Below are 115,343 nucleotides of genomic sequence, written 5' to 3' on the forward strand. Positions count from 1 at the left end.
CGATGACCGAGAGCTGGCTGTGGGAGCTGGCGAACCAGGCGCAGAACCGTATCCCCGATCCGGTGGACTACGTGGAGATGCGGCGGGCGACGTTCGGTTCGGACCTGACGATGAGCCTGTGCCGGCTCGGGCACGGCAGGAAGGTCCCGGACGAGGTCTACCGCAGCGGTCCGATGCGTTCCCTGGAGAACGCGGCGGCGGACTACGCGTGTCTGATGAACGACCTGTTCTCGTACCAGAAGGAGATCGAGTACGAGGGAGAGGTGCACAACGGCGTCCTGGTCGTGCAGAACTTCTTCGGCGTCGACTATCCGACGGGCGTGGCGATCGTGCACGACCTGATGAACTCGCGGCTGCGGCAGTTCCTGCACGTCGCCGAGGTCGAACTCCCCGTGCTGTACGACGACTTCGGCCTGGACGCCGAGGCGCGGGACATCCTGGCGGGCTATGTGCAGGAGCTCAAGCACTGGATCGCGGGAATCCTGATCTGGCACCGGGGCTGCCGCCGCTACCGCGAGGAGGACCTGCGGCAGGGCCACGCCGCCCCCTGGCATCTGAGCGGCCCCACGGGGCTTGGTACGTCGGCGGCACAGGTGACCCGGATGATGGCCCAACTGGCGGGCAGCCCGGCGTAGTTCACGGTCCGTGGCTCGCCGCGCGAGCAGCGCGGCGAGCCACGGCGGCGCACGGGGCACGGAAAAGGCCGCCCGGCATATGCGGGCGGCCTATGGAGATACGTTTCAGCCTTGCTGGAACAGCTCTGCGGGCAGGGGCTTGAGCAGGGTGTAGAGGTCGTCGGTGATCGGCCGGTCCCAGCTGGCGATGGTCACGAGGACACCGTCGCTCCGGTCGAACTGGACGCAGGCGATCCGGCTCTCGGAGAGCTTGATGCGGCGGACGATCAGCAGGTTGTCCCCCTGCATCACCGGAACGTCCTCGGAGCTGACGACTTCGATCGGCTCGTCGTTCTCCAGGGCGAGCAGCAGCTGCGCCACCTCGAAGGGGACCTGCCCCTCCTCGGTCTCCCGGGCGGGCGAACCGGCCGGGAGGTTGCCGATGATCATGGCCGGGCCGCGGCCGCCGTACAGGTCGTACCGGAGGAAGACGCCCTGGCAGCTGCCGTCGGGGGCGGGGAGCAGACCGGCGCCGAGGTTGCCGGGCCAGTCCCCCGGGTCCATGGCCAGGACGTCGAAGTCCGGGCCCGCGGGTGTTGCGGCGCTACGGCGGCGGAGGAAGGACATGCTGCCATGTTACGTGGCCCGGCTCACGTCGCGGAGCCGGGCCCGGGCGGATCGCGCCCGGCCCGGCAGTGCCGGGAGCCGACGGGGTTCCGGTGCCCTCCGGTGCGGCGCGCGCCCTGGGCGCCGCCCTTGTTCAGCCTGCGGGCGGCTCGGCTCCCACCAGCCACATCGAGAAGAACTGAGCCCCTCCGCCGTAGGCGTGGCCGAGCGCCCTGGCGGCCCCGTCGACCTGGTGGTCCCCGGCCGCGCCCCGGACCTGGAGGGCCGCCTCGGCGAAGCGGATCATGCCGGACGCGCCGATGGGGTTGGTGGAGAGCACCCCGCCCGAGGGATTCACCGGGAGGTCGCCGTCGATCTCGGTGACGCCCGCCTCGGTGAGCTTCCAGCCCTCGCCCTCGTCGGCGAAGCCGAGGTTCTCCAGCCACATCGGCTCGTACCAGGAGAACGGCACGTACATCTCGACGGCGTCGATCTCCCGGCGCGGGTCGGCGATCCCGGCCTGCCGGTAGACGTCGGCGGCGCAGTCCTTGCCCGCCTGCGGGGAGACGAAGTCCTTGCCCGCGAACAGGGTGGGTTCGCTGCGCATCGCGCCGCCGTGCACCCAGGCGGGCGGATGCGGGGAGCGGGCCGCGCCCTCGCGGTCGGTGAGGATCATCGCGCACGCCCCGTCGGAGGAGGGGCAGGTCTCGGAGTAGCGGACCGGGTCCCAGAGCATGGGCGAGGACTGGACCTTCTCCAGGGTGATGTCGTGGTCGTGGATGTGCGCGTAAGGGTTCTTGAGGGCGTTGCGGCGGTCCTTGTACGCGACGAGGGAGCCGACGGTGTCGGGGGCGCCGGTGCGGCGCATGTACGCGCGCACGTGCGGGGCGAAGAAGCCGCCCGCCCCGGCCAGCAGCGGCTGCTGGAAGGGGACGGGCAGGGAGAGGCCCCACATGGCGTTGGACTCGGACTGTTTCTCGAAGGCGAGGGTGAGGACGGTGCGGTGGACGCGGGCGGCGATGAGACCCGCGGCGACCAGGGCGGTGGAGCCGCCGACCGAGCCCGCGGTGTGGACCCGGAGCATGGGTTTGCCGACCGCTCCGAGCGCGTCGGCGAGGTAGAGCTCCGGCATCATGACGCCCTCGAAGAAGTCGGGGGCCTTGCCGATCACGACGGCGTCGATGTCGCTCCAGGTCAGCCCGGCGTCCTCCAGGGCCCGGACGGCGGCCTCGCGGACGAGGCCGGCGATGGACACGTCGTGCCGGGCGGCGACGTGTTTGGTCTGGCCGATGCCGACGACGGCCACGGGCTCCTTAGGCATGAGCGCTCTCCCCTTCCAGGACGGCGACCAGGTTCTGTTGCAGGCAGGGTCCTGAGGTGGCGTGGGCGAGCGCCCGGTCGGACTGGCCCCGGTGGATGCGGGCGGCGGCCTCGCCGAGCCGGATGAGGCCCGCGGCCATGATCGGGTTGGCGGCGAGCGCACCGCCGGACGGGTTGACGGCGACGTCGTCGCCGAGCCCGAGGACGCCTCGCAGGACGACCTCCTGCGAGGTGAACGGGGCGTGCAGCTCGGCCGTGTCGACGGGTCGCTCGAAGGCTCCGGCGTGCTGGGCGGCGAGCCGCGTGGAGGGGCTGTCGGTCAGGTCGCGGACGCCGAGGCCGTGGGCCTCGATGCGGTGGTCGATGCCCCGGATCCAGGCGGGCCGTTCGCACAGGGCGCGGGCGGTGTCCCCGGCGGCGAGGATCACGGCGGCCGCGCCGTCGCCGATGGGCGGGCAGTCGCCGGTACGCAGGGGCCGCACCAGGTGGCCGCCCGCGGGGACGTCGCCGGTGAGCTGGGCGTACGGGTTGTCGGCGGCGGCGAAGCGGTTGCGGGCGGCGACCTCGGCGAGGGCAGGTTCGTCGGTGGCTCCGGCGTCGATGAGGGCCTGCGCCTGGAGGGCGGCGAGCGCGACGGAGTCCGGCCAGAGCGGGGCCACGTAGTACGGGTCGAGCTGGCGGGTGAGGACGTCGCGGACCTGGCCGGGCGAGGACTTGCCGTAGGCGTAGACGAGGGCCGTGTCCGCCTCGCCGGTCATGATCTTCACCCAGGCCTCGTACAGCGCCCAGGCCCCGTCCATCTCGACATGGGACTCGGAGATGGGCGGGTGGGCGCCGACGCCGTCGAGCGCCATGGTGAAGGAGAAGGCCCGCCCCGCGAGGTAGTCGGCCGAGCCGGAGCAGGTGAAACCGATCTCGTTGGCCTTGAGGTTGGTCGCGCCCAGCACCTCGTGGAGCACGGGCATCAGCAGGTCGACCTCGGAGAGCTCGTCGGTGCGCCGCCGGTGCGCGCTCTGGGCGAAGGCGACGATCGCCACGTCTCGCATCTACACCAGCTCCTTGTACGTGTCGTAGTCGGCGTCGGGCTCGCCGGTGGGCCGGTAGTGGTCGGGGTGGGGGGACCCCCCAGCAGCACCGCTCCAGACGGGCTCGACGCGCAGCCCCATGCGCACCTGGTCGTAGGGGATTCCGGCGATGCGTCCGTGCAGGGCCAGGTCGGCGCCGTCGAGGGCGATGTGGGCGTAGACGTAGGGGACTTCGATGTCCAGGTTCTTCGCTTTGATGTTGACGATGCAGAAGGTGGTGACGGTCCCGCGCGGGCCGACCTCGACCTGCTCGGCGGTGGCGACCCCGCAGGTGGGGCAGGCGCCGCGCGGCGGGACGTAGACCTTGCGGCAGGCGGGGCAGCGTTCGCCCACGGTGCGGTGCCCTTCGAGGGCCTTCAGGTAGGCGCTCTGGGCGCGGCCGGGGGTGTGGACGTAGTCGAGGCGGGCAGGGGCGACGATGCGGGTGACGGGGTCGGTGAACTCCCCGGTGTGCGGGGTGGGTTCGGCCGGGCCGGGCTCGCCGTCGTACGGTTCGAAGCAGGCGATGTCGGTGATGGCGCCGGTGCGCGTCTCGGCCCAGCGGACACGGACGCGCATGCCGGTGTGCACGGCGTCCGGTCCGGGCGCGTCGAGGGCGTGCAGGAGTGCGGTGCCGGCCCCGTCGAGGCGGACGAGCACCCAGGCGAACGGGGTGTCCAGCGGCTGGCCGCGGCGCGGGGACGGGTTCCAGGCCCAGGTGGTGACGGTGCCGGTGGGGGCGACCTCGACGAGCTCGCGCAGTTCGCCCGCGGTGACCGGGTCGTACTCGACGGGCGGCACGAGGACTGTGCCGTCCTCCGTGCGGACGCCGAGGACGGTGCGTTCGCGCAGTCCGGTCAGGAAGGCGCTCTGGACGGGGCCGAGGGAGCGGGTGAAGGGGAATTCGACCACCAGCGGGGCGCTGAGGACATCGGTCATGGCTCTCTCCGTAGGCTGGGGGGTCAGGCGCGCCGGTAGACGGGCGGGCGCTTCTCCGCGAAGGCCCGGGCGCCCTCCTTGGCGTCCTCGGTGGCGAACACGGGCCAGCCGCGCTTGAGTTCGGCGGCCAGGGCCTCGCTCTCGGTCAGCTCGGCGCCCTCGTGGACGGAGGCCTTGACGGCCTCGACGGCGAGCGGCCCGCAGGCGTTGACCCGCTCGGCGACGGCGAGGGCCTCGTCCAGGGCGGTGCCCTCGGGGACGACCCTGCCTATGAGCCCGATGGCGGCGGCCTCCTCGGCGGTGTACGAGCGGCCGGTGAGGAGCATTTCGAGGGCGTGCGTGCGGGGGATCTGGCGGGGCAGCCGGACGGTGGAGCCGCCGATGGGAAAGAGGCCGCGGCGGACCTCGAAGAGCCCGAAGGTGGCGCCCGCTCCGGCGATGCGGATGTCGGTGCCCTGGAGGATCTCCGTGCCGCCCGCGACACAGGGCCCCTCGACGGCGGCGATCACCGGTTTGCGGGGGCGGTGGTGGCGCAGCATCGCCTTCCAGTGGAGGTCCGGGTCGGCGGTCATCCGCTCCCGGTACTCCTCGCCCTCCATCCCGCCGCCCGCGAGCGCCTTGAGGTCCATGCCCGCGCAGAACGCGCCGCCCGCGCCGGTGAGGACGACGGAGCGGACGGTGTCGTCCTCGTCGGCCTCGATCCAGCCGTCGTACAGGCCGACGAGCATCGGCAGCGAGAGAGCGTTCCTGGCCTGTGGTCTGTTCAAGGTGAGCACCAGCGTGGCGCCTTCGCGCCGCACGGTGAGGTGTTCCGTACCGCCCATGACCGACTCCTGTTCTCCAGACCTGGAACAGGTTGCAGTAGCCGGGGACGCAGTTCAATAGTTTTCTGACAGACAGTCAGATTCTTTCGGCGCCACCCCTTCCCACTTGTGCCGTCCGGCGCTCTAATGACGGCCGAGTCGCCAGTCATCCGGGGTCAGGAGGAACGGTGGAGTTCAACCTTGCCGACCTGTTCGAGTCGGTCGTGGACGCGGTCCCCGACCGCGAGGCGCTCCTCTACGTCGACCATCCCGGTACGGGCGCCGAGCGGCGGCTGACCTACGCGGAACTGGACGCCGCCGCCAACCGGATCGCCCACCACCTCATCGACGCGGGAATCCGCCCGGGCGAGCACCTGGGGCTGCACCTCTACAACGGGGTGGAGTACCTCCAGACGGTCCTGGGCGCGCTGAAGGCTCGGATCGTGCCGGTGAACGTCAACTACCGCTATGTGGAAGAGGAACTGGTCTACCTCTACCGGGACGCGGATCTCGCGGCGCTCGTCTTCGACGGCGAGTTCGACGAGCGGGTCGCGGCGGCCGCCCCGCAGGCCCCGGCGCTGCGCCGGCTGGTCCGGGTGGGGCCCGCCGCCACGCCCGAAGGCCTCGCTACCGTCCCCTTCACCGAGGCCGAGGCCTCCGGATCGCCCCTGCGGGGCTTCGCACCGCGCTCCGCGGACGACCAGTTCATCATCTACACCGGTGGCACGACGGGCATGCCCAAGGGTGTGATGTGGCGTCAGGAGGACCTGTTCTTCTCGGGACTCGGCGGTGGCGCGCCGACCGGTGACCCGGTGAAGAGCCCGCAGGAACTGGCCGAGCGGGTCGCGGCGGGCGGCGACGGCATCACCTTCTTCCCCACCCCGCCGCTGATGCACGGCACCTCCACCCTGACCGCGTTCATCGGCTTCAACTTCGGCCAACGGGTCGTCATCCACCGCAAGTTCGTCCCCGAAGAGGTGCTGCGGACGATCGAGAAGGAGAAGGTCACCAGTGTGTCGCTGGTCGGCGACGCGATGCTGCGCCCGCTGATCGACTGCCTGAACGGGCCGCTCGCCGGGACGGACTGCTCCTCGCTGTTCTCCGTCTCCAGCTCCGGGGCGATCATGTCGGACTCGGTGCGGGCGGAGTTCCAGGCGCTCGTGCCGACGGTGATGCTGCTGAACAACTTCGGCTCCTCCGAGTCCGGCTTCAACGGCACGGCGACCGCCGACTCGGGCCCCGAGAGGGGCTTCCGGGTCCAGGTCAACGCCCGTACGGCCGTGGTCGATCCGGTGACGTACGAGCCGGTGGCGCCCGGCGAGCCGGGCCGTATCGCCCAGCGGGGCCACGTCCCGCTCGGCTACTACAACGACGCGGCCAAGACCGCCGACACCTTCTTCCGCAAGGGTGAGGAGCGGTGGGTGCTGCTCGGCGACATGGCGACCGTGGACGCGGACGGCATCGTCACCGTGCTCGGCCGGGGCTCGCAGTGCATCAACACCGGCGGGGAGAAGGTCTATCCGGAGGAGGTCGAGCAGGCGCTCAAGTCACATCCGGACGTGTACGACGCGCTGGTCGCGGGCGTCCCCGACGAGCGCTGGGGCAACCGGGTCGCAGCCGTGGTCCAACTGCGCCAGGAGGCCGAGGCGCTGGACCTCGACGCGCTCCAGGCGCACTGCCGGTCCCGGCTCGCCGGATACAAGATCCCGCGCGCGCTGGTCCTCACCGACGAGATCCGGCGCTCCCCGAGCGGCAAGGCGGACTACCGGTGGGCGAAGGCGGTGGCGGCGGCCGGGGGCTGACCCGGGTGCGCCGCCGTTGCGACGCGTACCGCCCGGCGCCGGTGGCACCGGAGCGCTGACGGTCACGCCAGGCCGAACGACCTGATCACCGCGAGGAAGGCGTCCGGCCGGGTCATGTGGATCAGGTGGCCCGCCTCGATGGTGACGAACGCGGCGCCGGGGATGGCGTCGGCCGTCCGGGCGAGCTGGTCCTGGTCGATGTGGCTGGTGGGGCCGCCGCCGATGACGAGGGTGCGCGCGGTGATCTCCCCGAGCCGTTCGCGGGCCTCGGGGTCGGGGGCGTTCAGCTGGGCGTCGGTGTCCGGGACGACGGGCCAGTCGAAGTCGAGCTCGCCCGCCGGGCGGACGGACGGGGGCCGGGGCGGGTCGAGCGGGAGGAGGGGCGGGGCGTCCTCGATGACCAGCCGCCCGACCAGGGCCGGTTCCCGCTGGGCCAGGAGGCAGGCGGCCACCCCGCCCATGGAGTGACCGACGACGGTCGCGCCCGCCAGGTTGCGTGCCTCCAGGAACGCGTGGAGGTCGTCGCGGAACAGCTCGAACGCATAGCGGCCTGGCCAGTCGCTGAGCCCGTGGCCCCGGAAGTCGGGGGCGTACACCCGGTGGTCGGCGGCCAGGTCCTCCGCGATCCGGGTCCAGGTCCCGCTGTTCCCGCCCCGGCCGTGGAGCAGGACGACCGGCGGGGCCCCGGGGTCACCCCACACCCGGTACGCGAGCCGGGTCCCGCCCGCCTGGACGCTGTGGACGGCCGGGTCGAGGAAGGCCGCGACCGTACGGGCGAAGCCACCCGGGTCGTCCAGCCAGGGGAAGTGACCCGCGCCGCGCTGGACGACGAACTCGGCTTGCGGGAAGAGCGCGGCGAGCTCCGTCGCCCGGTCCGGGCTCGGGTGACCGTCCAGCTCTCCGGCCAGGACCAGCACCGGCACCGCCAGTTCGCGCAGGGCGGCGGCCGTGCGAGCCGGGTCGAAGGCGCCCGTGCCCGCGTAGCGGTCACGGGCCTCGGGGTTGGTCTGTCCGGCGGAGGCGGCGGCGTGTGCTCGGGCCGCCTCGTCCCAGCGGCCATAGGTGAGCGGCCGGACCGCGGGCCACAGCTCGGCGAACGGCCCGCCGGCGAGCAGCGCCTCCTGGGCGGCCCGCGCCTGCGGGTACCAGGGCTCGTCGCGGCGCAGTTCGGCGGCCTCGCGCAGATCCTGGTCGCTCACCTCGATGCCCACAGCCCGGGTGCTGGGCGCGACGAGGGTCAGGGAGCGCAGGCGGTCCGGGTGGCGGGCGGCGTACAGCAGGGCCAGGTCGGCGCCCGCGGAGTGCGTCAGCACGTCGATCCGGTCGAGGCCCAGGTGGTCGCGCAGGGCCTCCACGTCGTCGACGAGACGGTCGCAGCGGTACGTCGAGGGGTCCCCGGGCACGGCGGAGTCACCGGTGCCGCGCAGATCCAGCAGGACGAGCTGTCGCCGGTCCGCGAGCCCTCCGAGGTCCCCGAGATACGCGCTCGCCCGCATCGGCCCGCCGGGCAGGCAGATCAGCGGCTCCCCCTCCCCCACCAGGTGATAGGCGAGCCGGGTCGTGTCGTACGCGGTGAAGATCGGCATACCCGCCATCCAAACAGGAACCCGTGCACCGCCGCACCGTACTTCGCGGCGGGCTGATTCGCGGGAGCTCCGCGCACCTCTTGCCAGCGCACCCGGCCTCCTGAATTACTGCTCCCAGGAAGATCGACCGAATGATCGGTCACCCGCTTCGGGAGAGGAAGGGCCCTGATGACGGCCATGCTGGACGCGGCGGAACGGCTCAGCCGGGACGAGCTGGAGGCCCTGCAACTGGAGCGGCTGAGGACCACGCTGCACCACGCGTACACCAACGTCCCCTTCTACCGCGAGGCGTTCGACCGTGCCGGACTGCGGCCCGAGGACTGCCGTACGCTCGCCGACCTGGCGCGCTTCCCGTTCACCGCTAAGGCCGACCTGCGGGACAACTACCCCTTCGGGATGTTCGCCGTGCCGGAGCGCGATGTCCGCCGCATCCACGCCTCCAGCGGCACGACCGGACGCCCGACCGTCGTCGGGTACACCGAACGGGACCTGGACACCTGGGCCGACGTGGTGGCCCGCTCGATCCGGGCGGCGGGCGGACGCCCCGGCCACAAGGTCCATGTGGCGTACGGATACGGGCTGTTCACCGGCGGGCTCGGCGCGCACTACGGGGCGGAGCGGCTCGGCTGCACGGTGATCCCGGCCTCCGGCGGCATGACCTCGCGTCAGGTGCGGCTGATCCAGGACTTCCGGCCCGAGATCGTCATGATCACGCCGTCCTACATGCTGACACTGCTGGACGAGTTCGAGCGGCAGGGCGTCGACCCGCGGACGACCTCCCTCAAGGTCGGGATCTTCGGTGCGGAGCCGTGGACGGAGGCGATGCGGCGGGAGATCGAGGAGCGGTTCGCCATCGACGCGGTCGACATATACGGGCTCTCGGAGGTGATCGGCCCGGGTGTGGCTCAGGAGTGCGTGGAGACGAAGGACGGCCTGCACATCTGGGAGGACCACTTCTACCCGGAGGTCGTGGACCCGTTCACCGGGGATGTGCTGCCGGACGGCGAGGAGGGCGAGTTGGTGTTCACCTCCCTGACCAAGGAGGCGATGCCGGTGATCCGCTACCGCACCCGGGACCTGACGCGGCTGCTGCCGGGGACGGCCCGGACCTTCCGCCGGATGGAGAAGGTGACCGGCCGCAGCGACGACATGGTGATCCTGCGCGGGGTGAACCTGTTCCCCACCCAGATCGAGGAGATCGTGCTGCGTACGCCTGCCGTCGCCCCGCACTTCCAGCTCCGGCTGACCCGGCAGGGGCGCCTCGACGCGCTGACCGTGCGGGCCGAGGCGCGGGGCGACGCGACGGCGGCCGAGCGGGAAGCGGCGGCCCTGGCGATCGCGGCGGCGGTGAAGGACGGGATCGGGGTGTCGGTCGGCGTCGAGATCGTGGACCCGGAGTCGCTGGAGCGCTCGGTGGGCAAGATCCGGCGGATCGTGGACCTGCGGGAGTCCGGCACACGGTGAGCACGGCCCCCGGGCAGGTCGGGGCCGTGCTCCGGTCCCACTCGTCGTGAGGGGCTGGTAGCGGGCATCGTGAGTGTGCCGCTCGGCGTGGCCCTGCACGGCTGGGTCATGCCCGCGATGGGCGGCCGGTTCAGGCCAGCTCGTCCCGCAGTTGCCGCTTGAGGATCTTTCCGCTGGCGTTGCGCGGGAGTGCGTCCACGAACACGACCCGCTTGGGCGCCTTGAAGGCGGTGAGCCTCTCGCGGGCGTGGGCGATGAGTTCGGCCTCGTCCGCCTCGCCTCGCAGGACGACGACGGCGGTGACGGCCTCGATCCAGCGGTCGTCCGGCAGTCCGATGACGGCGGTCTCGGCGACGGCGGGGTGGGTGTAGAGGGCGTCCTCGACCTGCCGGGAGGCGACGAGAACGCCGCCGGAGTTGATGACGTCCTTGACCCGGTCGACGACGGTGAGGAAGCCCTCGGTGTCGCGGACGGCGAGGTCGCCGGAGTGGAACCAGCCGTCGCGGAAGGCTGCCGCCGTCTCCTCGGGCTTGTCCCAGTAGCCGGAGCACAGTTGGGGCGAGCGGTAGACGACCTCGCCGGGGGTGCCGTCCGGGACGTCCTCGCCCTTCTCGTCGACGACCCGGGCTTCGACGAAGAGGACGGGCCTGCCGCAGGACTCCATCCGCCCCTCGTGCTCGTCGGGGCCGAGGACCGTGGCCAGCGGCCCGATCTCGCTCTGGCCGAAGCAGTTGTGGAAGGCCAGGCGCGGCAGGCGTTCGCGCAGCCGCTCCAGGACGGGTACGGGCATGATCGAGGCCCCGTAGAACGCCTTGCGGAGACCGGTGAGGTCACGGGCGGTGAACTCCGGGTTGTTGGCGAGGCCGATCCAGACGGTGGGCGGGGCGAACAGGCTGTCGGCCAGGCCCGCTTCGACGAGGTCGAAGATCCGGGTGGCGTCCGGCGCGTCGAGGATGGTGTTCTCCGCGCCCACCGCCAGATACGGCAGCAGGAACACATGCATCTGGGCGGAGTGGTAGAGCGGCAGGGAGTGCAGGGGCCGGTCGGTGGCGGTTAGGCCGAGGGCGGTGATGGCACTGACGTACTCGTGGACCAGGGCTCCGTGTGTCATCATCGCGCCCTTGGGCAGGGCGGTGGTGCCGGAGGTGTAGAGCAGCTGCACCAGGTCGCCGGAGGCGGGAGCGTGCTCCGGGGTGAAGGGCCGCTCGGTGGCCAGGGCCTCCAGCAGCGAGCCGGGCGCGTCGCGCAGGGTACGTACGGGGTGGCCCGCGGGAACGCGTTCCGCGAGATCCGGGTCGGTGAGGACGAGCGCGGATCCTGACTGGTCCAGGAGGTAGGCCAGGTCGTCGCCGGTGAGGTTCTGGTTGACCGGGACGTGCACCAGCCCGGCCCGGCAGCAGGCGAGGAAGGCGATCAGATAGGCGTCGGAGTTGTGGGCGTAGGCGGCCACCCGGTCGCCGGGGGCAAGTGCGTGCTCGTCGGTGAGGACGGCGGCGGCCGTGGAGACCGCGGCGTCCAGGGAGCGGTAGGTCCAGGCCCGGTCGGCGTACCGCACGGCGCTGCGTGCGGGGGTGCGCCGGGCGCTGCGGGTGAGGACGCCGTCGACTGTGCTGCTGCGTACACCGGTCATGGCGCGATCCTGGGCGGCCGGGGACCGGGGGTCAAGAGGCTGGATACCGACCAGACGGTCGACAGTCGCCGGGCCCCCGGGCCGAGTGGCACTCAGCTGTCGGGACGGTCCGTCAACCGCCCGCGCCGCCCGCACCGTTGGGAGGAAGACCTTGACTTCGCGCAACCGTCTGAGGCTGCTCGGAGTTGCCGGTCTCGCCCTGTTCGCCGTGTCGGCGGCATTCCAGCCCGGACCGACATGACGAAGCCCCTCGGCGAGACCGAGCGCGCGCATATGTTCCGGTCATGTTTCACATGTGAGGACGCGCACAATTCTCCACCCTTCACCGGAAATTATTCGGACGATGGGCACATCAGGTGCAAGATTTGCGCCGCACGCCCCGCACGCCGCGCTGCGCCGCAAGATCAACTTTGTTCAACTCTCCACTACGTGTGCCGACATGTCCGCATCGCGGCCAACCACTTCTTGCCAACGCACCACTACCTGTAGGCATGGCCGCAGCGGTCCGCCCGACCTTCGGACCGTTCATCGAACACCGCCACACCTGGGGGAACACCCATGTCCAGAATCACCCGCCGACGCGCACTGGGCGCCTCCGCCGGAGCCCTCGCCGGACTCGCCGTCGCCGGCGTGGCCAGCGCCGCCGGCCCTTCCGCCACCCCCGCACCTCGGGCTACAGCCGCGGAACGAGCCGCCTTCGACGAGGTCTACCAGGGCCGCCGCATACAGGGAGCACCCTCCCACCACGGCGGACACCACGACCACGGCAGCGGCTACCAGGTGCACATCGACGGCAAGGAGCTGCATGTGATGCGCAACGCCGATGGCACCTGGATCAGCGTTGTCAACCACTACGAGACCTTCGCCACCCCGCTCGCCGTGGCCCGCGCCGCCGTCGCCGAGCTTCAGGGCGCCGCACTCGTCCCTCTCGCCCTCGCCTGAACCCGGAGCACCAGCCATGACCGTACGCAAGAACCAGGCGAACCTCACCGCCACCGAGAAGAAGCGCTTCGTAGACGCCCTGTTGGAGCTCAAGCGCAGCGGCCGCTACGACACGTTCGTCACCACGCACAACGCCTTCATCATGAGCGACACGGACAACGGTGAGCGGGTCGGCCACCGTTCGCCCTCGTTCCTGCCGTGGCACCGCAGATTCCTCATACAGTTCGAGCAGGCACTCCAGTCCGTGGACGCGTCCGTGGCGCTGCCGTACTGGGACTGGGCCGCCGACCGCACCGCCGCGTCCTCGCTCTGGGCGGACGACTTCCTTGGCGGTACCGGGCGGAGCAGAGACGGCCGGGTGATGACCGGACCCTTCGCGTCGGACGCGGGCAGATGGCCCATCACCGTACGCGTGGACGGGCGCAGCTACCTCCGCCGCGACCTCGGAGCCGGCGGCCGGCAGCTGCCGACCCGGGCCGAGGTCGACTCGGTGCTCGCCATGAGCACATACGACACCGCGCCGTGGAACAGCGCGTCGGACGGCTTCCGCAACCATCTGGAGGGCTGGCGCGGCGTCAATCTGCACAACCGGGTCCATGTGTGGGTCGGCGGCCAGATGGCCACCGGAGTCTCGCCCAACGACCCGGTGTTCTGGCTGCACCACGCCTACATCGACAAGCTGTGGACCGACTGGCAGGCGCGCCACCCGAACTCGCCCTACCTCCCGGCCACGGGCACCGCCGACGTGGTGGATCTGCATGGCACCATGCGCCCGTGGAACGACGTGACACCGGCCGACATGCTCGACCACATCCCGCACTACACCTACGACACGCCGGCCTGAGCACCCAGGCCGGCGCGGAACCGGGAGTACCGGTCGGGCATCGAACGGCCATGGCACAGAGAGCGGGACAGGCCCCCTGAGCCCGCGTGTCGGCCACGGCGGAGCTCAGCGGACGCCACCACACCGCCGACACCGGCGGGGAGGCGGACAGGAGGGCCCATGCGCCACGGTGCCCCCGCCCCGATGGCGACGGGGCGAGGCGGTGAACGAAGCCCGGCGAGGTGACCGCACGTCTCCTGGCCGAGTACGAGGAGCGCATGGAGGCCCTCCGTACCGCAGAGCGGGGGGCCCTGCGGTCGGGGGGCGACTCCTGCTTGGAGGCGATACCGCCGCCCCCGCGTCGGTCGCCGACGACAGCGTTCTGCTGGGGCAGCTCCTGCCCGTCGGAACCGGCTCTGCGGTCGCCGTGGTGGCGGACAACGCGGGTCCGGGGGGGAGCGCGGCCTGCCCCTCCGGACCCGGTCGCCCCGGTCGTGGGCTACAACGGGCGCTCGAAGCCCTCCCAGTACGGCTCGCGCAGCCGCCGTTTGTAGAGCTTGCCGTTGGGGTCGCGGGGCATGGCGGCGATGAAGTCGACGCTCCGGGGGCGCTTGTACCCGGCGAGCCGCTCCTCGCAGTGGGCGAGGATCTCGGCGGCGAGCGCCTCGCCCGGCTCGTGGCCCTCCGCCGGTTCTATGACGGCCTTGACCTCCTCGCCCCGGTCGGCGTGCGGGATGCCGAAGGCGGCGGCGTCCGCGACGGCGGGGTGGGTGAGCAGGGCGGACTCGATCTCGGCGGGGTAGATGTTGACGCCACCGGCGATAATCATGTCGATCTTCCGGTCGCGGAGGAAGAGATAGCCCTCCGCGTCCAGCACGCCGAGGTCGCCGACGGTGAAGAAGTCGCCGATGCGGTTTCTGCGGGTCTTGGTCTCGTCCTTGTGGTAGCTGAAGCCGCCGGTGCTCATCTTCATGTAGACGGTGCCCAGTTCGCCGGGCGGCAGGCGGTTGCCGTCGTCGTCGAAGACGGCCAGCTCGCTGATCGGCCAGGCCCTGCCGACGGTGCCGGGCTTCTTCAGCCAGTCCTCGGCGGTGGCGAACGCCCCGCCGCCCTCGCTCGCCGCGTAGTACTCCTCGACGCAGCTCCCCCACCACTCGATCATGGCCCGCTTCACATGGTCGGGGCACGGGGCCGCCCCGTGGATCGCGTGCCGCATGGAGGAGACGTCGTAGCGGGCCTTCACCTCGTCGGGCAGCGCGAGCAGCCGGTGAAACTGGGTCGGGACCATATGGGTGTGGGTGCAGCGGTGCGCGTCGATGAGGCGGAGCATCTCCTCGGGCGCCCAGCCGTCCATCAGGACGAGCGGGTGGCCGATGTGGAGTGCGGCGCCCGCGAACTGGAGTACGGCGGTGTGGTAGAGCGGCGAGCAGACCAGGTGGACGTTGTCGTCGAAGGGCCGGATGCCGAAGATGCCGAGGAACCCGCCGAGATAGGTCTCCTCGGGCCGCTTGCCCGGCAGCGGTCGGCGGATGCCGCGCGGACGGCCGGTGGTGCCGGAGGTGTAGTTCATGACCCAGCCGAGGGTGCGCCCCTCGGGCGGGCTCACGGGGTGCCCTTCGAGGAGCTCGGCGTACGGGCGGCTGCCGGGTACCGCGCCGACGCCGTAGCGGTGACCGGCCGGCAGCTCCGCCTCGTCGGCGGCGGCGGTCGCGGCGGCCGCGAAGCGTTCGTGGGCGATCAGGGCCCGGGCACCCGAGTCGGCGACGATCCAGGCGATCTCGGGGCCGACGAGGTGGTGGTTGACGGGGACGAGGTAGAAGCCCGCCTGGGATGCGGCGAGGTAGGCGGTGAGGAGTTCGACGCCGTTGGGCAGCACGACGGCGAACGCGTCGCCCTCGCGCAGTCCCGCCGCGCGCAGTCCGTGGACCATGCGGTTGACGTCGGCGTGCAGCCGGCCCGCGCTCCACTCCTCGCCGCCGGGGGCGATCAGTACCGTGCGGTCGGGGTCGGCGGCGGCCTGGGCCCAGAAGCCGTTGGGGGGCTGGCTCACGTGGCGCTCCTTCCGGCGATGCGGTTGATGCGGGTGACAGCCCGTTCGAAGCCGCGGGTCAGGTCGTCGACGACGGCCCGCACGCTGCGTTCGCTGGTCATCCGCCCGACGATCTGCCCGACGGGGGTGCCGAGCAGCTCTCCCACCTCGTACTTCTGGATCCGGGACACGGCCTCGGCGACCAGCAGGCCCTGGAGCGGCATGGGCAGGGTGCCCGGCCCGGCCGTGTCGTCCCAGGCGTCGGTCCATGCGGTACGGAGCTGGCGGGCGGGCTTTCCGGTGAGGGCGCGGGAGCGGACGGTGTCGCCGGAACCCGCGGCCAGCAGCTTGGCGGTGAGGGCCTCCGAGTGCAGGTCTGCCTCCTCGGTGGTGAGCCAGAGGGAGCCGAGCCAGACGCCCTGGGCGCCGAGGGCGAGCCCGGCGGCGACCTGTTCGCCGCTGCCGATTCCTCCGGCGGCGAGCACGGGCAGCGGGGCGACGGCCTCGACGACTTCGGGGACCAGCACCATGGAGCCGATCTCCCCGGTGTGGCCGCCCGCCTCGTACCCCTGGGCGACGACGACGTCGATGCCCGCCTCCGCGTGCCGCCGGGCGTGCCGGGCGCTTCCGGCCAGGGCGGCGACGAGGACCCCGTGGTCGTGGGCCCGTTGGATCACGTCGGCGGGCGGGGAGCCGAGGGCGTTGGCGAGGAGCTTGATCGGGTAGTCGAAGGCCACGTCGAGCTGGCCCCGGGCGACCTCCTCCATCCAGCCGGTGATGCGCCAGCCGGACGCCTCTCCCTCCGCGAGTTCGGGCACGCCGTAGCGGGTGAGGAGCTCCCGCACGAAGCCGCGGTGCTCCTCGGGGATCATCGCCTCGACGTCGGCCTCGGTGACGCCTTCGACCTTCTTGGCGGGCATGACGACATCGAGGCCGTAGGGCTTGCCGTCGGCGTGCTTGTGCAGCCGGTCGAGGTCGCGCGCGAGGTCGTCGGGCGCGGTGTAGCGGACGGCCCCGAGCACGCCGAAGCCACCCGCTCTGGTGATGGCCGCGGCCACCTCGGGGAACGGCGTGAAGCCGAAGATCGCGTGCTCGATTCCCAGTTGCTGGCTCAGCTCCGTCTCCATGGGCGGCAGGATGCCGCAGCGGCGCGGCCGAGGGAAGAGATTTCCTGATGGAACGTCAGATTCTTTGCGGGTCGGGAGACGTACGGGAGGGCGGGGGTGACAGTAACCTCTGCGACGGCAGGGACTTTCACTGCCCGGCGGGATTGCGGAAGTTACTTTCGCGCGGGTGGGGCACGCGGGCGCGAGCGCGGCCCGGCGGCCGGGCACCCGGCGCGGGAAGGGGTCGCGGATGACCGGGGAAGCGAAGGGCGACGGGCGGGCGGCGGCCGAGAGGCGCGTGCCCGGTGGCGGCATCGGCCGGCGCAGGCTGGGCGGCGGGATACTGGCCCTGGGCGGGGCGCTCGCGCTGACGCCGGTTCCGCTCGCGGGAGCGGCCGCCCGGAGGAGGCCGGACGGGGCCCCGGTGGCGGGCGGCACCACCAACGGAGCAGTGGGAGCGGACATGGACGCAGGGGCACACCGGCCCACGCTGCGCCGGGGCAGCGCCGCACACGCCGGGCTGCTCCAGGAGCCGCTGGACCAGCTCGTACGGGACGCCGAGGCGTACCTCGCCGACTCCCCCGAGCACCCCTGGTACGCGGGTGCGGTGCTGCTCGCCGGGCGGGGCGGCACGGTGGCGCTGCACCGGCCGATCGGCAAGGCGGTGCGCTATGCCGCGTACGACGAGAAGACCGGCACCGGGGTGGAGTTCCCGGCGGACCGGCAGATCCCGATGGCCGAGGACACCGTCTTCGACCTGGCATCGGTCTCCAAGCTGTTCACCTCGATCCTGGCGGTCCAGCAGATCGAGCGCGGCACGCTGGAGCTGGAGGCCGCCGTGGCCTCGTACCTCCCCGACTTCGCGGGCGGCGGCAAGCAGGACGTCACGGTCCGTCAGCTGCTGACGCACACCTCGGGTTTCCGGTCCTGGATTCCGCTCTACGAGGAGCCGACCCGGGAGGGAAAGCTCCGGATGCTGTGGAACGAGGTCCCGGCGAGCGCCCCGGGCAGCGCCTACCTCTACTCCGACCTCAACCTCATCTCGCTGCAACTGATCCTGGAAGAGATCACCGGCCACCCCTTGGACGCCCTGCTCCACGACGAGATCACCGCCCCGCTCGGAATGCACCGCACGCGCTACAACCCGCCCGCCTCCTGGAAGCCGAAGATCGCGGCGACCGAGGACGCCCGGCGGCCCTGGTCGGGCCTGGAGCGCGGGCTGGTCTGGGGCGAGGTGCACGACGAGAACGCGTTCAGCCTGGACGGGGTGGCGGGCCACGCCGGGGTGTTCTCCTGCGCCTGGGACCTGGCCGTCCTCGCCCGGACCCTCCTCAACGGCGGGACCTACGGCCGCTCCCGCATCCTGTCCGAGGACTCGGCCGACCTCCTGTTCACCGACTTCAACACCGCGTTCCCGGGCGACGAGCACGGGCTCGGCTTCGAGCTCTACCAGCACTGGTACATGGGTGCGATGGCCACCCCCCGCAGCGCGGGCCACACCGGGTTCACCGGTACCAGTCTGGTCCTCGACCCGTCGACGGACACCTTCCTCATCGTGCTGGGCAACTCCGTTCACCCGGTGCGGAGCTGGCGCTCGGGCAGCGCGCCCCGGGTGGCGGCCGCGAACCGGCTGGCTCGGGCCGTCCCGGTCCGGCCCGAGCGGGGGCGTACGGCCTGGTTCTCGGGGATGGCGAGCGCGTCCACCGCCACGCTGACCCTGCCCGCCCTGCGTCTGGGCTCGGCCCGGGCCCGGCTGGACTGCGCGCTGTGGTGGGACACCGAACCGTCCGCCGACCGCCTCGTCCTGGAGGCGTCGGAGGGGGCAGCGGGGCAGGACTGGCAGCCCGTGCCGTTCACCACCGTGCGCCCGGGCCCCGGCCACCGCCCGGACCCGCAGCCGCACCCGGCGGGCTGGGTGTCCGGCTGGTCGGGTCGCGTCTGGCACCGGCTGGAGGCGGACCTGTCGGCGTGGCGCGGGAAGCGTGTCCGGCTGCGGTGGCGCTACACGACGGACCAGCTGTACGTGGGGCGCGGCGCGTACGTGGACGGCCTGCGGGTCCGCGACGGAGCCCATACGGTCTTCGACTCCGACCGGCCCCGGGACGCGGGGCGGATCGGGGCGGCGGGCTGGGTGCCGTCGGCGGACTGAGCGACCCGGACCACGCGGCGGGCCGGGTCGCCTGCCGGCCACCGCCCGTTCGCGTCCCCGGGCCGCCCCCGCTCACCGCCCCAGCGCGGCCATCGCCGCGTTGTGGCCGGGAACCCCGCTGACCCCGCCGCCGCGCACCGCGCCCGCCCCGCAGAGCAGGACGTTGGCGTGCGCGGTCTCCACGCCCCAGCGGCCGGTGCCCTCCTCCGCGTACGGGAACGCGAGGTCGCGGTGGAAGATGTGGCCGCCGGGCAGCCTCAGGTCGCGCTCCAGGTCGAGCGGGGTCTTGGCCTCGATGCAGGGTTCGCCGTTCTCGTCGAGGGCCAGGCAGTCGGTGACCGGCTCCTCCAGGTGGGCGTCCAGTTCGGCGAGGGTCGCCTTCAGCAGGGCGGCGCGGGCGGCCTCGTTGTCGGCGGCGAACAGCCGCGCCGGAGTGTGCAGGCCGAACAGGGTCAGGGTCTGGTAGCCGCGCGCGGCGAGCTCGGGGCCGAGGATCGAGGGGTCGGTCAGCGAGTGGCAGTAGATCTCGGACGGCGGGGCGGCGGGCAGCCGTCCGGCCGACGCCTCCCGGTAGGCATCGGCCAACTGCCCGTACCCCTCGGCGATGTGGAACGTCCCGGCGAAGGCCTGCCGCGGGTCGACCGCGCGGTCGCGGAGCCTCGGGAGCCGGGTGAGCAGCATGTTCACCTTGAGCTGGGCGCCCTCGGAGGGCGGGGGCGGGGTGTCCCCGAGGAGGGCGGCCAGTGCCTGCGGGGAGGCGTTGACGAGTACCCGGCGGGCGGCGACGGTGTGTTCGCCGTCCGGGGTGCGGACGGCGACCTCGGCGGCGTGGCCGTCGGTCTCGATCCGGGTCGCCTCGTGCCGTACGCGGATCTCGGCGCCCGCCGCGCGGGCCGCCTCGGCCAGCGCGTCGGTGAGTGCGCCCATGCCGCCGACGGGGACGTCCCAGTCTCCGGTGCCGCCGCCGATGATGTGGTAGAGGAAGCACCGGTTCTGGAGGAGCGATGCGTCGTGGGCGTCGGCGAAGGTGCCGATCAGGGCGTCGGTAAGGACGACGCCGCGCACGAGGTCGTCGGTGAAGTTCCCCTCCACGGCCACGCCGAGGGGTTCCTCGAACAGCATCCGCCAGGCGTCGGGGTCATCGATCCGCTCGCGCAGGACGTCCCGGCCGGGCAGTGGTTCGGTGAGCGTCGGGAAGACCCGCTCGGCCACGCGTCGCGTCATCCCGTAGAACCGCTGCCAGGCCGCGTACTCGCGCTCGCCGCCGGTGAGCGCGGCGAAGGACTCCCGGGTGCCCTCGCCCGCGACGAGCAGTCCGGTGGGGCGCCCGTCGCGCACGGCGGGGGTATAGGAGGAGACGTTCCGCTTGCGTACGGCGAAGTCGAGGCCGAGGTCACGGACGATCTTGTCCGGCAGCAGGGACACCAGATACGAGTAGCGCGAGAGCCGGGCGTCCACCCCGGCGAAGGGGCGGGTCGAGATCGCCGCTCCCCCGGTGGTGCCGAGGCGTTCCAGGACCAGGACGGACTGTCCGGCGCGGGCGAGGTAGGCGGCGGCGACCAGACCGTTGTGGCCGCCGCCGACGATCACGGTGTCGTACCGGTCCCGGGCGGGCGGCTGACCTGCGACGGACCGGGGAGAGCGAGACTGAGGTGCGGGCATGCACCTTCGTAGCACGCGGCGTCCGTCCGGGACCAGAGGCGGCGGGTCACCGGGCCACGCCGCGGCGCCGGGCGTCAGCCCGGCGGTGCCGCGTTCTGTGCGCGGTGGGCGGCGAGGGCGCGGTGGATACCGGCGGCCTCCTGCGACCGTCCGAGCCGCTCCAGGCAGTGCGCCTCGTCGTTGCGGGCGGCCAGCGTCCGGGGGTGCGCGGGGCCCAGCGCCCGGCTGTGCGCCTCGGCGACCTGCCGGTACGCCACGAGTGCGTCGTTCCAGCGGCCGAGCCAGCCGAGGCCCACCGCGACCTCGCGGCGGCTGGTCACGGTGTCCGGGTGATCGGGTCCCAGGGTGCGTTCCCGCAGGGCGCAGACGTCGCGTGCCTGGGACAGGGCCTCCTCCCAGCGGCCCATCCGCCCCAGGTTGACCCCGAGGCCGTGGCGGGCGCGCAGGGTCTCGGGGTCGGCCGGCCCCGCCGTCCGCGTACGGTCGGCGACCAGCGACCGGTACAGCTCCAGGGCCTCGGCGTTGCGGCCGAGGCGGCCGAGGCTGATGCCGGTCTCGTAGCGGGCGGCGAAGGTGTCGGGGTGGTCGGCCCCGAGGGCGGTCGCGCGGGCCCGTGCCACGTCCTGGTAGGTCTCCAGCGCCTCCGCGTGGCGGCCCAGTCGGCCCAGGACGTACGCCACTTCGTAGCGGGTCGCGAGAGTGTCGGGGTGCAGCGGGCCGAGCAGCCGGGCGCGGGCGTCGGCGACCTCGCGGGCCACCTGCCAGGCCTCCTCGGGCCGCCCGAGCCGGCCGAGGTTGAACGCCAGGTTGTGGCGGCAGCGCAGGGTGTCGGGGTGGTCGGGGCCCATGGCGCGTTCGCGGGCGGCGAGGACGGTCTCGTACACCTGGTGGGCCTCGGCGTGGCGGCCGAGCTGTCCGAGGACGTACGCGGTCTCCTGGCGGGCGGCGAGCGTCTGCGGGTGGTCGGCGCCCAGGGTGCGTTCGCGGCCCTCGGCGACCCGGCCGAACTCGCGCAGGGCGTCCTCGGCCCGCCCCGTACGGCTGAGGGTGAAGCCGACCTCGTAGCGGCTGGCGAGGGTGTCGGGGTGGTCCGGGCCGAGGACGCGTGCGCGCTGGGCGGCGACCGCGCGGTGCACCTCGCCCGCCTCCTCCCAGCGGCCCAGGCGGCCGAGGTCGATGCCCGCGCTGTGGCGGCCCGCGAGGGCGGCGAGGAGGTCCGGGTCGGGCGGCCCGGTCGGTACCGACACGAAGGAGTGGGAGTGCGGGGCGGGCGCGGTGGCGGTCGCCGCGGTCCACCGCCCCGTCAGCCCGGCGGCCGGGTTCGACGGTTCGGGTGCGCCGTACAGGGTGCCGACCGCCCTGCGCCCGACCGTCATGGAGCGGGTCCAGGGGGGCAGGACGGCTTCACGCGGGGCGTCCCCGCTGTGCGTGAGGGGGCCGGGGAGGGGCTGTTCGCCGCTGCGGCCGAGGACGATGCGACGGCGCAGGTCGGCCGCGTCGGCGGGGCGTTCGTCGGGGGCCTTGGCGAGCAGGTCGAGGACGACGCGGTCGAAGAAACCGGGGAGCTCGGCACGGTGGGTGCGCGGCGGTTCCGGCCGGGTGTCGCGGTGTCCGACGAGGACGGCCCAGGCGTCGTCCTGGTCGAACGGCGGGACGCCGGTGGCGATCTCGTACAGCACACACCCCAGCGAGTAGAGGTCGCTGCGGTGGTCGACCTCCTTGCCGCTGATCTGCTCGGGCGACATGTAGTGCGGGGTGCCCATGGCGATGCCGGTGGTGGTGAGGCGGGAGGTCATACCGATGTCGTGGCCGAGGCGCGCGATGCCGAAGTCGCAGATCTTCACGGTGCCGTCGGTCAGCCGCATGATGTTGGCGGGCTTGAGGTCGCGGTGGACGATGCCCTGGCGGTGGGTGTAGCCGAGAGCGTCGGCGACCTGTTCCGCGATGTCGACGACATGGTCGACGGGCAGTGGGTGCTGCTTGTTCTCCTCCAGGAGCTGGCTGAGGTTGTGCCCGTCGAGCAGCTCCATGACGAGATACAGCACGCCCTCGTGCTCGCCGAAGTCGTGGACGACGGTGACGCCCCGGTGCTGGAGGGAGGCGGCCACCCGGGCCTCACGTCGGAAGCGTTCGCGCAGGATGCGGGTGAAGGCCTGGTCGTGTTGCGGGCCCATGGGTTTGAGGCATTTGACGGCGACCTGCCGGCCCAGCGACTCGTCGCGGGCGCGCCACACCTCGCCCATGCCGCCGCGCCCGATCAGTTCGAGCAGCCGGTAGCGGCTCTGGATCAGCCTGGTGTCCGCCATCTGCCGCTTCCCGCCCCCGTAGTCCCGCCGCTCCCCGCCGTTGCGCCCTCCCCGGCCGGTCCAGTATGGCCGCCCGGCGGCGGAGTGTGTACGCGGCGGTGCAGGTACCGGGTCCGCCGGCCGTTGCCTGCCGCTGCTCGGGCACCGCTCCTCAGGCGCCGCCCAACCACGAGCCTCTGGCTGCCGATGCGACGAGCTCCCCGAGGCCGAGGGCGACCGGAACGGGCACCAGCAGGAGGAGTCCCACGCGGACCAGGGACGGGGCGGCGATCGCGACCACCTCATCGGGAGCACGTGTCGTGAAGAAGTCCCGCCAGCGCAGGACCTCCCCTCCGCTGCACGCCCAGAAGAACAGCCCGGTCACGAGGAGGACCGAGCCCGTCACGAGTCCCAGAAAGGCGGTCGCGTCCAGCAGGTCGACACGGTCCTCGTGCTCTCTGAGGGCGAACGTCGCGACGGTCACGCAGATGGCCGCCCCCGCTCCGTACGCCGCACCGCGCACCGCGACCCCGCCGAACCGCAGACGCGGTTCGAGCACCCCGCTGCCGCCTCTGGCCACCCTGCCCATGCCTGCCCCTCCCCCGCCGTCACCGCCGAACCGTAGCAGCGGACGCGGGCCGCGGGCTTGCCGTCCCACCGTTGCGAGCCGTGCGCCCGGCTTCCGCGGTGACCGCCCGCCGCACCGCCGAGGCGCGGCGGGCGGTCACCGCGGATGCGTCAGATGCCCGAGAGGTCCCGGCGGAGGTACTCGGCGGTATGGGAGCCGGTGGCCTTCAGGAGTTCGGCCGGGGTTCCCTCGAACAGGATCCTGCCGCCGCCGCTGCCGCCCTCGGGGCCGAGGTCGATGATCCAGTCCGCGCTCTTGACGATGTCGAGGTTGTGCTCGATGACGATCACGGTGTTGCCCTGGTCGACGAGGCGCTCGACGATCCCGAGGAGGCGGTGGGTGTCGGACATGTGCAGGCCGGTGGTGGGCTCGTCCATCACGTAGACGCTGCCGACCCGGTGCAGGTCGGTGGCGAGCTTGAGGCGCTGGCACTCGCCGCCGGACAGCGTACTGAGCGGCTGGCCGAGACCGACGTAGTCCAGACCCACCTCGGTCAGTGCGCGCAGCACCTGGCGGAGCTTGGGCTCGGTGAAGAAGTCCGCGGCCTCGGATGCCGTCATCGCCAGCACGTCGCTGATCGACCGGCCGCGCAGTCGATGGCCGAGGACGTCGTCGGAGAAGCGGCGTCCCTGGCAGACCTCGCAGACGGACTTCAGCGTCTCCAGGAACGCGAGGTCGGTGTAGAGCACGCCGAGCCCCTGGCAGTTGGGGCAGGCGCCCTTGGAGTTCGCGCTGAACAGCGAGGCGCTGACGTTGTTGGCCTTGGCGAACAGCTTGCGGATCGGGTCCAGCAGCCCGGTGTAGGTGGCGGTGCTGGACCGACGGCTGCCCGTCACCGCGGACTGATCGATCACGATCGCGTCCGGATACCGGCTCAGGAAGTCGTCATTGACCAAGGAGCTCTTCCCCGACCCGGCCACTCCGGTGACCACCGTCAGGACGCCGGTGGGAAAGTCGACCGTGACATCCCTGAGGTTGTGGCTGTTCGCCCCTGTGACGGTGAGCGCGCCGGTCGGGCGGCGGGGCTCGGCCTTCACCGGCAGGCGGTGCCGGAGGTGACGGCCGGTAAGGGTGTCGGCCTCGGCAAGGCCGGTGAAACCTCCCTCGAAGACCACCTCGCCACCCAGCGTCCCGGCCTTCGGGCCCATGTCGACCACATGGTCCGCGATGGCCATGACGTCCGGGTCGTGCTCGACCACCAGCACGGTGTTGCCCTTGTCCCGCAGTTCGAGCAGGAGTTCCTTGAGCCGGTGCACGTCCCGTGCGTGCAGGCCGACGCTCGGTTCGTCGAAGACGTACAGCATCTCGTTCAGGCTGCTGGACAGATGGCGGACCATCTTGATCCGCTGCGACTCGCCGCCCGAGAGCGTACGGGTCTCCCGGTCCAGGCTCAGGTAGCCGAGACCGATCTCGGCCAGATGCCCGAGACGGGAGACCAGGTCGTCCAGGACCGGTTTCACCGCGGGCAGGTCCAGCCCCGCCAGGACCTCACCCAGCCGTTCGGCCTCCATCGAGGTGAGGTCCGCGATGCGGTGGCCGGCGATCCGGCAGGCACGGGCGGCGGGCGCGAGGCGGGTGCCCGCGCAGTCCGCGCAGGGAGCCGAGCGGACGAACCGCTGGAAGACCTGGCGGCTGCGCTCGGACATGTCCTCCTTCTTGATGTAGAGCCTGGTGAACTTGGCTGCCAGCCCCTCGTACTTGACGTTCAGTGTGTTGCCCTGCCAGTCCAGGCGGAGCTTTTGCGGCATCTCTCCGTGCAGCAGCGACGACCACTCCTGCTCGGTGAAGTCGGCCAACGGCTTGTCGTTGTCGAAGAGGCCGGACTCCACGTAACTCAGCCAGTACCAGCTGTCTGTGGAGAAGTCGGGGTGCAGCAGAGCGCCCTGATTGAGGGATCTGGTGCGGTCGACGAATGCGTCCAGGTCGAGTTCCACGACCCTGCCCAGGCCCTCGCAGGCCGGGCACATGCCTTGGGGGTCGTTGAACGAGAAGGCGCCGGGCGGCAGGCCGGCGGGGTCGCCCGCGCGTGAGAACAGCAGCCGCAGCAGCGGGTTGATGTCCGTGATGGTGCCCACGGTGGAGCGCGGGTTGCCGCCCAGGCGTTTCTGGTCGATGACGACGGCGGCGGAGATGTTCTCGATGGCGTCCATGTCCGGACGGCCGTGGTCGGGCAGGAATTTGCGGACGAAGGCGGTGAAGGTCTCGTTGAGCTGGCGCTGGGCCTCGGCGGCGATGGTGTCGAACACCAGGGAGGACTTGCCCGAGCCGGAGACGCCCGTGAAGACCGTCAGGCTCCGTTTCGGGATCTCCACCGAGACGTTCTTGAGGTTGTTCTCCCGCGCACCGGTCACCTTGATGGCGTCGGTACTCACATGTGCTCCTCGGATGGTACGGGTGGGGCTTCCCGGCGAGCCCCGGTCGTGGTCGGGCAGGAAGAGACGGCTCTCAGGCGTTCTCCTTCTGGAACGTCCGCGTGCCCCACAGGAGGGCCAACGCGGCCATGGCCAACAGGACGAGGGAGCCCGTCAGCAGCCCTGTCGAACCCAAGTCCCCGCGGAACGCCGCACGTCCGGCTTCGACCACATGAGTCAGAGGGTTGATCCGGGCCAGGTTGTAGAGCCAGCCGGGGGCCAGTTGCTCGGTGACCGGCAGCAGCACGCCGGACAGCAGGAGCAGCGGCAGGAGCACGGCGTTCATCAGTGAGGGGAACGCGGCCTCGCTCTTGAGGATCAGCGCCAGTGCGTAGGACCCCGAGGACAGCGTGATGGCCAGCACCGCGGCGATAGCGAGGCTCAGCAGCATGCCGGACACCGGCGCGTCCAGGTCGAAGACGAGCAGCGTCACGAGCACGATCAGCACCGACTGCGCGGTCGCCTGGACGGCCTGGGCCAGGACCTTGCCGAACAGCAGGGCCGACCGGCTGGCCGGGGTGCCGCGGAAGCGGTCGACCACGCCGACCCGGTACTCGGTGAGGAGCCCGACCCCGGCGAACGAACCGCTGAACAGTGCCGTCTGCACGATGAGCGCCGGCGTGAGCACGACCCAGGCGTTGCCCGCCGGGAAGCCGGGGGTGTGGTCGACGACCGTCACCATGAGCGGCCCGAAGAGGAACAGGTACAACAGCGGCTGCATGATTCCGATGATCAGCCAGGTGGGACTGCGCAGGCACAGTTTCATGTCCCTGAGGAAGATCAGCAAAGTGTCACGCGGCATGGGTGGCCTCCAGAGCCGGGGTCGGCGCCTCGCCGTCGCGCAGGGAGCGCCCCGTCAGACTGAGGAAGACGTCGTCGAGGGTGGGCCGGTTCACCTTGACCGAGGTCATGGTGATCCCTTGGCTGTCCAGGGCACGCAGCAGCTCCGCCAGCACGGCGTCACCACGGGGAACCCTGAACCGTACGGTGTCGGCGACGACCGTGACCTCATGCGCGTCGGGCAGACGGCGTGCCACTTCGGCGGCCTCGTCCGCCTGGTCGGCGACGTCGACCGTGATCGAGTCACCGGCTACGCGGGCCTTGAGTTCGTCCGGGGTCCCCTCGGCGACGATCGCGCCGTGGTCCGTCACCAGGATCCGGTCGCAGAGGGCATCGGCCTCGTCGAGGTAGTGGGTGGTGAGGAAGACGGTCATGCCGTGCTCGGCGTGCATCCGGCGGACGTGGTCCCACAGGTTGGCCCGGCTCTGCGGGTCCAGTCCGGAGGTGGGCTCGTCCAGGAACACCAGCTCGGGTTCGTGCACCAGCCCCAGCGCGACGTCGAGGCGGCGTCGCTGGCCGCCGGATAGCGTCTTGGCCGGACGCTGGTCCAGGCCGGAGAGGTCGAGCCGCTCCGCCAGCAGCGCCCCGCGCCGCCGGGCCTCGGCCTTCGACAGGCCGTAGAGCCGGGCTTGGAGTTCGATCTCCTCCGCGACCCTGGACTCCGGCCAGGTGCTACCGCCCTGCGCCACGTAGCCGATCCTGCGGCGCACCCCCTGCGGGTCCGTCAGCAGATCGCAGCCGGCCACCGTGGCCGAGCCGCGGGTGGGTCGCAGCAGCGTCGTCAGCATCCGCAGGGTCGTGGTCTTGCCGGCGCCGTTGGGGCCGAGGAACCCGACCAGTTCCCCTGCCTCGACATCGAGGTCGATGCCCTTCACCGCGTCGACGGTCCGCCCGCGGAGGGTGAACTGCCGGGCGAGGCCTCGCACTGTGATCATAAGAGCCTTCTTTCGCGCGTACCGCTTCTGGGTCGGATCACGGAGGGGCCCGGCCGTGTACCGGGCCCCTCCGCACGGTTCACTCCGGACGGCCGTCGGCAGCAGCGGCCTGGAACTGCGCGAGCCTCTCCTGCGCTTCGGCCATGTCCTCCGCGGTCGGCGCGTCGTCCTGGGTCAGCTTGAACCGCCAGTACCCGCTGAAGTCGATCGACGCCTTGTCCAGTCCCCGGTCGTTGACCAGATGACGGCGGAGCGCCCGGACGGCAGCCGACTCGCCCGCCAGCCAGGCGAACGGGCTGCCGGGGAGGAACTCGGCCTTGCGTACGGCGTCGATCAGCACGTCGCTCCGGCCGGGCGGGGTTCCCTGGCGGTAGAGCCAGTTGACCGTGGCGTCGCCCGCGGTCTCGAAGTCCTGCCGCTCGGCGGCGTCGGCGACTTCGATGAAGGCCAGGGCAGGGGCGCCCTCGGGCAGGGCCTCCAGCAGGGTGCCGATGGCCGGCAACGCGGTCTCGTCTCCGGCGAGCAGGAGCCAGTCGGAGTTCGCGATCGAGTCCGTCAGGGAGACGGGCGCGGAGTAGACCTCCGACGGGCCGACCATGCCGAGCCGGTCACCGGGACGGGCGGAACCGGCCCAGCTGGTGGCGGGGCCGGTGTCGCCGTGCAGGACGAAGTCGATCTCGACGGTGTTGGCCGGTCCGCGTCGGCGGATGGTGAAACTGCGCATCCACGGCCGCTCGCTCTCCGGAATGGCCAGAAATGCCTGGTACCAGCTCGTCGCGTCGTCGCCCTGCTCCGGCAGAACGGGCAGCTGCTGGCCGGACCGCGGGAAGCAGAGCTTGACCTGCTGGTCCGGCGTCCGACCCACGGAGTCGTCGAGTCGCTCGGCGTCGAACGTCACTCGCGCCATGCGCGGTGTGACGTGCGTGATGTCGGTGACCTGGATGAATGAAACAGGGAGCTCTGCCATCGAAAACCTTCCAAGAGTGCTGGGCATCCTGGGGCGGGAACACGTCCGCCTGATATCCTTACGCCGTAAGGAGATGCTTGGGCGAGAGTACTTTATGCAGTAAGGAGTTGCAAGGTGGTTATTTTTGCCGGGCAGGGCGACGCCCGCCGCTCGATGGCCCTCCTCTGGCGTTCGGCCGATTCCGGTGCCACCAGAGCCGCCCCCGGACCGAAGCCGGGGCTCGACGTCGACACGATCGCGGCCGCAGGCATCGCGGTCGCCGAGGAGCAGGGGATGGCGGCCCTGTCGATGCGGGCCGTGGGGGCGTGGCTGGGACGGACCGCCATGGCGCTCTACACCTATGTGCCGAGCAAGAGCGAGCTGGTCGACCTCATGCACGACCGGGTGCTGGCCGAGCTGCCCACCGAGTACGACACCAGCTCGGGGTGGCGCCCGGCGATCACCGCCTGGGCCGACGACACGTGGGCCTTCTATCTGCGGCACCCGTGGGTGCTACAGGTCTCCCAGGCCAGGCCGGTGCTCGGGCCGGGTGAATACGCGCAGCTGGAGACGGTTGTGCGGATCCTCGACGGAATCGGCCTGGAACCGCTGAAGGTCCGGCGGGTCATCGCCGTACTGTTCCAGTTCGTCCGTGGCATGGCCCGGGTCGCCGCGGAGCACCGGCAGGCGGCGCCGGAGACCGGGGTGTCCGACGAGGAATGGTGGACGGTGCGGACCACCCTGCTCACAGAGGTGGCGCCGGACTTCGCCGAGCGCTTCCCGGCGCTGGCGGCGCTGGAGTCGCACGCGGCCGCCGCCGATGCCGCCCGGGAGGATTCGGGTGACGTGGCACCGCCGGTGGAGCGGGAGGCCGGGGAAGCCTTCCGGGTCGGCCTGGAATTGATCCTTGACGGCATGGACTCGGAAGGCGGACCTGACAGCTCCGAGCCCCGTCGGCCGGAACACGTACGGGTCGAGGGTTCACCTGATCACCGAGCACCGCATCACTTCGCCGAATAAGACGCCCCTAACACCCTCACCGGATCACAACCAGTCCAAAAATGATCATTGACGATATGCCGATCGATAATCTACGGTCTTTTTGGTCTGGTGATCTTTCATGATTCTCAGCCGCCGACGACTGGTGCGAGATGTGACCATGGCTCAATTCCAGGGGGGAAAGCTCGTGCAGCAGACCGCCAAGTACCACCAGCGTGACAGTCGATTACCAGTTGGCCGCAGACCGGGCGAAGCGGCCGCCCACCCCGGAAGCAGCGGCCAGGCGCGAATCCTGACCACGCGGGTCGGCCTGAGGATCCCGGCCGCCCTGCCGTACGACCGGTGGGAGAAGGCCGGACTGCACATCTTCCAGATCGCCGACTCCTCGGCCTGGTGTCTGGGCGACTGGCTCGTGTACGGCCAGGAGCGATACGCCGACCGCTACCGGACCGGAGTGCAGGCTGCTGGGCTCGACTACCAGACGCTGCGCAACTACGCCTGGGTGGCACGGCACTTCGAGATCGGTCGGCGCCGCGAGAACCTGAGCTTCGGCCACCACGCCGAGGTCGTCTCCCTCCCTCCCACGCAGGCGGACACCTGGCTCGACCGCGCGGAGCAGCACGGCTGGTCCAGGAACCTGCTCAGACTGCGGCTGCGGGAGAGCCGTCAGGGCAACCGGGCGGCCCCGCTCGCTCGGGTCAGTCTGCCCAGGATCAGCGTGCCCGTCGATCGTGTGGAACGCTGGCGCGAGGCCGCTTCGAAGGCCGAAGGGGGCTTCGAGGAATGGATACTCGTGACACTCGACCGCGCCGCCGCGCACGAACTCGGTGACTGACGGACCCGGCCCGCCCGACCACCGGAGACGGCCTTTCATGCAGATCAGCATCGACCATCACACATGCATAGGGTCCGGGCAGTGCGTTCTGACGGCGCCCGGCGTGTTCACCCAGGACGACGACGGGTACTCACAGCTGGTGCCCGGAGGTACTGCGACGGCGGCGCGGCAGCAGGTGCAGGAGGCGGCGCTGTCCTGTCCGGTGCAGGCCATCGCCTTGGGTGACGAGCCGCCCGAGGGCTGAGCGTCCTCCCGGTCCGCCGCAGGACGCTCGCGTAGAGGGGCCGCCCGATGTCGGGCGGCCCCTCTACGCGAGCACGATCAGGGCCGAAGCCGAAGCCGAAGCGAGTTCAGTCGCCAGCTGCCCGGCAGCAGGGCTCGGTCCAGTTCGGCGCCGTCGTCCGCGAGCGTCATGCCCGGGTAGTGCTCCAGCAACCTGGCGAAGGCCGCCTCGCCTTCCTGCCGGGCCAGCGTGGCACCCAGGCAGTAGTGGATGCCGTGACCGAAGCCGACATGGTTCTCGGCCTGGCCGTCCTGCTGGCGCGTGATGTCCAGACGGTCCGGGTCGGTGTAGTGGCGCGGGTCGAAGTTGGCTGACACCAGCACGAGTTGGACCGCGTCGCCACGGGCGATGGGCGTGCCGGCGAGTTCCAGGTCCTCGGTGGCGTAGCGCAGCCGCGCCACGTGCACCGACCCGCACCAGCGCATCAGTTCGTGCACCGCGCGCGGCACCAGCGCCGGGTCCTTGCGCAGCAACGCCAGCTGGTCGGGGTGGGTGAGCAGTGCGGCGGTGCCGTTGCCGATCAGATGCGCGCTTGTCTCGTGACCGGCCAGCACCAGCGTGAGGATCATGGTGACCATCTCGACGTCGCTGAGCCGTCCCCCGTCGTCGTCCTGGGCCCGGATCAGCTCGCTCAGCAGATCGTCCCTCAGCGCTGCCCGGCGCCGCTCGATCAGTTCGTGGCAGTAGTCGATCATCACAGGAAAGGAGTGCTGAAGTCGTTCCGGCCGCATCGACACCAGGTCGCCGCCCCACTCCCGCCACCGGTCGAGGTCGGCCGCCGGAATCCCGACGAGCTCGCAGATCACCGTGATCGACAGCGGATACGCGAAGTGCTCCAGGAGATCGACCGCCCCCTCCTCCTCCCGGTGCGGCAGCTCGGTCAACAGCCGGTCGGCGATCCGCTCGATGTCCGGCCGCAGGTCGAGGATCCGGCGGGCCGCGAACGCCCGGGTCACCAGGCGGCGCAGCCTGGGGTGGTCCGGCGGGTCGCTGTCCAGGATGGAGCCCAGCAGATAGCGCCGCAGATGCTCGGGGATCTTGAGGAGCTCCATCATCCCCTCGCGCGGGTCCGCGCCCCCTTCCCCCGGCACATTGGAGGGAGTGTTGACGAGCCGAGGATCGCGCAGCGCCGCGCGGACATCGTCGTAGCGGGTCACGAACCACACCGGGGTGCCGTCGACGAACCTGCCGTTGACCACCGGGCCTTGTTCGCGCAGTCGGCCGTAGCCGCCGAAGGGGTCCCGGAGCAGATCCGGATCGGTCATGTGCGGACCGGCGGGGCACTGGGCGGTCTCCCCGGTCTGCGAGGCGTCATGGGAAGTGAGTGACATGATTGGTTCCGGCTCTCCCTGAGACGTCACTTGACCGCGCTGATCACGCCGTGCGGCGTCCATTGACCGCCTGGCAGCCGTTCGGGCTTCACGAAGCCGGCCGCGGCGAACCACTCCTCGTACTGACCCCACGGGTAGATGGTGCTGCTCGCGGCGGGCAGGGTCGCGAAGTACACGTTGTCGAGGGCGGCGTACAGCGGACCGTCGCCGTCGTCGTCGGACATGGCGTTGAACACCAGCACGCGCCCGCCGTCGGGCAGGGCCGTGTGGGCCTTGCGCAGCAGGCGCACGTTCTCCTGCGGCGACCAGATCACCAACTGGTTTGCGAACAGTACGCAGTCGTGCCCCGGCGGATAGTCGTCGGCGAAGATGTCGGCCGCCCGGACGGAGATCCGTTCGGCCAGACCGTGCTCGTCGATCTTGCGGCGAGCGATCTCCACCGTGCCGGGAAGGTCGAGGACGGTGAACTCGACGCCGGGGTTGGCCTGTGCGAGCGCGATGGCGTTGACGCCGTCACCGCCGCCGACGTCGAGCACCCGGCGTACCCCGGTCAGGTCGGCCTGCTCGACCAGTACGGGGTTCGACAGCCGGGACCAGGACCGCATGCAGCGGTAGAACAGCTGCTCAAGGTCAGGGTCCTCGGACAGCCTGTGGTACAGGTCCGGGCCGGTTCCCTTGATCCGCCGCAGGCCGACGTTGGTGTTCCTGCGCAGCGACTCCGTGAAGTCCACCTCGGCGGGGCGGACGATCCGCTCCTCGTACTCGATCAGGTCCTCGATGATCTCCCAGGTCCCGTCTTCGAACTTGCCGTTCAGGACATCGGCGTTGAGGTATCCGCTCCCCTGGTGGACCGTCAGCCCCAGGGCCGTGGTGCCCAGGAGCAGAATCTGCACCGGGCGTTCGGCCAGGCCGAGTTCGTGTCCGATCTCCCGCGGGGTCAGGCCGGGGCGCCGGTGGAGCAACGGGAACAAGCCCAGATTGCGGCCTGCGTTGAGCATCTGGAAGGCGGAGGAGCCGAACAGGATCTGCACCAGGCCGTCGGTGGTGAGCGGGGTTGCGTCAGTCATGGGCACTCCGTATCGCGTGGGGTGGTGAGGGTTCGGGCAGGCCATGGGCCGGGCCGGCGGTCATGTCACCCGGGCCAGATCCGCGGGACGGGACGCATAGGTCCGCCCGGCGGCGATCCGACGCAACCGGGCCAGCGCGTCCCAGACCTCGGTGAACCGGGTGTAGAGCGGTGACGGGCCGATCCTCAGCCGGTCCGGGACCCGGTAGTCGCAGACAACCTTCGCGTCGGCGGCGAGCGTCTGGCAGATCCGCCAGGCGTCGGGGTGGTACAGCGACACATGTGAACCGCGCTGTCCGGGCGTCCGCGGCGAGGCCCGGCGGAAGCCCAGAGGGGTGAGCCAGGCGTCGGCCAGGTCGTCGACGAGCCGGCCCAGCAGCAGCCCCTTGGCCCGGATACGCGCCACTCCGGCCTCTTCGACGAGGGCGAGCGCCGGATCGATCGCCGCCAGCGACAGCAGCGGCGGGGTGCTCACGAGGAACCGCTCGATCCCCGGCACCGGATCGTAGTCGGGCCCCATCCGGAACTGCTCGCGCTGCCCGAACCAGCCCCACACCGGCTGGCGCAGTTCGGCGTGCAACTCGGTGCGCACGTAGAGGAAGGCAGGCGAACCCGGGCCGCCGTTGAGATACTTGTACGTGCACCCCACGGCCAGCTCCGCGCCGGCCGCAGCGAGGTCGACGGGGACGGCTCCGGCCGCGTGCGACAGGTCCCACAGGACCCGGGCGCCGGCCGCGCGGGCCAGTTCGTTCACCTTCGCCATGTCCAGGAGCGCGCCGCTGCGGTACGACACCAACGAGAGCACCACCAGCGCGACGTCCTGGTCCAGGGCGGAGCGCAGCACGTCGAGATCGAGGCCGCCGTCGAGATCGGAGGCGAGCCGCCGCAGGCGCAGCCCGCGCTGCTCGGCGAGGCCCTGGAGGACGTACCGGTTGGTCGGGAAGTCCTCGGCGTCCATGAGGACGGTGCCCCGTCCCGGAGCGGCGTCCAGCGCGGCACCGGCCAGCTTGTACAGATTGACCGAGGTGGAGTCCGAGATCACCACCTCGCCGGGCCTGGCGCCGAGGACGTGCTCGGCAAGACGGTCACCGAGCCGGGCGCCCCAGTCGATCCACCCCTGCCAGGAACGCACCAGCCCGCCGCCCCAGCCCTCCTCGACCACCTCGCGCAGGAGGTCCGAGGTGGCCGCGGGCAGTCGGCCCAGCGAGTTGCCGTCGAGGTAGACCAGCTCCGGATCGGTGATGACGAACCGTTCCCGGAACCCGGCCAGCGGATCGGCCGCGTCCAACTCCTCGGCCGCCGTGCGCGGGATACCGCCCTCCATCGGCGCTCCTCCTCTTTCGTGTCGTCGGCGTCTGCCGTGTCCTGGCGTTCTGCGTCATCTCCTGCGGCCGGTCAGAGCGTCGAGCGCACCGACCACAGCTCCGGGAAGAAGCGGTGCTGACTGATCCGGGCGAGCCAGGCCACGCCCTCTGTGCCGCCGGTGCCAGGCTTGGCGCCCAGCATCCGCTGCACGGTGACGAGGTGCGTGTAGCGCCAGCGGGCGAACTGCTCCGCGGTGTCCATGAGTGCCTCGGCGAGCAGATGGAGGTCGTGGTGGCGGGCCGGGTCCTGGTAGACCGCCCGCCAGGCTTCCTCGACCTCGGTGCCGGTCCGGTAGGGCAGTGTGGTGTCCGGGGTCGGGGATTCGTCCGGTGTGAGCAGTCCGCGACGGGCCAGCAGGGCGAGCGCCGCGTCGTACAGGCTCGGCTCCCGCAGCTGGTTCATCACCGCGTCATGGCCGGCCGTGTCCCGGTGCGGCTCCACCATCGCCGGGTTCTTGTTGCCGAGCAGGAACTCCAGTCGCCGGTAGCCGGCCGACTGGAAGCCGGAGGCCGACCCGAGGACGTCCCGGAACTCGGCGAACTCCGCGGGTGACAGCACGGAGAACGTCTCCCAGGAGACCAGCAGCACCTGCTGCACTCGTGCCGACCTGCGCAGTGTCCACAGCGCGTCGCGGAGTCCGTCCTTGTCCAACTGGTTCCGGGCGGTGGTCAGTTCCGTGTGCAGCAGCTTGAAGAGGAGCTCCTTGACCTGGCTCATGATGATGAAGCCCGGCTCGGTGTCCGCCGCGCTGAGCGGATGCTGGAGCGCCAGCAGTTCGTCCATGCGCGCGTAGTGCGCGTACGGGGTGGTGCCCGGCGGGGCGGGGGCGGACAGCGGACATCCGATGCCCTGTCCTGAGCCCTGGGCGGCCTGCTCGGTGGTCATGTGGTCGTTCCTCCCGGTTCCATCTGTGCGAGGACCGCGTCGCCCAGTTCGGTGCCCCTCGCCCCCAGGTCGTAGGGGAGATCGAAGTGGTCGCGCAGCTCGGCGACGACCTCCGTCACCTTCGCCCGGGGGCGCAGTGCCCTCACCATCAGCTCGTGCTGGCGGACGTACTCCTCGGTCTCGTTGCCGCCGCGGGCGACCACCACCGGGGGCAGCCGCGACGGCAGCCGGCGCAGCGGGCTGTTGCGGCGCGCCCCGGCCTCGTCCAGCCGCAGCGCCTCGTTGACGTACGACAGCCGGACCGGCTCCAGGTCGTACATGCCGCTCAGCAACACCGCCCCGGCGATCCGGCCGGACACGTCCGGGCCGTCCGACGGGCCGGGCAGCAGGGCCATCGCCGCCAGGTGCGCGCCGGCCGAGGTGCCGCACAGATGGAGCCGGTCCGGGGCGAACCCGAGCCGGTCCGCGTGCCGCAGCAGCCAGTCGACGGCCCGCCGCACCATCCCCGCCATGGCGTCCAGCCCGACGTCCGGTGCCAGCCCGTACTCGACGACCGCGACCGACGCCCCGGCGGCCAGCAACGGCGGTGCCGGGAAGGCCGATTCGGCGCGGCCGAGCGCCTGCCAGTTCCCGCCGTGCACGAACACCAGCAGTGGCGTGCGGCCCCGGCCCGGGCCGGGAAAGTAGTCGAGCGACTCGGCCGGATGCGGGCCGTAGGCGAGACCGGTCCGCACCGGATGGTCCCGGCGGGCGGCCGTGCTCAGCCGCTCGTACTCACTGAGGTAGGCCCCGAGGCTCGGCACCCGGGAACTCGGCGAGTACTGCCGGTCCAACGTGGCCTGATCCATTCCCCGATACACGGCGGCACCTGTCATCGCGTACCCCGGGGCTTCGTTCCGCCGCACGTCACTCGGCCCCCAGCCGGTGTGCGGCACAGGCCTTTTCGTACATCTCGGTCAGCAGCGGATCGATGCCGTGCGCCGAGTTGCGGTAGCGGGCCCCGAAGCGCCTCGCGTACTCCTCGAACCACTCCCGCCGGTCCGCCAGGAACAGCACGTCGTGGATCGCCATCGAACGCACCGCCATCATCGGGACGGGGGCGTGGCTCACCTCGAACTCCGGGTTGCGGGCGGCCTTCTCCCGGCACTTCTCGTGGAATTGGGCGATCATCAGCCCACGGCGCACGCTCTCGGGCTTGAGCGCGGTGTGCGCCGCGTCCAACAGGTGCAGATGCTCGGGCGGGATGTCCGGCAGCACGAGCAGCAGCGACCGCAGATTCGGGTTGCCGGCCTTCCAGTCGACCTCGCTGAACTCGTCCAGGCCGCAGCGGACGATCTCGTCGATGAGGGCCTGGCTCGGGGTGGGTCCCACCAGCCTGACCCGGATCTCCAGCGCACCGGCGCGCTGGGCCGGTTCGACGAACGGGCACACCGGGCCGGTGCGTCCGAGTTCGCTGTGCGGTTGGCGGATGTAGTCGCTCAGCCAGCTTTCGGCGGCCTCCAAGGCCTTGGCCAAGTCGACGGAGAGCACGTCGGTCAGCATCGTTGTCAATCCTCAGGTCTCGGTCCTCGCAGGATGCGGACGGGGGGCTGGAACGCGGCCTGCGAACGTCACTCGTCGCCGGTGAGTTCCTGGAGCTTGGCCGACAGGATCCGACCGACGGCGGCCAGCGTCTCGGGCCGGGTCAGCATGGTCCCGTGCTCGCCGGGCACCACATGTGCTTCGACCGTGCCACGGACGTAGGGCTGCCAGGCCGCGGCGTCGACCGGCGGGTCCTGCTGCTCCGAGCAGGCGATCAGCAGCAGGTCGCCGTCGATCGCACCGGGCCGGTAGTCGATGGTCAAGTGGGTGTTGTTCGCCGAGATCTCGGTGATCGCCGCGAGCCTGTCCTCGTCCAGGTTGGCCAGCGCGCTTCCCTGGCGACGCAGGATCTCCCGCGCCCTGGCGAAGGTCATCTCCTCGTCCTCCTGCCGGTGGGTTCCGTCATCGACGAGACCCACGTGGTACAGGAGCATCACCCGGTCGTCGGGCGCGGGTACGTCCGCGTGGGTCAGCCCCTGCCAGTTGGGGATCACGTCGAGTACCGCGACCAGCGCCACCGGTTCGCCGCGTCGCCGGAACTCCGTGGCCAGAGCGTGCGCGCACAGTCCGCCGAAGGACCAGCCGGCCAGGTGGTAGGGCCCGTGCGGCTGCACGCTCTGGATCTGGTCGGCGTAGTCCACCGCCATCTCCTCGATGCTGCCCGGCCGGGGCTCCGGACGGGCCAGACTGCGGGCCTGGATTCCGTACAGCGGGTACTGCGGATCGATCTGCTTGATCAGCGCGCTGTACGACCAGCTGATGCCGCCGCCCGGGTGGATGAAGAACAGCGGCGGCCGACTGCCTCGGGGGCGCAGCGGCAACACCACCTCGTAGGAGTCGTCCGAGTCGTCGACTTCGAGCCGGGCCGCGATTCCGCCCGGGGTCGGCGCCTCGAACAGGCTGCGCAGACCCAGCTCGACACCGAACGCGGCCCGCAGCCGGGCCATCAGCCGGGTGGCCAGCAGGGAGTGCCCGCCCAGGTCGAAGAAGTCCTCGTCCACACCCACGAGGGGCCGCCCCAGCACCTCCGCGAACAGCTCGCACACGACCTGCTCCTGCGGAGTGGCCGGTGCCCGGCCGATGTCGGCGCGCTCCGGTGCGAACGTGGGGAGCGCGGCGCGGTCGAGCTTGCCGTTGGCGGTGAGCGGCAGTCGGTCGAGGGGGATGATGGCGTCGGGGCGCATGTAGTCGGGCAGCAGGCGGCGGGTGTGCTCGCGCAGGGCGATGAGCAGGGCGCCGGTGTCCCGGCCTGCGGCCGGACTGGTGGTCCAGGAGGACAGCGGCGTTTCGGGACCGGCGGCGCCCGCGGAGGCGTACGCACCGACGGCGACGCGCCCTTCCAGGGTTCCGTGCTGGATGTAGGTGACGTCGACGACGGCCGGATCGTGTGTGCTCCAGCTGATCGCGGTCCGGTAGCCGTGCTCCTCCCCCAGCCTGTGCAGGTCCTCCGGATCGACACCGGGCACGAGCGGATCTGTCGGCGCCGTCCCGGCTTCGAGAGCGTGCTGTACGGCCAGGTCGTGGGCGATACGTGCGTTCGGGACGCCGGTAACCCGCAGTTGCTCGGGCCGTCCGGTGCGCAACTGCTCGGCGAGGGCGTCGAGGTCCCGGGGCCAGGGGCGGGTGGGGATGTCGGTGAGCGGGTGGGGGGTGATGCCGGTTTTGTAGAGGGTGGCGTCGTAGCGGTAGCGGGTGAGTTCGTTGTGGGCGGTGCCGCGTTTGAGCTGGATGTCGGTGCCTGCGAGGTCGGGGATGTGGTGGGCGAGTGCGGTGAAGTACTCCGGGTCCACCAGGAGTTCCTTCTCCAGGACGAGGCTCTGCTCGACCGCGCGGCGAACGGCGGTGGTGTCACCCGGGTCGTCGGCACAGGCCGTCTGGACGGCTGCGGCGAAGGTGCGCAGCAGCCGCGGGTTGCGGACATCGCCGATGAAGAGGGCTCCGCCTGGGGCGAGCAGCCGGAATGCCTGCTCGATGACCTGTTCCAGGTAGTCGGCGTTGGGGAAGTACTGGACGACGGAGTTGAGGATGATCGTGTCGAAGTGGCCCTGCGGCAGCTCGGCGTGCTCATGCGCGGCCTGCACTCGCAGGGTGACACGCCGGGCGAGTTCGGGGTCGGCGTCGACGTGGCGCCGCAGCGCTTCTACGACGGTGGGTGAGAAGTCGGTCCCCCAGTACTCCTCGCACTCGGGTGCCAGCCGGGCGAGGAGCAACCCGGTACCGACGCCGATCTCCAGGACCCGTTCGGGCTTGAGCGCCTTGACCCGTTCGATCGTGGCCGCTTGCCACTCGCGCATCTCGGGCAGCGGGATGGGCTGACCGTCGTAACTGCTGTTCCACCCGGAGAAGTCCTCTCCGAGCTCCGAACCCGACTCTGCGTACAGCGAGTTGTAGAGGTCCTGCCACTCCCCGATCTGGCTCCGCTCCTCCTCGTCGCTGGGGCTGGTGGATTCGGTGTCGGCGACGATGTAGGCGGTGAGGCGGGTGTTGCCGGGTTGGTCTTCGTGGACGAGGACGGCGGCCTGGGCGATGTCGGGATGGCCGGTCAGCACGGCCTCGATCTCGCCCGGCTCGATACGGAACCCGCGGATCTTGACCTGATGGTCGGCACGCCCCATGAACTCCAGCACACCGTCCGGACTCTGGCGCACCAGGTCACCGGTGCGGTACATCCGGGCACCGGGCTCCGGGGCGTAGGGGTCGGCCACGAAACGCTCTGCCGTCAGTCCCGGCCGGTTCAGGTAGCCGCGTGCCAGGCCCGCGCCCGCGATGTGGAGTTCACCGATCACGCCCGGTACGACCGGTTGCAGTCCGCCGTCCAGGACGTAGGTACGCATGTTGGCCATCGGGCGGCCGATGGGCACGACCGGACCGCCGGTGTAAGGGCGGGTGACAGGATGGCAGGTGGCGAAGGTGGTGGTCTCGGTCGGCCCGTACCCGTCCACGACCGTCACCGCCGGGCACGCCTCCTGGACCCGCCGCACAGAGACCGCGGAGACGGCCTCGCCACCGGTCCACACCTCACGCACCGAGGCCAGACACTCGGGAGCATGCTCGACGACCACGTCGAACAGCGAACTGGTCAGCCACAGCGCCGTCACCCGCTGCCCCGTGATCACCTGCTGAAGCATGGGGACGTCAAGGTCACCCGCCGGAGCGACCACAACAGTCCCCCCGTTGAGAAGAGGAACCCACAGCTCATACGTCGAAGCGTCGAACGCCGTCGGCGAGTGCAACAGCACACGCTCATGAGCCCCACCCCCGAAACGCGGATCCAGCGCCAGAGCAGCGACATTGCGATGACTGACCACAACACCCTTGGGAACACCCGTCGAACCCGACGTATACATCACATACACCGCAGCGTCGGGATGGACGCTGACCTCGGGGCCACCGGGGCCGGCCTCGGGTCGGCCCGGCACGGGCGGCCGGATCAGCTCACATGCCTCAGCCCCTGGCCGACGGTCCGACAGGTCGTCGGTGACCAGCAGACGGGCGCCGGTGTCGGTGAGGACGTGGCGGATGCGCTCGGCCGGATAACGGTCGTCCAGCGGCACATGAACGGCTCCGGCCTTGGCCAGAGCAAGCACCGTGGTAACCGTTTCGACCGAACGCCGCAGAAGAACCGCGACACAGTCCCCAGGACACACCCCCCGGCCGATCAGCTCACGAGCGAACCGGTCAGCACGCGCATCCAGCTCCTCATACGTCAGGGAAACCTCCCCGTCCGTGACAGCAAGCCCCTCCGGAGTCCTGGCCACCTGCCGCGCGAAAAGCTCCCCCAGCGAAACACCCGGCAAAGACAGAGCCGTCTCATTCACACCGACGACACTCCGCCGCTGCTCCTCAACCGTCAGCACACCGAACGTACTCAGCGGCCGATCAGGATGCGTGGTAGCCGCGTCCAGCAAGCGGACCCACCGGTCGAAGAGCGCCTGGACCGTGGACGCGTCATACAGGTCACTGGAGTACTCGACAGCACCGGTGATCCCCAGCGGCTCACCCTGACCACCACGCCGCTCCGCCAAACTGAAGAACAGATCGAACTTCGCCGTGTGCGTACGCCCGGGAGCCACATCGATATGCAGACCGGGCAACTCGAAAGCCGCCTCGGGAGCATTCTGCAAAGCCAGCATCACCTGGAACAACGGATGATGGGCCAGACTACGCGTCGGATTCAGATGCTCCACCAGATACTCGAACGGAACATCCTGATGCGCATACGCCGCCAACGACGTCTCACGCACCCGCGCGATCAACTCCGAAAGCGTCGGATTACCCGACGTATCCGTCCGCAACACCAAAGTATTCACGAAGAACCCGATCAGATGATCCAGACTCTGATCCGTACGACCCGCGATCGGACTCCCCAAAGGAACATCCCGACCCGCACCCAACCGCGACAGCAGAGCCGCAAGACCCGCCTGCAACACCATGAACAGACTCGCACCCGTAGACCGCGCCAGATCCGCCAGACGCCGATGCAGCACCGCATCGACATCGACCGTGACGTAATCCCCCCGATACGACATCACCGCCGGACGCGGACGATCCACCGGCAGCATCAGCTGATCAGGCAACCCCGCCAACGCCCGCGTCCAGTAATCGATCTGCGTCGCGAACAGACTCTCCGGATCATCCTGATCACCCAGCAACTCGTTCTGCCACAACGTGTAATCCGCGTACTGCACCACCAGATCCGACCACCCCGGCGCCTCCCCCCGCACCCGCGCCGCATAAGCACGAGCCAGATCCGAAGCCAAAGGACCCAACGACCAACCATCACCCGCAATGTGATGGACCACCATCAGCAGCACGTACTCCTGCGCCGACAGCTCGAACAGGTCTGCTCGCAGGGGCGGTTCGGCCGCGAGGTCGAAGGGATGGCGGGACGCCGCCGTGAGGACGTCCGGCAGCTCCGTCTCGGTCGTCGGAGTGACGATCAGCCGCGGTACGGCCGCCTCGGGCGCCAGTACGTGCTGGTACGGCACGCCTTCGGTCTCCGGGAACACCGTCCGCAGACTCTCGTGACGGGCCACGAGGTCGCCCAGAGCGGCCCGCAGCGCGTCGCGGTCCAGCTCACCTGTGAGCCGCAGTGCCAGCGGAATGTTGTAGGTGGCGCTGGGTCCCTCCATCTTGTGGATGAACCACAGCCGGCGCTGGGCGAAGGACAGGGGCATGACGTCGGGCCGCTGCCGCTGTGTGAGCGCCAGACGGCCGGGCCCCGCGGTGTCCAGGAGCGTGGCCACCTCGGCCGGCGTCGGACCCTCGAAGAGCGAGCGCAGCTCCAGCTCCACCCCGAAGACTGCCCGGACCTGGGCGATCAGGCGGGTGGCCAGAAGCGAGTGCCCGCCCAGGTGGAAGAAGTCGTCGTCCACCCCGACCCGCGACAGCCCGAGGACCTGCGCGAACAGATCGCACACGATCTGCTCCTGCGGCGTACGCGCCTCCCGCCCCGCGGCCGACACCGACAACTCCGGCTCCGGGAGCGCCGCACGGTCCAGCTTGCCGTTGGCCGTCAGCGGGAGCCGGTCGAGGGGGACGATGAACGCGGGGACCATGTAGTCGGGCAGATGGTGACGGCTGTGCTCGCGGAGCTTGGTGACGAGGGCACCGGTGCCGCGGCGGGCGGCGGGGTTGGTGGTCCAGGTCGACAGGGGCGTGACGGAGGTGGCCGTACCGGCTGGGGCGTAGGTACCCACAGGAGTGCCCTCGGCAGGTCGGCTCCGGTCGAGGAGGATGACGTCGACGGTGTCGCGGTCGTGGGTGCTCCAAGTGATGCCGGTCCAGTAGCCGTGTTCGTCTCCCAGGGCCTGGAACGCTTCCAGGGGGATCTGGGTGACGTCGGTGTCGGCGGGCTGAGGTGTGTCGCCGTAGAGGGTGTGCTGCGCGGCGATCTCGTGGGCGAGGCGGGGGTTCGGGACGCCGGTGACGCGGAGTTGGGCAGGGCATTCGGTTTCGAGGTGGCGGTGCAGATCGGCGAGGGTGGCGCCGGGGTCGGTGTGCCGGGGCCAGGGGCGGGTGGGGATGTCGGTGAGCGGGTGGGGGGTGATGCCGGTTTTGTAGAGGGTGGCGTCGTAACGGTAGCGGGTGAGTTCGTTGTGGGCGGTGCCGCGTTTGAGCTGGATGTCGGTGCCCGCGAGGTCGGGGATGTGGTGGGCGAGTGCGGTGAAGTACTCCGGGTCCACCAGGAGTTCCTTCTCCAGGACGAGGCTCTGCTCGACCGCGCGGCGAACGGCGGCCGTGTCCGTCGGGTCGTCGGCGCGCGCGGTGTGGACGGCTGCGGCGAAGGTGCGCAGCAGCCGCGGGTTGCGGACATCGCCGATGAAGAGGGCCCCGCCGGGAGCGAGCGCGCGGACCGCGTTCGCGACGACCTGTTCCAGGTAGCCGGCGTTGGGGAAGTACTGGACGACGGAGTTGAGGATGATCGTGTCGAAGTGGCCTGCGGGGAGGCCGTCGAAGTCGTGGGCGGGCCGGGTGCGCAGTCGGACCCGGGAGACGAGGGCGGGATCGGCGTCGACGTGGCGCTGAAGGTCCTTGATGACGGTGGGCGAGAAGTCGGTGCCCCAGTACTCCTCGCAGTCGGGCGCCAGCCGGGCGAGGAGCAGTCCGGTGCCCACGCCTATTTCGAGGACGCGGCGGGGGCGGAGCGTCCTGATGCGGTCGACGGTCGTGTCGCGCCACTCCAGCATCTCGGGCAGCGGAATCGGCTGACCGTCGTAACTGCTGTTCCAGCTTGCGAAGTTCTCGCCGAACTCCGTCCCGGGCGCGGTGGCGTAGACGGAGTCGTACAGGTCCTGCCACTCGCTCAGCTGGCTCTGCTCGACCTCCTCGTCGTACGCGCGCGCCGAGGTGTCGGCGACGACGTAGGCAGCCAGCCGGGCGTCCCCGGGTTCGTCCTCGCGGACGACGACGGCGGCCTGGGCGATGTCGGGGTGGTCGCTCAGCACGGCCTCGATCTCGCCGGGCTCGATACGGAACCCGCGGATCTTGACCTGGTGATCGGCACGGCCGACGAACTCCAGCTCCCCGTCCGGGTTCCGGCGCACCAGGTCACCGGTGCGGTACATCCGGGCACCGGGCTCGGGAGCGTAGGGGTCGGCGACGAAACGCTCGGAGGTCAGGCCCGGGCGGCCCAGATAGCCGCGGGCCACACCCGCACCCGCGATGTACAGCTCCCCCACCACACCCGGCGCGACCAGCCGCAGTCCGTCGTCCAGGACGTACACCCGAGTATTGATGATCGGCCGGCCGATCGGCGGTGCACCCGTGGTGCCGGCCAGATCCGCGGCGGTCGACCAGATGGTCGTCTCGGTCGGTCCGTACAGGTTGGTGAGGTCCTCGGTGAGGGTCCGCAGCGAGTCGGCCAGGGCGACGGGCAGTGCCTCGCCGCCGACCAGTACGCGCAGTCCGCGCAGGGCCTCCGGCTCGTGTGCGACCAGCAGTTGCCACAGTGACGGCGTTCCCTGCACGACGGTGACACCGTGCCGGGCTATCAGGTCGAGCAGCGCGGACGGCTGAGGGACGGCTTCCTTGGGCGCGAGGACGACCGCGGCACCCGAGAGCAGCGGGTGGTACAACTCCAGCGCCGCGATGTCGAAGGCGACCGTGGTGACCGCGAGCAGCCGCTCGTCGGGCCCGAGCGGCACCTTGTGCCGCATGGCCTGGAGGAAGTTGAGCAGAGCGGCGTGCGGCACGACCACGCCCTTGGGGCGTCCGGTCGAGCCGGACGTGTAGATCACATACGCGGCATCGGCGGCTGTCAGCGGCGCGGCACGGTCGGCGTCGTCCGGGTCGGTGTCGGGGCAGTCGGCCAGCAGCGCCTGTGTGTCCGCGGAGTCCAGCGTCAGCCGCTGCGGCCAACCGTCGCCGGCCGGCAGCTGCGCGTCCGTCGCCGCGGTGGTCAGCAGGAGCGTCGGCTCGGCATCCGCCAGCACGTACTCAAGGCGCCCGGAGGGATGGCCCGGGTCCAGTGGCAGGTACGCGGCACCGGTCTTGAGTACCGCCAGGAGAGCTACCACCAGGTCGACGGAGCGCGGCAGGGCGAGCGCGATCACCGTGTCCGGTCCGGCACCCCGGCGCAGCAGGGCGTGGGCCAGCCGGTTGGCGCTGCTGTTCAGTTCCGCGTACGTCAGGGAGGTGTCCCCGGCGATCAGGGCGACGGCATCCGGCGTGGCCCGCGCCTGCTCGGCGAAACGTACCGGCAGCAGGTCCTCCCCGACCTCGGCCTCGGTGTCCAACCAGGTGCCGAGCGCCTGTTGGTGTTCCTCGGAGGTGAGGAGGTCGATGTCGTCGAGTGGTTGGTCGGGGTGGGTGGTGGCCGCGTCCAGCAGGCGGACCCACCGGTCGAAGAGCGCCTGGACCGTGGACGCGTCATACAGGTCACTGGAGTACTCGACGGCACCGGTGATCCCCTGCGGCTCACCCTGGCCACCACGCCGCTCCGCCAGGCTGAAGAACAGATCGAACTTCGCCGTGTGCGTACGCCCGGGAGCCACATCGATATGCAGACCGGGCAACTCGAAAGCCGCCTCGGGAGCATTCTGCAAAGCCAGCATCACCTGGAACAACGGATGATGGGCCAGACTACGCGTCGGATTCAGATGCTCCACCAGATACTCGAACGGAACATCCTGATGCGCATACGCCGCCAACGACGTCTCACGCACCCGCGCGATCAACTCCGAAAGCGTCGGATTACCCGACGTATCCGTCCGCAACACCAAAGTATTCACGAAGAACCCGATCAGATGATCCAGACTCTGATCCGTACGACCCGCGATCGGACTCCCCAAAGGAACATCCCGACCCGCACCCAACCGCGACAGCAGAGCCGCAAGACCCGCCTGCAACACCATGAACAGACTCGCACCCGTAGACCGCGCCAGATCCGCCAGACGCTGATGCAGCACCGCATCGACATCGACCGTGACGTAATCCCCCCGATACGACATCACCGCCGGACGCGGACGATCCACCGGCAGCATCAGCTGATCAGGCAACCCCGCCAACGCCCGCGTCCAGTAATCGATCTGCGTCGCGAACAGACTCTCCGGATCATCCTGATCACCCAGCAACTCGTTCTGCCACAACGTGTAATCCGCGTACTGCACCACCAGATCCGACCACCCCGGCGCCTCCCCCCGCACCCGCGCCGCATAAGCACGAGCCAGATCCGAAGCCAAAGGACCCAACGACCAACCATCACCCGCAATGTGATGGAGGACGAGAAGAAGGACATGCCGGTCGGGTGAGAGGCGCAGCAGTTCGGCACGCAGTGGCGGTTCGACGGACAGGTCGAAGAGATGTCGGGACGCCGCCGTGAGGACGTCCGGCAGCTCCGTCTCGGTGACCTCGATCGTGGACAGCTCGACAGTGACGGAGTCGAGGACGTGTTGACGCGGGGTGCCTTCGGCTTCGGGGAACACCGTGCGCAGGGTCTCGTGGCGGGCCACCACATCGCCCAGGGCCGCCCGCAGCGCCTCATCGTCCAGCTCACCCGTCAGCCGCAGGACGAGCGGAATGTTGTAGGTGGCGCTCGGCCCCTCCATCTTGTGCAGGAACCACAGCCGACGCTGGGCGAAGGACAGCGGTACGGGGTCGGGCAGTTGCTGCCTGGTCAGGGCCAGACGCGCGGGCCCCGCGGTGTCGAGGCGGGCTGCGACCGCACCGGCGGTCCGCGCCTCGAAGAGCGTGCGCAGGCCGATCTCGACGCCGAAGGCGGCCCGGATGCGGGCGATCAGGCGGGTGGCCAGCAACGAGTGCCCGCCCAGGTGGAAGAAGTCGTCGTCCACCCCGACCCGCGACAGCCCGAGGACCTGCGCGAACAGATCGCACACGATCTGCTCCTGCGGCGTACGCGCCTCCCGCCCCGCCCCACCCGACGTGAAATCAGGCACCGGCAACGCCGCACGGTCCAGCTTGCCGTTGGCCGTCAGCGGAAGGTCCTCCATGGGTACGACGGCCGACGGCACCATGTGCTCGGGCAGCCGCTCCCGGGTGAACTCCAGTACGCCGTCGAGCCGTAGGGTCTCCCGCGCCACCGCGTAGGCCACCAGTCGGGCCCTGCCGGGTTCGTCCTCGCGGACGACGACGGCGGCCTGGGCGATGTCGGGGTGGTCGCTCAGCACGGCCTCGATCTCGCCGGGCTCGATACGGAACCCGCGGATCTTGACCTGGTGGTCGGCACGGCCGACGAACTCCAGCTCCCCGTCCGGGTTCCGGCGCACCAGGTCACCGGTGCGGTACATCCGGGCGCCGGGCTCGGGAGCGTAGGGGTCGGCGACGAAACGCTCGGAGGTCAGACCGGGGCGGTTCAGGTAGCCGCGGGCCACACCCGCACCCGCGATGTACAGCTCCCCCACCACACCGGGAGCCACCAGCCGCAGTCCGGAACCCAGCACGTAGGCACGGGTGTTGGCGATCGGGCGGCCGATCGGCGCGGACGCCGGCCAGCCGTCGGGGTCGTGGCCCAAGGTATGGGCCGTGACCACATGCGTCTCGGTGGGACCGTAGTGGTTGTGCAGTGCGCGGCCCGGCGCCGACCGGTGGAACTCACGGACCGGGCGGCTCAGCGTCAACGCCTCACCGGCCTGCGCGACGGTACGCAGCCGGGGCAGCGTCCGGCCCTGCTCGACCGCGGCCTCGGCGAGAGCCTCCAGCACCAGGTTCGGCGCGAACAACTCCTCCACCCGCTGGTCGTCCAGCCATGCGGCGAACCGGGCCGCGTCACGCCGGACGTCCTCGGCGGGGATCACCAGCGTCTTGCCGAAGAGCAGGGCCGACAGCAGCTCCTGCGCGGACACGTCGAAGCTGATGGCCGTGAACTGCGCGGTCCTGGTGCCCGGTTCGCCGCCGACCTCCTTGTGGTGCCACTCCAGGAGGTTCAGCAGTGCGCCCGCGGGCATGACGACGCCCTTGGGCCGTCCGGTGGAGCCGGAGGTGTAGATGACGTAGGCGGGGTGGTCGGGTGCGAGGGCGGTGACGGGGTTGCGGGTGGGGTGGTCGGCGAGGTCGGCCGGGGTGTCCGGGGCGTCGAGGAGGAGGACGGGGGTGTCGGGTACGGCGGGGAGGTCTGCCTTCGTCGCCGTGGTCGTGAGGAGGAGACCGGGGCGGGCGTCGGTGACCATGTGGGTCAGGCGGGCATGGGGGTATTCGGGGTCGAGGGGGAGATAGGCGGCGCCGGCCTTGAGGACGGCGAGGACGGCCAGGACGAGGTCGGTGGAGCGGGGCAGAGCGAGGGCCACGACGTGTTCGGGGCCGATACCACGGGCCGTGAGCAGGTGGGCCAGCCGGTTCGCCCGCTCGTTGAGCTCCCGGTAGGTCAGGGTGGCCTCGTCACAGACCACCGCGAGTGTGTCCGGGGTCTCGACGACCCGTGCCTCGAACAGCCCCGGCAACGTTGTCCCCATGGTCCGGGGGGCCTCGTCGGGGACGGTCGACAGCGTGGCGCGCTCCTCGTCGGTGAGCAGGTCGATCCGCCCGATCGGCCGATCGGCGTCGGTGGTGACGAGGTCGAGGACCTGGGCCAGCCGGTCCAGGAGCCCGGCGGCCGTGGCCCGGTCGACGAGGTCGTCGCGGTAGTCGAGGCGGAGGTAGAGGCGCCGCCCCGGGGCGGCGATCAGGGTGAGTGGGTAGTGGGTCGCATCCCGTCCACGGCCGAGGTCCGGGACGACCCGCAGACCGCCGTCCGGCACCTCGCCGGATTCGTCCCAGGGGTAGTTCTCGAACACCATGGCCGTGTCGAAGAGGTCACCTGGACCGGCCAGCTGCTGGATGCGGGCCAGCCCGAGGTGGTGGTGCGCGGTCAGCCGCGTCTGTACGTCCTGGAGCCGCTTGACGGTGGAGGACAGCGACTGCGCGGGATCCAGCGCGACCCGGACGGGCACCGTGTTGATGAACAGGCCCACCATGGCTTCGACGCCGGGAAGTTGCGGGTCTCGTCCGGCCACGACGGCCCCGAACACGACGTCGTCCTGTCCCGTGCGCCGGCTCAGCACCAGACCCCAGGCGGCCTGGAGAACGGTGTTCATGGTCACGCCCTGCCGACGCGCCCAGTCGGCAAGCGCCGCCGTGCGGTCCTCGTCCAGCTCGACGGTGATCCGCTCCGGCATCCGTGCGGCCCGCGCCGGATCCACCGGCGTGACCAGGGTCGGCTGCTCCAGGCCGGCGAGCGCCCCGCTCCAGGCGGCCTCCGCCGCAGGCCGGTCCTGCTGGGCGAGCCAGCCCAGGTACTGCCGGTACGGGGTCACCCTGGGAAGTGCGGCGACATCGCCGTGGCTGCCGTACAGCGCGACCAGTTCGCGGACCAGGATGGGCATCGACCAGCCGTCGAGCAGGATGTGATGGGTGGTCATGATCAGACGGTGGTGTTCGTCGGCCAGCCTCACCAGCGAGAAACGCAGCAGTGGCGGCTCGGCCAGGTCGAAGCGGCGGGCGTGTTCCTTGGCCGCGAGCCGGACCAGCTCGGCCTCCGCCTCGGCGGCGGGCAGCGACGACAGGTCGGACTCCTCCCACGGCAGGACCGCCTCGCGGGGGATCAGCTGCACGGTCTGCCCCGAATCCACCTGCCGGAATCCGGCGCGCAGGTTCGGGTGCCGCTGGAGGAGCGCGCGGACAGCCGCCCGCAGCCGCGCCCCGTCGAGGGTGCCCTCGACGTCGAAGACGTGCTGCACCGCATAGACGTCCGCCCCGTCCTGCTCGTAGCGGGAGTGAAACAGCAGCCCCTCCTGCATGGGAGTGAGGGGAAGGATGTCTTCCAGGCCCGACGGCGTCATTTCTGAATCCTCCACGCGGCTTCGAGCTGTTCGATGTCGTGCTGGCTGAGTTCGGTCAGTGGGAAGTCCGAGGGTGTGTGGCCGCCCGTGCCGGACCGGTCGCCGTGCCGGACCAGGCCTCGGATCGCCTGGAACCACTGTTCGGCGAGGGTGCGGACGTGGTCTTCGGGCCAGAGACCGGGGGCCCACGTCCAGACGGCCTCCAGCCACGGCCCGTCCGGGGTGTCGCGGGCCATGGAGTTGACCTCCAGCCCGTGCGCCAGGGCGGTGCCCGGATCGGTGCCGCTCAGCAGGCCCGTCTCCGATGCCACGGTCCACGCGGGATTGCCGGGCACCACCGGTGTCCCCGCCGACGGGAATCGTCCGAGGTAGTTGAATCCGAGTTGGGGCGTTGCGAGCCTGGCCAGCTCGGGCCCTGTCCCGGGATGGAGGTGGCGGAGCAGGCCGAAGCCCATGCCCCGGTCGGGCAGCGCCCGCAGCTGCTCCTTGACCCGTTTCAGGGCCTGCCCGAGAGCCGGCCCGCCGGCGAGGACCTCCTCCCAGGCGAGTGGGCCGGGATCGACCCGGACGGGATACAGCGAGGTGAACCAGCCCACGGTGCGTGCCAGGTCCACTCCCTCGATGATCTCCTCGCGCCCGTGCCCCTCCACGTCCACCAGCACCGCGGTGTGCCGCCCGCGGGCCTGGCTGTGGCGCCACTGCGCGACCGCCAGGCCGAGGGCGGTCAGCAGGACGTCGTTCACCCCGGCGTGGAAGGCCGTCGGCACCGTCGTCAGGAGCGGGGTGGTGACGTCGGGCGGGAGGGAGAGCGTGATTTCGCGGGCCCGGCCCACTGTGTCCCGTACGGGATCCAGTCGGCCGGTTGTCAGCGGCGGATCGGCGGCGGTGAGCAGGTCGGTCCAGAGCCTTGCCTCCGCGACGCGGGCCGGCCGGCGGGCCTCCGCGGCCAGCAGCCCCGCCCAGCGGCGCAGCGAGGTGCCCACCGGCTCCAGCCGGGGCGGGCGCCCCGACCCGACCGCCTCCCAGGAGGCGATGAGATCCGGAAGAAGGATTCGCCAGGAGACCCCGTCCACCACGAGATGGTTGAGCAGGAGGAGCAGCCTGCCGGGACGGACCGGTCCGGCGTCGAACCAGACCGCCTGGAGCAGCGGCCCCCGTTCGGCCGACAGGCGGGCGGTCGCCGCCTTCACCTGGTCGCGGACCAGGGACTCGTCGACGTCGGCGCCGCCGAGGTGGACGACCTGCACCAGCTCGGAGGCCGTCACGGAACCCACCGGTCCGACCTCAAGCGACCACGCCCCGCCGTCCGGGCCGCCCGGCGTCCGGGTCAACCGCAGCGCGTCATGGTGGTCGACGAGCGCCTGGACGGCCGAGGTGAGGCGCTTCTCACCGAGATCGGCCGGCACCTCCAGCAGCATGGCCTGGTAGAACTCGTCGACTCCACCGCCACGCGCGTCGAACCAGCGCATGATCGGGGTCGGTTCCACCGTCCCGGTGCCGGAGTCGTCGGAATCCGGGACCGACAGGGTGAGTTCGTCGGCGACCTCGGCGAGTCCGGCCACCGTCCGCCGCTCGAAGACGTCCCGTACGGCGAGCCCGACGCCCGCTGAACGGGCCAGGCTGACCAGGCGGATCGAGACGATACTGTCCCCGCCGAGTACGAAGAAGTCGTCGTCGCACCCGACCCGGTCCACCCCCAGCACCTGGGTGAACAAGTCGCTGAGCAGCCGCTCGCGCGGGGTGCGCGGCTCACGGCTCTCCGCGTCCGCCCGCACGACCGGGCCGGGGGCGGGCAGGGCGGCGTCGTCGAGCTTGCCGTTGGCCGTCAACGGCAAACGGTCCAGCGTGACGTACGCGGACGGCAGCATGTAGTCCGGCAGTCGCCGTTGCGCGAACTCACGGAGGCCTTCCGGGGGCGTGGCGGTGTCGGCGACGATGTAGGCGGTGAGGCGGGTGTTGCCGGGTTGGTCCTCGTGGACGAGGACGGCGGCCTGGGCGATGTCGGGATGGCCGGTCAGCACGGCCTCGATCTCGCCCGGCTCGATACGGAACCCGCGGATCTTGACCTGATGGTCGGCACGCCCCATGAACTCCAGCACACCGTCCGGACTCTGGCGCACCAGGTCACCGGTGCGGTACATCCGGGCACCGGGCTCCGGGGCGTAGGGGTCGGCCACGAAACGCTCTGCCGTCAGTCCCGGCCGGTTCAGGTAGCCGCGTGCCAGGCCCGCTCCCGCGATGTGGAGTTCACCGATCACGCCCGGTACGACCGGTTGCAGTCCGCCGTCCAGGACATAGGTACGCATGTTGGCCATCGGGCGGCCGATGGGCACGACCGGACCCCCGGTGTAAGGGCGGGTGACAGGATGGCAGGTGGCGAAGGTAGTGGTCTCGGTCGGCCCGTACCCGTCCACGACCGTCACCGACGGGCACACCTCCTGGACCCGCCGCACAGAGACCGCGGAGACGGCCTCGCCACCGGTCCACACCTCACGCACCGAGGCCAGACACTCGGGAGCATGCTCGACGACCACGTCGAACAGCGAACTGGTCAGCCACAGCGCCGTCACCCGCTGCCCCGTGATCACCTGCTGAAGCATGGGGACGTCAAGGTCACCCGCCGGAGCGACCACAACAGTCCCCCCGTTGAGAAGAGGAACCCACAGCTCATACGTCGAAGCGTCGAACGCCGTCGGCGAGTGCAACAGCACACGCTCATGAGCCCCACCCCCGAAACGCGGATCCAGCGCCAGAGCAGCGACATTGCGGTGACTGACCACAACACCCTTGGGAACACCCGTCGAACCCGACGTATACATCACATACACCGCAGCGTCGGGGGCGACACCACCTGGGTTACACCGCTCGATCGACGGGCCCGCCACGTTCGGCACCTCGTATTCGCCCTGGCGGGCGTCACGGTCGATGACGAGCAAGTCCGTTGGCAGGGAGGCGAGTTTCGGCTGTGACGCCTCGTCGGTCACGATGAGTGAGACGTCGGTGTCGGTGAGGACGTGGCGGATGCGCTCGGCCGGATAACGGTCGTCCAGCGGCACATGAACGGCTCCGGCCTTGGCCAGAGCAAGCACCGTCGTGACCGTTTCGACCGAACGCCGCAGAAGAACCGCGACACCGTCCCCGGGACACACTCCCCGGCCGATCAGCTCACGAGCGAACCGGTCGGCACGCGCATCCAGTTCCTCATACGTCAGGGAAACCTCCCCGTCCGTGACAGCAAGCCCCTCCGGAGTCCTGGCCACCTGCCGCGCGAAAAGCTCCCCCAGCGAAACACCCGGCAAAGACAGAGCCGTCTCATTCACACCGACGACACTGCGCCGCTGCTCCTCAGCCGTCAGCACACCGAACGCACTCAGAGGCCGATCAGGATGCATGGTGGCCGCGTCCAGCAAGCGGACCCACCGGTCGAAGAGCGCCTGGACCGTGGACGCGTCATACAGGTCACTGGAGTACTCGACAGCACCGGTGATCCCCTGCGGCTCACCCTGACCACCACGCCGCTCCGCCAAACTGAAGAACAGATCGAACTTCGCCGTACCCGTCCTGCCCAGCTCGACGCCCGCTTGCAGCCCGGGGAGTTCGAACTCGCTCTCGGGGGCGTTCTGGAGGGCGAGCATGATCTGGAAGAGGGGGTGGTGGGCGAGGGTACGGGTGGGGTTGAGGTGCTCCACGAGGTGCTCGAAGGGGACGTCCTGGTGGGCGTAGGCGGCCAGGGAGGTCTCGCGGACACGGCTGATGAGCTCGGTAAGAGTGGGGTTGCCCGCGGTGTCGGTGCGCAGGACGAGGGTGTTGACGAAGAAGCCCACGAGGTGGTCGAGGTTCTGGTCGGTGCGGCCCGCGATGGGACTGCCGAGGGGAATGTCCTCCCCTGCCCCGAGGCGGGTGAGGAGAGCGGCGAGTCCTGCTTGGAGGACCATGAAGAGGCTGGCGCCGTTCGACCGTGAGAGGTCGGCGAGGCGTTGGTGGAGTCCGGGGTCGATGTCGACGGTGAGGTAGTCGCCCCGGTAGGTCATGACGGCCGGGCGCGGGCGGTCCGTGGGCAGGGTGAGCTGGTCGGGCAGATCGGCGAGGGCACGCGTCCAGTAGCTGATCTGAGTGGCGAAGAGGCTGTCGGGGTCGTTCTGGTCTCCGAGGAGTTCGTTCTGCCACAAGGTGTAGTCGGCGTACTGCACCGGAAGCTCGGTCCATTCCGGCGCCCGGCCCTGCGTACGTGCCGCGTACGCCTGCGTCAGCTCCCGTGACAGCGGACCCATCGACCAGCCGTCACCGGCGATGTGGTGTACCACGACCAGAAGCGCGTGCTCCCGTGCCGACATTGTGAACAGCTCGGCCCGCAGCGGAGGTTCGGCCGTGAGGTCGAAGGCGTACCGGGCTCCCGCCTCCAGCGCGGCGGGGAGTTCGGTGACGGTGGTCGGGGTGAGGTTCAGGCGCGGCACGGCCTCCTCAGGGGCCAGCACCTGCTGGCAGGGCACGCCCTCGGCCTCCGGGAACACCGTCCGCAGACTCTCGTGACGGGCCACCACGTCACCGAGGGCGGCTCGCAGCGCGCCGTGGTCCAGCTCGCCGGACAGCCGTATGACGAGCGGGATGTTGTAGGTGGCGCTCGGCCCCTCCATCCGGGCCAGGAACCAGAGCCGCCGCTGGGCCGAGGAGAGGGGGACGACCGGCGGCCGCCGGCGCCGCGTGAGCGCGAGGCGCCCGGGTCCTGCGGTGTCGAGGCGGGTGGCCACCGCGGCCGGGGTCGGGCCCTCGAACAGCAGGCGCAGTTCGAGCTCGACCCCGAAGGCGGCCCGGATCAGCGCGATCAGACGCGTGGCCAGCAAGGAGTGGCCGCCCAGCTCGAAGAAGTGGTCGTCGACCCCGACCCGCGACAGCCCGAGGACCTGCGCGAACAGATCGCACACGATCTGCTCCTGCGGCGTACGCGCCTCCCGCCCCGCGGCCGACACCGAGAACTCCGGCTCCGGGAGCGCCGCACGGTCCAGCTTGCCGTTGGCCGTCAGCGGCATGCGGTCCAGCAGGACGACGGCGGCCGGAACCATGTACTCGGGCAGCCTGTCCCGCGCGAACACCCGTAGGTCCTCGGCCCCGGGAACGTCCCTCGCGACCACGTAGGCGACGAGGCGGTCGTCACCGGACTGTTCCTGGCGGACCACCACCACCCTCGCCTCGGCGACGCCCGGGTGGTCGGTCAGCACGGCCTCGATCTCGCCGGGCTCGATACGGAACCCGCGGATCTTGACCTGGTGGTCGGCACGGCCGACGAACTCCAGCTCCCCGTCCGGGTTCCGGCGCACCAGGTCACCGGTACGGTACATCCGCGCGCCGGGGCGGGCCGCGTACGGATCCGCGATGAAGCGTTCGGCCGTCAGACCCGGTCGGCCCAGATAGCCGCGAGCCACGCCGCCCCCCGAGACGTACAACTCCCCCACCACGCCGGGCGGCACCAGCTGGAGTCCGCCGTCGAGCACATAGGCACGCAGATCGGGGATGCTTGCACCGATCACGCCGTTCGCGTCGGCGGTGGCCCGGTCACGGTCCAGCGGCTGGTACGTCACATGCACCGTGGTCTCGGTGATGCCGTACATGTTGACCAGGAGCGGCGCGTCATCGGGATGCCGCTCGTACCAGTCGGCCAGGCGGGACGGTTGCAGCGCCTCGCCGCCGAACACCACAGTCCGCAGGCCGAGCCTGTAAGGCGGCCGGGAGGCCTCTGCCCGGGCGTCCGCGTCGGCCTGCGCCAACTGGTAGAAGGCCGAAGGGGTTTGGTTGAGTACAGTGACGCCTTCTTCGGCCAGCAGGTCCAGGAAGGCACCCGGTGTCCGGCTGACCTCGTAGGGCACCACGACCAGCCGTCCGCCGTGCAGCAGCGCTCCCCACAGCTCCCAGACGGAGAAGTCGAAGGCGTAGCTGTGGAAGAGCGTCCAGACGTCGTCCGGGCCGAAGTCGAACCACTTGCGGGTGTTCTCGAACAGCCGCACCACGTTCCGGTGGGTGTTGAGGACGCCTTTGGGTTGTCCGGTGGAGCCCGAGGTGTAGATGACGTAGGCGGGGTGATCGGGTGCGAGGGCGGGGGCGGGGTTGCGCGTGACGTCGGTGGTGGCGTCCGGGGCATCCAGGAGGATGACCGAAGTGCCTTGCACTGCGGGAATGTTGGCCTGTGCCGCCGTGGTCGTGAGGAGAAGGCCCGGGCGGGCGTCGGTGACCATGTGGGCCAGACGGGCCGGCGGGTATTCGGGGTCCAGGGGAAGATAGGCCGCGCCCGCTTTCAGTGTCGCCAGGATCGCCACGACCAGGTCGGCGGAGCGGGGCAGGGCCAGCGCGACGACCTGTTCGGGACCCATGCCCCGGGCCACCAGCCGGTGGGCCAGCCGGTTCGCCCGCTCATTCAGGTCCCGGTACGTCAAGGTCAGATCCCCGCAGGTCACAGCCGCCGCGTCGGGAGTCCTGCGGACCTGCGCCTCGAACAGCCCCGTCAGCGTCGCCTCCGTCTTCGGAGGGACGTCGTCGGGTACGGCCAGGACGGCGGCCCGTTCCTCATCGGTGAGCAGGTCGATCCGGCCGATCGGCAGGGAAGGCTCCGTCGCCGTGACGGTGCGCAGGAGGGCGAGCAGGCGCTCCTGATGCGCGGCCAGTTCGTGATCCGCGAGGATTTCGGGGTGGGCGTTGAGGTCGAGGGTCAGTCCGGTGCCGTCGCGTCGGTCCCACACGGCGAGCGTGAAGTCGCCCACCAGGCCCGAGGAGAGGTTGTGCGCGGTGGTCGGCAGACCGGCGAAGGTCACCGCGTAGTCGAAGGACATGATGTTGATCACCGGCGCGTACCAGGTCCCCGCGTGGCCGGGCAGATCGAGGTCGCGCTGGAGGTCCTCGGCGCGGTAGCACTGGTGGCTGCCCAGTTCGCGTACCCGCTCGCCCACCTGGTCGAGGAGTTCGCGCAGTGTCATGCCGGGGCGGAGCGAGAGTCTGAGCGGCAGGACGTTGGCGGCCGTGCCGGGCGTGCGGCGCTGGACCTGGCTCAGGCGTGCCGTCACCGGCAGGCCGAGCACCACGGTCGGCGCGCCGGTCATCCGATGCAGATAGACGGCTGTGGCGGCGATGACCAGGTACGACCAGGGGACCCGTGCCCGGCGGGCCGCCTCGCGCAGCTCCGTCAGCCCGTCGGGGTCCAGGCCCGCGGTGTGCCGAAGGTAGCGGTCGGGAGTGGTGGACGGGCGGTCGACGATCCCGGTCGGCTCGGGGCGGTCGGCGAACCGTTCCGTCCAGTACACCCGGTCTTCGGTGAACCGTTCCGATCCGCGGTACGCCTGTTCGGCGGCGAGCATCTCGGGCAGGGAGCCGAACGGGCTCGGTGCCACCGGGCGGCCCTCGACGAGCGCGGTGTAGACGTCCGCGACCCGGCGGGTGATGAGCAGCGATCCGAAGGCGTCCATCACGGCGTGGTGGTAGCCCTGGTACCAGTAGAAGCGGTCGGCGTCCAGGCGCAGGAGCGCGTACTCGAACAGCCGGTCCTCGGCCAGGTCCATCGGCCGGGCGACCGCGGCGTCCAGCCAGTGGCGGGCGGCCCGTTCGGGGTCCGGCTCCGCACGGAGATCGACCAGAGAGGGTGACCAGTCGCCGAGCTCGCGGACGACCTGACGGACCTCGCCGCGTTCCTCGACGAAACCGACATGCAGGGCGTCCGCCTCAGCGACGACCAGCAGCAGCGCCTGCTCGAACAGGGCCGGGTCCACCTGCCCATGGATCTCCAGAAATTCACCCACCCGGAAAACTCGATTCGCTTCCCCGAGCCGCTGCTCGGCGATCCATATCTCGCGTTGCGCAGCCGCGAGGGGCAGCTTGGTGCCGACGCTGACGGACAAGTCTCCACCTCCGAAAATTCCCCGCACGGACGGCCGGAGAGACAGGAATGAAAAGCTCGTAACGGCCCGGAGAACTCTTAGTAAATCCGACCGGGTAACAGGAGAACGGCGACCGCCGGACCATCGGGGCGACGGGTTTCGCCGTGCGCATGGGAATCGGGCACAACAGCCCGGGAAACAATCAATGGGCAACCTAACCCGGGATCCTCGGAGGGTCAAGGAATCCATTCGGGATATGCCACGCACATGTCCCGCCGGCGGGACAGGAGATCGATCGGCGAGCGGTGGGAGCGTGCACGGCCACGACAGTCGGCGGCGCCCGACCACCGGCCGAAGCGGACCAAAGCCCCTGGACTCTTTAGCCGGACTCTTTATACGGGCGGGCCCTCACTGATCATGGAGTGCTTGCCCGACGTTTCACGGTGGTGCTAGTTTCACCCTCGCTAAATGCCGGATCGAACGTTTCGCTGACCTCCTTTTGCAAAAGGAAGCGTGCATGGCAAACACATGGTGGGGAAGCCATCTGCTGAGCCCGGGCGCGGATGACGAGCTGTGGGCCGTCTCCAGCGCCCCGGTAACTCGGGGGCAGTTACGCACGTCGGTCGCTGATCTCGGTGAACGCTTTCGGGAGCAGGGCATTACCGAAGGCAGCTCGGTTCTTCTGCGGATGAAACCGAGTTTCACCTATCTGCACGTGCTGTTGGCCCTGTGGAGCCGTGGCGCACAGGTGGTTCTGGTCGACTTCCGGCTGAAGCCGGCCGAATACGAGCCGCTGAGCGACCTGGTGCGTCCGCAGTACCTCGTCGCCGCGGCCGGGGCCGGCGGTCCGGTGGCCGGATTCCGGCAGGAGTCAGGCTTCTCCGTCCAGCGACTGCCGAACGGCCGGCCGGCCGTCGACGGCGTCCGTCTGGTGCAGTTCAGCTCGGGCTCGACGGGCCGGCCCAAGGTGATCGGCCGACCGGCCGACTCCGTACTGGCCGAGATCGACCGGCACGGTGCAGTGCCCGGAATCCCCGGCAAGGGGGAGCGGGTGATGCTGCTGAACTCGGTCATGCACAACATGGGCCTGGTCAGCGGTGTGCTGCATGCTCTCGCGGCCGGGGCGACCCTGATCGTCCCACCGACGCTCCGCCCGGCCGAAGTGGTGCGCATGATGGCTCGAACCGACACGTCCGCCGTCTACGGAACCCCCGTTCACTACGACCTGCTGTCCCGGGTCGAGAGCCGGCCGGAGCTTCCCGCGCTGCGGCTCGCGGTGTCCGGCGGTGAACGGGTGCCGCAGGAAACCCATGACCGGTTCCGCACACACTTCGGCCTGCCGATCAGTCCGGTCTACGGTGTGACCGAGTTCGGGCTGATCGCGGGCGACCTGTCCGGTGCGTCCGTGCCTCCTCAGCTGGGGCCCCCGGTACCGGGGGCCGAGGTGAAGGTGGTCGACGAGGAACTCTTCGTCCGGATGAAGCAGTCGCCGTATCTGTACGGCGGGCACACCGACCGTTTCGCGGACGGTTGGCTGCGGACCTACGACCGGGTACGCCAGGACCCGGCGACCGGGGTTCTCACCATGCTCGGCCGGGCCGACTCCCTGGCCGTCGTGGGCGGGCTCAAGGTCGACCTCGCGGAGGTGGAGACCGTCCTGCTGGATCACCCTCGGGTGACCGAGACGGTGGTGACCCATGGGGAGGTCATCGAGGCGTTCGTGGGGACCGACCAGGAACTTGCCTCGGACGAACTCGTCGCCTGGTGCCGTGAGCGGCTGAGCCCGGCAAAGAATCCCAAGCGGTTCTTCGTCGCGAAGCGGCTGCCGAGGAACTCCATGGGAAAGCTGGTCCGCGACCGTGCGCTGATGCACGAGCACGTCAAGTCGGAATTGTCATCGCAGACACAGGGGGACCGGTGATCTCGAAGAACGACATCAGAACGATTCTGTCCGAGAGTGCGGGACTTGGACCGCCCGAGGAACTACCGGACGATGCCGAGCTGGCCATCGACTCGTTCACGCTGGTCGTCCTCCAGCACGGACTGGAGGATCGGCACGGTGTCGTCATCGACCCGCAGTTCGAGGACATGGCGCTGTTCACGTCCATCAACGGCATCCACAAGTACGTGATGACGCTTCTGGAAGAGAAATGACCAACCCGTCCCCCCGCCTCGACCGTTTACGCAGGGAGCAGTGATGAGCAACCCCTTCGAGAGCCCCGACGGCACCTTCCACGTCCTCGTCAACGACGAGGGCCAGCACTCGCTGTGGCCCGCGTTCGCCGAGGTACCCGCGGGCTGGACGGTCGTGCTCGCCGAGACCGACCGCCCGACCTGCCTCGCCTACGTCGAGGAGCACTGGACCGACATGCGCCCGCTGAGCCTCGTACGCCGATAGGAGAACGTGATGGACGACGCCGCATTCTCACAACTGCTGCTGGGCGAAGAGGATCTGGAGGAGTCGTTCTACGGCGAGGAGCCGAGCGCCGCTTACGATCCCGTCTTCGTCTCCGGCGACGCCTCGGGGCGGACCATCGTCGACCTGACGAACATGCTCACGCATGGCACGCACCCCGAGACGACACATCACGCCTCCGCACTGTTCACGAACATCGTGGGTTCGGTGGTCTTCCATCATGTCGCGCAGTTCGGCGACGGAGCCTGCCGACAGGTGTACCAGGAACTCCTCGACGCGGTCCGCGACTGCTCGCACTACCGGATGGGGCTGAACGACGGCGTGCAGCTCGACATCACGAAGGTGGCTGTGGAGCCGATCGAGCTGGGGGACGGCGGCTTCCTGGTGCGCTGGCTGTCCACCGTCGACCACTTCCGTATCGAGACCGCGTGGGTGATCGTGCCGACGGACGGCATCCTCAGCTTCATCAACACCCGCATTCCGGAGGCGTCCGAGATCCATCGGCTCGCCCGTATCGCCATCGATCGCGTCGTCGACCTGACGGGTACGTCATGACGCCCAAGGCATCCGTCGTCGACTTCGAGTCCGCGCTGGAGTCGGTCGACTCCTGGCTGACGGAGTACATATCGGCGAGCCATCCGGAGATCGGCCGCACGGGACCGATCTGTCCGTTCGTGTCACCTTCCCGCAGGAACCGGACGTTGGAGGTTCGTCTACGGCTGGTCGGGCACGCGCCGAGCCTCGAACTGGTCGAGGAGATCGCACACAGCAGTCTGCGAGAGTACGAGCTGACGACCTGGCAGGGCCGCAATCCCATGCTCCAGGCCATGGTGATCGTCCTCCCCGACCTCCGCAGCGAGGACACCGGACTGCTCGACCTGGCCCAGGCGCACGTCAAGGACGACTTCGTGGCGCGGGGACTCATGATCGGCCAGTTCCACGAGAACTGCGATGTGACGGCGGCGCGCAACCCCCGCTTCGTGGTGAGCCGGGCACCGGTGCCGGTCCTCGCGATCCGCGCCATCGCCCTCCACGATGTCTTCTTCCTGTCCGAACGGCCGCACTGGTTCCAGAAGTACCGGGAGAAGTTCGGCAAGTTCTACGGACCGGATTCCACCCTGATGGATCCGCTTCTGGTGGAGCGCTACCGGGAGAGCGAGCAGGCTTACGGCAAGGCGTCATAACGATCTTCTGCTACCGACCGGAAAACGACCTGCCCATGTCGATGCCGATGTCGATGCGAACGCCGGACGAAGTGGTGGCGCGTTCGGCGCTCCTCACACGAGGGCGCGGATCGCCTCGATGGTCCGGTCGACGCTGAGGGTCCCGTCCGCGCAGTCGCGCAGCAGGGCCGTCACCCGTTCGTCCTGGTATTCCCGCAGCGGCGCGGGTGGGTCCTCGGGCGCTGCGGCTCGGGCGATGTCGTCGCGGGTCAGGAGGTAGTCCGCCAGGGCGGCGCAGGAACGGTGCTGGAAGATGACGTCCGGCTTGATCGGAACGCCGAGGACCGTCCCGACCCGGCGGGCCAGGCGCACGTAGATGATGGAGTTCAGGCCGAGCTGCCGGAACGACGCGTCCTCGTCGAAGCCCAGCGCCTCGTCGCCGATCTCCGGCCGGAGGACCTCGCGCTTGATGCGCTCGACCAGGTCTCGGCGTGGGTCGGGCGCAGGCTCCTGCACGGTGGTGATCCGGTCGATGAGCGAGGTGAGCACCTTCGATTCGCCCAGTTCCGTGAAAACCGACACGCCTGCGTCCCGCAGATACCGGATGCAGTCGGTCCATCGGACGGGCTTGGCGATCTGCTCGGCGAGCAATTCGCGGACTTCCCGCGCATCGGGACCGAACGGCCGGCCGGTCACGTTGGAGATGACCGGTGTCCGCAGTTCACCCAGGTCGACCGAGGCCAGCAGGTCGCGGAAGCGCGCGGCGGCCGGGGCCATCGCCGGCGAGTGGAAAGGTCCGCTGACTCGGACCGGGACGAAGCCTCGGACACCCTCCACCTTCTCGAAGGCCGACTTGATCCGCGCCAGTTCCTCGTGGCTGCCGGAGAGCACGAACTGATCGGGCGCGTTGTAGTTGGCGATGACGACGCCGGTGGCATCGTGCTGCTTCAGGGTCTCCTCGACGATCTGTTCGCAGACACCGACGACTGCGGCCATCGCACCGCCGCTGACCTGGCTCATCAGTTCCGCACGGCGTTGCACCAGCGTCAGGCCGGTTTCGAAGTCGAAGGCGCCCGCCGCGAACAGTGCGCTGTACTCGCCGAGGCTGTGGCCCGCGAAGAAGTCCGCGGGTGGCAGGTCCTCCTGCGCCGCTGACCAGTGCAGCGCGTTGACGACGTAGATCGCGGGCTGCGCGTACGCGGTCTCGGACAGCCGTCGTTCCGGGTTTTCCAGACAGAGCTCTTCGATCGGGTATCCGAGCACCCGGTCGGCGCGGCAGCGGAGGTCGGGGAACCTTCCGAACAGGCTTCGTCCCATCCCCTTCTTCTGGATGCCCTGTCCCGGGAACACGTGAGCGCGCATCAGATCCGCCCGCCCCCGAGGTGGGATCCGGTCGGCTGCGTCGGCCACGCGGGAAGCTCGGTGATCCGGACCACGGCGCACGTCCAGGTGAAGCCGGCGCCGACGCCGAGCAGCATGCAGAGGTCGCCGACGTCTACGGCACGCTCCTGCACGAGGTGGTCGAGTCCGGCGATCTGGTCGCCCGCGCCGAGGTGGCCGACTGTGCGGCCCCAGGACCAGGTCGTCAGATCGAGGTCGATATCGAGTGCGGCGAGGACCTCGCGCTGCAGCACGATGCGTCCGAAGTGCGGAACGACGAACCGGGCGACATCACCCAGACGCACGTGCGCGTGGTGCAGGGCTCGATTGACGCAGTCGCTGAGGCCGGCCCGGAACCGGCGGGTGAACTCGTCGAGCTCCACGTCGCCCAGGTACTGCAGTTTGCGCAGACGCAGGTCGATGGGGAGCGTGGGGTCGTGGTGAGGCGTAAAGGGCGCGTCCCCGCGATGCAGGCGCTCAAGGGTGGGATCCGACACCGTGGAGGTGCTCAGGACCTGTGCGAACCCGGACCTCTTGCTGAGCACCATCGCCGACGCGCCGTCGCCGGGGACGATGCCGATGTCGCTGTTCCAGCGGTCGATCGCCGGCGGACCGACCTTGTCGGCGGTGGTCACCAGCGCCGCCACGTCGTCGGTGGCCTGGAGGGAGCGCGCCGCGATGTCCAACGCGGTCATGCAGCCGTTGGAAGCGTTCTTGACCTCGAAGGCGAGCGCCGAATGGTCCCCGAGTACTTCGCGGTGGATGTAGGAAGCCGTCGGGTAGAGCTCAAGGCCTTGGAAGTACACGCAGGCGTGCAACAGCAGCGCGATGTCCTCGGCCCGGTGACCCGACCTTTCCAGGGCGTCCCTGGCAGCGGCCACTGCCATCTCGGGCGGAGCTTCGTCCGTGGCCTCGCAGACCGACTGGAGCTGCGTGTCCTCGGCGTCCTGTGCGTCGAACCGGCCGTCGGCGACCGCCTGTTCGACCTTGGTCGCCGGGGGCAGGTAGGTTGCGGTACCCGCGATGAACAGGGCCTCTGTCTTCACTTCTCGTTCCCTCTCAGGGTGGTGGCGTCGCGGAGCAGGAGCCCGGCGATGGCCTCGGCGGTCGGGTAGTCGAACACCAGTGTGGCGGGCAGTGTGGTGTTCAGCCGCTTGGCGAGGCGCTTGCGCAACTGGACCATGGTGAGCGAGTCGATCCCGAGGGAACGCAGTGCTCTGTCGGCCGGCACGCTGTCAGGTCCGGGCAGGCCGAGCACGTCGGCGACTTCGCCGCGGACGAGGTCCAGCAGCAGAGCCGGACGTTCGGCTTCGGAGGCGTCCGCCATCCGCGTATCGAGCGACTCTGCGGTCCCGGAAACTCCGGCTCGGCGCCCTTCAGTTGTGCGCCGCAGCATGTCGCGCAGCAAGGGAGGCGCTTCCGCGTCGCCGAGCGCGTGTCGCAACGATGCCAGTTCCAGGCGCACGGGCATCAGCTGGGTCTCGGGCCGCGCGAGTGCGATATCCAGGGCGTTCAGCCCCTCGGCCAAGGTCAGGGCGCCGATCCCCTGACGCCGCAGGCGTCCCAGCTCGGCCTTGCCGAGGTGGGCGGTCATGCCCACTCCGGCCTGCTCCCAGAGCCCGAAAGCGAGGCTGAGTCCCGCCAGACCCCGCTTGCGCCGGTTGGCCGCCAGTGCGTCCAGCGTCGCGTTCGCCGCGGCGTACCCGCCCTGTCCTGCGGTGCCCAGCGTTCCGGCCGCCGAGGAGAAGAGTACGAACGCGGCCAGGTCCAGCCGCTCGGTCAACTCGTCCAGCAGGCGCGCGCCCTGGACCTTGGGTGCCATCACCCGGTGCAGCCGCTCCGCGGTGAAGCCCTCCACCAGTCCGTCGTCGAGCACGCCGGCGAGGTGGAACACGGCCGTGAGGGGATGGCTCGGGTGGATCCCTTCCAGTACCGCGGCCACCGCGGCCCGGTCCGCGACGTCACCCGCGACCAGGTCCACTCGCTCGGCGCCCGCGGCTTCGAGCTCCCGCACGAACGAGCCGGCTTCGGGGGCGTTGCCACCGCGCCGCGACAGCAGCACGAGCCGCCGCGCTCCGTGCGCGCGGACCAGGTGCGCGGCGAGCGCACTGCCGAGCTCGCCGAGACCGCCGGTGATCAGCACCGTGCCGTCCGGGTCGAGGGCGCGCGGCAAGGCCAGCACGGTCCTGTGCGCGGCGTTCTGCCGCGCGTGGCGCAGGGCATACGGCGCGTCGCGTACGTCGAAGGCAGTGAACGCCCCCTTGTCCTGCCTCGAATCGGGGGCGGACGGATCAGCGGCCGCCTGGGCGAAGGTGAGGTTCGCGGGCATCGGCCTGAGGGCGGCACCGTCCACGCGGATCCGATGGCCGAGCGCGCCTGCCGCACTGCCCATGACCCGGTCACCCGCGTGTACGGAGGTGACGCCGCTGCCGACCTCCATGGCGATCCCCGCGAACTCCAGGACCTTTGCGTGCCCCGGGCTCATCCCGGCGGCGCGCACCTCGACGCGGACTTCCCACGGCGCGACCGGCTCCGGCGGCCCCTCCTCGTGCGTGGCGGCGATGACGTCCAGCTGATCGTCCTCCCGCTGATTCAGGTGCCAGCCGCCTTCGTCCGGCAGGACGAGCGCGTCGACCTCCTCGACCGTCGGCCTTGCCCGTGGCACGTGGGCGCTCTCGCCGCGCAGCACGCACTCCGGCTCGCCGCCGGTCCCGATCACGTGCGCCAGGAGCCGGAAGTCCGGGGCGCCGGGATCGAGGTCGATCAGGCGCACGACGCGCTCAGGTTGTTCCGTGCGGGCCGTGCGCACCATGCCCCACACTGCGGCATGGGCCCAGTTTCCTACCTGGTCGTCCGGGCTCGATGACACTGCGTCACGGGTGATCCAGACGAGCTCCGCGCCCTGGAGCCGGGCATCGCCGAGGCACACCTGAAGCGTCCGCAGGGCTTCGGCGGCGCTCCGTTCCGGATCGTGCCACTGAGCGGACGCGCAGTCGGGCAGCGCGAACAGCAGTCGCCGAGGCGTGTCCGCGCGGTCATCGAGCCGCTTCACGAGGGCGTCCAGGTCGGGTACGGCGTCGGCGCCGAGCCCCGCGCCCACTTCTGCGTCGCCGACCACGAGGGTGCCCGCAGGGTCGGGGATTTCGGCCACGGGGTGTAGGCGTTCGAAGCCGACGCGGTAGAGGTGCTCGGCGAACGGGTGCCCGCGACGCCTGCCGTGCTGGAACTTCAGTCTGCCGATCCGGGCCACCAGGTGGCCTGCCGGGTCGGCCAGCCATACGGTGGCCGGCGCGAGGTCCTCGTCTCCGCCGGATTCGAACGACACGCGCACGGTCAGCTCTCTGCCCGCGGCACGGAACAGCTCGACGTCCGACCAGATGAACGGGACGAGCGGCCCAGGAGCCGCACCCGCCTCCATCAGACCGGCGACGACGACCTGCAGTGCCGCGTCGAACAGCGACGGATGCAGTCCGTGGTCGGCCGGATCCAGCACGTCCGGGAGGGATACCCGCGCGTAGTAGACACCGTCGCGGCAAGCGAGTTCGCGCAGTCCTCGGAAAGCCGGGCCGTAGTCGAGCCCGTTCGCGAGGGCGCGCCCGTAGAAGGCTTCGATGTCGAGCGCCCGGGCATCGGGCACCGGCCAGTGGTCGAGGTCCGGCGGCATCGTGGCGCCGCCGGACGTGCGGATCACGCACTCTCCGGTCACGTGCTGCTGCCAGATCAGCGGCTCATCCGTGTCCTCGGGTTGGCTGTGGAACGCGAAGGGGCGTCGTCCGTGCGCCTCCGGATCGCCGACGGTGGCCTGGATCCGCAGCGCGCGGCCGGGAAGCAGGACGACCGGCTCCAGCAGCGTCAGGTCTGCCACGGCGTCGGCACCCGCGGCCCGGGCGGCGAACAGCGCGGCGTCGACCAATCCCGCACCCGGCACGTAGACCTGCCCGCCGACGACGTGATCGGCCAGCCACGGGCCATCGTCGAGCGACAGCCGGCCGGTGAACAGGTGACCGCCGCTGCCGGCGAGAGTCGTGATCGCGTCGAACCACGGGTGGCCGTCCGCGGACTGACCCACCGTCACCGCACTGGGCCCGGCCGGAAGCTCGCCGAGCCAGAAGCGTTGACGTTGGAACGCGTACGTCGGAACGTCGACCTTGCCGGCGCCACGGGACCCGAGGACTCGCTCCCAGTCCAGAGGGAAGCCCCGCTCGAACAACGTGGCGGCCGCTCTCCAGAGCTGGTCCACGCCGCCCGAGGCTCCTTCGGAGGGTGGGCCGACCTCGACGAACGCTCCGAAGCCCTCGCCGCGCAGCCGCTCCAGCGCGCGGTCGAGCCCCGTGGGCTCCGGCTCCGGCAGGTCGCGGAACCAGTAGTCGCCGCCGAGTTCCGTGCCCGGCACGACCTCGCCCGTCAGACGCGAACGGAAGGGGATGGAAGTCCGGGCGGGGACAATCCCTGAAATCGCACCGCCGACCGCGTCCCCCGAGCGCGCGCGAGCCCGAATGACGCGGGCGCCGTCCTCCAAGCTCAACGCCCCGCTCACCACGGCGGCGGCGACCTCGCCCTGTGCGTCGCCCACCACCGCCGCCGGCTCCACACCCCAGCTGCGCCACAGCGCCGCACGTCCGAGATGTGTCGCGAACAGCGTGCACGGCACCACATCCGGACTGTTCCGGACCTCCTCACCGCGCAACACCTTCAGCACGGACCAGCCGGTCAACGGCGAGAGGACCGCGTCGCACGCCGCCACGGTGTCACGGAAGACCGCGCTCTGCTCCAGCAGTTGACTGTTCATCGCTGGCGGCTGCGCGTCCTGTCCACCGAATACGAAGGCGATCTCCCCGGGCGCCGTGCCGGAGCCGGGCTCGACCGCTCGCAGGGCTTCGGCGGCGTCCATGGCGTTGCCCGCGAAGACCACGGCGCGCGCGTCGAAGTGCGTCCGGCCGACGGCGGAGGTGTAGGCGATGTCTCGCATCGACGCGGCGGGCCGCGCGTCGAGCCACTCGGCCCAGTGCCGGGCCTGCGCAAGCAGGGCGGCCACGTCGGTGCCTGAGATCACCAACGGGTGGACGAGATCGTCGCCAGGCCGGTCCTGGGCCACGGTCTCCGGTGCTTCTTCGATGATGACGTGCGTGTTCGTGCCACTGATACCGAATGAGCTGATGCCGGCGCGGCGGACCCTCCGTGTCCGCGGCCACCGCCTCGGCTGCCGCAGGAGCTCCAGTTCGCCGCCGGTCCAGTCGATCCGGGTGTTCGGCCTTTCCGCGTGCAGCGTGCGCGGCAGCCACTCGTGCTGAAGCGCCATCACCATCTTGATGACGCCGATGACGCCGGAGGCCGCCTGAGCGTGGCCGATGTTGGACTTGGCCGATCCCAGGTGCAAGGGTCGCACCCGGCCCGAGAACACCGCGGCGAGGGCTCCGGCCTCGATGGGATCGCCGAGCACGGTGCCCGTGGCGTGCGCTTCGACGGCGTCGATGTCGGCCGGGGCCAGTCCCCCGTCGGCCAAGGCACTGCGCAGCACGCGCTGCTGCGCGAGTCCGTTCGGCGCGGTGAGCCCCTGGCTGCGGCCGTCCTGGTTCATGGCGGTGCCCCGCACGAGGGCCAGCACACGGTCACCGTCGCGCCTCGCGTCCGAAAGCCGCTTGAGTACCAGGACGCCGCAGCCTTCCGCCCAGCTCGTCCCGTCGGCGTCGTCGGCGAAGCTCTTGCAGCGGCCGTCGGCCGCGAGCCCATTGAGGCGGCTGAACTCGACGAAGATCTGCGGGGTGCTCATCACGGTCACTCCGCCGGCGAACGCCAGGTCGCATTCGCCGCTGCGCAGCGCCTCGCACGCCAGGCGCAAGGCCACGAGCGACGAGCTGCACGCGGTGTCGATGGTGAGCGCAGGACCGGACAGGCCGAGTGTGTAGGCCACACGGCCGGAGATCAGGCTCGACCCGTTGCCGGTGATCTTGTAGCCGTCGCTGCTCCCGACGTCCCAGCGCCGGGCGACGTCGTAGTCCGAACTCATCGCGCCGAGGTAGACGCCTGTGTTGCTGCCTTCGAGGGACGCGGTGCGCAGATTGGCGCGCTCAAGTGCCTCCCATACGACTTCCAGAACGAGCCGCTGCTGCGGGTCCAGGGACAGCGCCTCACGCGGGCTGAGCCCGAAGAACGCCGCGTCGAAGTCCTCGACGTCGCGTACGAAGCCGCCCTTGCGCTCGAAGCGCCTGCCGGTGGCGGCGCGCTCCGCATCCTCGATCGTGCCGAGATCCCACCCGTCCCAGCGCGGTGGGAACGGGGAGGAGGCTTCGCGGCCGTCGACGAGCAGTTCCCAGAACGCTTCGGGCGTATCGATTGCGTCCGGAAGCCGGCAGGCCATGGACACGATCACGACGGGGTCGTCATCGTCGGGCCGCGTGGGCACCGCGGCGACGGCGGGCGGGACTTCCGGGGCCTCGTCCTGCGCACCGGCGTGCGTCAGCAGCAGTGCCGCGATTGCTTGCGGTGTGGGGTAATCGAAGGCGAGCACTGTGGGCAGCGAGACCCGTGTGCGTGCGCTGAGCCGGTTTCGCAGCTCGACCACCATGAGGGAGTCAAACCCCTGTTCGCGCAGCGTCATGTCGGGGCGCACGCCTTCGGCGGGCCGGCCGAGCAGGGCCGCGGCCTCCTCCGTGACGAGTGCGACCATTGATCCCAGACGCTCGGGTTCGGGCAGTGCCATCACATCCTCGCGCCACGCAGCACTGCTGACGACCGGGATCGCGTCGTCGTGTTCGTCCAGCCAGTAGCTGCGGCGCTGATACGCGTACGTCGGAAGGTCCGCCCTGCGTGTGTCCGAGGTCGTGAACACACGCTCCCATGGGATCGGGACCCCTTGGACGTGCAGCTCTGCCAGCGCCCGCAGCGCCTGTTCGATCCCGCCGTGATCGCGGCGCAAGCTCCCCACCACGACGGCCGCCCCGTCGGCTTCGGTTCCCTGTGCCAGGGCTATCTGGAGCACCGGATGCGGACTCACCTCGACGAAGATCCCGAACCCGTCCGCTCGCAGGCGCTCCAGCGCGCGATCGAAGCGCACCGGCTCGCGGAGGTTGCGGCACCAGTAGTCCGCGTGGAGCTCCGGACCGGCTGCCCGCTCCCCCGTCACGCTCGAGTAGAAGGCGATCCCCGCATCCGCGGTGGCAAGGCCCGTGAGCTGCTCGCGCAGCGCGGGCAGCAGCGAATCCATGTGCGGGCTGTGCGATGCGTAGTCCACGTCCACGCGCTGGCAGTACGCGCCGGTGGCCTCCATCCGCGCGAGGAAGCGGTCCACCGCCTCGGCGTCTCCGGCCACCACGGTCGATCGCGCGGTGTTCACCACCGCGACGGACAGCGCCTCGCCGAAGACCGCCAGCTCCTCGATGACTTCGCCCACCGGGCGCTCCACGAGCCCCATCGCCCCGTCCGGCGCATGATCGTGCACGGCCCGGGCGCGCAACGCCACGATGCGAGCGCCGTCCGCCAGGCTCAACGCCCCGCTGACGACCGCCGCGGCCACCTCACCCTGACTGTGGCCGACGACCGCCGAGGGCTCGACGCCCCAGGCGCGCCACATCGCGGCGAGACCGACATACATCGCGAACAGCGCCGGCTGCACCACGTCCGTCCGCGTGAAGGGCGGCGCGAGTCCGTCCTGCCCGCGCACGACTGCGGCAACCGAGAACCCGGTGTGCGGGGCGAGGGCCTCGTCGCAGGCCGTCACGGCCTCGCGGAACGCCTCGTTCTGCTCCCACAGCGACCGGCCCATCCCCCACCACTGGGCGCCCTGGCCGGGGAAGACGAACGCGACGCGGCCGCGACCGGCAGCCGCGCCCGTCACTACCGCGTCGTGGCTCTCCTCCGCGGCGAGCGCCCGCAGACCGGCCACCGCCTGGTCCGTCGTGCCGGCGATCACCACGCCGCGCGTGGGGTGTTGCGTGCGGGTCGTCGCCAGCGAGTAGGCGACGTCGGACAGCCTCGTCCCGGGCGACTGCCCGAGGTGGCTCGCCAGCCGCGCGGCGTTACGCGCGAGCGAGTGCGGGCTCGTGCCGGACACCGCCAGGCAGACCTGACCGCCCGCATCCGGTGAGGCCTGTACCGGCGTGCCCTCGGGCGCCTCGCCGAGGGCGATGTGCGCGTTGGTGCCGCCGAATCCGAAGCTGCTCACCCCCGCGAACCGCGGCCCGGTCGGCCACGCAGCCGCCTCGGTGACCACTTCCAGACGCTCGGCGGAGAAGTCGATGCGCGGATTCGGTGTGCGGAAGTGCAGGCTCGGCGGAATGACGCCGTGGTGGACCGCCAGCGCGGCCTTGACGAGCCCGAGCACGCCGGCCGCCGGCTCAAGATGGCCGAAGTTCGTCTTCGCCGAGCCGATGCGCAGCGGCGTGGGCCGGTCGGGCCCGAACACGGTGCCGAGCGCGCCCGCCTCCGTCACGTCGCCCAGGGGCGTGCCCGTGCCGTGCGCCTCGACGTACGACACCGCACACGGCGCGACCCCGGCGTTCTCCCACGCCGACCGCAGCACCTCCGTCTGCGCCTCGCGGCTGGGGGCGGTCAGTCCGTCTGTCGCGCCGTCGTTGTTGACGGCGCTGCCGTGCACCAGCGCATAGACGCGGTCGCCGTCGGCGAGCGCGTCGGACAGTCGGCGCAGCACGACCACCGCGCAGCCCTCGCCCCGGGCGTAGCCGTCGCCGTCGGCGTCGAAGGCCCGGCACAGGCCGTCGGGGCTCTGTGTGCCGAGTTTCGTCATGGCCACCGAGGTGTTCGGATGCAGCATCAGGTTGACGCCGCCGGCGAGGGCGAAGTCCGACTCGCCAGAGCGCAGGCTCTGCACGGCGAGGTGCACCGCGACCAGGGAGGAGCTGGACGCGGTCGCCACGCCCATCGCGGGGCCGCGCAGCCCCAGCGCGTAGGCGATGCGGGACGGGATCACCGAGTTGTCCCAGCCGATGGCCGAGTGGGCGTGGATCGCCTCGGTGGCGCCCTGTGTGAACAGCGGGTACTCCTGCCACATCGTGCCCATGAAGACGCCGGTGCGCGTGCCCGCGAGGCTCGCGGTGGAGCGCCGCGCGTCCTCGACTGCGGCGCACGCCACCTCCAGGGCGATCCGCTGCTGCGGGTCCATCTGCCGTGCCTCGGCCGGTGGGATGCCGAAGTACTCCGCGTCGAATCCCGTGACGTCGTCGAGGAATCCACCTCGGCGGTTCGCCGCCCGGCCGGACGCCTCCGCGTCGGCCCATGCGGTGGCGTTCCACCGGTTGGCAGGCACCTGACGCACCGCGTCGACACCCTTGAGCAGAGCCTGCCAGAGTGCGGTCGGATCCTCGATCAGTGCCGGCAGTCGGCAACCGATGCCGACGATCGCCACCGGCTCGTGGCGGTCGTACGTCCGGGCGGCGGTCTGGTCAGCCACGGGAAGCCCCGATCTCGTCGGACGCGTAGAGCGCCAGGCATGTCTCCTCGATCGCGGCGAGCGGCCCCGCGTCGTTCAGGATCGTCATGTGGTTCGCGGCGTCGATCTCCACCAGGCGAAGGCCCGGCATCTCGCGCCCCCAGTCCTGCTGGTAGTTCACGTGGTCGAGGGAGAAGGTCTCGCCGGCGACTTGGAAGTAGGGTGCGACCTCGCCCAGGAAGAGCCCGCGCCGGTTACGGAAGTAGGTGCACACCACGGCTTCCGGCCGCGGCAGAGGCCTGATGGTGTGCTCGCCGAGCCGGTAGGCGAGCTGGATCGCCATGTTGCGCCTGACGAACCGCGCGATCTGGGCAGGTCTCATGGCGAGCCCGCGCTCGGCCGCCAACTCCGCGAGCCGCAGTACGAACGCGTCCTCGTCCAGGTCCTCCACGACCTCGTCCCGGTGGACGAGACGGGCACGCAGGACCGCCGGGTCCTTCTCCCCCGCCGGCCAGAGCAAGGAATTGACGACCTGCAGAGCCGCGCTCCGCGCCGACTGGAACCCGTTCGCGTTCGACTTCGCCAGGCCGGTCCCGTCCGGCGAGTCCACCATCGTCAGCGAGGCCACTTCCTGGCCCTGCGCCTGCAGCCGCCGGGTCACCTCATAGGCCACGATGCCGCCGAGGCAGAATCCGCCGATGTCGTACGGGCCCTCGGGCTGCACCGAGCGGATGGCCTCGGTGTAGTACTCGGCCATGGCCGTGACACCCTCGATCGGCGCGTCCTCGGTCAGCAGGCCACGGGCCTGGATGCCGTAGAAGGGGCGGTCGATCCGCTCGGCGATCGTGCGGTAGGACTCGACGCCGGCGAGGGCGCCGTGAATCCAGAAGACCGGCCTGCCCTCGGTCGCGCCGTTGAGGCGCACCAGCTCCGGGGCCTGCCCGCGCGTTGAGCGGGCCGCCGCCTCGGACAGCCTCGCGACCACGTCGTTCAACGTGTCATGCGGCTGCCACCATTCAGGCTGGAAACCCGGAAACACATTGCTTATCCGGCCCAGCATCGCGACCAGGAGCAGGGAGTTCAGACCGTAGTCGGCGAGCGACCTCGTGCCGTCGATCTCGTGGCGCGACAGGCCCAGCACCGAGGCGACGAGGTCGGCGACGAAGGCTTCGCCGTCCGGAGGGCCGACGCCCGTGTGTGAGCCCTGATCCGACCGCGGCGCCTGCTCGGCGAAACACGTCAGACGTGCGAAGGGGTACCCGGGCAGTGCGATCCGCCTGCGTCGAGCGCCGCGATGCATCAGGTCCCAGTCGATGGATGTGCCCGCGGCCCAGTGTCCTGCTACGTGGTCGAGCTGCGTCGGTTCACCGTCGTGCTCGGTGCCGGCGGCGGGATCGACGCCATCGGCGAACGCCACATGGGCGAGCGTGTCCGGGTCGCCGTCCAGCCAACCGCCCAGAACGCGAGCGGCCTCGTCAGTGCTCCGCGCCACGAACGCCAGCCGGCAGCTCATCGCTTCCCGGCCGACCTGCAACGTGTACGCGATGTCCGCCCAGGAGCGCGGATCCGCTTCGGCCAGCCGATGAATCAGCCGGCGCGCCCGCTCGCGCAGAGCGTCGGCGCTCCGCGCCGAGAGCACAAGGACCTGCGCACCCGGGTCGTCGTCCAGGTTCGCGGAGGCCATGTGCTGTTCCAGCACCACATGCGCGTTCACACCGCCGATCCCGAAGCTGTGCATGCTCGCGCGGCGCGGTAGCGGCCGACCGGCGTCGTCGGTGCGCTCGGGCCATGGTAGGTTCCGCGCGGCGATGCGCAGCCGCGTCCCCTTGAGGGAGAGGTCGCTGTGCAGCCGCCCGAAGCCCGGGAGCGCCGGGATCACGCCGTGCCGCATCGCCTGCGCGGTCTTCACCAGCGCGGCCAGGCCGGAGACCACCTCCGTGTGCCCGATGCAGGGCTTCACGTTGCCCAGATACGTCACGTCTTCGCTGTCGTCCTCGCTGCGGAGTCCGGCGCCGAGCGCCGCCAGCTCCGCGCTGTCCGCCAGCATCGAGCTCATGCCGTGGGTCTCGATGTAGTCCACGGCGTCCGGATCGATCCCGGCGTCGGCGTAGGCGTGCGCGACGGCTGTCTTCATGCCCCTGATGTTCGGTGCCGTGAAGGACACACCCCTGCCGCCGTGGGCCACGCCGGTGCCGCGCACGACGCAGTGGACGAAGTCCCCGTCCTCCATGGCCCGGCTCAGTGGTTTGATCAGTACGGCGGCGACGCCCTCGCCGCGCGCCGTACCGTCGGCGCCCTGCTGAAACGGCCGGACGTCGCCGCGCGGGCTGAGCATCCCCGCGGCCTGCATCCCGCCGAAGCCCGCGGGCGACATCACCAGGTTCACCCCGCCGACGAGCGCCTGCTCGCACTCGCCGTCGCGGATGGACCGGATCGCCCGGTGCAGAGCCACGAACGAGGACGAGCACGTCGTGTCGCACTGCTCGCTGGGGCCGTTGAGGTCGAGCAGGTACGAGATCCGGTTGGGCACCATCGCGGGCGACGGCAGGCTCATCAGGTCCGTGGCCGCGGGCCGGTACTCGCTCTGCGTCGTGGCGACGAACACGCCCGTGGGCCGGCTCCGCAGTTCGGCCGGCCGGTAGCCCGCGTCCTCGACGGCGTTCCACGACGTCATCAACAGCAGGCGCAGCTCCGGCGTCACCTGGCGCGCCTCGGTCATCGACATGCGGAAGAACAGAGGATCGAATTCATGCACCCCGTCGAGGAATCCGCCCCGCAGTGCGGCTGCCTCGTCGCCGTGGTGCGCCCAGTCCGCACGCTTTTCCGGCGGTGCGGTGATGCACCGTCTGCCTTGCTCGACGATCCGCCAGAACTCGTCGATGTCGTCGGCCCCGGGGAAGCGTGCGGACATGCCGACGATCGCCATGCCGTCGAGCGCGGACTCGTCGATCTCAGGCCGAGGTCGAGGCCGCACGGGGTCGGGCGCCCGGTCCGGCGATGCGGGCTCCGGCAGAAGCACGTCCCGCAGGTCCTCGGCGTATTCGGAGACGATGAACTCGCCCAGCTCGGCCAGGGTGTTGTGCTCGAACAGCACGGTGATGTCGAGGTCGATGCCGAGCGTCCCGCCGAGGGTACGGGCCACGTTCACCGCGAAGATCGAATCGAGCCCGTAGTCCGAGAAGGGCTCGCCCCGCCCGATCCTCGTCCGCGGGATGTCCAACGCCTCTGCCAGCACATCCAGCGCGACTGCCTCGATGTGGGCGCGCAGCCGGTCTCCGGGCCCGCTCCCGGCGCTGTGATCGGCCACGGCCCGCGCCGGGCTCTCGCGCACCGGTGCCACGTGCGGCGCGGACGGGCGGGGTACGGCGGTCGCCTGCCGTATGACGCCGTCGCTCTCGGCCACGATGATCTGCTGTCCCAGATCCTCGGCGTCCCGCGCGGGCAGAGCGATCGCGCGGAACCCCTCCTGCGTCAGGACGTGCCGCCAGTTGGCCGTGGAGAGCAGCGGGCTGCCCTGGATACGCAGGTGCGGGTCCTCGTAGCGCCACCATCCGTCGAGGAGGCCGAACGAGAACTGGCTGAGCAGGTTGTTCGCGGTCAGCTCGTTCAGGACCAGCAGTCCGCCGGGCTGGAGAAGCGCCTTGGCGTTGCGCAGGGTGTGGCGGATGTCCCGGGTGGCATGCAGGACGTTGGCGGCGACCACGACGTCGTACCCGCCGAGGGCGAGGCCCTGATCCGCCACCGGGCGCTCGATGTCCAGGATTCCGCAGGTCAGCCAAGGGGCTTGCGCACCGAACGAGCGCTCCGCGTGGTTCAGGAAGACCCTTGATATGTCGGTGTAGCAGTACTCGCGCACGTCCAGCTGCGCGGACCGCAGCGCCTCCAGGACGACGGCGCTCGTGGCACCCGTGCCGGCGCCGATCTCCAGAATCCGCGCGGCATCCGCCGTCAGGACCCGTGCCCGCCGTCGCAGCCGCGCCACCAGGTCGGCGGCCAGCACCTGGTTGAAGAACGCTGACGCCGGGTTGGTCGCGTAGGCGTTCTGCACCAGCTCCAGCGATCCCCCGGGGAAGATGACCTCGGTGGCCGGTCGCCGTCCGCTGAGAATGTCGGGGAAGGCACGCAAGGTGGTCTCTACCAGTAGGTGGGTGGCCGCGAGGTCGGGATTCTGCTGCCACGCGGGCTTTCCCGTCTCCCACTCGCGCCACAGCTGCTCGATCGGCCGAAACCGCATGGCATCGTCGAGCAGGATCCTGCCGTCCCGCCGATCGATGTAGCCGGCCCCCTCGAAGATGCGCAGGCTCTCCTCGAACCAGGCGCCGTACCCCGGCGCGAGGCCTGCCGCCTCCCGTGCGGCCTCCGGTGTCTGCCCGGATTCACGGAACGCGCCGAGCGTGCGCAGATGGGACCAGAGAAAGTCGAGCAGCAGCTGTTTCATGGTCGGTCCCTTCGAAGGCCGCGATCAGATCGCGAGCGCGGTCAGCTCTGCGACGCGGGCGCGTAGCCGCTCCAGTTCGCCGCCCGGCGCCGCCGGCGGTTCCTGAACGTCGGCGGGCACAGCGTCCGGCGGCACGACCGTGGGGAGGATGACTTCGTCATCGCCCAGAACGATGCCCCGGCTGTTGAGCGCGGGACTGAACTTCATCAACGTCAGCCTGCTGACCGGCCCCGCGCACAGCCGTTCGATCGCCGCTGTCAGCTCGTCCGGCTGGATGAGCGGAGCCTGCGCTCCGACCACCGCGCCCCGCTCCGACTCGGTGGGTGCGTTGTTGAAGCAGTAGCCCAGGTTCAGCACCCTGCCGGCAGTGCCGTAGCGGCGTTGCACCGTCAGTGCGAACGAATCGAGGAACGTGCAGGCTGCGGCGTAGTTCGCCTGCTTGATGGCTTTGAGGTAGGAGTTGATCGAGGACAGGAACAGTGCGAAATCGAGCGAGTCGCCGCCGAACACCTCCATGCACCGGACGCTCGCGTCGACCTTGCCGCGCAGCACGTCCTCGAACTGAGCCTCGCTCATCCGGGCCAGGCTCGCCCCCGAGAACACCAGGCCCGAGTGGATGACGCCGTGCACCGCGCCGAACCGTCGTACGATCTCGTCCTTCGCCGCACGCAGGGACGCGAGGTCGGTGGCGTCGGACCTCAGGTACAGCGGCGCAGGCCCGTCCGCGCCGGTCGCCTGGGCGACAGCGGCTTCGACCCGCGCGTCCTGCGGCCTGCGTCCGAGCCACACGACCTGGGCGTGGTACCGGCGGATCAGGTACTCGCTGATGACCGTGCCAAGGGCGCCCGCCCCGCCGATGATGACGTAGGTGCCGCCCTGCCGCAGCCGGGACGACGTCGGCGAGGCCGGCTGAACAGTCATCAGCCGCTGCCCGTGCCACCGGCCGTCCCGGTGGATACGCAGGTCGCCGTCCGTATCCGCGGGCAGGTCGAGCACCGCGGCGAGAGACGGCGCGGCGTAGTCCTCGACGTCCGCCACCCGCACCCGCCAGAGCGGGTACTCCTTCGCAGTCGACCCCGCGAGGCCTGCGACACCGGCGTGCGCCGGGTCGACGGCCTCGGACTCATGGACGGCGTGCGCCCGCTCAGTGATCAGGGTCAGGCCCAATGAGCGATCGCCGTACCCCGCCGCCAGAAGAGCTTTCACCGTGCGGAAGGCATGCAGCGAGCCGCTGGACTGGCCCTCGACGACGCTCGCACCGGACCGGTCATCCACGGCGCTGGGCGCCACCCAGATCAGATGGTCGAGTTCCGGGACCGACCGGAGGGACGTCTCCAGGTCCTCGTCCGTACTCCGCGACGGGTCCGCGACCACGTGCGCGCCGGGAAAGCGCGCGGTGAGAACGTCCCGCGCCTGCCCTGGGGACGCGATGACGCCCACCGATTCGGAACTCCGCGGCCACGTCGCGGATTCCGTCCGCTGAAGGGGATCCCACACCGGCACCAGCGTGGCGACGCCGTCCGCCGGGTCCGGCGTCTGCTCGGCTCGACGGCCTGCGATGCCCCGCAGGCGCAGGCACACCGTGCCGTCGTCGGTCGCGAGGTCGATGTCGATCCGGTCCGCGCCGCGCACGTCCTCGGCACGACGTATCAGGGCCCACATGGTGGTCGCACCGGGGGCGAGGACCTCGGCCGACTTGATGCTGAACACCAACCCGACCCGGTCGTCGCCGTCGAGCAATCGCATGCACTGCATCGCCGAGTCCACCAGCGCCGGGTGCGGGACGAGGCCGTCCGTCGTTCCTGACGCCGTGCCGGGCAGCCGTAGTTCGGCCAGCACCGCGTTGTCGCTGCGGTGCACCGCCACGACCCCCTGGAACGTGGGGCCGTAGGCGATGCCGCGATCCCGCCACTCTGCGTAGAACCGCCGGGGGTCGAACGCGGTGGGCCGGAAATCCCGGAGCAGCGCGGGCAGATCGAGCTGCGGCTGCGCAGCCGTCGGCTCCGTGGCGGACACCTCGCCCTGGCAATGGAGTACGGGCTCGTCGCCGGCGGACTCCGTGGAGGACACCGTGAACCGGGTGACGTCACCGTCGGCGCGAAGATCCACCCGCAGTGCTCGCGGCGGCCCCGGCACCGAGAGAGGTCGCAGGAAGACGACGTCGTGCAGGCGAACCGCGTCGCTCGGGGCCCGCCCGGCCGCTGCTGCGGCCCACCGCAGATACATCGCCCCCGGGGCGATCCCGGTTCCCCGCACCTGGTGCTCACGCAGGTAGAACTCGTCGCCGGTGAGGACTCCCCCGCCGCGCCGCGGCCCGTCGTCTGCCGCCGCGCGGATCGGCAGCGCATAGCGTTCCCCCTCGAAGGGGTAGCCGGGCAGCGGGACGCGGCGGTAGCGGCTGTCTCGGAACAACTCGGCGAAATCCGGTGCCTCACCGTCGAGGAACTGCTGGGCGAGTGCCCGCAACCTGGAGTCTGCGCTCTGCGGCGGAACGTCCTGCCCGGAGAGCCAGGCAGTGCACCGGCTTTCCAGGTCCGCGATATCCCGGACCACACTCGCCCATCGATGCCGCAGGTGCCTGCGGCCGAGCAGAAGTGTGTGGCTCACGTCGCCGACATCGAGGTCCGGGTGCTCGCGGCAGTGGTGCGCGAGCCGGACCACCTGTTCGCGCAAGGCGTGCTCCGTCGCCGCCGACAGCGCGATCAACCGGGCCCCGTCCTGCCTGCTCCGCGGCGCCGGAGGCGGCTCCGATGGCTGCTCGATGACAGCGTGGGCGTTGGTTCCGCTCGCGCCGAGCGACGTGACCGCGGCGCGCCGCTTGCCGCCTTCGGGCACGGCCCACCGCCTGGGCTCCGTGTGTACGAAGAACGGGCTGCCGGCCAGCGTGACACTGGAGTTCGTCGCGGTGTGGTGGGGCAGACCGGGGATCACCTCGTGCCTCATCGCCAGCAGTGCCCTGATGACGCCGATCACGCCGGCCGCGGCCTGCGCGTGGCCGATGGAGGCCTTTGTCGAGCCGAGCGAGCAGAACCGCTCGGCGTCCGTGAAGCCGCGGAACGCGCGATCGAGCGCCCGGAACTCCACCGGATCGCCGAGCTTGGTTCCGGTGCCGTGTGCCTCGACCAACCCGATCCCCGCGGGGTCGATCTCGAAGTCCTGGTAGATCTGCCTGATCAGCCGTTCCTGCGAGGTCCCGTTCGGCGCGGCGATCCCGTTCGTCGTGCCGTTGTGGTTGATCCCGATTCCACGGATCACGCCGTGGATGTGGTCACCGTCCGCCTCGGCGTCCGAGAGCCGTTTGAGGATCAGCGCACCGACTCCCTCGGCGGGCACGAATCCGTCGGCCGCCTGGTCGAACGAACGGCACCGGCCCGTCGGGGAAAGCATCCCGGCCCGCGACGCCGCCAGATACAGCCGCGGCGAGTTCTGGACGTAGACCCCGCCCGCGATCGCCGTGGTGACCTCGCCCGCCCACAGCGCCTGGCACGCCAGGTGGAGGGAGACCAGCGAGCTGGAGCACGCGGTGTCGACCGCGATCGCCGGCCCGTGCAGGTCCAGGTAGTACGCGATGCGGGACGGCACGAGCGAGTTCATGTTGCCCCACAGTGCCTGGCCCGGGTAGTCGGAAGGCCCCGTCAGGTCCAGGTAGTCGCCCGCGGCGCAGCCCACGTAGATACCGCACCGGTCGCGGGCGAGCGACTCGCCCGCGTGGCCCGCGTCCTCAAGCGCCCGCCATGCTTCCTGAAGGAACAGCCGCTGCTGCGGCTCCATGTAGACGGCCTCTGCACCGGAGATCCCGAAGAAGAGCGGGTCGAACTCGTCGACGCCGTCCAGAAGACCGCCGTCCAGGCAGACGCTGCCCAGCGACGCGAGGTCCCAGCGGGACACCTTCGAGACAGCATCCCGGCCGGAGGCCAGCAGGTCCCAGAACTCGTCGACGTCCCGGGCTCCCGGGAACCGGCCGCTCATGCCGACGATCGCGACGGGCTCCCGGCCACGGCCCGACGGCCCAGATGCGGCGGACGGCCCGGATACGGCGGACAACTCAGGTACGGCGGGCGCCTCGGGTGCGGCGGACAGCTCAGGTACCACGAACGTCTCCGGGGCCACGGACGGCCCGGGTGCCACGGACGGCCCCGGTACCGCGGCCAGGACGGCGGCGCCTTCCTCGTCGACGATGAACCGCGTCAGCCGCCTGATCGACGGGTTCTCGAACAGCACGCTCGGATCGAGGTCAGTGCTCAGCGACTCGTTGAGCCGGTGCACCAGGGAGACGCCGGTGAGCGAGTCCAGTCCGTAGTCGGCGAAGGGCTTGTCGGCCGCGAGCTCATCCGCGGTCAGCTTCAGCGTTTCGGCGAGGATCCGCTCGACGGCCGCGCGGACGTGCTCCTCGACCGAAGCGGACCCGGCAGGCCGCGGATCCCGGCGCGGGACGGGCGAACCGGCGCGCGCCAGCAGTACCTGCTGGCCCAGGTCGCGGGCGGGCTCCGCCAGCAGGTCGACCGTGTCGAACCCGCACTCCCGCAGCACTTCGCGCCACGAGTTCGCGGACAGCGCCGGTCCGCCCCGGATACGCCTTCCGTCCGTGGGCCGCCACCACCCTTCGAGGAGCCCGAAGGTCAGATGCGACCACCAGTCGTTCCGGGCGAGTTCGTTGAGTACGAGGACTCCGCCGGGCCGCAGCAGTGCTCTGGCGTGACGCACTGCCTGCACGATGTCCTTGGTGGCGTGCAGGACGTTGTTGGCGATGACGATGTCGTAGTCGCCCACCGCGAGTCCCTGTGCGCCGGGCTCCCGCTCCACGTCGAAGGTCGTGAAGGACAGGTACGGCACGTGACCGGCGAACCGCCGCTCCGCGTCGATCAGGAACGCCTTCGAAACGTCCGTATAGCAGTACTCAGCGAGGTCGTGGCCCGTCAGTTGGGCGAAAACGCGCTCGCTGGTGCTGCCGGTGCCCGCTCCGATCTCCAGCAGCCGGATCCCGTCGCGACGGGCGTCCACCTCCGCGCGCACCGCGCCGGCCGTCACGTCGTTGAAGTAGTCGGCCGTCGCGTTCCCCCGGTACGCCGGTTCCACCAGCTCGAACGAGCCGCCCGGGAACATGATCGCCGTGGCCTTCGTCCGCCCGGACAGGATCGCGGGCAAGGCCTCGATCATGCGCTCGGTCAGGCCGGTCTTGGCCGCCAGCTCCGGGTCTCCGGCACGGGCGTCCTTCCACGCACGCCAGGTGCTCCACGCCTGTTCGAGGCCTGGCGCACTCTTCCTGGGCACCACGAATCCGCCCTCACGCACGAGTTCTCCGTGGTTCAGCAGCACGGTCACCGTATGGTCGAGCCACTGGGCGAAGGACGGGGTGATGCTCCGCCCGATCAGGTCCTGACGAACGGGCGCGTCGAAGAGTCCCGCCGCCATGAGCTGTGCGAGCACGAGCGGGCGCGAGAGGCTGTCCATCTCCTCTGTGGCGGACGTGCGACCGGACAGGAACGTCTCGACGCTCTCGGGACTGGCCGCGGCCACGAGCAACGATTTTGCGTCGAGCGGGTCAGCGGCCCGAGGAACCGGCACCGCCTCGGCAGCCGGCCAGTACCGTTTCGCAGCGAACGGGTACGTCGGCAGGCTCACCCGCACCGGCGGATTCGCGCCGTGGCAGGCGTGCCAGTCGACGTCGATGCCGTTGACCCACAGGGGCGCGATCTTGTCCCACTCCCCGTGTTCGAGCCACCCGGCGACCAGGTCTCGCAGCTCCCCGGGGCGGTCGAAGAGGCCGAGCAGCATGTCCTCAGGCCGTCGGGCCGTACCTTCGAACACCGTTCCGCGCGCCCCGCGCCCGACGTAGTCCTGAAGGGTCGCGATCAGCCCGTCGACGTCGTTCGCGACGAAGACCACGCGTTCGGCCATCGCCCGCCGCCCGACCTGCAGCGTGTAGGCGAGCGACGCCAGATCGCCGTGCGCGTCCAGGTATCCCGGCAGGAACTCAAGGAGCTGCCGCGCGAGGAGGCCGAGCCGCTCCCCGTCGCGGGCCGAGAGGATCACCGCTTGGGGGCCGGGGAGGCCGGCGGACCGCGGACCGGTCGGCGCCTGTTCCAGTACCGCGTGCACGTTGGTGCCGCCGATCCCGAAGGAGCTCAGTCCCGCCCGCGCGGGCTCGTCGCCGTCCAGCGGCAGATTCCGGTCGGCCACGAAGAACGGCGACTCCTCCCAGTCGATCTCCGAGCTCGACACGTCGCAGTGCAGGGTCCGCGGAACCTCCCCGTGCTGCAGGGCCAGGGCCACCTTGATGAGTCCGGCGATCCCCGCGGCCGCGTCCAGGTGGCCGATGTTGCTCTTGACCGAGCCGATGCCGCAGTACTGGCTGCGTGCCGTGTAGTGGCGGTACGCCGCAGTCAGAGCCGCGACCTCGATGGGATCGCCGAGCCTCGTGCCCGTGCCGTGCGCTTCGACGTAGCTGATCGTCGACGGGTCCGTGCCCGCCTTGTCGAGCGCCTTGCGGATCACCTCGGCCTGGCCGCGCACACCGGGCGCGTAGAACCCTGCTTTGTCGCCGCCGTCGTTGTTCACCGCGATGCCGCGGATCAGGCAGTAGATGTGATCACCGGCCGCAATCGCCTCGCTGGCGCGCTTGAGGACGACCACACCGACGCCTTCACCGCCGGACATGCCGTCGGCGCCGTCGGCGAACGCGCGGCTGCGCCCGTCGCTGGAGAAGTTCAGGCCCGGCTGGTGCACGTATCCCAGCTCCCCCGCGGAGAACAGGCTGGCCGCGCCGACGATCGCCTGGTCGGCATCGCCGGCCAGGAGTCCCTGGCAGGCGACGTGCACCGCGCTCAGCGCCGAAGAGCAGTTGGTGCTCACCGCCATGCTGGGGCCGCGCAGGCCCAGCTTCGTGGAGATCATCGTGGGCACCGTGCCGCCTTGGGCGAACAGCCACGCGGCGTAGGTCTCGGAGCTCGCCAGGACCCGCGGGCCCGTCGCGTTCGCCATCAGAGCCGGGAGCAGGGCCTGGTAGAAGTTCGTGCTCGTGGACGTGGTGACGCTGGTCTCGGGAACGTCCTCCGGGCGGTAACCGGCGTCCTCCAACGCCTGCCACGCGTGCTGCAACAGCAGGCGTGCCTGTGGGTCCATGAACTCGGCGTCGCGGGGGGAGATGTCGAAGAACGCCGCGTCGAACTCCGCCCTGCCGTCCACGACCGACCGCTGCGGCACGTATCCGGGTCGGGTGATCATCTCCTCCGGCACTCCGAGCGCGCGCAGTTCCTCGACCGACCATGACGTGCCGCCGCTGTGTCCTTCCACGAGCGCGGACCAGAATGCGCGGTGGTCCATGGCTCCCGGGAACCGGCAGGAGATGCCGATCACCGCGATCGAATCATCGAGCGAGGCGTCGCCGGCCGCCGGAGTGGCATGGCGGGGATCAGGTTGCTGCTCGGCCTCGGCGGGCTGCGCCGCGGGTGCCTGCCCGGCAGGCAGCAGCCCCGTCAGGTGTCGGGCCATCGTGGCGACGGACGGGTGGGCGAAAACGCTGGTGGGTCGCAACGAGCAGCCGAACTCGCGGTTGATCTGCTCCACCGCTTCGATGGCCGCGAAGGAGTCCCCGCCGATGTCGAAGAAGCCTGCGGCACGATCGATATCACGCGAGCCGAGCACCCCTTCGAAGATCCCGCGCACGGTCCGCTCGATGTCGAGCGCGGCCACCGGGCTGTCGGCGGCCGGGAGCGGCACCGTCCCGGCGGCCTCGGTCAGCTTCGCCCGGTCGACCTTGCCGTGCGCCGTGAGCGGGAAGGCGTCCAGGGCCACGAATGCGGCGGGCAGCATGTAGGCGGGGAGGGTCCTGGCGAGTTCCGCGCGCAACAGCGCGGCGTCGACCGGCGTGTCCCCGTTCCCGGTGTAGTAGGCCGTGAGCCTGTCCGACAGGCCGGCATGCTCAAGCAGGACGACGCTTCGGCCGATCTCCGGGCGGGCATTGAGAACCGCCTCGATCTCACCGGGTTCGATGCGGTGGCCGCGCAGTTTGACCTGGTTGTCCATCCGGCCCAGGACGACGATCTCGCCATTGGGCAGTCGGCGCGCGCTGTCGCCGGTCCGGTACAGCCGTCCGGGCGCGAACGGGTTGTCCAGGAAGCGCTCGGCCGTCAACTCCGGCTTCCGGTGGTAGCCCAGGGCGACCCCGTCGCCTGCGATGTGAAGCTCGCCGGTTACGCCCACAGGCAGGGGACTCAGGTTCTGGTCGAGGACGTACAGCTGGGTGTTCGCGATGGGGCTGCCGATGGTCACCGGCTCCTCACGGCGCAGCCGCTTGGCCGCTGACCAGATGGTCGTCTCCGTGGGCCCGTACAGGTTCCAGGCCTCGCCGCGCGTCACGAGTTGGTCCTTCAGGCCGTCGGGCAGCGCCTCGCCACCACACAACACCTTGACGCCCTCGGTGTTCTGCCACCCGACGCGCACCAGCATGGCCCAGGTCGCCGGAGTGGCCTGCATGATGGTGGGCCGCCAGTCGGCGATCTTCTCGGCCAGCAAGGTGGCATCGGCGGCCGTGGCCGATTCACAGACGCAGACCTGTCCGCCGGTGATCAGCGGGAGGTAGAGCTCCAGGGCGGCGATGTCGAAGCTGTGCGTGGTGATGGCCAACAGCCGATCGTTGGACGCCACTCCCAGCGTGTGCGCCATGGCCAGCAGGAAATTGGTCAGCGCCGCGTGCGGAACCACGACGCCCTTGGGCTTCCCCGTGCTGCCGGAGGTGTAGATGATGTAGGCGGCTTGGGGTGTCGAGGTCGGCGAGTCCGGCGCAGCGGCGGTCCTCTCCCCCGCCGTTGCCCATGCCTGGGGGATCTGATCATCCTGGCGGTCTGTCGGGTACAGTCCCGTCTTCGGCGTCGCCACGGCGGCCAGCCTGTCCATCACCGCCTCATGGCAGATGACGAGTTGCGCGCCGCTGTCCTCGACCATGTAGGAGAGGCGTTCGGTCGGCAGCCGGTCGTCCAGGGGCAGGTACACCGCGCCGAGCCTCATGACGGCGAGGAGGGCCACGACGAGGTCGAGTGACCGTTCGTAGCAGACCCCGACGACGTCCCCGGGGCCGACGCCTTGACGTGTCAGCGCCTGTGCCAGCGCCGAGCTGCGGTCCGCGAGTTCGCGATAGGTGAGAGTCCTCGCCCCGCAGGTGGCCGCCGGGGCATCCGGGTTCGCCTCTGCCTGCTCCGCGAAGAGATCCCAGCACGTGCGATGCGTGGGAAAGTCGGCCTCGGTCCGGTTCCATGCCTCGATGACGAGGCGCCGTTCCTCGTCGCCGAGCAGGTTCAGCCTGCCTGTCGGCGACTGCCCGTCCGAGTCGAGGATGCTGTCCACCAGGGTGGCGAAGTGTGCTGCCATGCCCGAGACGGCGTCGGCCGAGAAGGCGTCGGGGTGGTACTTCCAGTTCACCAGGAACCCGTCACCGGGAGCCACGTCCACCGTGAGGTCGTACTCACCCAGCTGGTACAGCCCGTCGACGAGCTCGAAGTCCGTCTCGCCGGTGGCGCGGGCCCGCTCGCCCAGGTATCCGGAGAGAGCGGAATCCTGGTAGTTGTACACGATCTGGTAGAGAGGCGACCGCGGATTCGCGCCCCGAGCACCGAGATCGCCCACGATCCGGTGGAACGGGTAGGTTCCGTGGTCAAGTACTTCGAGCACCGTGGACTGTACGCGCCGGGCGAACGACGTGAACTCCTCGGAGGCGTCCGGCCTGCTCCGGACGGGTAACGTGTTGACGAAGCAGCCGACGATCGGGTCGAAGTGTTCCGTCGGGCGCCCGGCCACCGGCATCCCGATGACGAGGTCCTCGCTTCCGGTGTACCGGTGCAGCAGAGTCAGGAAGGCCGCCAGGAAGAAGGTCCCCGGGCTGATCTCATGTGAAGCGGTGAAGGCCGCGATGGCGGCGGCCTGCTCTTCCGGCAGGCGGCTGGTGTACACCTCGCCCACATGAGGCGCGTCCGGCAGCAGAGCCACCTGTGAGGGTAACCCTGTGAGGACGTCCGCGCCGGCGAGCTCCCGCAGCCAGAACTCGCGGTCCTCCTCAGCGCGTTCGCCGGTGAGAGCGTCCCGCTCCCACGCGACGAACTCACCGAACGAGGCGGAGCCCACCTCGATCGGCACGTCCCGCCCCTCGACCCGCGCCCGGTACGAGCTGAACAGCGTGTCGATGACGAGACGCCCCGACACCCCATCGATCACGAGGTGATGAACGACCAGCAGAACGTACGCCTCGGACGCGGAGCGACGCAGGACAGCCAGCCTGGTCAAGGGATCACCGGCCAGGCCGAACGGCCGCCTCGCCCTTTCCTTCAGAAAGTCCAGCACTCCACCGGACGGCACATCGGAGATGTCCGCATACTCGACCGAGAAACCGTCCGCATCTCCGTGGGACAGACGCGGCCCGTCATCCGTCTCGCGCACCGCGGCCGAGAGAAGTGGATGCCGGGACAGCGTGTCGCGGAATGCGGCCTGAAGCGCCGCGACATCCACGTCCGCACACGAGAAGCACACGGGAACGTTGTACGCATACGTCTCCGGCTCCAGCTTGGCAAGTGCCCACAGGCCGCGCTGCCCCTCGGACAAGGGAATGTCCGCATGTCTGCCGAGCTCGGCCAGTACCCCCGTCGTCGATATCTCGCCGTCGGCATACATGCGGGCGATCGCGCGAAGGCTCATGACGGACTCCTCCCTGCCACGCCGCCCAGACATGACGCTGCGGCAGAAGATCGCGAGCGGGGGGAAGGACTCTGCCCGAGTCCGCGCGGAGCGGGCTTCCCGTTGTCGCCCCACTCCCGCTCGCGCACCCCGCCGACCACGACCGTTCCCTGATCATCGTGGTCGAACATCGCTTCCCTGTACCAGGCCGCGTCCCCGGGCGGCTCCCGCAGAGGCACCGGCTCCGGATTCCGTGTGCCGAAGATCGATTGGTGCAGTGATTCGACGTACAGCACCCCGGCCGGATCCCACGCGTGGGTGTCGAACGACTCGGGACGGACTGACCGCTTCGGCACGTTCACCAGCGCGTCGGCCAGGTCGTAGGACCAGCCGTGGTGGGTACAGGTGCGATCGCGGATCGAGCCAAGGTCGGCGCGGCACACCAGGGTGCCGCGGTGAGGGCACGAGTCGAGGCAGGCACGGATCCGGGCGAACACGCGGCCCCGCTCCCCTCGGTAGAGTTCCGCATCGGTGAACGCGCCACCGTCCACCAGTCCGCCCTCGGCGTCGCCGAACCCCGGGAGGTCGGTCGAACGCGACATCTCGGCCGGGCGCTTGAGGCCTGCGCGCGGCGGCGAACAGCAGGCGCCCACGGATGTGCCGTCGGTGTCATGACAATCAGTATGTCCCGCAGACCGTTGCGTGTTCATACGTTTGTTCCACTGTGGGGTACATCACTTATATGTTTCGGCCAGCGTGGAGTGCGTGATGCGTGCCGCCGCCGCGAGTCAGCGTCTGACCGGTCCACTTGTGTCCTGTCTCATTCGGGCTGTCAGCGACTGGGGCTCTGGCCCGTGAGGTTGCCGGTGGTTTGAGGATGTCGGCGGGCGTCGCTCTCAGGCGAGTCGGCTTTGGCGGAAGCGGCGTTCTCGCAGCGAGCTCGTCAGCCCGTCTGGGCGGCGGGCTGTCTCACGATCCGACCGACATGTCATGGCCGGTTTGCCGGGCGATGCTGTCGGGTGCTCGGGTTAGGGTGAGCGGCCACCACGCTCAAGGAGTCTGAATCATGACCGTTCATCCTGATGTAGAGGCTCTGCTCAGGATTGTTCCCACAGGGCACCGGGGCGAAGAGCGAGTGGACTGGACGGCCGCGGAGGCCGCGTTGGGCACGAGGCTGCCGAGCGACTACATGTCATTCATAGACACCTATGGCGTGGGGGACATCGAGGAATTGGTCATCCTTCCGCCACTGCCTGTCGATGTTCCCAACCTGAGCGACTGCCACATCGGAGGCATGAGTGAGGGACTTCGCCGGATGTGGGAGAAGGAGGGTGGTGTGCCGGGCGCATCCGCTCCCCCGGAGGCCGTTCTGCCGTGGGGAACCGGCTGCAACGCCAACGAGCTGGCCTGACTCATGACCGACTCGGACCCGGACAACTGGCCTGTGGTGGCATGGCGGCGCCAGGTCTCCTACGGAGAGTCCCGGTGGGCGATCTTCGACTGCGGCATGGTCAGGTTCCTGACGCGCATGATGCTCGCGGAGTTCGACGGATGCCCGCTCGGTGACGCGTCACTCTGGGGACGTCCCGGAGCCTTCGTCAGCTGGCGTGAGCAGCGCCGTCGACTCGTCGCCGGACTGGACCCCTTGACCGGCGAACCGGACCCCTATGCCGAGATGTTCCCGATCTCCGATGATGACTGAGATCCCTCACGTCACGGGCGCTCGTACTCAAGGACTGGGAGTCGGGTCACCGAGCCGAGCATCGCCGCGGACGAACCGTACTACTCGCAGAAGCACAAGAAGCACGGCTTGAACGGGCAAGGCATCGCCCGCCCCGACGGCACACCGCTGCGGTTCTCCCGCGCGACGCCAGGCCGGACCCAAGATCTCACCGCGGCCCGCGCCCACGGCCTTACCCATGCCTGCCTGACCCGGCAGATCCTCACCCTCGCCGACCGCGCCCACCAGGGCGTCGGCACCACGACCCGCACCCCGCACAAGGACAACCGCGAACAGCCCAAGCACTACCAGCAGTTCAACCGCGACCGTGCCCAGCTGAGAGCTCCAGGGGAACGCGCCTTCGCATAGCCGTTCTACGCCCTCGCTGCCGCCGGGCCGAGATGCCAGGCGGATACCAAGGTGCCGGCCACCATGTCCGGGTGCCCTTCCGGGGCCGTCGCCTCAAGCGATGGAAGTGACGACACAGCAGCAGCCACACCAAGATCTGGTGCGTCGGCGAGGCAGTCCGTGGCTGTCCTGAAGGGCTGGCACCTGCCGCGAGAGCTCCACTTCAGCACGAACCGGATCACCGGCATCGTGAAGTGCGCCGCTGCCCTTCACCACACCTCGACGTGAGGTCGGGAAGGGCCCCGCGAGGACCCCGGTCGCGCGTGAACGGTTCGGGGTCCCCGGTGCGAGGTTCCAGGGGGCTTCTGGCCGTGGTGCGGACCGGTGACACTCGCTCCGAAGAGTCCTCCTCGCGGCGCCGTGAGCTGTGCGAATCGGACGTGCGACACGCCCGGCCCGCCTCTCCGCAAGTCCTCGCCTTGCCGAAAACCAGTGGGGTGCACTGGCGGTGCACCCCACTGGTGCGTAGTATGCGTACATGCCTCTGCCTCGATTTGATCGCCTTCCCGCCGAACGCCAGGAACTGATCCTTGGCGTGGCGCGCCGCCATTTCGCCGACCACGGCGTCGAGGGCGCCTCCTACAACAAGATCATCGAGGCCGCGGGGTTCTCGAAGACCGCGGCCTACCACTACTTCGACGGTCGGGAGGACCTGCTCTCCGCCGTGCTCGACGGCGTGCTCGGGCGACTGCTCGGCGCCCTTGGCCCCTGGGTTGCGGCGCATGAGGAGACGGCGTTCTGGTCCCGCCTCGACGCGAGCTCCGGCGCACTCGCCGCCCATCTGCGGGACCACCCCGACGACCTGGCGCTCGCCGACGCGGCCATCGGGAACACGCGTGAGGGGCCGTGGCTGGAGTGGTTCGACGACCTGGTCTCGAACGGCCAGAGGCTGGGCGTCATCCGTACCGACGTGGACCACGGGCTGCTGGTAACGGTGACGGCGGCGGTCGTTCGGGCCGCCGACGCGTGGGCGCTCGCACGCATGAAGGCTTCGCCCACGCCCGCAGACCTGGTGGAAGGCGATGAGAGCGCGCAGTTGTGGGGTCTGCTGCGCGGACTGTGGAGCGAGACCTCGTCAGCCTTCGGCGAGGGGTTCACCGATGCGCACTGACCTGAAGATCGTCTGGGACGTACCCGCGACCCCGCCCGGGCTCGCAGGCCGTGTGGAGCGGTTCATGGGTCCGGGCAAGTCACGTTCCGAGTCGGCGGTGGAGATCGCCGGCATCGTCGGCTGCGGCCTGCTCCTGGCCGTCGGGGTGTGGGCCTCGGGAGTCTGGCACGAGTTGTCGGGAGTGCAGTTGGTCGTGGTGGGGCTGGCGGGACTGGATCTCATCGGCGGAGTGCTCACCAATGCGACCAACGCGGCGAAACGCTGGTATCACCGCCGGGCTTCCGGGGCCAGGCGGGCGCGGTTGCTGTTCGTCGCCGCGCACCTGATCCACCTCATGGCCATGGGCTTTGTCGTCCTGTCGGGTGACTGGCGCTGGACGCTGGCCAACGCCGCGCTGCTGCTCGCCGGGGCGGCCATCGTGGAGTTCACGCCGCTGCACCTCAAGCGCCCTGTCTCGATGGCGGCCCTGATGGCCGCCGTTTTGGTCAATCTGTTCTGGCTGGAGGTCCCGGCCTCACTCGGTTGGTTCGCACCGCTGTTCTTCCTCAAGCTGCTCGTCTGCCATCTCGTCCCGGAAGCGCCGCTGGAGAGGAGGCACCATGCCTGAGGCCGCCCGGAAGTGGAGGATCGTGTCGAACCCGGATCCCGCCGCCTGCGCCCGCACCCTGGCCGCCGCCTTCGCCTCGGAGCCCGCCGTCTCGTGGATCTGCGGATCCTCGGAGACCGTACGGACCCACTGGTTCGAAGCCACCCTGCGGGCCCACGCCACTCTCCCCGGTGCCCGCCGGTACATGCTCACGACTCCGGGCGGGCAGCCGGTCGCCTCTGCGGTCCTCACGCCATCAGGGGCGGTGCCCGGGGCGTCAGACCGTGCGGTCTGGGCGGCGCGGACAGGCATCCGGTGCGGCCCGCCCGCGTTGTGGAGGACGTTGCGCTACCTGCGCCACAGTGAAGCCTCGGCCCCGGCAGACGCGTGGACGCTGGAGTTCATCGGGGTCCGGCCCGACGTTGCGGGACGCGGCGCCGGACGGTTCCTCCTGGACCATGTGCTCGCGGCCACGGAGGCCCCCGCGGGCTTCTTCCTGACTACGGCCGACCCCGCGAATGTGTCCTACTACCGTCGTTTCGGTTTCACCGATCTGCAGTGGAGGGCGCTGGGGCGGCTGGGCATCACGGCGATGGCGAGACCGGGCATTGCCTGACCGATCAGCACCCTCATGCCCGTCCTACCCGATCCCGTGGGAGTAATGGCGCTCACGGTCGTGTGGCCCGCGTCCAGCAAGCCCCCAAGAACCGGCGACAGGCGGCTCCCTCCGTCAGACCGGAACCGCGCGCAGGCGTCCCGTGCTGAAGTGGCGCTTCAGCTCGGATCGGACCAGATGTCCATGGGAACGGTACTCACGCTGCGGCCGGCAGGGTCGAGGATGCGGCCCATGCGCTTGACGAAGCGCAGAGAAACCGCCTGGTCGAGCACCTTCAACTGAGGCAGTGCGCTGGTGAGACGGGATTCCAGGCCGCGGATGTCGGAAAGGGAGCGGAGCCAGACACTGATGAGCAGATTCGCCGTGCCCCCAGCGAGGCCGATGCACGCCCGGATTTCGGGGACGGCGGCCAGCAGTCTGGTCAGGGCGTCGCGATCGTCGAGGTGGGCCTGGGCCCAGATGGTGGTGGAGATCGGCCAGCCGCACAGAGGCTGGGCGACTTCGCAGCGCAGCTCCAGGTCCTCGTTGGCGATGAGGCGGGCGAGACGCTTGCGTACGGTGGTGATTCCGACACCCAGCTCCTCTGCGAGGTCCGTGAGCGACGTACGTCCGTCGACCCCGAGACGCACGCTGAGGAGCCGGTCCCTGGTGGTGAACGTCTGGGGCGTCGACGGCGACCGGGGCGGCCGTTCGGCGGTGATCTGGGCCCGCTGACGCGGGTCGAGGGCGCGCAGCCGCCAGTCGGTGGCGTGCGTGAAGACATGGGTGCCGAGCTGGGTGCGGGTGGCGCTGACTCCGGGGAGTGCTGCGAGGCGTTCGAGCAGGTACCCGGAGAGGGCGGGAAGCGTGGGCATCGACACTGTGAGCAGGAGGTCCCGGCCGCCGCTCGTGTGGTCCACGGTCATGACGTGCGGCCACTGCGCGAGGGTGTTGGCCACTTCGAGAGCGCGGCCGGCCTGACAGTTCACTTCGACGAAGGCCAGGCATCCCTGAGAGATCTGGGCACGCCCGGGCTGCGCCGTGATCCACGCGACGCCCGCCTCTGTCAGCCGGGACCAGCGCCGGGCCACGGTGACGGGGTCGAGTTCGAGTGCCCGTCCGATACGTGACCAGGGGGCTCGGGGGTCGATCTGCAGCGTGTTGACGAGGCTGAGGTCGAGCTCGTCCAGATGTGCAGATTCCTGCGAACGATCAGGCATGGAGGAAAGATCCTGCGTATTCGATGAGCATGGGCGTCGAGTATCCATCATCACTGACAGCCGAGCGACAGCGAGGTGAACGTCAGCGAAAGGGGATGCCGGTGTCGATGCGCGAGGACGCACGGAGTGTGCACGGTGGTCTGGTCCGTCTGCGGCGTGCGCTGCATGCCGAACCCGAGCTGGGCCTGGAGTTGCCGCGTACGCAGGACAAGGTCCTGGCCGCTTTGGACGGGCTGCCACTGGAGGTCAGCACGGGGAACAGGCTGACCTCCGTCACCGCGGTCCTGCGGGGCGCCCGCCCCGGCCCCACGGTGCTCTTGCGCGCCGACATGGACGCGCTGCCCGTCGCCGAACGCACCGATCTCCCGTACATCTCCCGCACGGACGGGATCATGCACGCGTGCGGTCACGATCTGCACACGGCCATGCTCGTCGGCGCGGCACAGCTTCTCTGCGCCCGCCGGGACGGGCTCGCGGGCGATGTGGTCTTCATGTTCCAGCCCGGCGAGGAGGGCCAGGACGGGGCCGGCCACATGGTGGGCGAAGGGGTCCTGGACGTCTCCGGTGAGCGACCGGTGGCCGCCTATGCCCTGCACGTGACATCGGCAGGCCACCCGAACGGGATGTTCGCGACCCGCCGGGGCCCGGTCCTGGCCTCCTCCGACAGCCTTCGTGTGACCGTCCGCGGTGCGGGTGGTCACGGTTCGATGCCTCATCTGGCCAATGACCCCGTACCGGCAGCGTGCGAGATGGTCACCGCGCTGCAGACCTTCGTCACCCGAAGGTTCGATCCGTTCGACCCCGTAGTGCTGACCGTCGGTGCCTTCCACGCGGGCACCGCCGGCAACGTCATTCCCGACGAGGCCCGGTTCACGGCGACCGTACGGTCGTTCTCCGCTTCGTCGCACGGCCTGATCAAGGACGGCGCCGTGCGGTTGTGCCGGGGTATCGCGGCTGCCCACGGCCTCGACATCGAGGTGGACTTCGTCGAGCAGTACCCCCTCACCGTCAACGAACCCTCCGAGGCCGAGTTCGTCGCCGACGTGGTGGCGGAGTTGCACGGGGAGGAACGCTTCGCGTGGGCGCCCCGGCCTGCCACCGGCTCGGAGGACTTCTCGCGGGTACTGGCCGAGGTGCCGGGCGCTTTCGTGGTGCTGGGCGCCTGCCCGCCGGACCGCGACGTCCAGCAGGCCCCGTACAACCACTCGCCGCGGGCGGTCTTCGACGATCGCGTGCTCGGTGACGGGTCCGCGCTCTACGCCGAACTCGCCCTGCGCCGCCTGGCGAAGGTGAAGCCCGCCGCCACTTCTTGACCGCTCTGCGCGCAGCCCCACGCGCCGCCCCCCATGCACCTCACGGTGCCGCCCCGCCGACACACCCGCGACGCCGCCGGACGCAGCTCATCCATGCTGCACCCCGTCTCCCAGGAGTACCCCGTGCCCGACCACGCATCCCCGACCACCAGATCCGGCGTACCCGACACCAACGCCGGGAGCGCCCCTGCCCCGTCCCGGCTGCGCACTGTCATCGGCACCGGCGTGGGCAACGCCCTGGAGTGGTACGACTGGAACGTCTACGCGATTTTCACTCCCTTCTTCGCCTCCCAGTTCTTCCCCTCCGCCGATCCGACCTCCGCCTTGCTCAGCACCCTGGCGATCTTCGCCGTGGGCTTCCTCATGCGTCCCCTGGGCGGGCTGGTCTTCGGTCGGCTCAGTGACCGCAAGGGGCGGCGTGCGGCCATGGTCGCCTCCATCGCGCTGGCCGCCGCCGGAAGCCTGCTGATCGGCCTCGCGCCGACCTACGCCACGATCGGCGTGGGCGCCTCCGCCCTACTGGTGTTCGCACGACTCGTGCAGGGCCTGGCCCACGGCGGGGAGCTTCCCGCGGCGCAGACGTACGTCGCGGAGATGGCACCCCGCGAACGGCGAGGGCTCTGGTCCAGCCTGATCTACATCTCCGGCACCTGCGGCATCATGGTCGCCACCGTGCTCGCGGCTGTCCTCTCCTCCGTACTCAGCGAGAACCAGCTCCACGCGTGGGGTTGGCGCGTGCCCTTCGTCATCGGTGGACTTCTCGGCCTGTACGCGCTGATCATGCGGCTGCGACTGGAGGAGACCGACGCTTTCGAGAAGCAGGCCGACACCCCGGACCACCACGAGCCGCGCACCTCCGTGTGGCGCGGCTTCTGGGAGAACCGGGCGGCGTGCCTGCGCGTGATCGGCCTCACCCTGGGCGGAACGGTCGTCTACTACACCTGGGCCGTCTCCGCCCCCGCCCAGGCCATCTCCCTCAAAGGCATCGACGCCTCATCCGCGCTGTGGGCGGGAGTTCTCGCCAACCTGGTCTTCCTCGCGGCCTTGCCGCTGTTCGGCGCCCTCTCCGACCGCATCGGCCGGAAACCCGTCCTGTACGGCTCCTACATCGGCGGAGCCGTCCTGGCCATCCCCTTGAACTGGTTGATCCAGGACCAGGTATGGCAACTGGCCGTATCGATGACGACCGCCATGCTCTTCATGTCCGCCGGCGCGGCGATCACCCCCGCGGTGTTCGCGGAGATGTTCCCCACCCGTCTGCGCACGACAGGTGTGGGCTTCCCCTACGCGATCGCCGTGGCCGCCTGCGGCGGCAGCGCGCCCTATCTGCAAACCTGGCTGACCAGCACCGGGGAGGGAGACCTCTTCCTCGGCTATACGGTGGTCCTGCTGCTTCTCGCCCTGGTCGTGGTGCACCGGATGCCCGAGACGAAGAACACCGACCTCACGTGACACCGAAACAAGAACCGCGGGAACGGAGCCGTACCGTGCCGAGCCTGAGCAGCAGAGCGATGCCGACGGTGTTGAGGCTTCGTGGGGCCAAGAAGCTGTTCAGCTCGCCGGAGGCCCTCCGGGAACAGGTCCGCGCCCGTTCGCTGCGGCCGACCGGGTACGCGCCACCGGCCGGCCTTGAGCGCACGGTCGACCTCGCCGTGCGCCGGGTGGCCGGATGGCCGGTCTACGAGGTCACCCCGCGCGGCTGCAACGCCCGGCGGCGTGCGATCTACCTGCACGGCGGCGCATACATCAACGAGATAGCGCCCCAGCACTGGCGACTCATCGCACACGTGGCCGCCGAAACCGCCACCCGGATGACGGTGCCGATCTATCCTCTCGCCCCGCTGGCGACCGCGGCCGAAGTGGTGCCGGCCGTCACCGACCTGGCCGTCGAGCTCCTCGACGACGGGGGCGACACACCTCCCAGCCTCATCGGGGACTCCGCCGGCGGCGGTATGGCCCTCGCCGTCGCCGTCCATCTGCGGGACCGAGGGCTGCCCGCGCCCGCCCGCACCGTCCTCATCTCCCCGTGGCTGGACATCAGGCTGACCGACCCGCGCGTCGCCCTGCTCGAAGACCGCGACCCCTGGCTCGCCGTCGCTGGTGCACGCTGCGCCGGAGACCTCTATCGCGGCGATCTACCCGCCGACCACCCCCACGTCAGCCCGCTGCTCGCCGACCTCACCGGGTTGAACCCGATCACGCTGTTCAGCGGAACCCGTGACATCGTCAACGCCGACGCCCGGCAACTGGCAGCCCGCGCCGCGGCCGCGGGCGTCGAGCTGGACTTCCACGAGGCACCGGAGATGGTGCACGTCTACCCCCTTCTGCCGATCCCCGAAGGCAGAGCGGCACGCGCCACCATCTGCGCCGCTCTGCAGAGCTGACCCGAACCAGCAGGGGCTGTCGCCTACACCGGGTACGGCTTCGAGGACCAAGCCCGTCAACCGCCTCCCCGTAGTCAACTCCGATGGCCTGTTGGAGGGAGTGGTCAGCCGAGGCGACTTGCTCAAGATCTTCCTCAGACAGGATGAGGGCCTCCTCGCCGACTTCAGAAGTGAGGTACTCGGCCCGGTCTCACCACCGTCGGCCCTCGACACCACAGTCGAGAAGGGCGTGGTCACTCTGAAGGACTCTCCGGCAGACCGTTCCATGGTGACGCTCCTGGCCAACGCCGTTCGAGCGGTCGAAGGAGTGGTGAACGTACGCATGGATCTTGGGCAGCCGCATTCCCTCAGTGGCGGTGACCTTGATGGGCCGGTCCACCGCATGCCCCCGGACCGGCACTCCTGGGACGATATCCAGTGGGGGCGCAAGAGACGCATCCGACAGCAAGGACCGCGGATGGGTGATACACCGGCTGACGCCGACACTGCCGTGACGCGCATTCTTCTGCTGGACGACCACGAGGTCGTTCGCCGCGGGATACGGGACCTGCTGGAGGCCGAGCAGGATCTCGTCGTGGTCGGCGAGGCATCGACGGCTGATCAAGCCCTGGCCCGTGGGCCGACGCTGCGACCCGACGTAGCGGTGCTCGACGTCAGGCTGCCGGACGGGAACGGCATCACTGTGTGCCGGGAACTGCGATCACGCATGCCCGACCTCGCCTGCCTGATACTCACCTCGTTCGACGACGAGGACGCCCTTCTCGACGCCATCGTGGCGGGCGCGGCCGGATACGTGCTCAAGCAGATCAACGGTTTGGACCTGGTATCGGCATGATCGGTTCTGTGGTCGCGGGTTTCGACGGATCCGCGCAGAGCAGCGCGGCGGCATACTGGGCTGCCCGGGAGGCCGACCTCCGCGCTGTCCCTCTTCGACTCGTTCATGTCCAGAAGCCGTGGGCTCCTGGACATGTCTTCCGCGCACCGGACGGTCCCGGCCGCCGTTCTGCACAGCATCTCCTCGCCCAGGCAGCCGACGAGCTCCGCAGGGCATTTCCCGCCCTGGACATCAGCGTCCGTTCAGTGGACGGCAGGCCGACTGACGTACATGTCCGAGTCCGCTGCGGAGTCGGACATGATCGCCCTTGGCTCCCGTGCACTCGGGCCGGTCATGGGCTTCGTCCTCGGCTCCGTGAGCACGGCGGTCGTCAGCGCCGCGAACTGCCCGGTTGTGTCGGTGCGGGCCAAGAACGACGCCCCGGCCGGTCGGCGAGACGAGGCCCCATACGGCGACCTGATAGTGGGCGGCGACGCACGCCAACGCCGTGAGGCGCTGCTGGGCTTCGCCTTCGACGAAGCGGAGCGGCCCGGTTGCGGCATTCGCTTCCTGAGTGCTTGGGCGCTGCCACGCAGCTTGTCGACAGTGGCCGTGAAGCCGGACTGACCGTCGTCGGCCGCCGAGTACGGGGTTCTTCCCTGGGCACGCGTATCGGTCCGGTCGCCCACGCGGTGCTCCATCACGCCCGGACGCCCGTGGTCGTCGTTCCCCTCGCCTGAGCGTGTCGCTCAGCGATGCTCCGGACACCGCAGAAGCGGCAACGGGTCGACGTTCCCGACCGAGCATGCCGCTCCCTGCGCGTCGTGCTCGGTCAGCGCCTGCGCAGTGCCGCGAGAGTGTTGTCGAGGTCGGCCGCGTCGGGGCGGTTGCGGGGGAGCTTGGCGAGCATCGCGGCCATGCCGCAGGTGTTGGTGAGGGCGGAGAAGACCAGTCCGGCGGCGATGCCTGCCGAGAGGATCTGGAACGCGGGGTGGACGAGGAGACCGAGGAGCAGGCCGAGGAGGACGACGGTTCCGGCGGTGAGGCGGACCTGCCGCTCCATGCCCCAGGTCGCGGGGGCTCCTTCGGGGCGGTGCAGGTCGTGACCGTCGGCCGTCCAGGCGCTGGTGCCGCCGCTGAGGGTGGCGGCGGTGATGTTGTTCTCGGCGAGGATGCGACAGGCGTTCTCCGAGCGGGCCCCGGACGCGCAGACGATCAGAACGTCACCACGGTCGGCAGCGAGTCGAATGTCGGCGAGTGCTCGCTGAATCCGGTCCAGGGGGATGTTGAGGGAACCGGGGAGATGGCCACCGGCGTACTCACCGGGGGTACGGACGTCGATGACGATCAGCTCGTGGAGGCGGTCGCGAGTCTCGTGGATGGCAAGGGAGGCGGGCGTGGTCATGACGGGTGTCGTCCTTTTCTGGCTGTGGGGTCCCCACCAAAGGGGAGTACATTACCCCTGGGGGTATCTCATGAGGAGTGATGATGGAACTTGATCTGGCGGGAGCGGAGCTCAAGGCGGTCCTGAACCGGCTGCGCCGGGCGCAGGGGCAGATCGCCGGGGTGATCCGGATGATCGAGGAGGGGCGGGACTGCGAGGAGGTCGTGACACAGCTGGCGGCGGCGTCGCGAGCGCTGGACCGGGCCGGGTTCGCGATCATCGCCACCGGGCTCCAGCAGTGCCTCACCGAGATGGAGGACGGTCGGCGTTCCGGTGAGTCCCGGGACGAGATGCGCGCCCGGCTGGAGAAGCTCTTCCTCTCACTCGCCTGACACCGGGGCGTCCCTCGTGCTCAGGCGACCACGTCGATGGCCATGAAAGCCGCCACCGCGAGCAGCGTGAACGCGAAGACTCGCTGCAGAGTGGCACCGGCGACCTTCGCCGCCAGCCGTTTGCCGTCCCAGGCCCCGAGGATCGCCGCTCCTGCGAACGGGGCGATCACCTCCCATCGCAGGTCATCACCGGTTCCCGAGCGGGCGCCGAGGGCGGCGACGGAATTGACGGTGATGACCAGGAGACTGGTGCCCACGGCCCGGTTCATCCGCAGACCGAGGACTCCGACGAGGGCGGGCACGGCAAGGAATCCGCCCCCCACACCGAGGAATCCCGTCACGGCGCCGAGGCCGGCACCGGCTCCGGCCGCCTTCGCGGGCCGCACCCCCTCCGTCGACTCGGCAGCGGAGGGCCGTAGCATCCGCAGCGCCGCCAGGGCGGCGATCACCACGAACCCCGCGGTGAGAGCCGTTTCGGGCACATGGCCGGCGGCTGCTCCGGCGAGGAACGCCGGCACAACTCCCGCCGCCGCGAACAACGTCCCGGCCTTCCAGGCGACATGGCCGTCTCTCGCGTGGGCGTAGAGGGCGGTGGCCGATGTGGCGGCGACGATGATCAGACTGGCCGTGGTGGCTGAGGCCGCTGAGAAGCCGAGCAGGTAGATCAGCGCCGGCACCGCCAGAACGCTGCCACCGCCGCCGAGCGCACCGAGCGCCAGCCCGATCAGGGCGCCTGCGGCAAGGGCGAGAACCAAGGTGCTCACGCTATCGAGCCGCCATCACCGCGCTCGTCGATCACCGGCAGCCCTGCGGCGGCCCACGCGATCATGCCGCCCCTGACGTCCACCGCGTCCGCTCCCCGCTCGGCCAGGAGCTGCACAGCCTGCTGCGAGCGGTGTCCGCTGCGGCAGATCACCACCAAGGGCCGTCCCCGCGCTGCCACCGGCATCGTCGTACCTGCGGCCAGGCCGGTGAGAGGTGCATGCACCGCGCCGGGAGCATGGCCGGTTCGCCACTCGGGCTCTTCCCGGACATCCAGCAGAACAGCTTCGGGGCAGCTCCCTGCCGTACGGGTCCACGCCTCGTCGACGGACAGGCGCTGTCCACTTCCACGGTGGAGGAACATTGACGATGTCACCTTTCTTGTTGCTTGTCCTAGCTGATCCAGTTCAGTTCGACCGGACCTTCGCCGGTTCAGCCGGTGACGATGGTCAGCCCGGCCTCGGCGGCGGCGCCGAAGCCGTCGTCCACGGCCACCACGTCCCGCCCGGCCGCGTCCAGCAGCGACGCGGCGATGCCCGCGCGCATGCCGCCGGCGCAGTGCACCCAGACCGTGCCGTCGGGCACGTCGTCGATACGGCGGTGGACCTGGTGGATCGGGATGTGGACCGATCCTTCGATCCAGCCCTCCGCACGTTCGGATGAGCGGCGTACGTCCAGCACGACGATCCGGCCCCGGTTCTGACCGGCCAGTTCGGCGAACGTGGCACGGGGAAAGGACGCGGGACTCTCGCCGGCGCGAAGCCAGTCCGCGGGACCGCCGGTCGCGGCGGAGGCTGGGCGGTCGATACCGACGCGCACCAGCTCCCGCTGGGCCGCTGCCAGCTGCTCGGCCGACTCGGCAAGCAGGGTCACCGGCTTGCCCCAGGGGATCAGCCAGGCGAGGTACGTGGCGAGCTTGCCGTCCGCCTCGAAGTTGAACGACCCCGCGACATGCCCCTCGGCGAAAGCGATGCGGTTGCGCAGGTCCACCACCCACTCCCCCGCCGCGAGACGCTCGGCGATGTCGTCGGGATCGGCGACGGCCGGCGCGGTCAGGTCCACGGGTGCGGGACCAGCCGTATTGGCGGGGCCCATGTGCGCGTAGTAGGCGGGCACGTCCTCCAGGCCCGCCAACAGCTCGGCGACGAAGGTGTCCACATCGGTGGTGAGTGCCGGGTTGGCGGCCTTCTCCTTTCCGATCGTGGTCGATTCCCCGTCGGCCTGGGCGGATGAGCAGAAGCTGCCGAATCCATGGGTGGGCAGCACCTCGGTCTCATCCGGCAGTGCGTCCGCGAGGCGGCGGGCGGAGGCGTGCTGGGAGCGGGCCAGCTGCTCGGTGAGGCGTGGCTCCACGAGATCGGGCCGCCCCACCGTACCGATGAGGAGGGAGCCACCGGTGAACGCGGCAACGGGCCGGCCCGCCTCGCTCAGCACGTACGACGTGTGGTGCGGCGTGTGCCCGGGCGTCGCTACCGCGGTCAGGGTCAGTTCCGCGTCGATGATGACGGTGTCGCCGTCGGACACGGCGGTCCGGGCGAATGACACGTGTGCGTCGGCCGGAACGAGGTAGGCGGCCCCGGTGATGCGGGCCAGCTCAAGACCGCCGGTCACGTAGTCGTTGTGGACGTGCGTCTCGACCACGTGGGTTATCGCCACACCACGCCGGGCCGCGGCGGCGAGCACCCGGTCGATGTCACGGGGCGGATCCACGGCGACCGCCGTCCGACGGCCGCCGGTGAGGTAGCTGCGGTTGCCCAAGCCCTCCAGCTCGATGGCTTCAACGAAGAACACGGAGAGTCCCCTTCCGACGAAAAATTACCCCAGGGGGTATGTTGTTCACCGTAACACCATTACCCCCGGGGGTATATTTCGAAGTGTGGCGACCTCCACGCGCGAACCGCGCCCGTCGGGCATTCCGATGACGTGAGAACGAGGTGGAGATCCATGGCCTACGACCGCACTGTGAGCGTCGACGACACGTTCGAGGAGACCGTGCAGGCGGTCCGTCGAGCCCTGCCCGACCAGGGCTTCGGCGTCCTCACAGAGATCGACGTACAGGCCACGCTCAAAGCCAAGCTCGGACACGACATGGAGCCGTACCTGATCCTCGGCGCCTGCAACCCCTCCCTGGCGCACCGGGCACTGGAGCTGGACCGGACGATCGGGCTTCTCCTGCCCTGCAACATCGTGGACCGGAAGGACGGCGACGGCGTACTGCTGCAGGCAATCGACCCAGCGACCATGGTCACCCTCACGGGGATCGAGGGCATGGGCCCCGTGGCCGACGAAGTCGCCCTGCGCCTGGATGCGGCTCTCGCTTCCGTCGGGGCATCACAGAACTGGATCAGCCGCCTGCTGGACACACCCGGGACTACCCGCGACCAAGACTTAGCCCTCCGCGGCTCCGTACACACGATCAGCAAGCAAGAACCGCGACGCGCGGTACGCCCGAACCTCATCAGCTCACGAAAAGTAGCAGGTCAGCCACCTCAGGCAGTCGGCGCGTCAGGCCTCTGCCCGCTTGGTCAACGATTTCAGCTGGTGCCAACCATCCCGCTCCTGCGCCGGCCAAAGAGCCTCGTCGCCCGCGCTCACCGCCGTACGCGCGGCATCCCCAAACCGATCCAGGAGATGATCTCGCGCTGGATCTCGTTGTTGCCGCCGCCGAAGGTGAAGATCACCGCTGACCGGTAGCCCCGTTCCAGCTCCCCGTGGAGGACCGCTCCGGCGGAGCCCTCCTTCAGGGGGCCCGCCGAGCCGACGATCTCCATCAGCCAGGCGTAGGCGTCGCGGCGGGCCTCGGAGCCGTAGACCTTGACGGCGGAGGCGTCCTGGGGGGTGAGAGTGGCGTCCTGGAGGGCGGTGACCATCTGCCAGTTGAGCAGCTTCATCGCGTCCAGGCGGGTGTGGGTGCGGGCGAGGAGGGCGCGGACCCAGCCGAGGTCGATGACCCGGCGGCCGTCGGCGAGCTTGGCACCGGCGGCCCAGCGCTGGACGTTGTGCAGGGCGCGGACCGCCATCGTGCCGTGGGCGGCCAGGGTGACGCGTTCGTGGTTGAGCTGGTTGGTGATGAGCCGCCAGCCCTTGTTCTCCTCGCCGACACGGTGGGTGAGGGGGACGCGCACGTTCTCGTAGTAGCTGGCCGTGGTGTCGTGCGAGGCGAGGGTGTTGATCAGGGTGCAGGAGTAGCCGGGGTCGCTCGTGGGGACCAGGAGCATGGTGATGCCCTTGTGGGGCGGGGCGTCGGGGTCGGTGCGCACGGCGAGCCAGACCCAGTCGGCGGTGTCGCCGTTGGTGGTCCAGATCTTCTGGCCGTTGACGAGGTAGGTGTCGCCCTCGCGGACCGCACGGGTCTTGAGGGCGGCGAGGTCGGTGCCCGCGTCCGGTTCGCTGTAGCCGATCGCGAAGTCGATCTCCCCGGCGAGTATCCCGGGCAGGAAGCGGGCCTTCTGCTCGTCGGTGCCGAACTGCATGATCGTGGGGCCGACGGTGTTCAGTGCCATCAGCGGCAGCGGGACGCCGGCCTGGGCGGCCTCGTCGAAGAAGATGAACTGTTCCATCGGGGTCAGCCCCCGGCCGCCGTACTCCTTCGGCCAGCCGACCCCCAGCCAGCCGTCGGCTCCCAGCCTGCGGACGGTCTCGCGGTAGAAGCGTTTCTGGGCCGCGGGTTCCGCATAGCGTGCGTAGGCGTTGTCGGGCACCAGGGTCGCGAAGTACGTACGCAGTTCGGCACGCAACCGCTGCTGCTCAAGCGTGTATTCGAGGTGCACGGCCCCTCCGGAGTCTCGCTTCCGCGTCGCGCGTGTACGGCGGCGCACACAGTAGAACGTGTTGCAAGAATCTGGAAGGGGCCGGGACGCGGGGGTTCGGCGTCAGCGCTTGACGGCGCGCAGGACCACGAACTTCGGGTCGCCCGCGACCGTGGTGCAGTTGCCGAAGATCCGGCGCAGATGGGTGTGGTACGAGAGGTGCCGGTTGCCGACGACCCAGAGCTCACCGCCCTGCCGCAGCGCGGTGCGTGCGCCGGCGAACATCGTGCGGGCCGTGGCGTCGGTGGTCGCCAGGTGGGAGTGGAACGGCGGGTTGTTCAGCACCAGGTCCACGCTGCCCGGGGCGAGCCCGTCGAGCCCGTCGCCGACCAGGAAGTCGGCCTTCGCGCCGTCCGGGGCACCCGCCCGGAAGGTCTCCTCGGCGGAGGCCACGGCCCCGTAGGACTCGTCGACGAAGGTGACGTGCGCCTCGGGGTTGGCGATCGCGGCGGAGAGCCCGAGGACGCCGTTGCCGCAGCCCAGGTCGACGACCCGGACGGGCCCGTTGCGGGTGGGCAGGTGCTTCAGGAAGAAGCGGGTGCCGATGTCGAGGCGCTCGGCGCAGAAGATCCCGGCGTGGTTGACGGCGGTCCGGCCGGAGGCGGGGCCCACGTCGGCGGGCAGCTCGTAGCGGTACGGCCAGGGGCTCGGCGTACGCGGCAGCCCGGCGTCCGGCGTGCAGAAGATGAGCCGCGCCTTGCGCACCGCGAGGGAGGTGCGGGTCGGGCCGATGATCCGCTCGAAGAGCTTGAGCGTGGAGGTGTGGATCTCCTTGACCATGCCGGTGCCGATGATCACGGTACCGGGGTGGACGGCGGGGGCGATCCGGTGGAGCTGGTCCTCCAGGAACGCCAGCGACTTGGGCACCCGGATCAGCAGGACGTCGATCCGGTCCGGCGGAGTGTCGCGCGAGGACAGCAGCTGTACGGCGCCGGCGTCCAGGCCGTTGCGCGCGAGGTTGGCGAGCGTGGCGCGCCGGGCCAGGTACGAGTCGCTGATCTGGACGGGCCGGTGCGCGGCCAGCGCGGTGGCGAGCGCTCCCCACCGGTCCCCCACGACGGCGACCGTGCCCGAGAGGTCGACCGGGCCCGCCTCGGGGTCCGTCAGCTGCCGGAGCAGGTATTCGTCGGCAGCGTCCCACGCCCGGAAGGGATCGCGCGGGTGCTCGGGGAAGCGGGCGAGCTCGAAAGCGCCCTGTGAGGTCGTCAGACGGTTCATATGCCACTCAGGCTAGCCGAGGGAACCGGGGGCGCCCCACACGCTCCCCGGCTCACCGGCCGCGCCCGCCTTCTGCGTACGGCCCACGGCACACTCCCTGCACCGGTCGGCCCGGTCAGGGCAGCTGTTTGTCGAGGGCCGACCGGCCCTCGACCGCCAGCTTGCGCCGCGCCCATTCCAGCGTCCGGGGTGTCAGGTCCCGCCCCGAGGCGAGCACCAGGTCCTCGGCGCTCGGCCGGTCGCTCGCGCCGGTGTGCAGAAGCCGGTCGGGCGTGACGCGCCGCGCCTCGGCCATGGCTGCGGATATGGATTCGGGCTCTTCGCTCATGCCGCCTCCTCGTCCTTTCGGTCATTCTCGCCCCGCGGACACCCGGCCGCATCCGAGGGGCACGGGCGACACGAACCCGATTTTTGACCTGCACATGATAGATACGCCGTGTTCACACCTACGGCACGGTGCGTGTGCGACGCTCCCCGCTGACCACCTACCGCACGGCCGCCGTGTCAGCACCCCCACCCAGGGTTCTCGTCGCGGCGCCAGTGTTTCGGAGAGGACACCCCACATGTCCCGTCGTCACTCGCTCTACGCGCGTCCGCTGTCGGCCGCGGTCGCCGCTGTCGCCATACTCGGCGGCACCGCGGCCGCGGCCCCGGCGGACCTCGCCGTCCCAGCGCCCGGACCCTACACCGCCACCTCCGCCACCCTCGATGACACCTACTACCAGGACGCCCTCGGCAAGACCGGCGCCGAGCTGAAGACCGCCCTGCACACGATCATCAGCGACCAGACCAAGCTCTCCTACAGCCAGGTGTGGGACGCCCTCAAGGCCACGGACGAGGACCCCGCCAACCCCTCTGCCGTCGTCCTGCTCTACACCGGGCGCTCCCGGTCCAAGAACGACAACGGCGGCAACCCGGGCCAGTGGAACCGGGAGCACGTCTGGGCCAAGTCCCACGGCGGCTTCGGCACCGCAAGGGGTCCGGGGACCGACATCCACCATCTGCGCCCCGAGGACGTCCAGGTCAACTCCATCCGCGGGAACAAGGACTTCGACAACGGCGGCAGCGAACTGGGCTCCGCGCCGGGGAACTTCACCGACGGCGACTCCTTCGAGCCGCGCGACGCGGTCAAGGGCGACGTCGCGCGCATGATCCTGTACATGGCCGTGCGCTACGAGGGCAACGACGCCTTCGCCGACCTCGAACCCAACGACCGGGTGAACAACGGTTCCACGCCGTGGGTGGGCAGGCTGTCCGTCCTGAAGCGGTGGAGCCAGGAGGACCCGCCGGACGCCTTCGAGAAGCGCCGCAACGACGTCATATTCGAGCGGTTCCAGCACAACCGCAACCCGTTCATCGATCACCCCGAGTGGGTTGGAGCCATCTGGTAGTCCCGGGTTCAGCCCTCCCCGGCCAGGGCCCGCGCGCACCCTTCGACCGCCTCCACACGGGTGGCGTAGCGGGGCAGGTCCTGGCCGGTCCCCTGCCGTACGACGTCCGGCGGGCCCAGCAGGTCGCGCGGATCGACGACCGCCGCGCGGCGCCCGTCGGAGGCGAGGCGGGCGAGGCCGGTGTGCAGCATCGCCAGGGCCACCGAGTCGACGGAGGTGACGTCGTGCAGGTCGAGCACCACCGAGCCGCCGTCCGGCCCCGACTCGTCCAGGGCGTACAGCACGCGTTCGGCGGCCGTGAAGTCGATGGACCCCTGGGCGGCGACGACGCCGACCTGTTCGTGCAGGACCCGTTCGCGCTCGGCCGAGGGTGCTGAGGGGAGGTCGTCCGCGGTCGTGACGAGGGTGACGGTGGAACCGGGGAGCGCGGGGTTGAGCATGAGGTGGAGCCCGTAGCGTTCCGACATCGCCTCCAGTGCGGCGTGACCGCGTACCGAACTGCCGGTGGCGTCCAGCGGTGGGCTGTACGTCGCCACCCCGAAGCGGGCCGGGCCCACCGCGATGAGGCCGCCGGACACACCGCTCTTGGCGGGCAGCCCGACGCGCAGCAGCCAGTCGCCGGAGCCGTCGTACATGCCGCAGGTCGCCATGACGGCGAGGACCCGGGCGGCGACCTCGTCGGAGACGACCCTCGTCCGGGTGACCGGGTTCAGCCCTCCGTAGGCGAGCGTCGCGGCCATCGTGGCGAGGTCGAGGGCGGTGACACGGATGGCGCACTGCCGGAAGTAGCGGTCCACCGCCAGCACCGGGTCGACGGGCATGGTGCCGGTGGAACGGATCAGATACGCCAGGGCCCGGTTGCGGTCACCGGTCATGGACTCGGAGGTGAACACCTCTTCGTCGACGTCCAGTTCCCGTCCGGCGAAGCGGCCGAGGCAGTGCAGGATCCGGTCGAAGGCGGGGGCGTCGGGAGCGTCGGGGATCAGGGCGGTGGTGACGATGGCCCCGGCGTTGACCATGGCGTTGGCGGGCCTGCCCGTGCCGGGTTCCAGACTGATGGCGTTGAACGCCTCACCGCTCGGCTCGGCGCCCACCCACCGGCTCACCTCGTCGAGGCCGAGGAGGGACAGGGCGAGAGCGTAGATGAATGGTTTGGAGACGGACTGGAGGGTGAAGGGAGTCTCGGCCTCGCCCGCGCTGTAGCGGTGCCCGTCCATGCTGACCAGGGCCAGTCCGAAGGTGTCCGGGTCGGCGTGGGTCAGCTGGGGGATGTAGTCGGCCGGTTTCCCGTCCCGTACGGCCACGAATTCGGCGTGCAGCCGCTGGAGCGAGTCGGTCACCGCGTCGACGGCGCTCATCTTCGCCGCCCCCTCAGCCGCGCTCGGCCTGGGCGACGCGGGGGAAGGTCTTCACCCCGGCGGCCTCGCGGCTGTTGGCCTGGACGCTGACCGTGCGGTCCGGCGGCGCGTCCTCCACGCCGACGACGACGGTGTCGAGGACCGTGTCCTCGGCATCGACGAACTCCACCTTCACGGCGTAGAACGCGGGCTCGTCGGTGGAGTTGGTGACCCGGACGAGCGCGCTGCGGACCTCCTCGGACGCGGTGAGCGGCAGTCCGTTCACCGAGACGTCACCGGCCGCGTTGCCCCGGCCCTCGACCCCTTCGAGCCGTTGGGCGGCCTCCTGCCGCACGCGTTCGGACTCGGCGGACACGGAGGCGGCGAAGCTCTGCTGGGTGCGCGGGCTCGGGGACTCCGACGGCGATGCGTGCGCCTCGGGCGACTCGGGCGTGAGGGTGTGGACGCCCTGGTTGGTGCCTTGGCTGCTGGTGTCGGAGTCGCAGGCCGCCGCACCGGCGGCGAGAAGGGCGACGGCCACGACGGGGGTCAGGGCGCGCGCGGGGAGGTTCGCTTTCACGGACGGTCCGTCCAATCGAAGGAGAGAGAAGATCGGGAAGGCGTCGGACTGGGGGCGATCGAGCGCGTGCCCCTCACGCCGTCTCGTCGCCGAAGATGTCGCGGAGCTTCGCCTCGCGCTCGGTGTCGAGGTTGCTGTGGAGCAGTTCGGCGCCGCCACCGGGCAGTTGAGCGCCGATCCGGTCGGGCACCTCGTTCATGGTGAGCAGGAACAGCGCCGACGTTCCGGGGGTCACCTTTTCCTTGACCTCGGCGATGAAGTCGTCGTCGATGCCGACGTCGGCCAGCTTTCCGCCGAGCGCCCCGGCGGCCGCACCGATGGCCGCGCCCAGCAGCGGCATGAGGAAGATCAGCCCGAAGAGCATGCCCCAGAAGGTGCCGCTGAGGGCTCCGGCGCCGACAAGGCTGAGCAGCTGCCTCGTCCTGGGCTTGGCCCGGTCGGCGGGCCAGCTGACCACCGCGGCGTCGAGGATCTTGATCAGCCCCTCCTTCTGCAGGGACTTCAGCGCCTCCTCGACGTTCTCCGCGCCCTCGGCCGTCCGGAACTTCCACACCGTGAGCGTGGACATCGCGCGCACCTCCGCAGCCAATGATCACCAACTCGCTCATACTAGGATCAAAAGGTATGAATTGACTCGTCGAAGCATCCGCTTCATACGGGAGCGGGTCGAGCCCTGGGAGGGAACGATGGATACGGACGCCCTGACCGCCGACCTGTTGCGGGAGCTGCGGGCGACCCGGCCCTATCCGGCCCTGTCCCTGACCATGCCGACCCACCGCAAGGCCCCGGACAACGCCCAGGACCCCGTGCGGCTGCGCAACCTGATGGCGGAGGCGGGCCACCGCCTGGAGGCCGACCCGGAGGTCAGCCGCGAGGTCCGGGCCGCGCTCCAGGCCCAGCTGGAGCGGGCCGCGGCCGAGGTGGATCCGCGCGGGGCGCTGGACTCCCTGGTCATCCTGGCCACCACCGAGGAGTACCGGATCTGGCAGCTCCCGCGTGTCGCGCCCGAACGGGTGGTGTTCAGCGACACCTTCCTCACCCGCAATCTCGTCGCGGCCAAGGCCCAGACCCGGCCGTTCCGGGTGCTCACGCTCGCCGCCGACCACGCCACGCTGTGGATCGGCACGGGCGACGGCATCCGGCCGGAGGAGACGGGCGGCTTCCCGCTGACCGCGCCGAAGGAGCCGCCCAACCCGCAGCGCGAGGAGCGGATCGGCGACACCCCGAGCACCTTCACCGACGAGGAGACGCGGAACTTCTTCCGTACGGTCGACGAGAAGCTGCGCGCGGTGCTCGCCGACGATCCGCGGCCGCTGTATCTGATGGGCCTGGCACCGGCCCTCGCCCTCCTGGACGAGGTCGGTGCGGCCTCCGGCTCGGCCGTCGCCCGGGTCGCCAAGGGCGCTCCGGCCGACCTGCCGCCCGCCGAGGTGCTCAGAGAGCTGCGGCCCGCCCTCGCGGAGGGCGCCCGGCAGGCGGCCGCGCAGGTCGACACCCGCCTCGACCACGCCCGCAGCGCCCATACCTTCGCGGGCGGGCTCGACGAGGTGTGGGCCGCCGTCCGGGAGGGCCGGGCTGGTCTGGTGGCGGTCGAGGAGCACTTCCAGGCCACCGCCCGGGTGACCGACGAGCACCTGGAACCGGTGCCCGAGGGGACGACGCAGAGCGCGGACGGGCAGGTCCGTGAGGACGTCGTCGACGAGCTGGTCGAATCCGCGCTGGACGGCGGCGCCGATGTGGTGTTCGTCGAGGACGGCTCGCTGGGCGGCCACGGCCGGATCGCGGCGGCGCTGCGCTACTGAGGACGCCCCCCTGCGCGGCAGGACCTACGGGAGGCGGCGGACCGGCTTGCCGTCGAGGAACGCCCGGATGTCCTCCACGGCCTGGCCGTAGTAGAGCTCGTAGTTCGCGCGGGAGACATAGCCCAGGTGCGGGGTGGCCAGCAGGCGCGGGGCCGTGCGCATCGGGTGGTCGGCCGGGAGGGGTTCGATGTCGAACACGTCGACCCCGGCCCCGGCGATGGCGCCCGCGTGCAGGGCCGCGAGCAGGGCGTCCTGGTCGACGATGGCCGCCCTGGAGCTGTTGATCAGATAGGCGCCGCGGCGCATCAGCGCGAGTTCGGGCGCGCCGATCAGGCCCCGGGTCCGGTCGCTCAGGGCCAGGTGGACGGAGACGAAGTCGCTGGATTCCAGCAGCTCTTCCTTGGAGGCGGCGAGGGCGGCTCCGGCCTCCTCGGCCCGCTCCTTGGTGAGGTTCTGGCTCCAGGCCAGTACGTCCATGCCGAAGGCCCGGCCCACCTGCGCCATCCGCCCGCCGATCTTCCCCAGTCCGAGCAGTCCGAGCCGCCGGCCGTGCAGATCGGCGCCCAGGGTGGACTGCCAGGGGCCGCCCGTGCGGATGGCCTCGCTCTCCGGGACGATCCCGCGGGCCAGGCCGAGGAGCAGGGCCCAGGTGAGTTCGAGCGGCGAGGTGGAGGAGCTCGCCGTGCCGCAGACGACCACGCCGTGCCGTTCGGCGGCCGCGTAGTCGATGACGGTGTTGCGCATGCCGGAGGCGACCAGCAGCCGGAGCCGGGGCAGCCGGGCGAACAGCGCCGCCGGGAACGGCACCCTCTCGCGCAGAGTGACCACGATGTCGAAGTCCGCGAGGGCCGCGGCCTGTTCGTCCTCCGTGGCGAGATGCCCGGTGAAGGTCACGACCTCCACATCGGTGGTGACGGGCGACCAGTCGACGACCGTGGTCGCCACGGACTGGAAGTCTTCTATCACGGCACAGCGCAGCTTCATGGCAGGCTCTCTCCGTCGGGGCGGGTGTCGCCGTCCATGATCGCCCATCAGACCGAGCCGGGGGTCAGCCGCCGTCCCACCGCCACTCCACGACCTCGGGAAGATCCGTGCCGTGCTCGCGGATCCAGGCGTGGTGGCGGGTGCGCACGTCCGCCATCGCCTGGCGTACGGCGACGGCGCGCACGCCCAGTCCCGGCACGCGGTCGATGACGTCCATGACCAGCCGGTAGCGGTCGAGGTCGTTGCGTACGACCATGTCGAACGGCGTGGTCGTGGTGCCTTCCTCCTTGTAGCCGCGCACATGCAGGTTGGGGTGGCCCGCCCGGCGGTAGGCGAGCCGGTGGATCAGCCAGGGGTAGCCGTGGTACGCGAAGATCACCGGCTTCTCGCGGGTGAACAGGGCGTCGTACTCGGCGTCCGGCATGCCGTGCGGATGCTCCTCGTGCGGCATCATCCGGGCGATGTCGACCACGTTGACCACGCGTACGGCCAGTTCGGGCAGATGACGGCGGAGCAGGCCTGCCGCGGCCAGTGTCTCCTGGGTGGGCACGTCTCCCGCGCAGGCGAGGACGACGTCAGGCTCCCGCCCGCCGTGCTCGGTCCCGGCCCACTCCCAGACCCCGGCCCCCCGGGCGCAGTGGGCGCGGGCCTCCTCCAGGGTCAGCCAGTCGAACGTGGGCTGTTTCCCGGCCACGACGACGTTGACGTAGTCCCGGCTGCGCAGGACGTGGTCGGTGACGGAGAGCAGGGTGTTGGTGTCCGGCGGGAGGTAGACGCGGACGACCGCGGAGCTCTTGTTCAGGATGTGGTCGACGAAGCCGGGGTCCTGGTGCGAGAAGCCGTTGTGGTCCTGGCGCCAGACGTGCGAGGTCAGCAGGTAGTTGAGCGAGGCGATGGGCCTGCGCCAGGGCAGTCGGCGCGAGGTGCGCAGCCATTTGATGTGCTGGTTGACCATGGAGTCGACGATGTGGGCGAACGCCTCGTAGCTGGAGAAGAGACCGTGCCGTCCGGTGAGCAGATAGCCCTCCAGCCACCCCTGGCAGAGGTGTTCGGACAGCACCTCCATCACCCGGCCGTCGCGGGCGAGGTGTTCGTCGGTGGGCAGGGTGGATGCCTGCCAGGCCTTGCCGGTCGCGTGGTAGAGGGCGTCCAGCCGGTTGGAGGCGGTCTCGTCGGGGCCGACGACCCGGAAGTCCCTGCGCCCCTCGGTGGCGGCCATGACGCTCTCCAGGAGACCGCCGAGCACCTTGGTGGGCTCGTGGAGTACGGTGCCGGGTTTGTCGACGCGTACGGCGTGGTCCTCCAGGGCGGGGAGCGGGAGGTCCCGCAGGAGGAGGCCGCCGTTGGCGTACGGGGTCGAGCCGAGCCGGGCGTCCCCCTCGGGCACACAGGCCAGGACCTGTTCGGTGGGGCGCCCGTCGGCGCCGAAGAGCTCCCGGGGACGGTAGGAGCGCAGCCAGGCCTCCAACTGCCGCAGGTGCTCGGGGTTGTCGCGGACGCCGGAGAGCGGGACCTGGTGGGAGCGCCAGGTGTTCTCGACGGGGAGGCCGTCGACCTCCTCGGGGCCGGTCCAGCCCTTGGGGGTACGCAGGACGATCATGGGCCAGCGGGGGCGTCCGGTGGTCCCGTCCTCGCGGGCGGCCCGCTGGTACGCGGCGATGCGGTCGAGGGCGGTGTCCATCGCGGCGGCGAGCGCCCGGTGCACGGCGTCCGGGTCGTCGCCGGTGACGTACAGCGGATCGTGCCCGTAGCCGCGCAGCAGTTGGTCCAGCTCCTGTTCGGGCAGCCGGGCGAGCACCGTCGGATTGGCGATCTTGTAGCCGTTGAGGTGCAGGACCGGCAGGACCGCGCCGTCGTGGACGGGGTCGAGGAACTTGTTCGCGTGCCAGGACCCGGCGAGCGGCCCGGTCTCGGCCTCGCCGTCGCCGACCACGCACACGACCAGCAGGTCCGGGTGGTCGAGGGCGGCCCCGTAGGCATGGGCGAGTGCGTAGCCCAGTTCGCCGCCCTCGTGGATGGAGCCGGGGACCTCGGGCGCGACATGACTGGGCACACCGCCGGGGAAGGAGAACTGTCTGAACAGCAGGCCCATGCCCTCGGCGTCCCGGCCGACGTCCGGGTAGGTCGCGGAGTAGCTGCCCTCCAGCCAGGCGTTGGCGAGGACGGCCGGTCCGCCGTGTCCGGGTCCCCAGACGCACAGGGCGCTCAGGTCTCGGGCCTTGACGACGCGGTTGAGGTGGGTGTGGACGAGGTTGAGCCCCGGCGAGGTGCCCCAGTGGCCGAGCAGCCGGGGCTTGATGTCCTCGGGGACGAGCGGCCGGGTCAGCAGGGGGTTGGCCATCAGGTAGATCTGGCCGACGGCGAGGTAGTTGGCGGCGCGCCAGTGCGCGTCGAGGGCGGCGAGCTCCTCGGCGGGGAGCCCGGGGGGCGTGGACGGGGCGGAGGTGTCGCTCACAGGGCAGGTCTCCTCGTCGGGTGACGGCACAGGGGCGGGTGCCGCGTCAGGGCGTCTCGGGGCCGTACCAGAGCGTGGTGGCGTTGCAGAACTCGCGGATGCCGTGTCCGGCGAGCTCCCGGCCGTAACCGGAGCGCTTGATGCCGCCGAAGGGCAGGGCGGGGTGCGAGGCGGTCATCCCGTTGAAGAAGACGCCGCCGGCCTCCAGATCGCGGGCGCAGCGCTCGGTCTCGGCCGGGTCGCGGGTCCAGACGTTGGAGCTGAGGCCGAAGGGCGTGTCGTTGGCCAGGCGGACGGCCTCGTCGAGGTCGGCGACCCGGTAGAGCGTGGCAACCGGTCCGAAGGTCTCCTCGCGGTGGATGCGCATCGCGGTGGTGATACCCGCGAGCACGGTGGCCTCGTAGAACCAGCCGTTCTCCAGGCCGCCGCCGAGCTTCTCCGGACGGCGTCCGCCGCACAGCGCCTCGGCACCCCGCCCGACGGCGTCGTCGACGAGTTTCTCCAGGTCGGTGCGGCCCTGTTCGGTGGAGAGCGGACCGATGTCCGTGGCCTCCTCCAGCGGGTCGCCGACGGTCAGGGCGAGCATGCCCGCGGTGAAGTGCTCGGCGAAGGTGTCGTAGACGTCGGCGTGCACGATGAACCGCTTGGCGGCGATGCAGGACTGGCCGTTGTTCTGGACGCGTGCGGTGACGGCGGTGGCAGCGGCCTTCGCCACGTCCGCGGAGGGCAGGACGAGGTAGGGGTCGCTGCCACCCAGCTCCAGCACGGTCTTCTTCACCTCGTCGCCCGCGACGGCCGCGACGGAGCGGCCCGCCGGTTCGCTGCCGGTCAGGGTGGCGGCGGCGACCCGGGGATCGCGCAGCACGGCCTCGACGGCGCCCGAGCCGATCAGCAGCGTACGGAAGCAGCCCGCGGGGAATCCGGCCCGGTGGAAGAGGTCCTCCAGGTACAGGGCGGTCTGGGGGACGTTCGAGGCGTGCTTGAGGAGGCCGACGTTGCCCGCCATCAGTGCGGGGGCGGCGAACCGCACCACCTGCCACAGCGGGAAGTTCCACGGCATCACGGCGAGGACCACGCCGAGCGGACGGTAGCGGACCAGCGCCCGGGAGGCACCGGAGTCGTGTACGTCGTCGGGGTCGGGGTGCTCGTCGGCGAGCAGGGCCTCGGCGTGGGCGGCGTACCAGCGCATCGCCTTCGCGCACTTGGCGGCCTCCGCACGGGCCGCCGTGACCGGCTTGCCCATCTCGACGGTCATGGTGCGGGCGATGGTGTCGCGGTCCTCGTCGAGCAGGTCGGCGGCCCGGTTCAGCCAGGCGGCCCGCTGCGCGAAGGGGGTGGTGCGGTACTGGCGGAAGGTGTCGGCGGCCGCGGCGATCCGCCGTTCGGTCTCCTCCTCGCCGAGGGCGTCGTAGGACTTGATCAGTTCGCCGTTCGCGGGGTTGACCGTCGCGATGGGCATGGCAGTGGCCTCCTTGCGTGGTGCCTCGGTACTTCGACCGTGCCGCGCCGCACCGGTGCGCGCAACGCGGCCCTCCCCCGCCCCGCACGTACCCGGCCGACGCGGATCATGCGTGCCGGAGGGCACGTTCCGCGTCGGCCGGGGTGCGGGCCGTCCTTGCCGGACGGGTCACACGAGCGCCGCGAGAGGGGTGCGGCGGGAGGTACGGACACCGGGCAGCGGAGCCCGCGGGACCAGTCCCGCGGCGCGCGGAGCCTCGGCGTAGCGGGTGAACCAGACCACTTTCCCGTCCGTGGTCCGGCAGGTGCCCCAGCTGTCACTGAGGGCCATCACCCGGCTCAGCCCGCCGCCGGCCGGCAGCAGCCGGGGCATCCTGGCGCTGTTGTCCGCGACGGACACGGTGACGTGCCGTCCGGTCCAGCGGAGTTCGACGACGCAGCTGTTGCCGTCGCCGACGTGCCGGTGGACGTTGGTCAGGAGTTCGTCCAGGGCCCGGCACACGGGCCGGACGTGCAGATCGAGACTCCAGTGACGAAGGTGTGCGGCGACGATCCGCCGCAGCTGGGAAACGCGCTCTGCCGACACCTGCAGTTCGACCGAGTAGTGCCGGTCGAGGG

General features: G+C 70.5%; 71 protein-coding genes and 6 pseudogenes (2 of these 77 running past the window's edge). 32 read left to right on the plus strand and 45 right to left on the minus strand.

Annotated features, from left to right (window positions below):
• A protein-coding gene (locus RI138_RS00740; RefSeq protein ID WP_311118298.1) for a terpene synthase family protein crosses the window boundary here: on the plus strand, positions 1-635 show its 3' portion. Its footprint begins 1,579 nt before the window's first position; the window shows 635 of its 2,214 coding nt (coding positions 1,580-2,214); its start codon lies off the left edge, out of view; the stop codon is at positions 633-635.
• Positions 636-740: 105 nt separating this feature from the next.
• On the opposite strand, the gene RI138_RS00745 is transcribed toward RI138_RS00740, so the two are convergent.
• From RI138_RS00745 to RI138_RS00765, 5 genes are all read right to left on the minus strand, one after another.
• Entirely contained in the window at positions 741-1,241 is a 501-nt protein-coding gene (locus RI138_RS00745) for a hypothetical protein (protein WP_096630517.1), read from the minus strand.
• A gap of 133 nt (positions 1,242-1,374) precedes the next feature.
• On the minus strand, positions 1,375-2,541 hold the full coding sequence (locus RI138_RS00750) for a thiolase domain-containing protein (protein ID WP_311118299.1): 1,167 nt from the start codon (positions 2,539-2,541) through the stop codon (positions 1,375-1,377).
• Positions 2,534-3,586: a thiolase domain-containing protein gene (locus RI138_RS00755; RefSeq protein ID WP_311118300.1), complete on the minus strand. Its 1,053-nt coding sequence runs from the start codon at positions 3,584-3,586 to the stop codon at positions 2,534-2,536. The genes RI138_RS00750 and RI138_RS00755 overlap by 8 nt, the downstream gene beginning before the upstream one ends.
• A complete protein-coding gene (locus tag RI138_RS00760) occupies positions 3,587-4,543 on the minus strand; it encodes a Zn-ribbon domain-containing OB-fold protein (protein WP_311118301.1) in 957 nt (318 codons plus the stop codon). It abuts the gene before it with no gap.
• Positions 4,544-4,566: 23 nt separating this feature from the next.
• On the minus strand, positions 4,567-5,367 hold the full coding sequence (locus RI138_RS00765; RefSeq protein ID WP_311118302.1) for a crotonase/enoyl-CoA hydratase family protein: 801 nt from the start codon (positions 5,365-5,367) through the stop codon (positions 4,567-4,569).
• 167 nt (positions 5,368-5,534) lie between these two features.
• Between RI138_RS00765 and RI138_RS00770 the strand changes: the two genes are divergently transcribed.
• Entirely contained in the window at positions 5,535-7,148 is a 1,614-nt protein-coding gene (locus tag RI138_RS00770) for an acyl-CoA synthetase (RefSeq protein WP_311118303.1), read from the plus strand.
• A 62-nt stretch (positions 7,149-7,210) separates the two neighbouring features.
• Here RI138_RS00770 and RI138_RS00775 read toward each other — a convergent pair whose 3' ends face one another.
• A complete protein-coding gene (locus tag RI138_RS00775) occupies positions 7,211-8,734 on the minus strand; it encodes an alpha/beta fold hydrolase (protein WP_311118304.1) in 1,524 nt (507 codons plus the stop codon).
• 168 nt (positions 8,735-8,902) lie between these two features.
• Here RI138_RS00775 and paaK point away from each other — a divergent pair, with 168 nt between their 5' ends.
• Positions 8,903-10,198, plus strand: coding sequence for a phenylacetate--CoA ligase PaaK (paaK, locus tag RI138_RS00780; RefSeq protein WP_311118305.1), 1,296 nt, complete (start codon positions 8,903-8,905; stop codon positions 10,196-10,198).
• 130 nt (positions 10,199-10,328) lie between these two features.
• Here the strand turns inward: paaK and RI138_RS00785 are convergent, their stop codons facing one another.
• Positions 10,329-11,828: an acyl-CoA synthetase gene (locus tag RI138_RS00785; protein ID WP_311118306.1), complete on the minus strand. Its 1,500-nt coding sequence runs from the start codon at positions 11,826-11,828 to the stop codon at positions 10,329-10,331.
• A gap of 558 nt (positions 11,829-12,386) precedes the next feature.
• Between RI138_RS00785 and melC1 the strand changes: the two genes are divergently transcribed.
• Positions 12,387-12,770, plus strand: coding sequence for an apotyrosinase chaperone MelC1 (gene melC1 / locus RI138_RS00790; RefSeq protein WP_311118307.1), 384 nt, complete (start codon positions 12,387-12,389; stop codon positions 12,768-12,770).
• 16 nt (positions 12,771-12,786) lie between these two features.
• A complete protein-coding gene (melC2, locus tag RI138_RS00795; protein WP_311118308.1) occupies positions 12,787-13,614 on the plus strand; it encodes a tyrosinase MelC2 in 828 nt (275 codons plus the stop codon).
• A gap of 478 nt (positions 13,615-14,092) precedes the next feature.
• On the opposite strand, the gene RI138_RS00800 is transcribed toward melC2, so the two are convergent.
• Positions 14,093-15,643 carry an acyl-CoA synthetase gene (locus tag RI138_RS00800; RefSeq protein ID WP_311118309.1) on the minus strand — a complete coding sequence of 517 codons (1,551 nt, stop codon included), beginning with the start codon at positions 15,641-15,643 and terminating at the stop codon, positions 14,093-14,095.
• A complete protein-coding gene (locus tag RI138_RS00805; protein ID WP_311118310.1) occupies positions 15,640-16,749 on the minus strand; it encodes an NAD(P)H-dependent flavin oxidoreductase in 1,110 nt (369 codons plus the stop codon). Before RI138_RS00805 ends, RI138_RS00800 begins: the two co-directional genes overlap by 4 nt.
• Positions 16,750-16,978: 229 nt before the next feature.
• Between RI138_RS00805 and RI138_RS00810 the strand changes: the two genes are divergently transcribed.
• Complete coding sequence (locus RI138_RS00810) at positions 16,979-18,877, plus strand: serine hydrolase (RefSeq protein WP_311118311.1); 1,899 nt, start codon at positions 16,979-16,981, stop codon at positions 18,875-18,877.
• Between the two features lie 72 nt (positions 18,878-18,949).
• On the opposite strand, the gene RI138_RS00815 is transcribed toward RI138_RS00810, so the two are convergent.
• From RI138_RS00815 to RI138_RS00845, 7 genes are all read right to left on the minus strand, one after another.
• Positions 18,950-20,539, minus strand: coding sequence for a phytoene desaturase family protein (locus RI138_RS00815; protein WP_311118312.1), 1,590 nt, complete (start codon positions 20,537-20,539; stop codon positions 18,950-18,952).
• Positions 20,540-20,613: 74 nt separating this feature from the next.
• A complete protein-coding gene (locus tag RI138_RS00820; protein ID WP_311118313.1) occupies positions 20,614-22,845 on the minus strand; it encodes a serine/threonine-protein kinase in 2,232 nt (743 codons plus the stop codon).
• A 151-nt stretch (positions 22,846-22,996) separates the two neighbouring features.
• Positions 22,997-23,413: a DUF6336 family protein gene (locus RI138_RS00825; protein ID WP_311118314.1), complete on the minus strand. Its 417-nt coding sequence runs from the start codon at positions 23,411-23,413 to the stop codon at positions 22,997-22,999.
• A 149-nt stretch (positions 23,414-23,562) separates the two neighbouring features.
• A complete protein-coding gene (locus RI138_RS00830; RefSeq protein ID WP_311118315.1) occupies positions 23,563-25,824 on the minus strand; it encodes an excinuclease ABC subunit UvrA in 2,262 nt (753 codons plus the stop codon).
• A 73-nt stretch (positions 25,825-25,897) separates the two neighbouring features.
• A complete protein-coding gene (locus tag RI138_RS00835; protein ID WP_096632696.1) occupies positions 25,898-26,665 on the minus strand; it encodes an ABC transporter permease in 768 nt (255 codons plus the stop codon).
• Complete coding sequence (locus RI138_RS00840) at positions 26,655-27,638, minus strand: ATP-binding cassette domain-containing protein (protein WP_311118316.1); 984 nt, start codon at positions 27,636-27,638, stop codon at positions 26,655-26,657. The genes RI138_RS00835 and RI138_RS00840 overlap by 11 nt, the downstream gene beginning before the upstream one ends.
• A 79-nt stretch (positions 27,639-27,717) precedes the next feature.
• Positions 27,718-28,605: a siderophore-interacting protein gene (locus tag RI138_RS00845; RefSeq protein WP_311118317.1), complete on the minus strand. Its 888-nt coding sequence runs from the start codon at positions 28,603-28,605 to the stop codon at positions 27,718-27,720.
• 114 nt (positions 28,606-28,719) lie between these two features.
• Here RI138_RS00845 and RI138_RS00850 point away from each other — a divergent pair, with 114 nt between their 5' ends.
• The 3 genes from RI138_RS00850 to RI138_RS00860 all read left to right on the plus strand — a co-directional run bounded on the left by RI138_RS00850 (position 28,720) and on the right by RI138_RS00860 (position 30,662).
• Positions 28,720-29,604, plus strand: a complete 885-nt coding sequence (locus RI138_RS00850; protein ID WP_311118318.1) for a TetR/AcrR family transcriptional regulator — start codon at positions 28,720-28,722, stop codon at positions 29,602-29,604.
• 139 nt (positions 29,605-29,743) lie between these two features.
• On the plus strand, positions 29,744-30,418 hold the full coding sequence (locus RI138_RS00855; protein ID WP_311118319.1) for an LmbU family transcriptional regulator: 675 nt from the start codon (positions 29,744-29,746) through the stop codon (positions 30,416-30,418).
• A gap of 37 nt (positions 30,419-30,455) precedes the next feature.
• The gene (locus tag RI138_RS00860; RefSeq protein ID WP_096632690.1) at positions 30,456-30,662 is read left to right on the plus strand and encodes a ferredoxin; all 207 of its coding nucleotides are present in this window, start codon (positions 30,456-30,458) and stop codon (positions 30,660-30,662) included.
• A 77-nt stretch (positions 30,663-30,739) separates the two neighbouring features.
• On the opposite strand, the gene RI138_RS00865 is transcribed toward RI138_RS00860, so the two are convergent.
• From RI138_RS00865 to RI138_RS00900, 8 genes are all read right to left on the minus strand, one after another.
• Positions 30,740-32,032, minus strand: coding sequence for a cytochrome P450 family protein (locus tag RI138_RS00865; protein ID WP_311118320.1), 1,293 nt, complete (start codon positions 32,030-32,032; stop codon positions 30,740-30,742).
• A 26-nt stretch (positions 32,033-32,058) separates the two neighbouring features.
• A complete protein-coding gene (locus RI138_RS00870; RefSeq protein ID WP_311118321.1) occupies positions 32,059-33,099 on the minus strand; it encodes a methyltransferase in 1,041 nt (346 codons plus the stop codon).
• 60 nt (positions 33,100-33,159) lie between these two features.
• Positions 33,160-34,422 (minus strand): kynureninase, encoded by a 1,263-nt coding sequence (gene kynU / locus RI138_RS00875; RefSeq protein ID WP_311118322.1) that lies wholly within the window; start codon positions 34,420-34,422, stop codon positions 33,160-33,162.
• A gap of 71 nt (positions 34,423-34,493) precedes the next feature.
• Entirely contained in the window at positions 34,494-35,348 is an 855-nt protein-coding gene (locus tag RI138_RS00880; RefSeq protein ID WP_311118323.1) for a tryptophan 2,3-dioxygenase, read from the minus strand.
• Complete coding sequence (locus tag RI138_RS00885; RefSeq protein WP_311118324.1) at positions 35,345-36,196, minus strand: alpha/beta hydrolase; 852 nt, start codon at positions 36,194-36,196, stop codon at positions 35,345-35,347. Before RI138_RS00885 ends, RI138_RS00880 begins: the two co-directional genes overlap by 4 nt.
• A 58-nt stretch (positions 36,197-36,254) precedes the next feature.
• Positions 36,255-36,890 carry a DUF6875 domain-containing protein gene (locus tag RI138_RS00890; RefSeq protein ID WP_096632684.1) on the minus strand — a complete coding sequence of 212 codons (636 nt, stop codon included), beginning with the start codon at positions 36,888-36,890 and terminating at the stop codon, positions 36,255-36,257.
• Between the two features lie 68 nt (positions 36,891-36,958).
• Positions 36,959-49,702 carry a non-ribosomal peptide synthetase gene (locus tag RI138_RS00895; RefSeq protein WP_311118325.1) on the minus strand — a complete coding sequence of 4,248 codons (12,744 nt, stop codon included), beginning with the start codon at positions 49,700-49,702 and terminating at the stop codon, positions 36,959-36,961.
• Positions 49,699-57,579: a non-ribosomal peptide synthetase gene (locus tag RI138_RS00900; RefSeq protein ID WP_311118326.1), complete on the minus strand. Its 7,881-nt coding sequence runs from the start codon at positions 57,577-57,579 to the stop codon at positions 49,699-49,701. Before RI138_RS00900 ends, RI138_RS00895 begins: the two co-directional genes overlap by 4 nt.
• A gap of 496 nt (positions 57,580-58,075) precedes the next feature.
• On the opposite strand from RI138_RS00900, the gene RI138_RS00905 reads away from it, so the two are divergent.
• From RI138_RS00905 to RI138_RS00925, 5 genes are read left to right on the plus strand one after another with little or no spacing between them, the layout of a single operon-like run.
• Entirely contained in the window at positions 58,076-59,479 is a 1,404-nt protein-coding gene (locus RI138_RS00905; RefSeq protein WP_311118327.1) for a class I adenylate-forming enzyme family protein, read from the plus strand.
• Positions 59,476-59,712, plus strand: a complete 237-nt coding sequence (locus RI138_RS00910) for an acyl carrier protein (RefSeq protein WP_096623731.1) — start codon at positions 59,476-59,478, stop codon at positions 59,710-59,712. Before RI138_RS00905 ends, RI138_RS00910 begins: the two co-directional genes overlap by 4 nt.
• Positions 59,713-59,755: 43 nt before the next feature.
• A complete protein-coding gene (locus tag RI138_RS00915) occupies positions 59,756-59,956 on the plus strand; it encodes an MbtH family protein (RefSeq protein WP_306454798.1) in 201 nt (66 codons plus the stop codon).
• A 9-nt stretch (positions 59,957-59,965) separates the two neighbouring features.
• Positions 59,966-60,529, plus strand: coding sequence for a hypothetical protein (locus tag RI138_RS00920; RefSeq protein ID WP_096623735.1), 564 nt, complete (start codon positions 59,966-59,968; stop codon positions 60,527-60,529).
• Positions 60,526-61,158 carry a DUF6875 domain-containing protein gene (locus RI138_RS00925; RefSeq protein WP_311118328.1) on the plus strand — a complete coding sequence of 211 codons (633 nt, stop codon included), beginning with the start codon at positions 60,526-60,528 and terminating at the stop codon, positions 61,156-61,158. Before RI138_RS00920 ends, RI138_RS00925 begins: the two co-directional genes overlap by 4 nt.
• A gap of 93 nt (positions 61,159-61,251) precedes the next feature.
• Here the strand turns inward: RI138_RS00925 and fabD are convergent, their stop codons facing one another.
• Genes fabD through RI138_RS00955 form a run of 6 tightly spaced genes read right to left on the minus strand, consistent with a single transcriptional unit; the run spans position 61,252 to position 87,712 of the window.
• Positions 61,252-62,499 carry an ACP S-malonyltransferase gene (gene fabD, locus RI138_RS00930; RefSeq protein ID WP_311118329.1) on the minus strand — a complete coding sequence of 416 codons (1,248 nt, stop codon included), beginning with the start codon at positions 62,497-62,499 and terminating at the stop codon, positions 61,252-61,254.
• The gene (locus RI138_RS00935; RefSeq protein ID WP_311118330.1) at positions 62,499-63,563 is read right to left on the minus strand and encodes a ketoacyl-ACP synthase III family protein; all 1,065 of its coding nucleotides are present in this window, start codon (positions 63,561-63,563) and stop codon (positions 62,499-62,501) included. Before RI138_RS00935 ends, fabD begins: the two co-directional genes overlap by 1 nt.
• Positions 63,560-71,923: a type I polyketide synthase gene (locus RI138_RS00940; protein WP_311118331.1), complete on the minus strand. Its 8,364-nt coding sequence runs from the start codon at positions 71,921-71,923 to the stop codon at positions 63,560-63,562. The genes RI138_RS00935 and RI138_RS00940 overlap by 4 nt, the downstream gene beginning before the upstream one ends.
• Complete coding sequence (locus tag RI138_RS00945; protein WP_311118332.1) at positions 71,916-76,340, minus strand: beta-ketoacyl synthase N-terminal-like domain-containing protein; 4,425 nt, start codon at positions 76,338-76,340, stop codon at positions 71,916-71,918. The genes RI138_RS00940 and RI138_RS00945 overlap by 8 nt, the downstream gene beginning before the upstream one ends.
• 24 nt (positions 76,341-76,364) lie before the next feature.
• On the minus strand, positions 76,365-87,023 hold the full coding sequence (locus tag RI138_RS00950; RefSeq protein ID WP_311118333.1) for a non-ribosomal peptide synthetase: 10,659 nt from the start codon (positions 87,021-87,023) through the stop codon (positions 76,365-76,367).
• The gene (locus RI138_RS00955; protein WP_311118334.1) at positions 87,020-87,712 is read right to left on the minus strand and encodes a Rieske 2Fe-2S domain-containing protein; all 693 of its coding nucleotides are present in this window, start codon (positions 87,710-87,712) and stop codon (positions 87,020-87,022) included. The genes RI138_RS00950 and RI138_RS00955 overlap by 4 nt, the downstream gene beginning before the upstream one ends.
• 356 nt (positions 87,713-88,068) lie before the next feature.
• Here RI138_RS00955 and RI138_RS00960 point away from each other — a divergent pair, with 356 nt between their 5' ends.
• The 6 genes and pseudogenes from RI138_RS00960 (at position 88,069) to RI138_RS00985 (ending at position 91,443) form a co-directional block, all read left to right on the plus strand.
• Positions 88,069-88,413: a hypothetical protein gene (locus tag RI138_RS00960; RefSeq protein WP_311118335.1), complete on the plus strand. Its 345-nt coding sequence runs from the start codon at positions 88,069-88,071 to the stop codon at positions 88,411-88,413.
• A gap of 3 nt (positions 88,414-88,416) precedes the next feature.
• Positions 88,417-88,704 carry a hypothetical protein gene (locus RI138_RS00965; protein WP_311118336.1) on the plus strand — a complete coding sequence of 96 codons (288 nt, stop codon included), beginning with the start codon at positions 88,417-88,419 and terminating at the stop codon, positions 88,702-88,704.
• A 57-nt stretch (positions 88,705-88,761) separates the two neighbouring features.
• Positions 88,762-89,088, plus strand: a pseudogene (locus tag RI138_RS00970) (transposase family protein); the annotation flags it as partial.
• A gap of 520 nt (positions 89,089-89,608) precedes the next feature.
• Positions 89,609-90,241, plus strand: coding sequence for a TetR/AcrR family transcriptional regulator (locus RI138_RS00975; RefSeq protein WP_311118337.1), 633 nt, complete (start codon positions 89,609-89,611; stop codon positions 90,239-90,241).
• Positions 90,231-90,848 carry a hypothetical protein gene (locus RI138_RS00980; RefSeq protein ID WP_311118338.1) on the plus strand — a complete coding sequence of 206 codons (618 nt, stop codon included), beginning with the start codon at positions 90,231-90,233 and terminating at the stop codon, positions 90,846-90,848. The genes RI138_RS00975 and RI138_RS00980 overlap by 11 nt, the downstream gene beginning before the upstream one ends.
• Complete coding sequence (locus RI138_RS00985; protein ID WP_311118339.1) at positions 90,841-91,443, plus strand: GNAT family N-acetyltransferase; 603 nt, start codon at positions 90,841-90,843, stop codon at positions 91,441-91,443. Before RI138_RS00980 ends, RI138_RS00985 begins: the two co-directional genes overlap by 8 nt.
• A gap of 158 nt (positions 91,444-91,601) precedes the next feature.
• On the opposite strand, the gene RI138_RS00990 is transcribed toward RI138_RS00985, so the two are convergent.
• Positions 91,602-92,642, minus strand: a complete 1,041-nt coding sequence (locus RI138_RS00990; RefSeq protein ID WP_311118340.1) for an Lrp/AsnC family transcriptional regulator — start codon at positions 92,640-92,642, stop codon at positions 91,602-91,604.
• Positions 92,643-92,743: 101 nt separating this feature from the next.
• On the opposite strand from RI138_RS00990, the gene RI138_RS00995 reads away from it, so the two are divergent.
• The 8 genes and pseudogenes from RI138_RS00995 to RI138_RS32325 all read left to right on the plus strand — a co-directional run.
• Positions 92,744-93,955 carry a M20 metallopeptidase family protein gene (locus RI138_RS00995; RefSeq protein ID WP_311118341.1) on the plus strand — a complete coding sequence of 404 codons (1,212 nt, stop codon included), beginning with the start codon at positions 92,744-92,746 and terminating at the stop codon, positions 93,953-93,955.
• A gap of 123 nt (positions 93,956-94,078) precedes the next feature.
• Complete coding sequence (locus tag RI138_RS01000; RefSeq protein ID WP_311118342.1) at positions 94,079-95,407, plus strand: MFS transporter; 1,329 nt, start codon at positions 94,079-94,081, stop codon at positions 95,405-95,407.
• A 59-nt stretch (positions 95,408-95,466) separates the two neighbouring features.
• On the plus strand, positions 95,467-96,339 hold the full coding sequence (locus RI138_RS01005; protein ID WP_311118343.1) for an alpha/beta hydrolase: 873 nt from the start codon (positions 95,467-95,469) through the stop codon (positions 96,337-96,339).
• A gap of 16 nt (positions 96,340-96,355) precedes the next feature.
• Positions 96,356-96,460: pseudogene (locus RI138_RS32315) on the plus strand (CBS domain-containing protein); the annotation flags it as partial.
• Positions 96,461-96,796: 336 nt separating this feature from the next.
• Positions 96,797-97,171 (plus strand): annotated as a pseudogene (locus tag RI138_RS01010) (response regulator); the annotation flags it as partial.
• Positions 97,171-97,392, plus strand: a pseudogene (locus RI138_RS32320) (universal stress protein); the annotation flags it as partial. The pseudogenes RI138_RS01010 and RI138_RS32320, both read left to right, overlap by 1 nt.
• Before the next feature lie 115 nt (positions 97,393-97,507).
• Positions 97,508-97,780, plus strand: coding sequence for a hypothetical protein (locus RI138_RS01015; protein ID WP_449343302.1), 273 nt, complete (start codon positions 97,508-97,510; stop codon positions 97,778-97,780).
• Positions 97,750-97,893: pseudogene (locus RI138_RS32325) on the plus strand (universal stress protein); the annotation flags it as partial. The gene RI138_RS01015 and the pseudogene RI138_RS32325, both read left to right, overlap by 31 nt.
• Positions 97,894-97,985: 92 nt before the next feature.
• On the opposite strand, the gene RI138_RS01020 reads toward RI138_RS32325, so the two are convergent.
• On the minus strand, positions 97,986-98,558 hold the full coding sequence (locus RI138_RS01020) for a rhodanese-like domain-containing protein (protein WP_311118345.1): 573 nt from the start codon (positions 98,556-98,558) through the stop codon (positions 97,986-97,988).
• A gap of 83 nt (positions 98,559-98,641) precedes the next feature.
• Between RI138_RS01020 and RI138_RS01025 the strand changes: the two genes are divergently transcribed.
• A complete protein-coding gene (locus tag RI138_RS01025; protein WP_311122776.1) occupies positions 98,642-98,929 on the plus strand; it encodes a metal-sensitive transcriptional regulator in 288 nt (95 codons plus the stop codon).
• 20 nt (positions 98,930-98,949) lie between these two features.
• Here RI138_RS01025 and RI138_RS01030 read toward each other — a convergent pair whose 3' ends face one another.
• The 3 genes from RI138_RS01030 to RI138_RS01040 all read right to left on the minus strand — a co-directional run bounded on the left by RI138_RS01030 (position 98,950) and on the right by RI138_RS01040 (position 101,482).
• Entirely contained in the window at positions 98,950-99,693 is a 744-nt protein-coding gene (locus RI138_RS01030; RefSeq protein ID WP_311118346.1) for a sulfite exporter TauE/SafE family protein, read from the minus strand.
• A complete protein-coding gene (locus RI138_RS01035; protein WP_311118347.1) occupies positions 99,690-100,055 on the minus strand; it encodes a rhodanese-like domain-containing protein in 366 nt (121 codons plus the stop codon). Before RI138_RS01035 ends, RI138_RS01030 begins: the two co-directional genes overlap by 4 nt.
• A gap of 68 nt (positions 100,056-100,123) precedes the next feature.
• The gene (locus RI138_RS01040) at positions 100,124-101,482 is read right to left on the minus strand and encodes an MBL fold metallo-hydrolase (RefSeq protein ID WP_311118348.1); all 1,359 of its coding nucleotides are present in this window, start codon (positions 101,480-101,482) and stop codon (positions 100,124-100,126) included.
• A 153-nt stretch (positions 101,483-101,635) separates the two neighbouring features.
• Between RI138_RS01040 and RI138_RS01045 the strand changes: the two are divergent.
• A pseudogene (locus RI138_RS01045) lies at positions 101,636-102,016 on the plus strand (DUF302 domain-containing protein); the annotation flags it as partial.
• 266 nt (positions 102,017-102,282) lie between these two features.
• Here RI138_RS01045 and RI138_RS01050 read toward each other — a convergent pair.
• From RI138_RS01050 to RI138_RS01060, 3 genes are all read right to left on the minus strand, one after another.
• Complete coding sequence (locus RI138_RS01050) at positions 102,283-103,461, minus strand: acyl-CoA dehydrogenase family protein (protein ID WP_311118349.1); 1,179 nt, start codon at positions 103,459-103,461, stop codon at positions 102,283-102,285.
• A gap of 102 nt (positions 103,462-103,563) precedes the next feature.
• Entirely contained in the window at positions 103,564-104,718 is a 1,155-nt protein-coding gene (locus tag RI138_RS01055; RefSeq protein ID WP_311118350.1) for a methyltransferase, read from the minus strand.
• Positions 104,719-104,833: 115 nt separating this feature from the next.
• Positions 104,834-105,046 carry a hypothetical protein gene (locus RI138_RS01060; RefSeq protein WP_311118351.1) on the minus strand — a complete coding sequence of 71 codons (213 nt, stop codon included), beginning with the start codon at positions 105,044-105,046 and terminating at the stop codon, positions 104,834-104,836.
• Between the two features lie 235 nt (positions 105,047-105,281).
• On the opposite strand from RI138_RS01060, the gene RI138_RS01065 reads away from it, so the two are divergent.
• The gene (locus RI138_RS01065) at positions 105,282-106,109 is read left to right on the plus strand and encodes an endonuclease I family protein (protein WP_311118352.1); all 828 of its coding nucleotides are present in this window, start codon (positions 105,282-105,284) and stop codon (positions 106,107-106,109) included.
• An 8-nt stretch (positions 106,110-106,117) separates the two neighbouring features.
• Here the strand turns inward: RI138_RS01065 and glsA are convergent, their stop codons facing one another.
• From glsA to RI138_RS01080, 3 genes are all read right to left on the minus strand, one after another.
• A complete protein-coding gene (glsA, locus tag RI138_RS01070; protein ID WP_311118353.1) occupies positions 106,118-107,467 on the minus strand; it encodes a glutaminase A in 1,350 nt (449 codons plus the stop codon).
• A gap of 13 nt (positions 107,468-107,480) precedes the next feature.
• A complete protein-coding gene (locus tag RI138_RS01075) occupies positions 107,481-108,026 on the minus strand; it encodes a hypothetical protein (RefSeq protein WP_311118354.1) in 546 nt (181 codons plus the stop codon).
• A 73-nt stretch (positions 108,027-108,099) separates the two neighbouring features.
• Complete coding sequence (locus tag RI138_RS01080) at positions 108,100-108,594, minus strand: DUF1269 domain-containing protein (RefSeq protein WP_096623803.1); 495 nt, start codon at positions 108,592-108,594, stop codon at positions 108,100-108,102.
• Positions 108,595-108,712: 118 nt separating this feature from the next.
• Here RI138_RS01080 and RI138_RS01085 point away from each other — a divergent pair, with 118 nt between their 5' ends.
• Positions 108,713-109,828 carry a baeRF3 domain-containing protein gene (locus tag RI138_RS01085; protein ID WP_311118355.1) on the plus strand — a complete coding sequence of 372 codons (1,116 nt, stop codon included), beginning with the start codon at positions 108,713-108,715 and terminating at the stop codon, positions 109,826-109,828.
• Positions 109,829-109,852: 24 nt separating this feature from the next.
• Here RI138_RS01085 and RI138_RS01090 read toward each other — a convergent pair whose 3' ends face one another.
• The 4 genes from RI138_RS01090 to RI138_RS01105 all read right to left on the minus strand — a co-directional run.
• Positions 109,853-110,812: a D-2-hydroxyacid dehydrogenase family protein gene (locus RI138_RS01090; RefSeq protein ID WP_311118356.1), complete on the minus strand. Its 960-nt coding sequence runs from the start codon at positions 110,810-110,812 to the stop codon at positions 109,853-109,855.
• Positions 110,813-110,876: 64 nt separating this feature from the next.
• Entirely contained in the window at positions 110,877-113,267 is a 2,391-nt protein-coding gene (locus tag RI138_RS01095) for a phosphoketolase family protein (RefSeq protein ID WP_311118357.1), read from the minus strand.
• Between the two features lie 46 nt (positions 113,268-113,313).
• Positions 113,314-114,726 carry an NADP-dependent succinic semialdehyde dehydrogenase gene (locus tag RI138_RS01100; RefSeq protein WP_311118358.1) on the minus strand — a complete coding sequence of 471 codons (1,413 nt, stop codon included), beginning with the start codon at positions 114,724-114,726 and terminating at the stop codon, positions 113,314-113,316.
• 168 nt (positions 114,727-114,894) lie between these two features.
• A protein-coding gene (locus tag RI138_RS01105) for an ATP-binding protein (RefSeq protein WP_311118359.1) crosses the window boundary here: on the minus strand, positions 114,895-115,343 show its 3' portion. It continues 10 nt past the right edge of the window; only the last 449 of its 459 coding nucleotides appear in the window; the start codon falls outside the window, past its right edge; the stop codon is at positions 114,895-114,897.

It is taken from the genome of Streptomyces durocortorensis, from assembly GCF_031760065.1.
Classification (GTDB): domain Bacteria; phylum Actinomycetota; class Actinomycetes; order Streptomycetales; family Streptomycetaceae; genus Streptomyces.

What these genes read in the sequence shown, in the direction of transcription:
- RI138_RS00895 (WP_311118325.1), bottom strand. Translation starts at nt 49,702, where the DNA reads ATGACGCCGTCGGGCCTGGAAGACATCCTTCCCCTCACTCCCATGCAG.
- RI138_RS00990 (WP_311118340.1), bottom strand. Translation starts at nt 92,642, where the DNA reads ATGCCTGATCGTTCGCAGGAATCTGCACATCTGGACGAGCTCGACCTC.
- RI138_RS00855 (WP_311118319.1), top strand. Translation starts at nt 29,744, where the DNA reads ATGGCTCAATTCCAGGGGGGAAAGCTCGTGCAGCAGACCGCCAAGTAC.
- RI138_RS00805 (WP_311118310.1), bottom strand. Translation starts at nt 16,749, where the DNA reads ATGGAGACGGAGCTGAGCCAGCAACTGGGAATCGAGCACGCGATCTTC.
- RI138_RS00820 (WP_311118313.1), bottom strand. Translation starts at nt 22,845, where the DNA reads ATGGCGGACACCAGGCTGATCCAGAGCCGCTACCGGCTGCTCGAACTG.
- RI138_RS01100 (WP_311118358.1), bottom strand. Translation starts at nt 114,726, where the DNA reads ATGCCCATCGCGACGGTCAACCCCGCGAACGGCGAACTGATCAAGTCC.
- RI138_RS00960 (WP_311118335.1), top strand. Translation starts at nt 88,069, where the DNA reads ATGACCGTTCATCCTGATGTAGAGGCTCTGCTCAGGATTGTTCCCACA.
- RI138_RS01005 (WP_311118343.1), top strand. Translation starts at nt 95,467, where the DNA reads ATGCCGACGGTGTTGAGGCTTCGTGGGGCCAAGAAGCTGTTCAGCTCG.
- RI138_RS01055 (WP_311118350.1), bottom strand. Translation starts at nt 104,718, where the DNA reads ATGAACCGTCTGACGACCTCACAGGGCGCTTTCGAGCTCGCCCGCTTC.
- RI138_RS00980 (WP_311118338.1), top strand. Translation starts at nt 90,231, where the DNA reads ATGCGCACTGACCTGAAGATCGTCTGGGACGTACCCGCGACCCCGCCC.
- RI138_RS01015 (WP_449343302.1), top strand. Translation starts at nt 97,508, where the DNA reads ATGGGCTTCGTCCTCGGCTCCGTGAGCACGGCGGTCGTCAGCGCCGCG.
- RI138_RS00945 (WP_311118332.1), bottom strand. Translation starts at nt 76,340, where the DNA reads ATGAAACAGCTGCTGCTCGACTTTCTCTGGTCCCATCTGCGCACGCTC.
- RI138_RS00755 (WP_311118300.1), bottom strand. Translation starts at nt 3,586, where the DNA reads ATGCGAGACGTGGCGATCGTCGCCTTCGCCCAGAGCGCGCACCGGCGG.
- RI138_RS01025 (WP_311122776.1), top strand. Translation starts at nt 98,642, where the DNA reads ATGGAACTTGATCTGGCGGGAGCGGAGCTCAAGGCGGTCCTGAACCGG.
- RI138_RS01090 (WP_311118356.1), bottom strand. Translation starts at nt 110,812, where the DNA reads ATGAAGCTGCGCTGTGCCGTGATAGAAGACTTCCAGTCCGTGGCGACC.
- RI138_RS00845 (WP_311118317.1), bottom strand. Translation starts at nt 28,605, where the DNA reads ATGGCAGAGCTCCCTGTTTCATTCATCCAGGTCACCGACATCACGCAC.
- RI138_RS01080 (WP_096623803.1), bottom strand. Translation starts at nt 108,594, where the DNA reads ATGTCCACGCTCACGGTGTGGAAGTTCCGGACGGCCGAGGGCGCGGAG.
- fabD (WP_311118329.1), bottom strand. Translation starts at nt 62,499, where the DNA reads ATGCGCGCTCACGTGTTCCCGGGACAGGGCATCCAGAAGAAGGGGATG.
- RI138_RS00925 (WP_311118328.1), top strand. Translation starts at nt 60,526, where the DNA reads ATGACGCCCAAGGCATCCGTCGTCGACTTCGAGTCCGCGCTGGAGTCG.
- RI138_RS00785 (WP_311118306.1), bottom strand. Translation starts at nt 11,828, where the DNA reads ATGACCGGTGTACGCAGCAGCACAGTCGACGGCGTCCTCACCCGCAGC.
- RI138_RS01065 (WP_311118352.1), top strand. Translation starts at nt 105,282, where the DNA reads ATGTCCCGTCGTCACTCGCTCTACGCGCGTCCGCTGTCGGCCGCGGTC.
- RI138_RS00825 (WP_311118314.1), bottom strand. Translation starts at nt 23,413, where the DNA reads ATGGGCAGGGTGGCCAGAGGCGGCAGCGGGGTGCTCGAACCGCGTCTG.
- RI138_RS00915 (WP_306454798.1), top strand. Translation starts at nt 59,756, where the DNA reads ATGAGCAACCCCTTCGAGAGCCCCGACGGCACCTTCCACGTCCTCGTC.
- RI138_RS00815 (WP_311118312.1), bottom strand. Translation starts at nt 20,539, where the DNA reads ATGCCCGCACCTCAGTCTCGCTCTCCCCGGTCCGTCGCAGGTCAGCCG.
- RI138_RS00890 (WP_096632684.1), bottom strand. Translation starts at nt 36,890, where the DNA reads ATGCTGACCGACGTGCTCTCCGTCGACTTGGCCAAGGCCTTGGAGGCC.
- RI138_RS01020 (WP_311118345.1), bottom strand. Translation starts at nt 98,558, where the DNA reads ATGACCACGCCCGCCTCCCTTGCCATCCACGAGACTCGCGACCGCCTC.
- kynU (WP_311118322.1), bottom strand. Translation starts at nt 34,422, where the DNA reads ATGGAGGGCGGTATCCCGCGCACGGCGGCCGAGGAGTTGGACGCGGCC.
- RI138_RS00760 (WP_311118301.1), bottom strand. Translation starts at nt 4,543, where the DNA reads ATGACCGATGTCCTCAGCGCCCCGCTGGTGGTCGAATTCCCCTTCACC.
- RI138_RS00865 (WP_311118320.1), bottom strand. Translation starts at nt 32,032, where the DNA reads ATGTCACTCACTTCCCATGACGCCTCGCAGACCGGGGAGACCGCCCAG.
- RI138_RS00870 (WP_311118321.1), bottom strand. Translation starts at nt 33,099, where the DNA reads ATGACTGACGCAACCCCGCTCACCACCGACGGCCTGGTGCAGATCCTG.
- RI138_RS00840 (WP_311118316.1), bottom strand. Translation starts at nt 27,638, where the DNA reads ATGATCACAGTGCGAGGCCTCGCCCGGCAGTTCACCCTCCGCGGGCGG.
- RI138_RS00950 (WP_311118333.1), bottom strand. Translation starts at nt 87,023, where the DNA reads ATGAGCCTTCGCGCGATCGCCCGCATGTATGCCGACGGCGAGATATCG.
- RI138_RS00880 (WP_311118323.1), bottom strand. Translation starts at nt 35,348, where the DNA reads ATGACCACCGAGCAGGCCGCCCAGGGCTCAGGACAGGGCATCGGATGT.
- RI138_RS00920 (WP_096623735.1), top strand. Translation starts at nt 59,966, where the DNA reads ATGGACGACGCCGCATTCTCACAACTGCTGCTGGGCGAAGAGGATCTG.
- RI138_RS00750 (WP_311118299.1), bottom strand. Translation starts at nt 2,541, where the DNA reads ATGCCTAAGGAGCCCGTGGCCGTCGTCGGCATCGGCCAGACCAAACAC.
- paaK (WP_311118305.1), top strand. Translation starts at nt 8,903, where the DNA reads ATGACGGCCATGCTGGACGCGGCGGAACGGCTCAGCCGGGACGAGCTG.
- RI138_RS00745 (WP_096630517.1), bottom strand. Translation starts at nt 1,241, where the DNA reads ATGTCCTTCCTCCGCCGCCGTAGCGCCGCAACACCCGCGGGCCCGGAC.
- glsA (WP_311118353.1), bottom strand. Translation starts at nt 107,467, where the DNA reads ATGAGCGCCGTCGACGCGGTGACCGACTCGCTCCAGCGGCTGCACGCC.
- RI138_RS01085 (WP_311118355.1), top strand. Translation starts at nt 108,713, where the DNA reads ATGGATACGGACGCCCTGACCGCCGACCTGTTGCGGGAGCTGCGGGCG.
- melC1 (WP_311118307.1), top strand. Translation starts at nt 12,387, where the DNA reads ATGTCCAGAATCACCCGCCGACGCGCACTGGGCGCCTCCGCCGGAGCC.
- RI138_RS00985 (WP_311118339.1), top strand. Translation starts at nt 90,841, where the DNA reads ATGCCTGAGGCCGCCCGGAAGTGGAGGATCGTGTCGAACCCGGATCCC.
- RI138_RS00860 (WP_096632690.1), top strand. Translation starts at nt 30,456, where the DNA reads ATGCAGATCAGCATCGACCATCACACATGCATAGGGTCCGGGCAGTGC.
- RI138_RS00955 (WP_311118334.1), bottom strand. Translation starts at nt 87,712, where the DNA reads ATGAACACGCAACGGTCTGCGGGACATACTGATTGTCATGACACCGAC.
- RI138_RS01035 (WP_311118347.1), bottom strand. Translation starts at nt 100,055, where the DNA reads ATGTTCCTCCACCGTGGAAGTGGACAGCGCCTGTCCGTCGACGAGGCG.
- RI138_RS00965 (WP_311118336.1), top strand. Translation starts at nt 88,417, where the DNA reads ATGACCGACTCGGACCCGGACAACTGGCCTGTGGTGGCATGGCGGCGC.
- RI138_RS00975 (WP_311118337.1), top strand. Translation starts at nt 89,609, where the DNA reads ATGCCTCTGCCTCGATTTGATCGCCTTCCCGCCGAACGCCAGGAACTG.
- RI138_RS00835 (WP_096632696.1), bottom strand. Translation starts at nt 26,665, where the DNA reads ATGCCGCGTGACACTTTGCTGATCTTCCTCAGGGACATGAAACTGTGC.
- RI138_RS00765 (WP_311118302.1), bottom strand. Translation starts at nt 5,367, where the DNA reads ATGGGCGGTACGGAACACCTCACCGTGCGGCGCGAAGGCGCCACGCTG.
- RI138_RS01060 (WP_311118351.1), bottom strand. Translation starts at nt 105,046, where the DNA reads ATGAGCGAAGAGCCCGAATCCATATCCGCAGCCATGGCCGAGGCGCGG.
- RI138_RS00775 (WP_311118304.1), bottom strand. Translation starts at nt 8,734, where the DNA reads ATGCCGATCTTCACCGCGTACGACACGACCCGGCTCGCCTATCACCTG.
- RI138_RS00885 (WP_311118324.1), bottom strand. Translation starts at nt 36,196, where the DNA reads ATGGATCAGGCCACGTTGGACCGGCAGTACTCGCCGAGTTCCCGGGTG.
- RI138_RS00905 (WP_311118327.1), top strand. Translation starts at nt 58,076, where the DNA reads ATGGCAAACACATGGTGGGGAAGCCATCTGCTGAGCCCGGGCGCGGAT.
- RI138_RS00810 (WP_311118311.1), top strand. Translation starts at nt 16,979, where the DNA reads ATGACCGGGGAAGCGAAGGGCGACGGGCGGGCGGCGGCCGAGAGGCGC.
- melC2 (WP_311118308.1), top strand. Translation starts at nt 12,787, where the DNA reads ATGACCGTACGCAAGAACCAGGCGAACCTCACCGCCACCGAGAAGAAG.